The organism is Devosia sp. WQ 349K1 (assembly GCF_016595685.1).
Classification (GTDB): domain Bacteria; phylum Pseudomonadota; class Alphaproteobacteria; order Rhizobiales; family Devosiaceae; genus Devosia.
Window position 1 is genome coordinate 403701 of sequence record NZ_JAENGO010000003.1, and the last position, 114154, is coordinate 517854.

Consider the following 114154-nt stretch of genomic DNA (forward strand, 5'->3'; position numbering starts at 1 on the left):
GCTGACGGACTGGGAGTCGCTCCAATTCCAAAATTTCCGACGCCCAGAGATTTGTCGAAACTTGAACCCCGCTCGTCGGCCCATCCAGTAAATCCAAACATCGTCGGCTGTAGGAGCCAATGATCTTATGGCCTCGACATCAAAAAACTCGTCACCAAAGCAGCGGGGAGGATATAGAATTCCTCCATTTCCGGTAGGAAAAACTAAGGGCGAGCAGGCCGGCGTGGTTATCTCTTGCTCCCACATGTCGTATGGAAGAGGAGTGCCGTTAGCAGAAATTCTAATGAGGTGACACCGGTGTGCTAGAATCTCATCAGGATTTCGTCGAATACTAGCTATCTCCTCCGCCCAAGTACGCCAATAATAAACATCATCATCTGCCGTGATGATATGGTGGTCAGGATATCTTAGCAAAGAGTGATAAAGTTTATTGTACGACCTAATGTCGTTGCAAGTGTTGATAACTAACCCACTGGCCTGAAGATTTAAAACTGACCTCGGGAGCTTGTCAAAATCGTCTCCGCCCAGCCACAATACAACTGACTCAAATCCAATAGACTGTGTGAGTAATGACTTAAGTGTCCGTGCTAATGTGCCGTATCTCGGAGGATGCGACGTTAGTGAAATTATCAACGGCGAAGACAAATTGTGGGATTTTTTACGCGTATGGCGAAGCGCCCATCGCAGCTCCAGTTTCAAGACTCGCAATAAATGCCTGAGGTAATTACTATAAGGAGAAATGGCAGAGCGAATTTTGCCCATTACTATCGTTTTCTCAGAATGGTTCTGTAGAGGGACCTGAAGTTGTTGTAAGAGGTTTCAGACAGATTCCAAAATATGTAGCCCTCTATTATTCTCTTAGCAAAAGGCAGGGAATGTGGCAGCGTAGATGCTAAGGTTGCGAATGATCTACTCAGCGAGCGGCGCGCTTGCATAGGCGCAATGTTTACAGCCTTATAATAGCAGACAGTCCGATGCGTTATCTTTCCTACCCACTTATTAAGCAGAATTTGAGTTAGTTCCGGCTTTGGGTTTGTACTAACACGGTTTTGGAGAGAGCTGTTTTCATAAAAAACTGTATCCGCAGGGCAGAAGACAAACTTACCGCCGTGCAAATTCAGACTTAAAACAAAATCGATATCCTGGTGCTTCCGTAGGTCGTCGTCGAAGCGAACGGACTTCGCAAAATTCTTATGAAGCAAAAGGCCACTAGTCTGCATCGACTGCTCGTGAATGACCAAATATTCTTCAATCGGAATTTTTTCATCCCAGGCATATTTGGGAACTCGCTCGTTTCTCGCACCAATCACCATCGAAATGCGGTTGTAGACGACGGTCTTGTCTCCTCTGGATGTGGAGACTTCCATCTGCCGAGAAATTTTATCGGGTGACCAATAGTCGTCAGAATCCAAAAAGGCAATAAAATCGCCTTTTGCTTCATCTATTCCGGTATTTCGGGCTCGACCGCCGCCACCATTTACTTCGTGCCGCACCGCACGCACTCGGGGTGACTTAATTGTCTGGATGTATTGCCAGGTATCATCTGTAGAATGATCATCGACAATAATAATCTCTATGTTGGGCCAGTCTTGATTTGCCGCACTTTCTACAGATCGTGAGATCGCCGCCCCCCGATTGAAGGTAGGAATTACTACTGACACGATGGGGTAGTCGTTTACTGCTCGCATATGCCGTTCCGTAATAAAGTTGGGTATGATATGAACTACGCCGAAGGCGGATAGGGTGGTCTAGCGACGGTTAAGTTTTGAGCGGCAGAATGCGGCTACCATACCCCTGATCTAGCTGCAGTTTGATCCGGCTGTAATATCGCTTGATGCAACAGTTTGCGTCTCGGTTCTAATCGCACATAAACGACTCTGGAGCGCGAGTTGAAGCGTCTTTATTTCACTGTTTCCACAATCGAAAATGTCTGTGCGGGCTTTATTTTTTTGGTTGCTTCTGGGGCTTTCCAGTACCTTGCATCGACAGTTGGTGGAGAAGACTCGCGGCAGTTTTCAAATCCTACATTTGTCGAAGTACTGAGCTATCTTACAAGATTTTCCGTAGTTATTGGTGTGTTGGTATTAGCCAGGCGGGTCGACGAAAATTTATTAAGGCGCTCCTGGCCTATATGGCTACTTATGGGTTTCGTCGCGGCATCATATTTTTGGTCAGTTGCGCCGAGTGCAACAGCTGAGGCTCTGTTCAGAATGGTGCCTATGCTTCTAGTCGGCATTTGGGTTCTAAGCTCAAAAACGTCAGTAGTAGTCAAAGCACGGCTCCGTCTGTTAGCCTTGCTAATCCTATCAGCTAACATTATCGCGGTTATCGCCTTTACTGACATGTCATTCATGCAAGGCCGCCATGAAGGGGCCATGAGGGGCGCATTCCGACATAAAAACGAGTTGGGAGTTTATAGTGTATTTGCATTGTCAATTTTCATATTCATTCCAGCTGACAAACGACATTTTCATTTTTTACAAATTGCGCTCTCTATAGTGTTTCTTGCGTTAACTCGCTCCTCAACCTCGTATGTCTGTCTCGTCGTGGTAATTTTGACGGGCGGTGGTATCCACTTGATCAACAAGGCGGTGAGAGGTACCTTCGCACGTTACGGTGTCCTCCTAGTTGGCGCCGCCGTGGCCCTTCCCCTCACGATAGTTGCCTCAAGTCTCATAGAGGAGCTATTACCCTATCTGGGTCGAGATCTTTCACTATCAGGAAGAACCAAGCTCTGGCAGATTGCAGCTGAGGCATTCCAACAGCGGCCGTTGCTTGGTAACGGCTTCAGAGCTTTTTGGTTTAGCAGTAACCCATGGACCAACGACTTCGCTGCCCAGCAAATCTGGAAGCCAAGTCACTTTCATAACGGTTATATAGCATCAGCCGTCGATGGAGGACTTGCACAGGCCTTAATACTAGCTTTTGTAATTTTCTATTTATTGGCGACATCTTTAGGACAGGCTTTCAGGAAAGAAGGCAGCCAGTATTGGCCTCTCGTCGCCTCCATCTTTCTGATCGTCTATAACCTTAGCGAGACCGGCTTTCCTTTCGATAATGCCCCATTTACAGTTATCGCGCTATCGGTCGTAGCATTTTCTAAGTTAGCCGCACCAGCCGCGGTCAATGGGAGCTCAGTTCAACTTGGCTCCGCCCAACGTGGCTCACAGATCGCCAGAAGCTTGTCGTAGTAAGTTGAACTGTTCTTCCAATGCACAGAGAATCGATCCTCAAGAACTCGGTGGCACCGGCTATGCGGTCATTAGAATCTCGGTCAGGGTTTTCTGATATTTTTCTTCGGTGAACAGTTCATTGTAACGTTCGTTTCCAGCAACGCCCATGTCTCTTACGCGAGTCCTGTCTTGATATAGATCTGCGATGCAGCTCGCGAGGTCGGTTTCGCTGTTCGGTTGAAATAGCAGTCCAGTAACCTGATCAACCACTATCTCGGTGAGACCACCGTGATTGGCAGCAATAACTGGTAGGCCATGCGCCATCGCCTCAATAGCCACCAGCCCAAAGGACTCTGGCTTTTTTGACGGGACAACCACAATGTGAGACGACGCATACAGCACAGTGGGGTCAGCGACAAACCCTTGGAAATTAATCTCGGCTATCACGTTCAGAGATTTGGCCAGAGCTTTAAGATTGTCTTCGTAAGAAGATTCTCCAAAAGCTGAGCCAGCGAAAGTTATCCTAACGCTGCTAGCTACTGATAAGGGTAATAACGCGACAGCCTTCAAAAGTAGGTCCTGTCCCTTCCATTCGTTCAAGCGACCTATCATGAGGATATTTATACGAGGATCAGCTTTAGGCAGACTGATGTCTGAGCTTGGGCGTACGTCAACCCCATTGAGAAGAACATAACTCTCTGAATTCGCTAGCCCAGTGAAAGCTTCGCGGGTTGCTCGTGAGTTATAAATCAATACGCTGCCAGATATTTTCAGCACTACTGAAATTACCTTCATTACGATGCCGGTGGGAATTTCATGGACATGAATGAATGACTTTGATCGACAGAATCTAGCCGCTAGAGTATAGTCAAATATGACACTCGTGTTTATGTAGCAGATATCAGACCACGCTATGTTTTTGATCGCCCTTATGAAAAAGAAGGGGAACAGCAACGTGCGCACGATGGTCTTGGCGAACCCATTGGACTTTCTGGCAACCCATATATCCTCGATTTGGCACACAAAACCTTTAGCTTCCAAGGCACTCGATAAACTGCCATCTCTGGGAATTATCGTGCGAATTTCTGCTTCGGGAAAGCTTCTGCGCAGCGCCATTAGAGAGCTGATGAAAGTTCGATCTGACCCATACAATTCGTAGCCCTGATGCACCGCCAGAATTTTGTGTGGATCGGATTTGATGTTCTTAGTCCTCAATTCAGAAATCTCTCTAACACCGACTCGTACTGTTGGTTTATGCTGGAAAGGGTAAAGAGCTCTTGGTGGCGCGTCCAAGCGGCGCTTTTGGCCAATTTGATCGTCGACCTATCGGCTTCCAAATCCGAGAAAATTTCGTCAAGCGAACTTTGGCTCTCGAAATAGAACTGGTCGGGACCAGCAACCCAACGATTGAAGCGATTACTGTGAGCTATGACCGCATTGCCGGCTCCTAACGCCTCGACAAGCGAGGGGTTAGTGCCGCCGACTTGATGTCCGTGGACGTAAGCGAAGCTGTGAAACCGTAGAGATGCCACTACTTTCTGGTCGTAAATGGCGCCGACGAAACGCACATCGTTGGAAGCGGCAGCAAGTACAGCGTTATGATAGTCGTTTGAGGGGTCGAACTTCCCGAGCACCACTAGCTTTGTTAGTCTTGGTCGTACTGAGTAAGCCCGGACCATCTCTAAGATGGAGTTTTCTGGTTCAATCCGGGCGATTGAAACGAAATACTCGCCTGGAGCTAAATTCAATGCCTCCAGAGGCTCTACGGGGGCATTTAAAATTTTCTCAGCGCCGTAGGGTATGACCTCAGCCCCAAAGCAGGCGTGACGCTTTAGGTGATTGGCGATTTCGGGATGATCAGCAATTGGGACATTTGCAAGGTGTGAGCCCAGTAGCTCATTGAGATAGAACCAAGCTTTTATGGGCCATGACCACTTTGCGCGTTTCCATTCCACGCCATCCATATTCATAACAACGCGCTTGCCGCTTGCCCGTAGGAGCGCGCTGAAAATGGCTGTGTTATACCCAAGTACTAAATTTACACCTGGTCGCTTTCTGGCGTCTCGAATGCATTCCCAGTCGAAAAGAATAGTGCCGAGAGAGCCATTCCGAGATCCGATGAAGATCCTTCGAATGCCCTCATAATCATCTTCGCAGTCCTGTTGAAGATTTCCTTGGGAATCCGGGTCGAGTTGGCAATAGACGTTTACCTGCCAGCCTTTGTCGCGCAAGTAGGGGGCCAAATGACCCGCAAATGTTTCGAAGCCACCATGTGCGGCCGGAATTCCTCTTATTCCAAGAATGTTGACGGTTTTAGCGCTGCTCTTCATTGCTTTTCCGCCACAATGGACTTCAAATATTGCCCATAGGCGCTCTTCTTGAGTTCCTCGGCAACAGCATCCAGTTGCTCATCGTTGATAAAGCCTATGCGATAGGCAACTTCTTCGGGACTGGCAATCTTGAAGCCTTGGCGCTTTTCAAGCGTTGCGACAAATTGGGCGGCTTCAAGAAGACTATCGGGCGTGCCGGTGTCGAGCCATGCAAAGCCACGACCCATCAGTTCCACTGACAGCTCGCCCCTCTCGAGATAGATCCGGTTCACATCCGTGATCTCAAGTTCGCCGCGCGGGGATGGTTTCAGATTTGCGGCAATATCGACGACCTGCTCATCGTAAAAATAGAGACCCGTTACCGCCCAGTTGGAACGCGGCTTGGCCGGCTTTTCTTCGATCGAGACGGCGCGCATGTCAGCGTCGAACTCGACGACGCCATACCGCTCGGGGTCGATGACATGATAGGCGAAGACACTGGCGCCGGTCTGGCGTGTTGTCGCGGCCTTCATCAATTCCGGCAGACCGTGGCCGTAGAAGATATTGTCGCCGAGCACCAACGCCGAGGGCCCGCCGGCGACGTGATCGGCCCCGATGATGAAGGCCTCGGCGAGGCCATTGGGTTGTTCCTGGCTCGCATAAGACAGCGAGATGCCCCATTGCGATCCATCGCCGAGAAGGCGCTTGAAGCCCTCAAGGTCATGAGGCGTCGTGATGATAAGGATGTCTGTGATGCCCGCCAGCATGAGCGTCGTGAGCGGATAATAGATCATCGGCTTGTCGTAGACCGGCATGAGCTGCTTCGATACGGCTTTGGTGATCGGATAAAGACGGGTGCCGCCGCCGCCGGCAAGGATGATGCCCTTCATGATCGTATCTGCTCCAAAGAATTCGTCATGCGCATCAAACGGTGCCGGCCAGGAGCCGAGCGATCGTGGCGCGGGTTGAGGTTTGCCAGGCGGGCAGTGCCACACCATGGATGTTCTGCAGTTTGGATGTGTTCAGTCTCGAATTGGCCGGTCGTCGCGCCGGAGTTGGATATTCCTCTGTAGTGATGCGCGACACGTTTGGTGATGGTCCGCCCAACGCGTTGGAGATCGTAAAGATTTCTGTGGCGAAGTCCGCCCAGCTGGCGTCGCCGGTGCCTACCATATGGAAGACGCCGCGGAGATCATGATTGTCCGGTTGCTCTGTCAGGTTGAGCGCCACCCGGAGAACGGCGTCGGCGATGTCTAATGCCGACGTCGGGTTTCCTAACTGATCGGCAACCACGCGCAACTCGGGGCGGTCGGCGCCGAAGCGAAGCATCGTTTTCAAAAAATTATTGCCAAAGGGCGAATAGACCCAGGCCGTCCTTAGAATGGCGTGGTTGCTCGTTGCAGCGATCACTGCCTGCTCGCCAGCCAATTTGGTGCGTCCATAAACACCAATTGGGTTCGTCGGGTCCGTCTCGACATAGGGCTCGGCTTTGCTGCCGTCGAAGACATAGTCCGTCGACAGGTGTATCACGGGTACGCCCAGTTGCGCTGCAATGTCAGCGACCACTCCTGGTCCAGTGGCGTTGACAGGCTCTGCTGCGGCTTCGTCGGTCTCCGCCTTATCGACTGCCGTATAGGCTGCAGCGGACACAATGGCGTCTGGTTTGGCCGCCGCGATCGCATTCCTGCCAGCGTGGGCATTGGCCAGATCAAATTCCGGCCTCCCGAGAGCAACAATATCGACGCCGGTCACGGCGCCGCGTTCGATCAAGGCGGTGACAACCTGTCCAGTCTTGCCGGTGACGAGAAGGCGCATCAGCCCACCTTCGCCGATGCAGCAGGCAGGACACCCAGGCGTTCGCCAGCATAGCGATCGCGCAGCGGCTCCCACCACCAGCTATTTTCCAGATACCAATCTACCGTCTTTCCGATGCCCGTATCGAAGTTTTCCAAAGCGCGCCACCCGAGCTCATTCTCGAGCTTGGTCGCATCAATCGCATAGCGCGCGTCATGACCTGGACGGTCTGTTACGAACCGGATGAGCTCTTCGCGCGGCTTCGTGCTCGGCGAGCGTTCATCGAGCACGCTGCAAATGCGGCGCACGACATCGATGTTCCGGCGTTCGTTGCGACCGCCGACATTATAGGTCTCGCCTATGCGGCCGCGCTCGATGATGACATCGAGCGCCCGTGCGTGATCTTCAACATAGAGCCAGTCGCGCACATTCTCGCCCTTGCCATAGACGGGCAGGTCCTTGCCCGCGATAGCATTGAGAATGGTCAGCGGGATCAGCTTTTCGGGAAAGTGATAGGGTCCATAATTGTTCGAGCAATTCGAGACCACGATCGGCATCTTATAGGTGCGTTCCCAAGCCTTGGCCAAATGGTCCGACGCCGCCTTTGAGGCCGAGTAAGGCGAGCTTGGGTCATATGGCGTGGTCTCGGTGAACAGGCCCTCATCGCCGAGCGAGCCGTAGACCTCGTCTGTCGACACATGCAGAAAACGGAAGCGCCCCTGAGCCTCTGCGTAGAGCTTGCCATAGTAAGTCCGCGCCGCCTCTAGGAGGGTAAAGGTGCCGATGACATTCGTCTGGACGAAGGCCTGCGCGCCGGTGACTGAGCGATCGACATGGCTTTCAGCGGCCAGATGCATGACACGGTCTGGGCGGAAGGTGTCGAACGCCTCATCCATTGCCCGCCGGTCACAAATGTCGGCCTTCAAGAACCGGTGGTTTTGCCGGCCGTCGACCAGTTTGAGCGATTGGAGATTACCCGCATAGGTCAGTTTGTCGACCGTGAGGACTTCGTAGCCCTTCTCGATAACAAGGTAATGGACGAGCGAGGATCCGATAAAGCCGGCGCCACCGGTAACAAGAACCCGCATGTCAGTGTCCTTCGAAGGTGAAGTAAGTTGTCAGGTCAGCGAGGCGCGGCTGTTGCGTGTCTTTTGGCGAGAGCTGGGTGGGATCGACAACATCTGGCCAGACAATGCCGATCGCCGGGTCGTCCCAGCTCACGCCTTTGTCGCATTCGCGGTCGTAATACGCCGTCACTTTATAGGCGACGAGGCAGTCAGGCTCCATGGTGCAAAAGCCATGGAGAAACCCCGGCGGCACCCAGAGCTGGTTGCCTTTTTCAGCAGTGAGGGTCACGCCGATCCATTTGCCAAAGGAGGGCGAACCGACCCGAATATCGACGGCGACGTCGAAAATCGAGCCGGAGATGCAGCGCACAAGCTTGCCTTGAGCCGAAGGGTTGGTCTGAAAATGGAGGCCGCGCAGCACGCCGGGAGCGCGGCTGAGCGACTGATTTTCCTGCACGAACGAAAAGTTGGCAACGTTCGCCTGAAACCAATCGTCCCGGAACGTTTCCGAGAAATAACCACGATGATCGCCGTGACGACTTGGGACGATCTCCACCACGCCGTCCAAAGCTGATTTGTATATATCCAAGGCCTCACTCCACCCAAAAATTCACGCAATCACTAACAGGATTGAGGAGGCCATTCACTCAGCGGCTATCGTGCCAACGGTTTGGTCCGCTCCAATCGCCCGTCCAATGCTGGTGTATGATAACCCGGCAGCCTCAGCTTCTTTCTGCCGGTACACATTTCCAAGGTCGACAAAGGTGTTGCCGTTCATCGCCGCGTGAAGACGCTTCAAGTCGAGCCCGCGGAATGCGCTCCATTCCGTAACGAGAACAAGTCCATCGGCGCCATCGGCAACGCCATAGGCGTCATCGGCATCGTCGACGTTGTTGATCACCTGCTTTGCCATCTCGATCCCCTCCGGATCGAAGGCGCTTATCTTTGCGCCCGCATCCTGGAGTGCCTGGACGGCGGCAATTGAGGGGGCGTCGCGCATGTCGTCGGTGTTTGGCTTGAACGTAAGGCCCAGAATACCAATGGTCTTGCCGCGAACATTGCCACCCATAGCCGCAATGACTTTCTGACCCATGGCGCGTTTCCGGCGGTCATTGACTTCGACTGTGGCCTCCACCAGCCGCAGGGGAGCGTCATAATCCTGGCCAGTCTTCACAAGCACCAACGTGTCCGTGGGAAAGCATGAGCCGCCATAGCCCGGCCCAGCGTTTAAAAACTTGCTGCCAATACGGCCATCGAGGCCTATGCCGCGCGCTACATCCTGGAAGTTTGCACCAGTTCGTTCGCACAAGTCAGCCATCTCGTTGATGAAGGTGATCTTCATAGCCAGAAAGGCGTTGCCGGCATATTTTATGAGTTCGGCAGTGCGGCGCCCCGTGAACATCAGCGGCGCCTGATTCAGATAGAGCGGCCGGTAAACATCGCTCATCACGTCGCGTGCGCGCTCGTCTTCAAGGCCGATCACAATGCGGTCTGGCTTCTTGAAGTCTTCAATGGCTGCGCCTTCGCGCAGGAATTCTGGGTTCGAAACCACCACGACATCGGCGGCGGGGTTTGTCTCTCGGATGATGCGCTCAACTTCGTCACCTGTCCCCACAGGAACCGTGGATTTCGTGACGACGACCGTGAAGCCTGTTACGGCCCGAGCAATGTCGGCTGCGGCGGCATAAACATATGAAAGGTCAGCATGGCCATCGCCACGGCGCGACGGGGTGCCGACACCGATGAAGACAACTTCCGCATTAGCCACGGCGGGCGCCAAGTCGGTGGTGAAGGTAAGGCGACCGGCTTTAGCATTTTCTGAAACAAGCGCTTCCAAGCCCGGCTCGAAAATTGGGATCTGGCCGTTCTTGAGGGCAGAAATCGTTTGCTCGTTGAGGTCAACGCACGTCACATCGTGACCGAAGTCCGCAAAACAGGCGCCGCTGACCAAGCCAACATAGCCGCTGCCAATCATCGTAATGCGCATAGTACTGTCCCCAACTAACCTGAGCTTAGTTACACATAAAGCAAAGCTTGGAGAACCCAGCCCAGCGGAGATTTCGCCAAATGGTAGCGGCCGAATTACAATAAAATCCTTGAAGGCATATTCTTTGTCCAGGCGCATTTGCATGGAACCCATGCGTTTCTCACGGTGGGCATGCAGAGAGACACTTGGACCAAGGCTGCATCTTGGCTCCACATGAGGACGAAAAGCACTATTCAGTTCCCATAATTTTTCGCGGGATTTTGACGCGTCGATTGCCCAAAAGGGCGATCCCTATCGTCAACTCTGTCGGTGGTCGTCGGGGAATTTGAGCGCGCTAGGCGTGCAGAAAACCGAAGATATTGAGCAACCCAATCACGGGTAAAATCGCGCTCCATATAATCAGCGCAGCAATGGTCGCGAGAAGGACCAGAGCGGTGCGCAGGTTTTTCATTAGAGGCTCCATGCGCGTCGTCCAACGTTAACGGGATTGGAAACGTTGGACGACGCGCATGGCGGTTTAGGCGAAGGGTTACGCACTCGCAATAATGTTTTGTCCCAATGAAATATTGTTTTGTCCTAAGCCGCTAAGCATCAAACTTAGGGTCTTATCCAGTTGCCTTGCCGGGCTCCCTCTACAACGCAGATCATGGGTTGGATTTGATTGGCTTGGTGGGCTATTTGGCTCTGCGCGCAGGCTGGACATAACTCCCCGCGCCATCGCACGCACGCTCATCGTCTAAAATCCCTCAGTTTAGACAGCGCTCCAGGTTCGCGTTACTGCTCTGCGTGAACAAAAGCAGTACCCACCTCAGTCTTTGACGTTGGCTCCCTTTAGTAACCGAAGAAAAATAGCCACTTTGCCGGCAGGGGGCGGGATTTCACACGGCAAGGGTCACAGGTTCAGTTGCGCTGATTACTGGCACCCCTTGAGCCAAAGGGCGTGCCCTTTTTGTCGTTTAGCTGTCCGATAGCTTTTCCGGAAGCGATGGATAATTCATACGAATTGTCCATCACCACTGAGCCGCCTGTTACAATTGCCTAAGGTTCGAAGCCGTAGCCTGCCTCCCCATTATCCGGCTTCGGTTGAGCCTCTAATTCCGTGTCGTAATATACCCCGACGCCGCCTGCGTCGTCGGGTTCTACCTCTGGGAAGGAAGAAAGGAAGGTGGCTTCTGCGGCCAACATCGCGGCATACTCTGCTTCCGCAGCTATGCGCGCTTTCGCCGGGTCCCGTCGGCAGCTGACAATATCCTGCAGTTCATTGTTCCAGTCCTTGAAGCCGATCGGATGGAGACGTTCGCCCCAGGTTCCAGCTGCGTTGCCAGCCTTGTCATCATCGTAGGCACAAAGGACATGCTTGCGTTCCGTGCCGGCTGGGGCTCTGTCCCGCACGCCTCCCGTCGACACAATGCGTGTCGTTTTGAGGATGTCTTTGAACCCTTGGTAGAGCTTGATCAAAGCGTAGGACATCGCATCAATCGCACTCTCGACCACCACTACAACTGCGGCAGCGGGATTGCCGATCGAGAAGACGCCACGATCCCTCCTGCTTCCAAGCGCATGCCCCTTATATTCGCGAGCTGAATGCGTGCCGCGCAGTTCCGCACCCACGGGCTTTCCAGTGTCGTCGCGCGCGATAAAGACTGCATTTGCCCGTGCATCTGCATAAATGTCGCCGCGTTCGTGGTAGGCCTCGACGAGTTTCACCGACAACGCTCGAGCTTCTACGAGGTACTGTTTAACCTTTGGCCAGTTTTCTGGGCTGGGCGCAGGCGGCACAAAGTCGATTGGCACCGTTGCAGCAATCTCAGCTGTGACTCTGGATTCAACCAAAGCGACCTGGTCGGCAACTATCTGACCGGCATCGAAGCGCGATGCGAGCCAAGCTCGTGCTGTGGCGAAGTCGCAGGAAAGCAGGTGCTGAACGAGATCGATCGCGCCGCCCTTTCCTTTATCCGCACGGTGGTCAAACCACTTGGTGCCGTTGATGGTGATGGCAAAGTGCTCCTCTCCGTCGACCCAGCGCTTTTTGTCCCGCTTCGATGGCTCAAGCCCAGCGACGCGAAGCACATCACGCAGGTCGATCGCCCGCAACCTTGCTGTTGCTTCCTTTGCGGCATTGGCATTCTGGTTGGACGTCTTTGCAAGATTAACGAGCATGGGCACGATTTCCGGATCTGGCGTTTCAACCTTGTCATCGAGAGCAGCGTAAAATTTTGCGAGCGAAACGTGGGAGGCCTGAGACCCCTTCACCCCGCGCGAGATGCCGAGGTGGGCGACGGCCGCAGCAGCCTTATCCTGAAGCTCCCGCATCTTCTGTTTGCCGCCTAGGAAGGCCTTCGCGTTCAACCGGCCCCTGACCACGGGGACGACGTATCCCGTGAGATGGGGCGTGCGTTCGTCGAGGTGGAGCTGGAGGTGGGCGATGGTCCCGTCCCCAAAGGCTCCAACGAGGAACCTCACATTTGCAGCGATCCACTGCTCCATCATCTCAGGGGTCGCGCGCTCCCACCACTCCAGTGATGCACTGATCATCACCTCAATGGCCCGCACGGAATCGCTCCGCGCCCACACGCCCTCGAGCGCCGCGTCAATCTCGGCCAGCGGGTTGCTGGATCCAATGATGATACGATTATCGGCAGTGCGATCCGGATCAGCATTGGCAGCATGCCTCCATCTCATCAGGTGCGCAACGCTCCCGGAGATCTCTTCCCGCGACTTCAATTTGGTCGCACGGAAGATCGCCATTGTCTTGTCCGCCATCGTCTTACCTTTCCCAGTGGCAGAGTCTCGACGCGGATGCGCGAGACTTTTCCTGGACCGAACACGGATGTGTCGATCCAGGGACGGCCAGCGCGGATGCGCTGGTCCGAACGAAACCAATGGAATTGGTGTAGTGAGTACACTTGGCACCGCCAGGTTCTTGCCAGAGCGAACCTCACCCCAAACAAGACAAATCCTTGCCTTCGACCAAAAGGAAAACACAACTACTTGGAAACAACAAATTGGCCTGTGTAAAACGCATCATGCGAACTTCACGTTATAACATTGTTGAACTCATGCCGCGTTATAACATTGTCTTCGTTACGCCGATTATTGGAAAAAGTATTTCCAATCACAACCGCACCGATACGGTTACAAGGCGCGTTTAGCTGACACCTAACGTGCGACCTATACGTTGTTGTTAACTATATTCGGGAAAGAGGCGTGACAAACTCACGCTCAGTGTCACGCTAGTTGCCGAGTCCACCCGGACTCAAGGCCACCAAAAGGCGGCCGCCAGAGTTGCTGGTAACAACTCCGACGGCCTGACCAGGTGACCATCCCTGCGTTCACAGGAGAAGCCAGATGGCTGATCACTTTTATGGCTGCGACGAGATTCGCAGCAACCCTTCTCTTCCCGATCATTGCGACCATTGGTCGATTGGATGGCTTGGCGCACGTGCGATGCACAGCGCCTGGCCGGTAACGGCGCGCGCTTAGCCGCTCCATTCCCCCACGCATCATTGCTGATTGATCTCAGGCCAATCGCCTGAGGAAGCGCTGCTGCGTGTCCAGTGTTCCCTTCGAGCCTGCTCCCGCGTCTTTGGACGCCACGGTTCGGCTCGTCCTGATGATGGTCAACATGACGAAAACTGCAAAAAATCAAAAAACGCTGCCTGCGGTCTACAAAGAGTCGAATGACGGTTCCGGTGACGGTGCCGACATTGCTCCCAAGCCCGCGTCTATGTTCAAGCCGCGTTCGCATGGGGATGAAGACTTCGACCCGCTCGATCTTGCCAACGCACTCACGGATTACGAGCAGGAGGACCTGCATCCCTCTACTCTCGCCGACCAGGGCGACGATGACGCCATAAATCCATGGCGGTGGTTTCACCCCGACGGCCTCACCCTTGAAGATGTCGACCGTCAGGATCGTGCAATCAGCTCTGTCCAGATGGGCAAGCCCAGGACGGTGTTCCTGCCGACCGGTCCTGTCACCTATCTGCGGCTCACCGACCCGTTGACCAAGGACAGCATCAGCGGTGGCGGTGGGGAAGGCACTGACCATCCGCAGAGGGCTGGGCTCAAGCTTGAGGTGGATACGCCTGTCAAGCTGATCGGGCCGGCAACCGAGCACGCCGTCGACGAGGTCGTGAGTGCCCTCTTCGTCCGTGCACCGGCGTTCCGTCCCTTCCTTCAGGCACTGCGCGACAGCTCTCATTTGGCGCTGTTGCGCGGCGCCAATTACTTTCACTTCCGGCCGTTGCTGATCGTGTCGCCTCCGGGCACGGGCAAGACAACCATTGTTCGGCTGTTGGCTGAAGCCACTGGGCTGCCGATCATCTTCCTCGATGGCGCGACCATGATGACGACGGTGGCGTTGACCGGCGGTGACTCGGTGTTCAAGTCATCCCGGCCCAGCGACATTTTCCAGGGCCTAGTCCAGCACGGGGTCGGCAATCCCATCGTGGCTTTCGACGAGATCGACAAGCTCGCCGACATGAGCCGCGGTGCACGGGAGAACCCGGGAGAGTCCCTGCTGCCGTTCCTCGAGCCGACCACCGCCATCCGGGTGCGCGAGCACTTCCTGCAGATCGATCTCGACTTGCGGTTCTTGAACTGGATCCTGCTCGCCAACGACCTCGACAGGGTGCCGAGGACTGTGCGCGATCGCTGCAAAGTCATCCAGATCCCGGCACTGACGCCCAAGGACTTGGCCGCGATGGCCGAGGCCGAGGTCCTTCGCCGTCACCTTGAGCCCGAACTCACTGCTGCTCTGACGCGCGCTTGTGCCAGGGGCCAGATCAAGAGCCTGCGCAAGCTCGGCAAGGCTCTCGACGCCGCAGAGGCAACCCTTCGCCGTCCAATTGTCCACTGAACCCCATTTCTTGCAAAAATCAAAAAATCGAAAGGCTCTTATCTATGGTCACCTCCCAGACTGCTCCCAACCTTCCCGCCGTCGCCCAAAACGGCGGTGCTGTTGCGCCGCGCAGCAGCTCGGTTCCCGCTGTCGTCGGTAATCGCAAGACCCGCCGTGCCATCAAGAAGGTCATCGATGCGCGCGGCGCCGAGCCGGTGATGATGCCGGTCGATGCTCTGCTGGACGGGATGACCGCCGTCGATCTCACTGCCGTGCGGCGGGCCATTGCGCTTGAGCGTGCCGAGGGCAACATCCTGTTCCGGTGCGGTCAGTGCAACAGTCCTCTCCATCTTTCGTCCAGCCGCGAAAGCTCTACAGGAGACGGTCGTGGAGCCTTCTTCAAGCATTCTCACCGTACCCCGGAGGGCTGCACCTGGTACACGCCTGAAGCACAGCGCTCCACCGGTGCGAACCAGTTTGCCGGATTGCAAGAAGGTGAGCCTCACTGGCGGCTCAAGAATCTCCTTGCCGACAGCATTCGGTGCGACCCAGACTTTTCCGAGCCCATCGTCGACAAGCACTTCCTCAAGATTGGTGACGGGCACCGCAGACCAGATGTCTTCACCACCTACAAGGGCAAGCCGATCGCATTTGAGCTGCAGCTTGCTCGTATGACGCTGAACACGATCTGTGAGCGCACCGCAGCATACCAGGCGGCCCGGATCACCCTGGTCTGGGTGACCAGCGCCCACGAGCTCGCTCTACTCAACAACCAAAGCTTTCGCGATCTGTATTTGGCGGCTGGTGGTCGGATTCTTGCTGTTGATGCAGCGAGCTATGAGCGCTCGGAAGAAACCAGCGTCGTGCATCTGCGCGAGCTCTCGCTCGAGCCATGCGTCCAGCACTCATTCTCCATCTACAATCGCTGGCGCAGCCGCATGGTTGGACCAGACGTCATCTTCATGCCGGAGGGGCAGCGTCATGCCGAAGGACAACGCACCTATGCCGCGGCACTGGCGGAAAAGCTGCAGACCAAGGCGCCCGGGCTAACGGAGAGGATCGCCAGCACGGTCGCGTCGGGGGCTGATCTCACCCTCGTCTCCGCGGAATGGAGCGCTTTGGCCAAGCTGATCGGTGCGCGCGATCTGAGGCAGTCCATCAAGGACGAGCTTCCGCGTTTACTGCGCTGGTTGCAGGCGGTCGAGCGGCTGACCAACGCCACTGGCGAGGAAAAGGCAGTGGCCGGCAAGGTGGTGGCAGCTTGCGCCGCTGCGATTGTTACCGCCCGCTCCGGCAAGCATTGGGTCCCGCTCATCGAGCATGTTGCCGATGCCGTGCCGGCCTTTGCTGCTGTGCTCAGTCCGGAGCTGCGCACCAAGATGACGAGGCTCAAGGCGTCAGTCGGCAAGCTGCACCCATTCCACGCCTACCATCGCCACATGATCTCGGCTCTGCATCCATCGCTCGCCTTCTGGCTGCTGGCCAAGGCACCCAACGGGACCGCGCCGCACCAGCGCCTCCCCTAAGCCTCTTGCCCAGATCCAATACCGCAAGCGGTCCGCTGCTGGCTCATCCGAGAACCAGAAGCAGATCAGTTCGATTACTCCTTCCACCAATTGGTCTCGGAGTAACCGACCCGGTTGGCCGGAAAGCCGGCCCTATCGGGGACGGAAGATATCTCCGATCTCTTCAGGGATGCCGTTCCGGCAGCCAAGCATCAAAAAAAGAAGTCCAGAGCCAGAGCTCAGCGCCTGAAGCTTGATCGCGTCATTACCTGGCTGCTGCTCAAGACCCAATGCGAATTTAACATTGGTAACAAATTGACCGGGACATTGGCCACGCCACTGGCAGCCCAGTGACCATACCGATGCGCCTGTCCATCGTTATGTTCAGAGCAGCATAATCCGGGCAATGAGCCCACAATCCAATGCTGCTGCGTTCGGCTTCGATAGGACATGTAACTTGCTAGCTAGATAGCTAGCACGTGCATCTATCAATGCCTTCAGAACTCCTCAGCTTCGCAACGCAAGGAGAAGCTTAGATATTCTGGGGCAAGAGCGTGCCCAACACACATTCTATCAAGCTAGCTAGCATTTTTGGTCTCTCCCTGTTCAAGCCGATGGGCCGTCGCCTGCATGTCCACCACCAAAATGGAATACGTAGGCGACTGCACTTTAGGGGCTAACCAGTTTTTTTCGACCCAGAGCCGTCCGAAGCGTTGCTGGACGCGCCAGTTGGCCCCATGGCGCGGGAAGCGTAGCCCTCTATCCATGGAAGTACCCACATGCACCCAGCGAGCCGGAGCATGTGGGTGAGCGGAAATAAAGACCTATTCGGACTTGGTGGCGGTCATAGCGTTCTTTGACCGACCTGGTCGCGCCCAGGGCGCCGGGCGCTTTGCCTTCACCCAAGGCAGCAATCGAATGGGCTGTGGCTCAAGATGGGAGGTCCTGACCTCAATCTTCAACAGCTCCACCAACTGCTGTTCGATCATGACCGGCTTACAGTAGCGTTCTGTTGTTTCTGAGTCGCCACCATGGCCCATCATGTCCTTGCGATATTCTGGAAAAACCTGCTTGGCCTTGAGCTCATCGTTGAAGAAATGCCGAAACTGATGCAGCGTCAGCCCCATTCTTTTTCTGAGAGGCTTGAGCTCGTCGTAAAGCCGGTCGCCTAACGGCGACGACGAGCTGGGGCTATAAAGGTCGGGGAACAAACGCCAACCGCCGATATTTCGCAAGGTGGCGACATAGTCCAAAAAGCCCAATCGAATAAGCTCAGGATGCATACACAAATTACGGACTGACTGCTTGTTCTTGAGGCGGCGGATCTTGTTAAAGCACAGATGAAAATATGGGTGTTCGCCGTGATCTACGATGACGTCCTTCACTTCCAACCCGCAATATTCCTCCCGACGCATGCCTTGATAATATGCAATTATCGGAGCCCAATAGGCTGCGCGATGGAAGATGTTGAGACCGGGTTCGTCGAGATACTCGAAACTTTGGCAGCCGGTAAATACCGGTGCATGGAAGAGCTCGCTCATTGAGCTCCTGATCGGAACCGGCCGCTCGTCGCGAGCACGGACAAGCTTAACTCCAACGAAGACGGACGGGTTGATCCGCGTGTCGACCTGTTCAGTCTCCTTGGCGAGGTTAAACAGGATTCCTAAAAAATTGAGGTGTCTTTCGCGTGTGACGACATCCAGTCCAACCGATGACGCACTTTTGGATGCAGATAGCGTGCGTATCTCGGCAATACTCCTCAGCTTGTCCTTTGGACTTTTGCCAAAGTGAATATACATCGATCTGAGAAGTTCATTAAAGTGCTCAACATCAGGCTGACGGATCTGGTTTACAAAGGTCTTGTTCTTTTCTTCTTTCATGAGCTTTGAAAACAGCCAAAAAGTGTAGCGCGCCTGCTTCGCGGTTTTAACGTCCCAGTTGTTTTTGCCGTTCTTGCGATTGAGGACAATTTCAGCAACTTCATCAATGGTTTTGGGAGCCTCTTCCGGATCCTGAGACCATTGGGGAGACAATCCGGCCGCATTGGGCCGAGTCGGCTCTACAAGCGGCAATCCATGCAATGATCGCCCATTGTGCGTCGCACCTAGGGCGTCAACCGGACCGAAAGAATTTCTCATTTGTTCGACAACGAGCGGGAACCCATGCCGTACTCGGCGAACCTCTTCGATCATCCGCTCACGGTATTCGTGGTCGTACTCCATGCCGCCATGACGAGGACCTGAGTGGCGGATTAGGTCGGCAAGAAGCGTCGGTCCATTGCCCTCCGTGTCATCCAACAAATCGCCCAGCTCGATTTCGAACTCGCTGCGTTCCTCGTGAGGATTGAGGCGCTCAAGATACGAGATTGTCTGGTAAAGCCAGGAGCGCAGACTTTTGTCTTTGCCCATCGGCGCGTAAAGACCTTTGCCTTCCGCAATGCCGGCGACATACTGGTCGACATTAAGGTTGGCAACGCTGAAGTCGTTGGCTGCTTCAAACGCCCTTGCAGCCTCTGCAAGCCAACGCGCCCGTGCAGCCTGCTCAGCGTCATGTCCACTCGGGTTTCTCCCAACTGAAAGCGACGCTGTGATGCTGTCTTCCACAAATTGCTGAGGTGAAGGTTCCTGGCGTCTGACATCCTTGATAGCGCTCTCAACGCGATTGCCGAGGTCAGGCTGACCCCAGCCCCGGTCAAGGGCGATGCGATCGTTGTCAGTCAGGAAAGCGTCGAGCCCGCGAATGGCGATCGTCCGCAGTGCCAGGGCATGAGCCAAATTGTCCTTTGTCGCGAGGGGCGGAAAATCTCGGGCCTCATCGAGACATCGACGCAAATACGCTGTCAGCTCGGCTTTGTTCATTTTCCCCGCCGTATAGAGCGGGAACACGTCCTCGCTTCTGGTTGTCAGCGTGAACGATAAACGGCGTGCAGTTCCAATATCTTTAACGCCGAGAGCTATTTGCAGAAGCGAGCGGTGGGGGTTGGGTGTCCAACGGCGCCAATAGTAAGCGGCGTTGCGACGATGGCAGTGGGAAATGGCAGGCAAGCGACATGCTCCTTTTTGCATGTGGCACACCCTGTAATACAGGTTTGATCACTGACGTCCCGAACGAAGGGTCTTTATGTAATAAAATCAGTGACTTAGTGAATTACTGGCTGGGGTGCTAGGATTCGAACCTAGGAATGCCGGTACCAAAAACCGGTGCCTTACCACTTGGCGACACCCCAACGTGAGGTGGTGTCTACACGAGTTATTTGTGCTTCGCAACATGATGAAATCGGTGATGAAAAGTTCTCAACGACTTGATCGCGCCCAGATACTAAGTCTCTAGCGCGCAAAGTCCGGGCCGGAGGGTTTCGTCGGCGGCAGAAGCCCTTCCTACTCGCTATTGCGAAGGCGAGTGGGACCTTTGTTTGGCAGCATGAGCGGACTGACTGGAGCCGTTTCATCGGCTTAACTGCGCTAAAAGCCTCGAAAAATCAGGCGGTTCGGTGCGCAGGTCCAAATCGCGCAAAGCAATAGCTTTTGGCGATCCGCGTATCTTACTGCCACGCTAGGGTACCTGCGAGCAGCGTGAACGAATGCAAGCCGCAAAACCTGATCTGGGGTGAGCCCAGAATTGACTGCAGGGAACGCCCCCATGGAAGCCCATGCTGAAGGTGAATTTTCTCTTTGCTGCGGCGCTCAAATGCGATCACCCAAAAAATACTTTGATCAACCTTCGACAGCTAGGGTGACGGCATTGGGATGAGGCATTGTCATGTACTATTTTCCGAATATTGATGAGCGCACAGGCGTCGAGTTCATATATTCCGGCATTCAGGCGCATAACGAACCCGTGCAGCACGAAGGCTTTGTGGTCTACGAAAGTGTCACCCTCGACGATGATGCGGTGCTACGTAATGTGAGAGTGGACAGCGCCATCGACCCGCTCTTTCGGCGCTCCGTGGTCGATCCCAATGCCATCTATGTCGTCAAGAAATTGATCGACGGTTGGGTCGTCTACGCCATTGAAACCGAAGGTCAGCTCAGCACTGGTCGGCTCACGAATTTCGTGCGTAGGCGTCTAGTCGCTGCCACTTTGATCGCCCTACTCGCGGCTCTTGTGCCGCTGGCAAGCAGTGCTGGCGGAGAGATTGGCCTGACCCTGATGAGTGCGGTAGCCTTGCTGAGCCTATTGAGTGCGATACACTTTAAGCAACTAGGCGAGGTCTTGCGTTCGGCTTCGGTGCTGCGCAAGTCACGAAGCCTCGATATCGTTTAAGCGCTACCTTCGCCACTGGGTGCGATCAACAGCGCCCAAGCGCCGCTCACGCAGAGGGCCGCCAGCGCCATCTTGAGAACATCCCAAATGATGAATGGCTGCACGGCTTTGCTGAAAGCGGATGCAAATACATTGGTTTGATCAACCCATTGCGCGCCAGACATAATGACGAGCCATGCAAAACCAAAGCCAAACATCAGCAAATTGCCCAGCATCATGCCGGTGAAGAGCAGAAATGGACGCTGGGTGGCACCACGGTCAGCGACATAACCAACGATGGCAGCTTGCGCCAGAAAGCCGATGAGAAAGCCGCTGGTGGGCCCGTTCATATAGTTGAGCGATCCTCCTCCGGCGAAAACAGGCACGCCCAATGCGCCGGCGAGCAGATAGACCGCAACGGTCGCAACGCCAATTCTGGCGCCACCTACAGCAGCAAGGAGAGCGACGGCGAAACTCTGCAACGTGACCGGAACGGGCCACGCGAAAACACTTATTCTGGCTGACAGCGCGATCAGAACAGCGCCGACCAAAATCGTGGCTAGCGAAAGGGCCCATCGCGCGCCTTGGCCAGGCGGCAGCACAGCCCCGAGCAAGGTATTGAAAACCACGCCATTTTTCACGGTAGGCATTAGAGCTGTCATGCCGTAACTTCCACTTCACGGTGGCATTCGCGTGCACAGAATATCTGCAAAAACAGAGAAATCGATATAAACGGCCTAGTGTGATCCGATGCAAGCCTTAGCTTTTAACACCCAATTTAGCGCCGATACCGGTCATTCGATAGTTGTACACCCAAGCGTTACCAGAACTACTGCACCCAACGCTTCCGCCTACACATTTACGGGCACTAATAGTTTTCTGATCGGCCATGAAAGACTGGCCTTAGTCGATCCAGGACCTGAAGATCAGGCGCATTATCATGCACTTGAGCGCGCTATCGCAGGACGGACAGTGGACGCAATTATTCTGACGCACACCCACCGCGATCACAGCGCTGCCGCGCCCTATTGGCGTCAGCGTTTGGGCGCCCCGCTGTGGTCGAATGGCCCCCATCGCCTTTCGCGACCGCTCCGGCGATTTGAAGTTAATCGCATTGCACGGTCAGGTGATTTCACTCTCGTCCCAGATCGCGTTCTGCAAGACGGTGCCCTCGTCATGGCAGGAGACGTCGAGATCGTGGTGCACACCACGCCGGGCCACTGCGCCAATCATTTGGCCCTTGGCATTGTGGGCACAGATACCGTTCTCACGGGCGATCATGTCATGGGTTGGAATTCAACCCTAGTGTCGACGCCCGATGGGTCGATGGCGGACTATTTCAGCTCGCTCGATAAGCTGATCGCCCTGCCCTATCGCCGCTATCTGCCCGCGCATGGGGGCGAGATTGAAAACGGGCCGGACTATGCCCGCGCGCTCAAAGCGCATCGTGAAATGCGCAATAGCCAAGTGGTTGCGGCCGTTGAGGGTGGAGCTCGGACAATCGGGCAAGTGGTGGCCCAAATCTATCCCACGCAGTCGCCGAAAGTGCGGATGGCGGCACGCATGACCATTGCGGCCCATGTCGAGTATTTGGCGGAGCGCGGCGCGATTAAAGCGCGCCACACTCTCTTGGGAACGAGGCTGTCGCCTGCTTAATTGCGGTCAAATCCGACTGCGCCTTCGCGGCCGGTTTGGCCACGGTGGCGGAGCATGTGGTCAGCGAGAACCAGCGCCATCATAGCTTCGCCCACTGGAACGGCGCGAATGCCAACGCAAGGGTCGTGCCGGCCCTTGGTGATGATGTCGGTGTTTTCGTTCTGCGTGTTGACCGTCTGGCGCGGGGTCAGGATCGAGGAGGTCGGCTTGACCGCAAAGCGGCAAACGATTGGATCGCCGTTGGAAATGCCGCCCAAAATGCCGCCAGCGTGGTTGGAGAGGAAGTAAGGCTTGCCCTCTCCCGCGCGCATTTGATCGGCGTTTTCAACGCCGGTGAGGGACGCAGCATCAAATCCATCGCCGATTTCGACGGCCTTTACGGCATTAATACTCATCATGGCCGAGGCGAGGTCTGCCGAGAGCTTGCCGTAGATTGGGGCCCCCCAGCCGGCCGGAACGCCTTCAGCGACGACTTCAATGACGGCGCCGACGGAATTGCCGTCCTTGCGCAGACCATCCAGATACTCGGCCCAGAAGGTGGCAGCCTTGGCGTCGGCGCAGAAGAAGGGGTTCTGGTCGACCTGTGCCCAATCGAAATTGTTGTAGTCAATCTTGTGCGGGCCGATCTGAACGAGGCTGGCACGGATGGTAATGCCCTGCAGGACCTGACGGGCAACAGCGCCAGCGGCAACACGCGCTGCGGTTTCGCGCGCGGACGTGCGGCCACCACCGCGGTAATCGCGAATGCCGTATTTCTGGTCGTAGGTATAGTCAGCGTGGCCCGGGCGATACTTGTCGCGGATGTCGCCATAATCTTTCGAGCGCTGATCGGTGTTTTCGATCATCAGGGAGATCGAGGTGCCAGTAGTGCGCGGACCGTCGGTGCGTTCGTCTTCGAAAACGCCCGAAAGGATTTTCACCTCATCGGCCTCGCGGCGCTGGGTGGTGAACTTTGATTGGCCGGGCTTACGGCGGTCCAGATCGCGCTGGATGATTTCCGGTGTCAGGGTGATGCCGGGCGGACAACCATCGACCACCACGCCCAAAGCGGGTCCGTGGCTTTCGCCCCAAGTGGTGAAACGGAAAAGATGGCCGAAAGTGTTGAACGACATGCGTAGTCCCCGTGGTCAGGGCTGTTCTAGGCAGGCACAAGCTCAAGGGCAAGGGCAAAGCGCGCGTCGGGCGTTCAACCCGCCGCGCGTTTGAACAGTCAAATAGGCTTAGACGTCGACGGCGGACCAAGTGTCCTCAGCCGAGAACAGCTCCATTTTACCACCAGCGAAGTGGGCGATGACGCCCTGCGGAGGGGGCCAATTGAGCACTTCCTTGCGGTCGGCTCCGGCGATGAGATGGCGCAGAACCCGCAGCACGCCACCATGGGCGACGACGATAGCATGCGGGGTGACGTCATTGGCGAAGTCGAGCAGGCGGGCTGCAACATCGTCGTAGTTTTCGCCGTTTTCGGGGCGGAACTCCCAATAGCTGGCGTCGCGTTCTCCCGGCGCATAGGCGGCAAACTTCTGCGCGACGTCGTCATGCAGCAGGCCTTCGAAAGCGCCAAAGGATATTTCAATCAAACGCTTATCATGGATGACTGGCGGCAGCGCGACATCAAAAGCGGTGCGCATGCGATCCATGGTTTCGGAGGCACGGCCTAGGGGGGAGGCGAACCACTGAACCTGGGTCGGATCGACCCCATCGCGCTCCAACATGTCGCGCAGCAGAATGCCATTGGCATTGGCCTGCAACTTGCCGGTTTCGTTGAGTGGAATATCGCGGCTACCCTGATAGCGGCGCTCGCGGTTCCACGAAGTTTCACCATGGCGGGCGAAGTAGAAATCCGGCCAATTCGGGGCGGTCATGGCAAATCACGCTTTAGATGCGTGTCCTTATCTGGAGTCGTATGCAAGGTTGTGGCACATGCTTGCTGTAAGGGGCAAGTTCACCGAACCCCAGAACGGTCCACAAAAGAGGCCCAATTGACCCTCAGCGCTCGTGAAATTTCCACCCAATTGTCTGCCCTTGTTTCGGGTGATGCCGTTATCACTGACACGAACGACATGGGGGCCTATCTCAAGGAACCGCGGAAGCGTTTCCACCAGAGCGCGGCAGCTGTGGTCATTCCGCCGGACGTGGCGGCTGTCCAGGCGATTTTACGCTGGGCCAATGAGAACCGCGTGGCCATTATCCCGCAGGGGGGAAACACCGGCCTCGTGGGCGCGCAGGTGCCGCTCTATGGGCACGAGGTTATCCTCTCCACCGCCAAGCTCAATGCTATCCGGTCGGTGGATACGGCAGCGGGCGTGATGGTGGCTGAAAGCGGTGTCATTCTCGAAAACGCCCATAAGGCCGCCGATGCTGTGAACTCCATGTTTCCGCTGTGGCTGGCCTCGCAAGGCTCGGCTCGGATCGGTGGCGTGCTCTCGTCCAATGCGGGCGGCGTCAATGTGCTGGCTTATGGCAATGCGCGCGAATTGACGATGGGCGTTGAAGCGGTGCTGGCGGATGGGCGGCTCTATCAAGGCCTTAATGCGCTCAAAAAAGACAACACCGGCTATGACTTAAAAGATTTGCTGGTTGGTGCGGAAGGGACGCTGGGCATTATCACGGCCGCGAGCCTCAAAATTTTCCCAAAGCCGGAAGATCACGAAACAGCGCTGGTCAATGTCGCCGATCCGGAAGCGGCATTGGTGCTGTTCCAACTGATGCGCGAGCGGCTGGGCAGTCGCCTCAATGCCTTTGAGCTGATCCCCCATATCGGGCTCGAGATCCAAATGCGTCACGCCATGTTGGATGCAGACCGAACAGCGAGCCATTCGCCTTGGTATGCGCTGGTGGAAGTCACCCGCATGGCCGGAACGGAACCGGGGGCGCTGCAGTCGGCGCTGGAGGCCGCGTTTGAGCGCGAGATGATTTCTGACGCGGCGCTCGCCACCTCGCTGGCAGATCGCAATCGCATGTGGGATTTCCGCGAGCAGATGAGCGAGTGCCAATCCAAGGAGGGCGCTTCAATCAAGCATGACGTTTCGGTGCCGATTGCTGCGGTGCCAGCGCTGATCCGTGAAGGCATTGCTGCCGCTGAGAAATTTGCGCCCGGCATTCGCCCTGTGCCGTTTGGCCATCTTGGCGATGGCAATATTCACTTCAACTTCTCAATGCCTGTCGGCGCAGACCCAAAAGCCTTTATGGCCCAATATGATGAGGCCATGCATGGGATCATCTATGAGGTGGTGTTGCGCCACGGGGGCTCTGTTTCAGCAGAGCATGGGATCGGTCAGCTCAAGGTTGATCTGCTCAAGCAGGTGAAAGACCCGGTGGCGCTGGAGATGATGCGGGCGATCAAGACCGCCTTGGACCCCAATGGAATTTTGAACCCGGGCAAGATGCTGGGATAGACCTCGCCCACAATCCACTTGCGCTGCGCCAGATATTGCTGGAGCAATTGATGAGGCGGTTGAGGGGGCTCGATTGGCAGGCGTGGTTGGGCGACATTTGCGGCGTGCCGGTATTTGGGCGCTGAACTGCATTGCCAATTTTTTCCCCGATGGAGCCATGGGTTATCCGTTTCGCCGGTGGCTGTGGCGTGCTGTCGGGGTCAAGCTCGGGCGCAATGTTCGGCTTGAAACACAGGTCGCCATTTTGGGGACGAAACTGTCCATCGGCGCCGATAGCTATGTGACGCGACGATGTTATTTTGATCTGACCGGACCGGTGAGCATTGGCGAACGGGTGACGGTTGGGCATGGCACGAGTTTTATCACAGCACAGCACGCTATAGGCCCGGCCGAAAAGCGCTGCGGCGTGGTTACGCCGCTCCCCATAAGCGTTGGCGATGGCGCGTGGATCGGCGCAAATGTGACGATTTTACCGGGGGTTAGCATTGGTGCCGGGGCTGTGGTGGCCGCCGGGTCGGTGGTGACAGAGTCCGTGACAGAAGATACGCTGGTCGGCGGCGTTCCCGCCAAGCTCATCCGTCGCTTGTGAGGCGCCAGTGACTTTGATGTGCCTTGGTATGGGAAATGTTTGTTCTTGAATATGGTCTTAGCGGACTGCACATCTGAGCAATGTTACTCAAAGATATCCAATTCCTCGACGACGCAACGCGTCCTCCTGTTCCCGTAATTGAAGGCGTGACGCCTGACCAGCGGGAAGCGGGGAACCACTTGCGCGATATTCATGATTATTTGCGCCAGCACCTGAGCACGCTGGGGCAATTGATCGAGCGTGCTTCCGCGGGCGAGGTCGCGGCTTCTGAAGTGCGTGATGCAGTCGATAGCTTGCCCATCACGGCAAACTACAAGCGCTTTGGGAATGTTTGTGGGCAGTATTGCCACCTCATTCACAAGCACCACACCATTGAAGATCAAGCGCTTTTTCCGGCGCTGGCGACCCGCAGCCCAGCTTTGAAGGCTGTGGTGGAGCGCTTGGAAGCCGAGCATGTGACCGTGCACCATCTGCTGGAGCTGATGATCACCAAGATCATGAGCCTCTCGGATGAGCCAACACGCGCTCATTTCGATGACGCGGTTGAAGTGTTCCGCGCCTTTGAAAAACTGCTGCTGAGCCACTTCAAATATGAAGAGGACAGCATCATCGATGCACTGGGCTATTATGGGATCTTGTAACTAGAACAAGTCCATCTGCCCCGAACCACCGCCGCCGCCCGCAGCTTTTTTGCGGGAGCGCGGCGCTGGCGGCTCAGGCTCGCTCTGCGTGATCGGCTCGATTAGCCCCGGATCATCATCGCGCGCAGAATTTACGCGGGTCGACACCGGGTGGAATTTTAGCAGACCATCTGCGAGCGGGGATAACATTTGTGTGGCTTCACCCGCCCGCACTTCGCGCGTGTTTAGCCAGAGGTCCTGCTGCGCTTCATCCAAAAGGATCGCAGGCATGCGATGGTGGATCTCGGCGAGCTGCGGATTTGCCGGGACGGTGATGGTCGCGACACTATCAATCTCTTCGCCATTGGGACCTGACCAAGTGGCAAAAAGCCCCGCAAGAGCAAGCGGTTGGCCATCCTTGCGCGTGATGTAATAGGGCTGCTTTTTCTTATCGGGGCCGGTGTGCCACTCGTAATAGCCCGAGGCCGGAACGATACAGCGGCCATGCTTGAGCGGATCGCGAAAAGCGGGCTTATCGGCAATGCCTTCAGCCCGCGCATTGACCAACAAAGAAAACTCACGCGGGTCTTTGACCCAGCCGGGTACCAGACCCCAACGGGCAAAATGTCCCTCACGACGACCACCAGTTTCCCAAATAGAAACAATGGGCTGTGTTGGTGCGATGTTGTAGCGCGGTACAGTCTCGATACTGTTCAGTAGTCTGAACAGTTCAGCCATCATTTCAGGCGGCAGGGTAGAGGCGTATCGTCCGCACATGAGGGTCTCCTTTACCTGCTTGAGTTAGTGTCTCTCGCAAGAAATCGCAAATCTGGTCTTTTCTCACATGAACGATCGTCCAAACGCAGCCAGCGTAGCCCTCGTGCGCGGCGGCAAAGTCCTGCTGATCAAGCGCGCCCACGCGCCCTATCAGCACCTGTGGACTTTTCCCGGGGGTCGCCTCGACCCCAATGAAACTATTGAGCAATGTGCAATTCGCGAGCTGCAAGAAGAACTTGGCGTGACCATTCGATTTCCGCGCCATGTCATGACGCAGCACTTGGGGCAGAATGAAGCCTATCGCCTGGCAATTTTCACCACGGTCGACTTCTCCGGAACCATCACGCCCTCGGACGAGGTGACGGACTACAAATGGGCCGATCCCGGAATGATGCTGGCGCTGCGCACAACGGCTGGGCTCAATGGAATCATCCAAGAATGTTTTAGAAATTTGGGCCAGGTTTGGTAAGGTAGGGCATGCGCAGTTTGCCCCGAACCAGACCTGTTTTTGTTCCGAAAAGCCGATGGAACGTCGCCTTGGCCGCCTTGGCAGTGTTCGGCTTCGCCACACCGGTTCTGGCCATTGATCCACCCTATCAGCGGCAAATGGAGCGGCTGTCCGAGGTCATGGGTTCGCTCTATTACCTTGCCCCGCTTTGCAAAATTGGCAGTGAAGACTGGCGACTGCAAATGTCGGAGCTGATCGAGCTGGATGAGCCCGATGATGATCGGCGGCAGCGCTTAACAGGTGCATTTAATAACGGGGTTACGGCATATTCGCGCACCCACAAGCAGTGCACGGCCTCGTCGCGCGAAGCGCATTCGCGCTTAACCGTTGAGGCTGAACGAATTGCACGGGACATCCATACCCGTTACGCTGAGTGAAGAAATTTACAATTCCTTATATCGTGTTAACCCTTGGGTCACATCTTACGCGCCATGGGCGAAAACTCGTGTTATAGCGCGAGCATGAGCACTCCGAAGTCAATTTTCGCCCCATCGGCCGACACCAACACTTTCGACCGCAACCAAGCGGAAAGTCAGATCGCTTTGGAGTATCTGGCCGAGGCTTGGAACAGCGCTGAAGAAGATGGTGTTGAAACCATCGCTCTGGCACATGCCTCGCTTTTTGCCGCTCTCGCGACATTTGTGAAACTGCATGGCGACGATGCTGCTGCGGTTTTGGTCGAGCAATTGCCGAACCGCTTGCGCAATGGCGAATACAATCTCGAGCGCGTGCTGCAATAGGCCTATTTGTGGCTTTTGACTGGCACTTATGGGCGTCCTGAGGGGCGCGGCATAGGCATGTCGGGGCGCTTTTGGGCGCGAAGATTCAGTGATTTCAGACGTGTAGGACCGTCGCGCGGGTGAGAACCGGCGCGGCGTTTTGCTGTTTGGGGGATTGGGCGGAGTATAGCGTGTTTTGGGACGTGGGGGGAAAGAGCGGATGGCTCCGTGCCTGATGCTGCGATACCCCATGGTGGAGGTAGGTAACCCCCACCCGACCTCCCCCGTGATCGAGGGAGGAGAAGAGAGGTCCACCCTGGCTCCACACTGTAAAGGGGAGGAAAGGCCCCCTCACCCGACGCTGCGCGTCGACCTCTCCCCCTAGGGGCGAGGTAAAGGGCGTGCGTGGCGGCTTGAGGGGGCTTGGGGTCAACAATATTTCGCGGTGTGATGGCAGTTTAGAGGGCAGCTTCCCGAGCCAGAGACAATCCTCTCTATTCCTCAGGAAAACTGCGCATTAGCGTTGCTCTTGTTGTCACTATGGGAGCCGAGCATGCGCATTGTGCTTTTGAACTTTCTTTCGCTCGATGGTGTCTATCAGGGACCGGGCTCGCCGGACGAAGATCGCACCGACGGGTTCGAGCGCGGCGGCTGGCTCGTTCCCTTTGTCGATGCCGCATTTGAGCGGGTGATTGAGACCTGGGCCGCATCGGCCACAGGGTTTCTCTTCGGGCGACGGACCTATCAGGAGTTCGGCGCTGTGTGGCCAACGATAACCGACCCCAATGATGTCAACGCCAAGCGGCTCAACACGCTGCCGAAGTATGTGGCGTCGTCTCCGGGGATCCAGACGAGCTGGGGGCCAGCGACCGTTTTGGCGGGCAATGTTGAGGCGGCTGTGGCGGAGCTGAAGCAAAGTGGCGAGGGCGAACTACAGATCCACGGCAGTGGACGCCTTGGGCGCTCGCTGGTGGCGGCGAACCTCGTTGATGAGATGCGACTGACTATTGCGCCGGTGATCGTTGGCCAAGGGCGTAAGCTCTTTGGCGACACCAGCGCGCCGCGCGGATTTGAGCTGGTGGAGCAGAAGCAAACGCCATCGGGCCTGCTGCTGGCGCGGTTCGTGCAGAGCGGTGACGCTGGTGTGGGGACTTATGTGCGAGGCGAAACGAATGTGGGGCTTGGGGGATAGGGGGCCGAGGCGAGGCTGCTGCAGCCGGGAGACTGTAGGAGAGCACCCCCACCCCGGCCCTCCCCTCAAGGGGGAGGGAGAAGAAGGGGTCAGTGCGCAAAGGTGGAGGGAGAAGAGACGTTCCCCACCGCACCCGCAAGAAGAAGGCAGAAGCCCCCACCCGGCCTCCCCCACGAGCGGGGGAGGAGAAGTAGCTCATTCTCCGCAACAGCGAAAGTAATGCCGATCAACGAGGCAGCAACTGATAAATTCAGTTACGACAGAATACTGACTCAGTATGCCAAAATACTTCTGACAAATTAATATCGAAACTTGTACACACTGCACGGACTGTTTGTTTAAATCAGTATGCAATGATCATCTCATCTAACCTCCAACAGACGAGAAAATCATGCGTATACTCGTTGTTGCCCTAGCGAGTTCGATAGCGATGGTAACGCCCTCGCCAGCGCAAAGTACTTATGTCGCGTTTATTCCCGAGATGCATGTGAGTGAGGATACGTCCTGGCTCCCTGATGCCGTGCAGCATAAGCGGGATGCACTGATCCGCGCCGCCGTCAGCGGCGACGTCAAGCAGATTGCGGGTGTCGTGGCGGCGCAGAAAACGCCTGCTCAGTTTCCCTCTCTGTCCAAGGATGTGGAGGTGGCCCTTCGCGAGAATTCCAAGGACGACGGCGGACGGCAAATTCTGGGCATGATGCGCGATCTGCTCGACCTGCCCTTTGCCATTATCCCGACCAGCGCGACGACCAATCTCTATGTCTGGCCCTATCTCCAGCATGTCGACTTTTCTCAGGCAACGCCGCGCGTGACAGTTGACGCTTACCGCGTGCTGTCGCCGCAGGAATACGAGAGCGCTGTCGATTTTGGGGGCTGGACGGGATGGCGCGTGGTGATCGACGAGGACGGCAACCTCGTGGAATTTATGGTTGGGGGCGGCTGATTGGCCTGCTGATTTTCTCTGTCGGAGAGCGGTAAGAGAAGCCCCCACCCCGGCCCTCCCCTCAAGGGGGAGGGAGAAAAAACCCCCACCCAGCCTCCCCCGCGAGCGGGGGAGGAGAAGAGCGCCGGGGTTCGGATCAAGGCCCCCTCACCCGGCCTCTCCCTATGGGAGAGGTAAGAAAGGCGAGAGAGAAGAGAGTGCTTGGTTAGCCCTGCGGAAGAGCTTCGAGGAAGCGCATGGGTTGGCCGATGGAGGGGGTGGTGAGTTCACCCTGCCACATGACCTTGTGACCGCGAACGATGGTGCCGACCGGCCAGCCGGTGACGGAGACGCCATCATAGGGTGTCCAGCCAACGCGGGAGGCGATCCATTCGTTAGTGATGGTCTCGCGGCGCTTCATGTCGACGATGGTGAAGTCAGCATCATAACCCACCGCAATGCGGCCCTTGTTAGCAATGCCGAACAGGCGGTTTGGGCCGTGGGAGGTGAGATCGACAAAGCGCTGGAGGCTCAGCTTACCGTTGTTGACGTGGTCGAGCATGGTTGGGACCAGGGTCTGAACGCCGGTCATGCCCGAGTGGCTGGCCGGGTAAGCATGGTCTTTTTCTTCACGCGTGTGCGGGGCGTGATCGGAGCCCAAAACGTCGACAACGCCGTTTTCAACGCCAGCCCAAATGCCCGCGCGGTGTTCCGCGTCGCGGATCGGCGGGTTCATCTGCACATAGGTGCCGAGCTTAGTGTAGGCGGTTTCGTCCAAGGTGAGGTGGTGTGGGGTTGCTTCGACGCTGGCCACATCCTTGTGGTTGGCGAGGTAGACCATTTCTTCCTTGGTCGAGATGTGCAGCACGTGGATGCGCTTGCCCACCTTGCGGGCAATGTTGACGAGGCGCGTGGTGCAGCTCATCGCCACTTCTGGCGAGCGCCAGACGGGGTGGGAGGACGGATCGCCCTCAACGCGCAAATGCTTGCGCTCTTCGAGCATATACTCGTCTTCCGAGTGGAAGGCGGCGCGGCGGGAGATGGCGCGCAAAATGGCTTCAACGCCATCATCGTCCTGCACGAGCAGGGAGCCAGTGGAGGAACCCATAAAGACCTTGATGCCGGCGCAGCCGGGGAGCTTTTCGAGCGTGGCGAGTTCGCCGACGTTCTCGTGGGTGCCACCAATGTAGAAAGCGAAATCGCAGTGCATGCGATTGGTGCCCGCCGCGATCTTGGCGTCAAAGGTTTCCTTGGAAATGGTCAGCGGATTGGTGTTCGGCATTTCGAACACGCCGGTGACCCCACCCATGACGGCGGCGCGCGAGCCGGTTTCGAGATCTTCCTTATGGGTGAGGCCTGGCTCACGGAAGTGAACCTGCGTGTCGATGACGCCGGGGAGAATATGGAGGCCCTTGCAGTCGACGGTTTCTGCCGCGTCGCCCGAGATGGTGCCGATGGCGACAATGCGACCGTTTTTGACGGCGATGTCTGCCTGTCCCTCACCATCGTGATTGACCACAGTCGCGTTCTTGAAAATCGTGTCGTACTGCGCCATGTCTCAAGTCCCATATTTATGTGGTCAGCCGTTAGCTGACATATGCGACCCCCGCTCCCGGAGGCAAGGGATCATGACAATTCATCACCGCGCAGATCGTGCCGTTTTTCGTTTTTCAGGCCCGGACGCGCATCGCCTCCTCAATGATGTGCTGACGGGGCATATTCCGAGCGAGGCGGGGTCGGCGGCTTGGTTCGCCCTACTCTCGCCCCAGGGCAAGATTTTGGCGGAGGGACTGGCAGGCTGGGCCGAAGATGGCATCTGGCTCGATGTGCATGAGAGCGTCGGTGACGATTTTTTCAAACGCATGCGCATGTATAAGCTGCGGGCGAATTTGGAGATTTCGGATTTGCGCGCCTCACACAGCGTGGGGTTTTCAGCAGATGCTGTGGAGGGCGCCGTGTGCCACGGCGACCGGTTTGGACCGATCCAGATTGGGTTCCGGGTGATCGACACAGCTGAGGCCGCTGCGGAGTGGGATCAGAACGACACGCCGTACCACGCGGCGCGTATTGCCAATGGCGTATTGCTGCAGGGCAATGACTTTGCCGCCAATGACGCTTTTGCTCACGATCTCGGCATGGATATGCTCGACGGGATCGACTTCGTCAAAGGGTGCTACGTGGGACAGGAAGTTGTCTCGCGCATGAAGCATCGCGGCACGGCGCGGCGTCGTCCGGTGATTGTGTCTGGTGTGACTGGGGTTGCGGGCGATGCTGTGGTGGCGTCGGGGCGTGACGCAGGAACACTTGGGCAGGTGGTCGATGGGCGTGCTGTGGCGATTGTTCGGCTTGATCGGGTCAGTGATGTCGGCGCGGTGACGGTCAATGGTGCGCCGGTCACGGTGAGCCTACCGGGCTGGGCGAGCTATGGCTTTGGGGATGTAGCGGCGGAAGAGTGAGGGGCTTTTGGGCCTCGGAAAGCCCCCCACCTAGCCTCCCCCGCAAGCGAGGGAGGGATTGGGCTGGTGCGCCGGGCTTGTTGCGCAGGAAAAGCCTAACCGTCATCCTCCGGCTTGACCGGAGTATCCAGTAGGAGCTGGCATCGCTCTGGATTGCCCGGTCAAGCCGGGCAATGACGGTGGGAATATAGCTTTTTGTACGGCCTTAACTTGAAGCCCCCTAATCCGACACTGAACGTCGACCTCCTCCCGTAGAGGCGAGGAAGAGAGATTGTGATCGAATCGAGTGGTTCTGCTAGGAAACGGTACGGATCACAGGGCGGGGGCGAGAGATGGCACGCACGGAAGTTCGCGCTTGGCAGCGGATGTTGTCGGGGCGCAGGCTCGATCTGTTGGACCCTTCGCCGCTTGATGTAGAACTCTCCGACATTGCCCATGGCCTCGCGCGAGTGGCGCGCTGGAATGGACAGACTGTCGGTGATTACCCGTTTTCGGTCGCCCAGCATTCGGTGTTGGTCCTGGAGCTGTTCCGGACAGCCAACCCAGAGGCAACACCGCAACAGCAGTTGCAATGCCTGCTGCATGATGCACCCGAATATGTAATGGGCGATATTATCTCGCCGTTCAAAGCGGCGATGGGCGGCAACTATAAGGCGGTCGAAGATCGGCTGATGTCAGCGATCTTTCTACGCTTCTCTTTGCCGGCGACCATGAATGCCACGCTTAAGAAGCAGGTCAAAAAGGCGGACGTGGAAGCGGCCTATTTTGAGGCGACCTATCTCGCAGGTTTTGATTCCGCCGAGGCCGAAAAACTTTTTGGCTCACCCACACTTGCAGCATTCGAAGTCGATGATTTCGAACGGCTCATCCGGCCTTGGCCGACACAGCAGGCGCACAAGCAGCTCATGCAAGCGTTTGAAACTATTAGCGCCCAGATTTCCGGCTAGTTTTCCGACCTCTAAAAATTAACTAAGTTTTAAGAGAGTGTTCGCTCGACCGCGCCTATATGGTTACTACTTCGTTAACAATGCGTTTCGAAGTGAGACAAGCGAGGGAACGGAGATGGATAGTCAGGTACGCCATGTGGCGATTGGGGTGGCCGTTGGGATTGCTCTATCGGTCGGCTTTGCCGTCGCCGGTCCCGGTCCTGTGCTTGATGTTTTGCCTGAAGGCGCGCCGACCGGCTTCGACACCAGCCGCCTGGTCAAGTTTGACGACCGGCACTACGAGATCGATTACGACACGAGCGTCAGCACCGATGTGCTGAAATCGACCACGATCCGGAAGATAGAAGGCGGGCGTGTGAGCTATGTGAGCATTGGCACCACGAGCACCGGCACCTATTCGAGCGACGCTCTGACCTCAAAGCACATCCAGTATCCGGGCATTGCCGTGCGCGAGGTGACGGAGGATGGCAATGCGATAGCAAGCTGGAAGAGCGGCTATTGGATTGGGCTGAATTCACTCAATGCGAGATCAATCCTCACCGTGCGCAACGGCGATCTCAAGGTGCGGACGGACGGGACGCGCACATGTATCACGAGCGCGACCCTCAGACTGTGTTAGCCGAACAGCCAACCCTTCTTGAACTTATAGAAGTGGTGGAGGCCGATCTGCGTTAGCTTTTCCATGCGCGGTGCCCAAGCGGGACGCACATAGCTGGCGTGATAGTGGGTCGCCGAGCCAACTTCGGTGAGATAGAGCTCACCGGAAACAACCTTCTGGGCGACCTCTTCCGCCGTTGCCCAAGGTTGGCGTTCGGTGACGGTATCGGGGATACCATCGCAGGCAAAGGAGAACTGGCAGGCATTGCGCTTGTGCTGGTTCTGGAAGACCACGCCGCAAATCGTATTAGGGTAGCGATGGTCTTTAACGCGGTTGAGCACGACCTGCGCGACCGCGACCTGACCGCGATAGACTTCGCCACGGGCTTCGAAATAGACAGCCGTCGCCAGGCACCACATTTCCTTGTCGGACACGTCGGCCATTGGCGTGCCCTGAAGCTGGGTGACCGTCGCCGGCGCTGTTGCGCGAGCATAGGCCAACTGCGTGGGCATGGCCTCGGGCATCGGAATGCTGCCCTGAACGGTCGCACCTTCAACACTTGGCGCTATGCCAGCAATCGCATCGAGGGCTGCGGCAGCGCTGGGGTGTAGACCTGCGACGGCAACGCGGGGCGGCTCGGGCATGGTGACTTCAGCGACGACATCGACGGGCGAGTGATCGATGGAGGTACCGCGCAGAGAGGCAATCTCGGTGCGCGCCTTCTCGAACATTTCGTTGATGGCGGTCATGTCGATTTCTTGACGGACGCGCGTGACTTTTTCCGCGCGATTGGGGCCGGTGAAGAAATCGGTCTGGAAAAGGTGGTCAACGGAACCGGTGATGATCGGATCGACGCCATTATAGGTCAGGCTGGCGAGCTCTTCATCAATAGTGGGGGCGGTGTTTGGCAGTTTGGGCGCATCGGCGGTTGGAGCAAGCGCGCCGCCAATCAAGCCGACATAGGCCAGTGACGCAAAAGCGCTCAGGGCCAAGCCTTTGGCAAATGGACGTCCACGGCTAACCGCGCTGACCGGGCGTGCAGACGCCTCAGGCCGGTGGGAAAGGGCCATAAATGATACTCAACGCTACGCAACAAACTGGAACGGGCAGCCAAACTCAAACTGCCGACGTCCAGATGATGTCTTATTAAGGTTAGCGCGGAGTAAATACGCAGAGAGACGATGACGTGGCCATTGTGTGACCAAGTTATGGTTCACGCGATTGTAGGCTGCGACAAAATAAACGCCGACATGCGATTAGATGAGTTTAGGTAACGTAAGTTACTGAGTGCAACCAGCGATTACCGGAGCAACATCTTGAGCAAAATTTGCAACTTTGAATCGCACATTGAGAGAACGACTGCTGGCCGGGGTCACACGAACAGTTAAGTTCTGAGCGCCACGCAAGCCATCGATGAAGGTGCGCACGTCAGCACTATTGCTAATCAGCACCTGTGTATTGGTCGGATCAACCTGCAAAGTTTGCGAGCGAGCGCGTTCCAGATCGGGCTGGAAGGTCATGCCAACATCGCGGCCGAGGGACGACATGGTGTTGCCCGCAAAGCGGAAGGCCACACCCAAATTGCCAGCTTCGCAGCTGACTATGATCTCGGCATGAGCGCGGCCAGATGGGCGCGCCGGGATCATTTGTTCAGACTGGAGAGTGAAACTGGAGACGGCTGCTGCATTGATATCGGTGCGAAACAGGCCATCATAGCAAGCGAGGCGTTCGTCATTGGCGGGGATGGCAGCGCAGGAGGCGCCAGACTGGGCATAAGCAGGTGCGGCGAAGGCAAGGCCAAACGAAAGTGCTATAAATCCAAACAGTCGTCGCACGAGGTCACGTCCACTTCCATAGTCAGCATCTGTTACGCAGTAAGAGGTAACAGATAACAATATGGGGTGGCGACCCGTGTTTGTTAAGCGCTGGTCTGCGCTAAAGCCAAACGGGCGATTGGGACGCGGTAGGGCGAGCAGGACACATAATTGACACCGAGCCCGGCAAAGAACTGCAGCGAGATGGGATCGCCCGCGTGTTCGCCGCAAATACCGATCTTGAGGCGCGGATTGACCGCCCTGCCCCGCTCGATGGCAATCTGGATCATTTCGCCAACGCCCTTTTCGTCGATATTGACGAAGGGATCGCGCGCATAAACGCCCTTGCGCTGGTAAGCGGCCAAGAAGGCAGGCGCGTCGTCGCGGGAGATGCCGAAAGTGGTCTGGGTCAGATCATTGGTGCCAAAGGAAATAAAATCGACCATGGAGGCGATGTCGCCGGCGCGCAGGCAGGCGCGCGGCAGCTCGATCATTGTCCCGAAGGAAAAGCGCACGCGATCTGAGCGCGAGAGGCCGGAGTTTTCGAGAATGGCCATGGTGCGTTCACGGACCCAAGCCACTTCAGTCGCTGTCGAGACGAAGGGCACCATCAGCTCGACCTGCACTGGCTCGGCCTGAGTTTCGCTGGCCGCGCGTGCGCCCGCGAGAACAGCCTGAACCTGCATCTGCAAAAGATCTGGATAGGTAATGGCCAAGCGGACGCCGCGATGGCCCAGCATGGGGTTGATTTCGGCGATGCGTTCGAGACGCATGCGCAAGGCGCGGACAGAGAAGCCAAGCGAGGCCGCGGTTTCTTCGATCTCTTCATCGGTGCGTGGCAGGAATTCGTGCAGCGGCGGATCAAAGAGGCGCACCGTGACCGGCAGGCCATGCATGGCCGAAAACAGCGCCGAATAATCACCCGTCTGGTAATCGATCAGCCCGGCAATGGCCTTGGAGCGCGCGTCTTCGTCTTCGGAGAGAATGACGCGACGCAGCGCGACCATGCGCTCGGGCGAGAAAAACATGTGTTCGGAGCGGGCCAGACCAATGCCTTCGGCGCCAAAACTCAGCGCTGTTTGCGCGGATTCGACAGTTTCAACATTGGTGCGGACGGCGATGGTGCGGGAGGCATCGGACCAACCGAGGAGACGCCCAATTGCGCCGCCAATTTGGGGCTGGGCCAGCGGGAGCGTGCCGACATAGACCTTGCCATCGGTGCCATCGATGGTGAGGCGATCACCCGCGCGGAACTCGCGGTCGCCGATGTGGCAGACCATTTCGGCAACATTGACCGAGAGCGTGCGGAGGCCAGCAACGCATGGCTTGCCAGTGATGCGGGCAATTACGCCAGCATGGCTCGACATGCCACCACGAGCGGTGAGAATGCCGGTTGCAGCCTTCATGCCTTCGATATCGGCGGGGCCGGTTTCGTTGACGACGAGAATGCAATGTTTGCCGCGAGCGCGCAGGCGCGCAGCGTCTTCAGCATTAAAGGTGATGATGCCGCTAGCAGCGCCCGGCGCTACGCCCAAGCCGGTGGCTATGGGGGCAACATCATGGGTGAGTTTGATGCGCGGATGGAGCACGAGCCCGAGGCGGCTCGGGTCGACACGCGAGACGGCGTTTTGTGGCGTCCAGACTTTGCGCTCGACGCGATCCACGGCCGCGGTGAGTTCGGCCGCTGGCGACGCCTCGATGGGGCGGGCGGACAAAAAGCGCACCTGGCCCTTATGCACAGCGACGGCGCAGGTCATGTGGCGACCCGCCTTCGCATCGAGCAGAGAAACCAGCGCAGCGACACTTTCAGGCAAGCGCGGCAGGGGATGGCCGTTGACCGGGGCAGGCCCAATGACGCCGGTTGCGGCATTGCGGGTGAGGAACTGTTCGATCTCGCCTTCGGCATAGGCCTGCACAAGAACGATCTGTCGACTGCGATCGACATCCGAGCGTGCGCCAGCCCAGCCGCGACCAGTTGGGCCGTAGCTTTCAAACGCTTCCTTGATGGCGCGGGCCAGTGGGCGGCTTGGATCGACCGAATCTTCGGGCGCGGAGGGGGCGGCAATGCCGGTCTTGGCGGGCATGAGACCGCCATTGTGGAGGACAGCGGAAGTGCGGACCACCAAGACGGGGGGCTTGCCGTCCTTTTCGACCAGCTTAAACAGGCAGGCGACCCAATGGGTGCGCAGGCGGCTGTCCCGGCGGGAGCGTTCGGCCTGCAGCTCATCCCAAGCGGCGCGGGTGATGGCAATCGTGGGGACTGTGGGGAAGCCTGCTTCACCGACGCGGAAAATCCAGCGCGCCTTGCCTGTCAGCAATTTTAGCTGAGCAGCTCCAAGGTTCGCCTTCCCCAGCGCCGGGGCAATCGCAAACATTTCCTGCGCCAAACTCAAGAGAAGGCTCCTCGCCACGCGTCTAACACATATGGCGCATGCCTGCCGCGGCTGCAACAGCACTTGACTTGCCAACGCGCTGAAAGCATCTCATCGGGTATGGATAAAAGGCCGCACCTCGATATCACCCTCTGTGCTCCGCGTGGTTTCTGCGCGGGCGTGGATCGCGCAATTCAGATTGTAGAGCTGGCGCTGCAGAAATACGGCGCGCCGGTCTATGTTCGCCATGCCATCGTACACAATAAGTATGTGGTGGCAGGGCTTGAGGAAAAGGGCGCGATTTTCGTCGAAGAACTCGATGAGATTCCAGAAACCGACGCACCGGTCGTCTTCTCCGCGCATGGCGTTCCGAAATCAGTTCCAGCTGACGCTAAAGCGCGCAACATGTTTTACCTCGATGCGACCTGTCCGCTGGTCTCGAAGGTTCATGTGGAAGCGACCCGACACTTTGAAGAAGGTCACGAGATCGTGCTCATCGGGCACGCTGGCCATCCCGAAGTGGTTGGCACTATGGGCCAGCTGCCGCCGGGCAGCGTGACGCTGATCGAGACCGTGCATGATGTCGGCGGTTTTGAGCCGAAAGATCCTTCGACGCTGGCGTTTGTGACGCAGACGACGCTTTCGGTGGATGATACGCGCGAAATCGTAGAGGCGCTGCGCGCCCGCTTCCCGCTAATCAACGGTCCGCACAAGGAAGACATTTGCTACGCGACCACCAATCGGCAGGAGTCGATCAAGGCTGTGGCCCCAACAGTGGAAGCGATGATCGTAGTGGGCTCGCCCCATTCGTCGAACTCGCAGCGGCTGGTGGAAGTGGCCAAGCGCGCAGGCTGTAAGCATGCCGTTCTGGTGGACCGCGCCAGCGAGATTGACTGGTCGATCTATGGCAATATTAAATCGCTGGGTGTGAGCGCGGGCGCTTCGGCACCGGAGAGCCTTGTGGAAGAAGTGATCGACGCTTTCGCTGCGCGCTACGACGTCAAGGTGAAGACCACCACGACGGCGGAAGAAAACATCGCCTTCAACATTCCCAAAGTGCTTCGTAACTTGGAAACGGCAGCTGGAAAATGAGTGACCTCGATCTGTTCGAAACCGATAGGCTGATCCTTTCAGGCTGGAGGTTCGATCAGGTCGATGACCTTGTTCGATTGCATGGTTCGGAACGCGCTACACGCTATCTGACGACGCGAGGCGTGCCCTATACGCGCGCCCAGTGCGAAGAAGCAGTCGCGAGCTGGATCGAGCTGTTTGACACGCGCCAGCTCGGCAAGCTGCGGGTCCGGCGGAAATCAGACGGCTTGATGGTGGGTCGGGCAGGCTTTGGCATTTACCCAATCACCGGGGAAGCCGAGATCGGCTACACGCTTTACGAAGAGTTCTGGGGACAGGGGTTTGCCAAGGAAGCTGCCGCTGGCCTGCGCGACTGGTTTTTTGCTAACGACAAGGGCGAGCATTTCATCGGCATGGCCCATGTCGACAATGCCCCTTCCCGTGCCGTCTTGGAAAAGATTGGCATGCAGAAGACCCATCAAGCCGTCGACGTTTACGGCCTGCCCTGCCAATTCCATATATTGAAGCGCCCATAGCCCATGTCTGACGCAGTTATTATTCATACCGACGGTGCGTGCTCGGGAAATCCCGGCCCCGGCGGCTGGGGCGCTATTTTGCAGCTCGGGGAGCACCGCAAGGAGCTCAAGGGCGGCGAGCAGCTGACGACCAACAACAAGATGGAGCTCACGGCCGCCATCGAAGCGCTCAATGCGCTCAAGCGTCCGTGCAAGGTGGAACTGCACACCGACAGCCAATACGTCAAAAATGGCGTGCAGAGCTGGATGCATGGCTGGAAGCGCAACGGCTGGAAGACCGCCGACAAGAAGCCGGTCAAGAATGTCGAACTCTGGCAGGCGCTCGATGAAGCGACCAAGCGCCACGACATCGAATGGTTTTGGGTGAAGGGCCACGCAGGCCACGCGCTCAACGAACGCGCCGATGAGCTGGCCCGCGAAGGCATGGCGCCGTTTAAGCGGTAGGTTTTTAGGGGGATTGTTCCCCCACCCCAGCGGCGCTACGGCCTAGCTTTGCTACCCTCCCTGCAAGGGGGAGGGAGTGGGGCGGTGTTGGGAAAAATTGGTTGCGCTGCAGGTAGGGGCAAGGCCCCCTCACCCGACCTTTGGTCCACCTCTCCCCCAGAGGGAGAGGTAAGAAAAGGCAGTGCCCCGGGGATTTTTGGGCCCTTCAGCCGACGCGAGGCGTCGACCTCTCCCCGAAGGGAGAGGTAAGGGTTAGGCGGTTTTGGTGCGGTTTGGGAGGAGGCCTTTGACGGCCTTCAGGATCGGGCTGATGACATAGCTGACGACTGGGATCATCAGAGCGCCGACGGCGAGGCCGATGAAGAAGTCGATAAAGGCAGTCACGAACCAGCTGGCGACACCGGCGATGGATGGCAGGAGCGTCGCGCCCCAAGCAGCAGCGTCCTTGACCATGTGCTCAATGCCAACGAAGCCAAATTCAGCCAGGCCGTGGACGATAATGCTACCGCCAACCCAGGTCATGGCTGCTGTGCCGACAATGCTCAGGACGTGCATGAAGTGCGGCATGGCCACAACGATACCGCGACCAAAGGCGCGACCGGTGTGGGTTTTGGCCTTCTGCGACAGGAACAGGCCAAAATCATCAGCCTTCACGATCAGAGCAACCGTGCCATAGATGGCGACCGTGATGCCCGCACCGGCGACGGCGAGAATGCCTGCGCGGTACCAGAAGTTTTCAACGTCAATTGACGAGAGAACAATGGTCATGATTTCGGCCGAGAGGATGAAATCGGTTTTGATCGCACCAGCAACGCGCTGTTCTTCGAGTGAGGTCGGGTCGACCGCTGTGTGCTCGATGGAAGCTTCGTGCTTTTCGGCCTCATGCGGCGCGAACATGTGGAAGACCTTTTCAGCGCCTTCGTAGCAAAGGTAAGCGCCACCGATCATAAGGAGCGGGGTGATCATCCACGGCAGGAAATAAGACAGTATGAGCGCCGCTGGCAGCAAGAACAGCATCTTGTTCTTGAGCGAGCCCCAGGCGATGCGACCGACGATGGGCAGCTCGCGCTTGGCTTCAAAGCCCTTCACGTAGCTAGGGGTGACGGCTGCGTCGTCGATGACCGCGCCAGCAGCTTTAACGCTGGCCTTCATGGCCTGACTGGCAACGTCATCCAGAGATGCAGCCGCAACTTTCGCTAGTGCTGCCACGTCATCGAGCAGTGCAAGTAGGCCAACACTCATTGAAATTCTCCGAGAACTTTATCGCAGGGATAACGCGCACCGCACGGCATCGTGCCACGGGGGAAAGGATTTTTGTTGGAAGGTAGCAGTGTCTTTAAGGAAGGCCCCCTCACCCGCCGCTTCGCGTCGACCTCTCCCCCAAAGGGCGAGGTGTGAAGGGGCGAAGGGTTCGTGTGCTGCCCCCCTCACCCTACCCAAGCCATTCGAGCACAGCTCTGATGGCCTTCTCCGCTAAGATCGGTCCACCGGACCGATCTCTTGACGCTACGAAGCCCATAAGGGAGAGGAAAGAGGTGTTTGGGGAAGCCGCTCGTTTAGCCAGCAACTTTGCCGAAGTCGGCGACGAGACGCATGGTGTCGCGCAGACAGGCCAGAAGGTTGAGGCGGTTCTCGCGGACCGACGCATCGGCGTCGTTGACGAGCACGGCTTCAAAGAAGGCATCAACCGGAGCGCGCAAGGTGGCGAGTGCAGCCATTGCGCCCTTGTAATCGTCCTGAGCAACCTTGGCAGAAACAGCGGCGTTGACGGATTCGACCGCCGAGGCGAGAGCTCTTTCTTCGGCGCCCTTCAAGGCTGAAGCGTTGACCGCACCAGCATAGGACTTGCCGTCCTTCTTCTCTTCTGCGGCGAGAATGTTGGCGGCACGCTTGTAGCCCGCCAGCAGGTTCTTGCCGTCGTCAGACGAGAGCAGTTCCGTGAGCGCTTCAGCGCGCTGGGTGATCTGCAGAATGTCGTTGCTGTCAGCAGAGATGACGGCGTCGACGAGATCGTGGCGCGCGCCAGCATCGCGCAGCGAGACTTTGAGGCGATCATGGAAGAAGCCGAGGAGATCAGCATCGACCTTGAGCGGGAATTTTAGGCCGTTTTCGGTGATGATGCGGATGACGCCGAGGGCGGCACGGCGCAGAGCGAACGGGTCGCGCGAGCCGGTTGGCTTTTCATCGATCGACCAGAAGCCGGAAAGAACGTTGAGCTTGTCGGCCAGAGCGACAGCAATCGAAACCGGTTCGGATGGCACGCGGTCGGACGGACCAACCGGCTTGTAGTGCATTTCGACCGCGGTCGCGATTTCTGCCTTTTCGCCCTGAGCGGCGGCATAGTAGCGGCCCATCAGACCCTGAAGTTCAGGGAATTCGCCGACCATGGCCGTGACGAGGTCAGCCTTAGCGAGGAGAGCCGCGCGCTTGGTCGCTTCGACATCAGCACCAACTTGCGGCGCGATTTCGGCAGCGAGCGCGACGAGGCGATCAACCATTTCCTTCTGGGTGCCGAGCTTGGCGTGGAAGACCATATCTTCCAGCTTTGGCAGGCCGTTTTCGAGCGGATTGGCCAGATCGTTTTCGTAGAAGAAGGCAGCGTCGGAGAGACGGGCGCGGATCACGCGCTCATTGCCCGCAACGATGGTGGCGCCACCGTCGGTTGGGATCTGGTTGGAGGTGATGATGAAGTTCGGAGCCAGCTTGCCCGAAGCATCACGAATGCAGAAGCATTTTTGATTGGCGCGGATGGTGGCGATGATCACCTCTTCCGGCACCTTGAGGAAAGCTGGGTCGAACGAGCCCATCATGACATTTGGCCATTCGACGAGCCCAGCGACTTCTTCAAGCAGGCCTTCGTCGTGAATGACGGAAAGGCCCTGCGCAAAGGCAAGGTTATCGGCGTCGGTCTTGATGATGTCCTTGCGGCGGTCGATGTCGAGCACAACCTTGGCGCGCTCCAGAGACATGACGTAATCTTCAAAACGGCGCACGCGGATCGCTTCAGGCGCGAGGAAGCGGTGACCAAAAGTGGTCTGGCCCGATTCAATGCCAGCGATGGTGAATGGAATAACGACAGGTTCGTCGTTTTCGGTGCCGAAGGTGGCAGTGATGGCGCGCAGTGGACGCACCCACTGGAACGTGCCCGAGCCCCAGCGCATGGACTTGGCCCAACCGAAATCAGCAATCACCTTTGGCAGGACCTGCGACAGCAGCTCGACGGAATCGGCACCGGGCTTTTCGATAATAGCGATGTAGAAATCGCCCTTTTTCGGATCCGATTGAACAGTGGCCTCGTCGATGGACGACAGGCCTGCTGCGCGCAGGAAGCCATCAATAGCGGGCTGTGGGGCGCCGACCTTGGGGCCCTTCTTTTCTTCGCGCGTATCGGGCGAGCGGGCCGGAAGGCCAGCAATGGTGAGCGCCAGACGACGCGGGGTTACGAAGGCTTGCGCGCCCTCATAGACCAGTCCTGCATCAACCAAGGCATTGGTGACAGACTTCTTCAGGTCCTCAGCCGCGCGACGCTGGAAGCGGGCGGGAATTTCCTCGGAGAAGATTTCAAGCAGAAGTTCGGGCATGGTCGGAAACCGCGATTGGTAAGGCAGGCAGGGGGACTGATTATCGTGGCAAAGCGGGGCTGTCTACCAGCCACCGCCTCCGCCACCGCCACCGCCCCCACCAGAAAAGCCCCCGCCAGAGGAGCCGGAAGAGCTGGCCTGCACCGGTTGGGAGGCGACCATGGCTGCAGCCATGCCCGCGGAAGCTGCGGAAATCGCGTTAGAAACGGAGCTGGACGAGAAGTTTTTGCCGCCAGAATACCAGCCTGGAGCGTAGCTGGAGCCGCGCTCTGGATCGGGCGAAATCCGCGCCATTTCCGCTTCAAAATGCTCGGACCACGGCTTTTCTACGCCTAAAGCAATGGCATAGGGAAGAATGCGCTCAAAGCGTTCAACGCTCATTGGCGGCTCAGTATCAATATTGAGTCGGTTCTTTTCGGCGGTTTCTAAATAGAGTTTGAACCCGTCGATCTGATCCATGACCTTGCGGCCCTGAACCGTGGGAGCGCGCATGAGAATGGTGAAAATGATCGAAATGAGCACCATGGATGCTGCGGCAATAAAAGCGCTGTCCAAGGGGAAATCTGTGAACATGTCGGCAAAGCCAGTGCCAGCATTGGCAATGAAGATTCCGCCCCAGACCACCAGAATGATGCGGCCGATCCAATTGCCCTTGATCAGAACATTGAACAGCATGGCGCTGATGAAGGTGGCGAAGATGCCGATCACGCCAGCGAGCACCAGCCATTCGATCTCGATAATGTCGAACAAGACCATGGCGCCGAGCATGAGCGCGGTGAGCGCATAGCTGACGAGCGCAAAGCCGAAATTGGCCTTGAACCACTTATCGCGATTTTCGAGGGTGATGGCGTTGACGAAAGCGCCCTTGGTTTCGCCGATTTCAGGGCCGTTCGCCTGATCAAAGGTCACTGTGCCCTTTTTGGTGAAATAGTCAAAAAGGATCTGCTCGCCTGAAGGCAGGGCTTCGTCGGGCTTGCGGCCCGTATTGGTGACAACCAGCTTTTTGCTGGTGTTGTCGATTTTCACGAGCCCCTTGACCCCAAGGCTGAAAATGCCTGCGGTCATGGCCTTCCAACCGTCGCCTGCAAAACCCCAGTGGTTCACATAATGGGTCAGGGCCGGCGAGAAGCCTTCGGGCGGGTAGAACAGCGGAATGATCGTGCCCTTGGCCGGATCCCGCCCAACCCGCAGCCATGCGGTGAAATTGTAGAGCAGCAGCAGCACGACACCGCCGATACTGAGGAGGACGTCGCGATTGTCGGAGATGTTTTGCCACAGAGCATCTGTGCCTTGCGGATAGGTGACAATGCCCTTTTGGAACGAGATGGCAAAGGTTAGCCCCTCACCCGGCCCAAGCACGCGATTGGACTTAATGATCGCGGCATTATCACCCCGGCGGGAAATGGTGACGTTTTGCTCGCTGGAGCCCGCGTCGCCAGTGTAGCCGACGGCATTCTGGATGATGGCCCCATCGGGCAGACGGACGCGCGCTTCAGCGGAGAGGATCGGGAAGATCCAGTAGTTGCCCGTTGCGTTCCAATAGAGCTCATCACCATCGGCGCTGGGGCGGGCCATGCGCGGCATGGTGTAGGTGATAGTATAGCTGTGTAAGCCACGCGGCACAAAGGCTTCGGAATCGCCGATCCAGATGCGGCGGAAATCACCCATGCGCTCAACGCGGAATGGTTCGTCGGAGCCATTGCGGGTGACGGCCTCAACCTCCAGCCCAATGCGGATTTTGCTGCCATCGTCACTGCGCATGGTGACGGGTATATCGCGGTAAATACCGCGGCGAATGTCGAGCCCTTCCGCATTGACCACAAGTGTTTCCGTGACATGCACGGAGCCGTCGGTGGCTAAGGTGACATCGGCAATAAGCGAGCGAATTTCTTCGCGTGCCGAGGCGGACATGACCAGCAGAGCAGTCAGAATGACAGCGGAGAAAAAGCGCAGAAGGGCCGACATCGATCTTAGAACTTCACAGTAGGGACAGCGCGCTCGGCTTCGTTTTCGAGTTCGAAATACTCTGCCATTTCAAACTTGAAGGTGTTCGCAACGACGTTGGACGGGAAGCTTTCGACCTGAATGTTATAATCGCGAACAGCGCCGTTGTAATAGCGACGCGCCATCTGGATTTCGTCCTCGGTCTTTTGCAGCGCGGACTGGAATTCGAGGAAGGTCGTATTGGCTTTAAGGTCCGGATAGGCCTCGGCAATGGCCAGCAGGCGACCAAGGGCAGAGCTCAGCTCGCCTTCCGCCTGAGCGCGGGCTTCTGGGCCTGAGGCGGCAGCAGAAGTGGCCTTAGCGCGAGCTTTGATCACCGCGTCCAGCGTTTCCTTCTCATGGGCCATATAGCCCTTTACGGTTTCCATGAGATTGGGAATGAGATCGGTGCGGCGCTTGAGTTGGACATCAATGCCCGACCAGCCTTCGCGCACCATTTGCCGCTTGGAAACGAGGCTGTTGTAAATGGTGATCGCATAGACCGCAGCAATCGCGACAATGCCTAAAATGACCCATTCCATGGGCGAACTCCTCAAGAAAATTGGCCGGAGACTGGCAGGTCACAGGTCTGTTTGCAACATGCTACGGCGCGGTTGGACTTGACTTATTCTGCCCAACACCTAGCTTAAACACTATGAGTATGAGCCCGATCCATCGCTGCACCATCCTTGTCGAAGGATAGATGCCCTAGGCATGCCCGCGCCGGAGCCTGCTTAGGGCTCTAGGCACTTCGTCTCCCGGCACATCTCATTTTCAGTTTTTTCAACGGCCCGATGCTGCGCAGGATTTTGCGCGGCCGGACTATGCTCTCGGGGAGGTCGCCATAATGACCGAAATCCGTCGCGACTTGTCGCCTGCAATCGTGATCAGCAAGGCTGACCACACCAAGCTTTATGAACTCGCGCTGGCTGGGCTTGACCGCATGCCGGACGTGGCAGAGCGCTTGCTCACCGAACTCGACCGCGCGCGCGTGGTTGAGGATAAGAAGATTTCGGCTGAAGTGGCCCAGATGGGCAGCCGCGTGACCTATCAGACCAATTCGGGGCAAGAACAGACTGTGACGCTGGCCTACCCGGCTGATGCGGACATTGAACAGGGCAAGATTTCGGTGATGACGCCAGTGGGCGCGGCGCTGATCGGGCTTAAAACCGGCCAAGCGATCACCTGGCACGACCGCAGCGGCAAGCGGCAGTTGTTGACGGTGGTTTCTGTCGAAGCGCCTGTCGCGGCTGAGTAAAACGAAAAAGGCCGGTGTGATGAGCACCGGCTTTCTTTTTACCTGGATTGCTTGGACAGATCGGCACTCACTGCATCGAGAGCAATGTGGATTTCAGTGCCTTCTGCGTTACGCAAAACAAGCTCTGCACTGCCACCAATTGCATGCATATAGCGGCCTATCGTGGAGAGCAGCATGTCGTCGCCTTTTTCAGTTCGCGACACATTGCTTTGGGGAATGGCGGCACCGATTGCGACTTCTGCCTGGGTTACGCCTGCCGCGCGGCGCAATTCGGCCATCGCTTCACCGGCTAGCCGACGCGCACGTTTCTCGTCCAAACGTCCCTGCATATCCGCAGGAAGTTCGGCTCGCATATCGCTCCAGTGAACTGCGCCGGGTTTCATGCTCATCTCGCCTCTCCACAACGGCCTCAAGCCGATAACCACCACTCGTAACGCTGATCAGCCTTCGCGATCAGCTGCTTGTAAAAACGCGCAGAAGCCACTCCAGCTTTATCTCCGCCGCATAGAACGATCGCGTTTTGGTCTGGGTCGAACGCAAAAGCAACGCGCCATGCTCCCTTTGGCGTAAACACGCGGAGCTCTTTCATGTTCCGAAATTTTGATCCGTTCAAAGTGTCGACCTGCGGGCGCCCCAAGGTCGGTCCCTTGTCGCGCAAAAGATCGAAAGCCTCCCCGATAGCTTCCTTGACGGCGAGGGGCAGAACGCGAAATTCGGGAACATAGTCAGGATGAAAGACGACACTATAGCCATCCATGTCAGCCCCTGCAGCGTGTGCGGCCTAACCTTCCAGAGCGCCAGAATATACCTTGAAATGCATAAAGGCAATGCAAAGAAAAAGCCGATGCAGACGCACCGGCTTCTCAAAACTCTTGCGATGTCGACCGCTTACTCTGCGCCGCCGCCGGCGGTTTGGAGCCAGGCTTCGCCGCAGGCCTTGGCCAATTCGCGAATGCGCAGGATGTAGCTCTGGCGCTCGGTGACCGAGATCACGCCGCGGGCGTCGAGCATGTTGAAATTGTGCGAGGCTTTGACGACCTGCTCATAGGCCGGAATCGCCATGGTCTGGCGGTTGCCATCTGCGCCCTTGGCAAGGATCGCCTTGCACTCACGCTCTGCGTCTTCGAAGTGACGGAAGAGCATGTCGGTGTCGGCAGCTTCAAAGTTGTACTTCGAGGCCTCCTGCTCGTTCTGCAGGAAAACGTCGCCATAGGTGACTTTTTCGTCGCCTTCGCGGCCGTTGAAGTTGAGGTCGTAAACGTTCTCAACGCCCTGCACATACATCGCGAGGCGCTCAAGACCATAGGTGATTTCGCCCGGAACCGGTGAGCACTCAAAGCCAGCGACCTGCTGGAAATAGGTGAACTGGGAAACTTCCATGCCGTCACACCAGCATTCCCAACCTAGGCCCCAAGCGCCCAGAGTTGGGCTTTCCCAATCGTCTTCAACAAAGCGAATGTCGTGGACCGAAGCGTCAAGGCCGATGGCAGCCAGCGAGTCGAGGTAGAGCTGCTGGATGTTTTCCGGCGACGGCTTCAAAATCACCTGGAACTGGTAATAGTGCTGCAGACGGTTCGGGTTCTCGCCATAACGACCATCGGTTGGACGACGCGAAGGCTGAACGTAAGCGGCCTTCCACGGCTTAGGGCCGAGCGCGCGCAAGGTGGTCGCCGTGTGGAAAGTACCAGCGCCCATCTGCATGTCATATGGCTGCAAAATCACGCAGCCATGCGACGCCCAGAAGTTCTGGAGGGTCAGGATAAGTCCCTGGAAAGAGTTCTTAGGGTCCAAATGGGCGGGGCGAGAGGTCATGTCTGGGTCCGTCTGCTAGTGCGGCGGAAACTATTGATGGCAAGGGAGCCGGTCAAGCGGTGAAGCAGGTGTCAGTGTCGCTCTTGAACCACTTGCGTAGACATTTGAGGGGGTAGATGCGCGATATTGAAATTTTGGAGGCGCTAGGAGCCGAAAGCATCATCATGCTGGGGCAAGGCGGCGAGGCAAAAGTCTACGCTCTTGGGGCTGACCGGGTGGCTCGGCTGCATCGAGCGGACGCCCGGTTGGAGGACGCACTACGGCGGCAAAAGCTGCTTGCGGTCATTGGCCAGAGCCAGTTGCCGTTTCAGACCCCTACCGTCTGTGACGTTCGAGAAATAGGTGGCGTGGTTGTAAGCATCGAGCCGCGCCTGCTCGGGTCTCCGACCCATATCGCCCTACAAGCTGCGACGGGAGACGAACGCCGCGCCATTCTTGGGGCCCATCTCAATGGGGCTATGGAGCTCACAAGGGTGGACAGCCGCGAACTGTCAAACTTGGGCCTACCACAGGTGTCGGCCGAGATTGCTGGCGCTTACACAGCCGGACTGGTGCATGTCGATTACGCACTCACCAACACTCTGAGTCAGCATGGAGCGCTGACCACCGTGTTGGACTTTGGGCCGTCGACCATGGTCGGCGATATACGCTTTAATGCCTGGGCGGCTGTTGCCTATCTCGATGCCGAGCTCTCACCAGGCCTCACCGACGAAGATCGCGCCTTGGCGCAGGACTGGCTCGACGATCACCAGCTTAGCTCGGGTTATGGCGAGGCAAAGCGCTGGTTGGCCCAATATTGGTCCTTTGCCACGGACGATCATGCGCTGATGGCGTGGTGTCAGCGCGTTCTTGCCCGCTAATTACCGCTGATCGTCTTTGCCTTTGGGGCGGTAGGTGCCGTCGCGGTCTTGTTCGAGTTCGATCACATCGGGACGGCTGCGCTCGGCCTTGTCGCGCTCGCGACGAAGCTGCTTGGCGCGTTCGGCGTCGCCATTGATCTTGCCCGACCAATCCTTCCAGATGCGGCGCACACCGAGATAAATGACCACGGCCAGAAAGGTGAACAGCAGAATGCGGAGGAGCATGGCTTAAAGTCCAAAGCGCGACCAGTGGGCGCGGTCATCTAGGGAAGTGGAGAGTTCGTCGACAAGCGTGCCGGCGGAGAGACCGAGGCGCGGCATGGCGAACATCGGTTTTTTGGGTGCGATGATTTTTAGCTCAACCTTGGGGCCGAAGCGCTCGCGCAAGGTTGCGTAAATGTCGCCAATACCATCGACAAGGCCCAGTTCGACACCACGCAAGCCGGTCCACCATTCACCGGTGAAGAGCGTATCGTCGTCGGCCTTAAGCTTGGCGCCGCGATAGGCTTTTACGTGATCGATAAAGACCTGATGGATTTCCAATTCCACCGATTTGATCCTCTCAACGTCTTCTGCCTTTTGCGGCATGAAGGGATCGAGGGTGGATTTGTTGCGGCCAGCGGTGTGGACGCGGCGTTCAATGCCCAGCTTGTTGATGGCTTCAACGAAACCAAAGCCGGACATGATGACCCCGATTGAGCCGACAATCGAGGACGGATCGACGAAGATTTCGTCGCCAGCGACGGCGATAAAGTAGCCACCGGAGGCGGCAATATCTTCAACGAAAACCAAAACCGGCTTTTTGTGCTGATCGGCCAGTTCGCGGATGCGCTTGGAAATCAGGCGACTTTGGACCGGTGATCCGCCGGGGGAATTGATGATGATCGCCACGGCAGGCGCGGACTTCATCGTAAAGGCTCGCTGCAGGAGCGGCTCGACACCGGCGATGTTCAAACGACCGGGACGGGACTCGGCGGCAATGGTGCCGTGCAGGCGAACGACAGGCACGACTGGGTTGCGCTTGAAAAACTTCGCAAACCAATTTCGCTTTCGATCATCTGCTTTTGTCATGCGTGTGCCCCTACTGTTCGACCTTATTTATGGTGCGCAAGGCCCGATTACCAGTCGAAGGGCCCCTGCCCCATAAGGATTGCGGAAAATTCTTGGCTAAACTCATTGCCTTGATCCCCGTGAAGATAATGCGTGGCGTGGAGCGTGAGTGGCGCGCGCGAGCCTTTGCGCCCGCGAATAAGAACACGTGAGGCAGGCTGGCCGGGCCGCGGCGCAAGGGGCAGAATTTCGATAGCACCAAAGCGCTGATCGAAGGCGGCAATGAGAGCCGCAAGACCGGTTGCTGGATACACAAAGATCGCGAGGCCCGAGGCCCGCGCGGCACCGGCCGCGGCCTTGCCCCAGAGTTCAAGCTCTGAATGTGCCATGTGTCGTGCGCCTTGCCGGTAGGCACCCGATGCGGCCGTGCCACGCCCTGCGTCAAAATAGGGCGGGTTGGCGATGACGCAATCAAAGGCGTTTTCGGGGAAACCTGCGTCGCGGCGCGCTGTGGGTGAGGTGATATCGGCTGTGATGACCCGAGCGCGCTCGGCAAAGCCGTTGTCGCGGATATTGGCCTCAGCAATCAGGGCAATATCCGAATCGCGTTCGGCTAAAGTGAGTTGATGGGTGCGATCGAGACTCATGGCAACGAGCCCGGCAGTGCCGACACCAGCCCCCAAATCGAGCAGATGCGCCGTGTGCTGAGGGACAGAGGCGCCAAGCAAAACGCTGTCTAGCCCGGCCCTAAAGCCTTTTTGAGGTTGAGACAGGGTAAGGCGTCCACCCAAAAAGGCGTCGCGCGTTAGTGTTTGATGTTTTACAAAGTCGGTGGGCTGGTCTAGGGACATCGCATCCGGATGGCTTACTTCGCGTTATCCTATATGGGAGTGCGCGACAGTCTCAACCCGATTTGCCACCAAGGCGACAAGGACTTTACGACGGTGTCGGTTCTGCCCCAGACCAAAGAAGCGCCAGCGATGAACCCGGTTGAACGGCTTATGGCCGCGACCGCTGACGATATGGCCCTCGTTAACGAGATGATTTTGTCTCGCGCACACTCCCATGTGGACATGGTGCCCGAGTTGGCCCGCTACCTCATCGACAGTGGCGGCAAACGCTTGCGCCCCATGCTGACGGTCGCAGCCTCAATTCTGTTTGGGCGGAAAACGCCTTATGCGGTGAATTTCGCTGCGGCAGTTGAGTTCATGCACAATGCAACCCTGTTGCATGACGACGTGGTGGACGAGAGCGACATGCGTCGCGGCAAGCCTGCGGCCCGCATGGTGTGGGGCAATAAGGCTTCCATTCTTGTCGGTGACTTCCTGCTTGGGCAGGCCTTCATGATGATGGTGGAAACCAACAATATTGAAGCGCTTGGCGTGCTGTCCTCGGCTTCGGCGATTATGGCGGAAGGCGAAGTGTTCCAGCTGTCCAAGACGGGCGACCTGACGACCACGCCGGAAGACTATGCGGCCGTGATCCGCGCTAAGACAGCTGTGCTGTTTGAAGCGGCGTGCGAAGTGGGTGCGTTGTCTGGTGGTGCCGATCAGGCTGGGCGTGATGCGCTCAAGCTTTATGGGCTTGAATTGGGCAACGCTTTCCAGCTCGTTGACGATGCGCTCGACTATGGTGGGCAGGCCGCCTCGCTCGGCAAGAATGTCGGCGACGATCTGCGCGAAGGCAAGATGACGCTGCCGGTTATTCTGGCGCTGCAATCGGCGACCGAAAGCGAACGTGCGCTCATTGCGTCGGCGCTGGGCAATATGGATGCGAGTGATTTGGAAGTGGCGCAGGTTGTGGCGATCTTCAATCGCTATGACACGCTGACCAAGACTCTCGAAAAAGCTCAAGCGCATGCGCAGGCGGCTATCGCAGCTCTCGACGCCCTACCCGACAGCGAGATGAAGACCATTTTGGCCGACGTTGTCGTGCATTCGATTGGCCGCGCGGCCTAAGCGCGGATCAAGTTTTCCGAAAAGATTTGAGCCAAGCGGCGATTAGCTGCTTGGCTGCAGAAGCGGCGCTGCAGCGACCCAATAATCGGGGTGCAGGCGGCCCATTTGGGCCGCAGCTTCGTGCGCCTGCCCCTCGGCGCCAAAGAGCGCAAAGCAGGTTGCACCCGATCCTGACATACGGGCGAGAATACAGCCGTGCGTTTCCGCTAGCTCATCCACCAAAATACCAATTTCGGGCACGAGCTTGACCGCGGGCGGCTCAAGATCGTTGCGCGTTTCTGCCAGCCAGAGGCCCAATTGCGCCGGGCGCGTGAGCACCTCGGGAAGTTGGGGCAAGGGATAATTGTCGTGGCTGCGCAGGCGACGGAAGACGTCTGCCGTCACAACGCCGATCAGTGGATTGACCAGCACGATGTAGAGCTTGGGGAAATCTGGCAAGGGCGAGAGGATTTCGCCAATGCCGCGCGCAACGAGTGGGCGCGACACGAGGCAACACGGGACATCAGCGCCCAGTGTTGTCGCGAGGTCCATCAACTCGCCCATGGGCGGGTGCTCAGGCGCGATATCAAGCAGAATGCGCAGCGCGGCGGCAGCGTCGGCCGAGCCACCGCCGATGCCAGAAGCGACCGGCAGGTTTTTGGTGAGGTGAAGCTTTAGCCCCTGCGGGGCGAGGTGGGGCCAGCGATTGCGGAAAGCCGCAACCGCCTTGAGCACGAGATTGGATGGTCCTGCATCAAGCCCCGCGGCAAAGGGGCCGCTGATGGTCAGACTATCCGCTTCCGCAGGTTCACCATCGAGGTCGTCCCCCACGCCCGCGAAGACGATCAGGCTTTCCAGCTCATGATAGCCGTCTTCGCGCCGACGGGTGATGTGCAGCGCAAGATTGATCTTGGCTGGGGCATCCTGCTGATAAACGACCATCAACGCGCGCTTACTTGGTTTCGTTCGCTGGGGTCAGGCCATCAGCCAGTTTCGGGTCCACGCGTTTTGTGACAACGCCAATGTCGTCCACCGATTTGGCAATCGTCCACTGGAAGCGCGCTTCGTTCTTGCGGCCAATTTTCCAGTAAGCGTCACCGAGGTGATCGTTGATTTCTGGATCGTTGGGCAGGAGCATAACCGAGCGTTCGAGTGTTTCCACCGCCTCATCGAGACGTCCGAGCTTGTAGAAGGCCCAGCCCAAGGAATCGATGATGTAGCCATCCTGCGGTTGCTGCTCGACGGCCTTCTCGATCATGCCCAGAGCGCGATCAAGATGCATATCCATGTCGATCCAGGAATAGCCGAGGTAGTTCAGAACCTGAGGCTGGTCGGGATTAAGATCGAGGGCGCGGAGGAAATCAGCTTCGGCCTTCGGCCATTCCTTGGCGCGTTCATAGGCAATGCCGCGAACATAATAGTAGCGCCAATCGGAGGCCTGCTCGCCACCGGTGATGTCGAGCGCCTTAGTGTAAGCGTCTGCCGCTTCGAGGTACTGCTCGTCGGTCCGCAGGAGATCACCGAGCGCTGCGACAGCTTCGATGTCCTCAGGATTGATGGCGACGATGTTGGTGAGACGACGAATGGCTTCCTCGCGGTCGCCCATATTGTCGAGATTCTGAGCAATGCGCACGACGGCCGTCGCCTTCATCGGGGAGGTCGCAGGGATGGCGTCGTAAATACCGTTAGCATCTTCATGCTGACCGGCGACGTCGAGAATCTGCCCCACCGCCAGTGAAATCACATCAGCAGATGGGTCGAGATATGTGCCCAAGCGCATGAACAGAAGGGCGAGATCGAAGCTGCGATCACGGGTCAGGGCAATGCCAATGCCGTGGAACATTTCGGCAGCGCCGATTTGCACATTGGTGGCAAAGGCCCCAGGCTTACGCTGTTGATCGACGGCTTCGCGGACGCTGGTAATGAGCGGATGCGAAATGCCTTGCGCTTCATATTCATCGAGCACGTCTGTGGCTTCGTCAAAGCGACCATTGTTCGCCAGCAGGCGCGCGTAAACTTCGGCGATGCGCGCGACGTAGGGCTCAACGTCATAGGCGCGTTCAGCCAGCTGGAGAGCAAGCTTTTGATTGCCGGAGGTTTCGGCCATCAGGGCGCGATGGAAAACGAGGAAGTCTTCCAGCCCGCTTTCGCCGAGATCCTTCATCAGCGTGTCGGCTTCAGCGCCCTTGTTGTCGCCAACCAGGGCCCAAGCGCGCAGGATATAGGCGGTGATGCCCGAAAAACTGCCGGGGGTAACATTCTCAAGCTGACGTTCAACCGAGCTATACCGACGCTCTTTGAGGGCTTCGGTGGCAACAATCAGCTTGGCCAAATCATTGTTACGATCGAGCTCAAGCGAGCGGCGCGCCGTTGAGGCAGCTTTGCCGATCTGACCATCTGCAGCGAGCGCGATAAAGGCGCGCTCCACCAGCATATTGTTGTCCCAATCAGCCTCAGCCGCGTCCTGATAAAAGCGAGCGGCGTCTTCGGTGCTCAGTTCGGCGAGCGACTGATTACCAGCCAGATAGGCGCCGGACACCGAAGGGCGTACGAGATTGATGATATTGCGCGCGACGTTTGACAGATCAAAGCTTGTTTGCGCTGCAATCGGCGATGCCAAGAGCGCGACGGATGCAGTGACAATCAGGCGTTTCGCCCAACGATGCGATAGGAAATTCACTGTTCTGAACTCTCCGTTGGCCACAATGGCAGCTTTGGCGGCAAAGATTGTCCGTTTTAGGACTGCGCCGCAAGGGCAGCTGTACCCCAAGAAAAATTACATACCGCTATAGTTTGGACCGCTGCCACCCTCAGGTGGGACCCATGTGATGTTCTGGGCCGGATCTTTGATATCGCAGGTTTTGCAATGCACGCAGTTAGCGGCGTGAATGCGGAACACCGGCGCGCCACCGTCTTCGCTCATCTCATAAACGCCAGCAGGGCAATAGAGCGGCGCAGGCTCGCCGAATTTTGGCAGGTTTTCGCGGACGGGAATGGTTGGGTCGGCCAGCCTGAGGTGCACAGGCTGGTCTTCGTCATGGGCGAGATTGGCTAGGAACACCGACGAGCTGCGGTCAAAGGTGATTTTGCCATCGGGGCGCGGATAGGTTTTGCCGGGGGCCGATTTGCGCTTGAGCTTTTCGGCGTCGCGCGTTGGCACGCCCGCCAGGTTGAGCGGAGAGGCCTTGAAAATGGTTGAGAACCAAAGATCGGTGCCGATTGCCAGCGAGCCAAAGATGGTGCCGAGCTTGCTCCAAAGGGGTTTGGCATTGGCAACGCCTTGCAGTTCTTTGGCGATACCGGTGCGCATGATCGACTTGCCGAAATCCTCGATCCGATCATGGGCGCGCCCAGAGGCGACCGCAGCGCCGACCGCATCCGCAGCACCGATACCGGAGAGAATGGCGTTGTGAATGGCTTTCAAGCGCGGGGCGTTCATGAAACCGGCCGCGCAGCCGATGAGGCCACCGCCGGGAAACGCGAGGCTCGGGATCGACTGCCAACCACCCGCCGCAATAGTGCGGGCGCCGTAGGATAGACGCTCGCCGCCCTCTAGGAGGCTGGCGATGGAGGGGTGTGTTTTAAAAGCCTGGAACTCATCAAATGGCGAAAGGCTGGGGTCGGCGTAGTCGAGATAGGTGACGTGGCCGACATAGAGCTTGTTGTCTTCGGCGTGATAGACAAAGCCACCGCCATTGGTGTCATTGCCCAGAGGGAAGCCGAGGTAATGATCCACCCTGCCCGGCTGATGTTTATCCGGCGACACCTGCCAAACTTCCTTGATGCCGAGGCCATAGTGCTGTGGGATTTTCGCGAGATCAAAATCCGCGATCACATGTTTGGCGAGCGAGCCGCGCGCGCCTTCGGCGATCAGCGTATATTTGGCCTCAAGGGCGATGCCCTCGGCAAAACCATCCTTGGGATTGCCGTCGCGGTCGCGCCCAAGATCGCCGGTGATGATGCCGCGCACCGGGCCGCTCTCTGATTGCAACACGTCGACCGCAGCGGTCATCGGGAAGATATCGACGCCCAATTCAGTAGCTTGTTCACCCAGCCACTGCACCAAGCGGCCAAGGCTGATGATCACACCATCCTTGGTTTTGAGTTGCGGGGGCACGAGGGCGTGCGGCAGCGGGAAATCACCGGTTTTCGTCAGGAAATGATAGGAATCGCTGGTCACATCGGGGCCGACAGGCGCGCCTTTGAGCCGCCAGTCGGGGATCAGCGCGTCGAGGCCGACCGGATCCATGACGGCTCCGGAAATAATGTGTCCACCGATTTCGGCGGCTTTTTCCACCACGGTCACGGCAATGTCAGGGAAACGCTGTTTGAGGCGAATTGCAGCGGCAAGCCCGGAAGGACCGGCCCCGACAATCAGCACATCTGTGGACAGTATCTCTCTATTGCCGGCTTCAGCCATGTGGATTCTACCTTTGGGGCCCGCGCGCGACTGTTCGCACCCGTTGGGGTGTGACATAACAGGGGCAATGTCTCAAGATCAGCAACTCAACAACGACGAATTGCTCTCGGTTCTCGAATGGTATCGAGCAGCCGGGGTCGACCTCGCCGTGGGTGAGGACGCAATTGATCGGTTTGCGCAGAAGACACAACAGGCTGCCGCGCCGCGCGCTGCTGTACAGTCGATGCAACAGGCGTCCCAGCCTGCAGCCCCGCCGCCGCTGGCGGGACCAATCGGTGGCGACCCGGGTGAAGCCCAAAGATTGGCCGCGGAAGCTCCAACGTTAGAGGCGCTTAAGGCAACACTCGAAAGCTATGACGGGTGTGGCCTCAAGTTTCGCGCCACACAATTGGTGTTCGGCGAGGGCAATCCTGAGGCCAAGATCGTTATTATCGGTGATCCTCCGGGGGCAGATGAAGACCGTGAAGGGCGCCCATTTGCGGGGCGAACTGCAGATTTGCTGACGCGGATGCTCGCCTCCATCGGGCTCGATTGGGACAGCGTTTATGCGCTCAACACCATTCCGTGGCGTCCGCCTGGTAATCGCGCGCCGACGCCAGAAGAGCTTTCTTTGTGCCTGCCCTTCCTGCACCGCCATGTTGAGCTAGTCGGACCCCGCCTCGTGATGACCATGGGCCAGATGGCGACGCAGACTGTGTTCCAGTCCACCAGCAGCATCATCAAGATGCGCGGCAAGTGGCAGGATGTAAGCATTGGCGGCCATACAGTGCCAGCGATTGCGACGCTGCCGCCCGGTTATCTGTTGCGCAACCCGGCTGCCAAGCAGCAGGCTTGGCGCGACCTCTTAAGTTTCAGATCAAGAATGGCAGAATTGTCTCTGCCTTAAGTCTGTGTTCGTACTTGCTCAAAGATAATCCCCGGACTGTTCGCGGTGTGTCGCGTTACGGTCATATTGGACTGGTTGAAGACCAGAATAATTTAGCGGGTACGTTTTGCGGCATGGCTTCCGTCATTAAAATCTACGCCCTGTTCCTCGGCTCAGCACTCCTGATGTTCGGCGGCGGCCTGCAGGGGCTTTTGCTTTCCGTCCGTGGCGCAGAAGAAGGCTTCTCACTGTTTTCGCTCGGTCTGATCGGCACGGGCTGGTCGATAGGCTTTGTGGCAGGCTCTATCTTTGTGCCCTTTGTGGTGCGCAAGGTCGGGCATATTCGCGCCTTTTCGGTGATGGCGGCGATCGGCACTATCACGATCCTGCTCAATCTTTTGATGATCAACGACGTCAGTTGGATCGTGTTGCGCGCGCTCTCCGGCTTCTGTTTTGCCGGCGCGGCAATGATCGTCGAGAGCTGGCTCAATGAAGTGGCTGACAATCGCAGCCGCGGCACCATCTTCTCGATCTACACCACCATCAATATGACCGCCTCGACCATGGGCCAATTGGCCATGTCGGTGACGGGCACTGCGGGCTATATCCCCTTCATTATCGGCGCGATCAGCTTTATCTGCGCGGTACTGCCAACCGCCATGACGTCGAGCCCACAGCCACGTCCTCTGACCTCGGCCAAGCTCGACCTGCCCCTGTTGATCAAGACATCGCCGGTAGCGGCTGTTGCCGCGCTCTGCTGTGGCATGGCCAATGGTGCGTTCGGCACGCTCGCGCCGGTCTACGGCTTTGAGCAGGGAATGGACGCCAGCGGCATTGCGCTGCTGTTTGCCATTGCCGCTATTGCTGGCGCTATCGGACAGATCCCCTTTGGACGCTTGTCCGACAAGATCGACCGCCGCAAGGTTATGGCAGGCCTCGGTTTTGGCGCAGCGGCCGTGGGGCTGCTGGTTGTCCTCTTTAACCCTGGGCCAGGCTTCCTGATGTTCGCGCTATTTGGCCTTTATGGGCTGGCGGCGAACCCGCTCTACCCGATCTCGGTGGCCCATGCGAACGACTTTGCCGTCGATGGGCAATTCGCCAAGGTGGCGGGTGGGATGTTGCTGATCCATGGGATCGGCCTTGCCATTGGCCCGACGGCCGCGTCGATCCTGATGGGGCAAATTGCGCCGATGGCGCTGTTTATGGTGACGGCAACGTTCCACGCGCTGGTCGCCGCCTTTGCACTGCTGCGTATGCGCGCCCGCAAATCGAAAGATGCGTCGGAACGCGCGCCATTCAAACCAATGGGGACTGAGACGCCAGAAACGGTGAATCTTGATCCGCGCAGTGACATCGAAGCGTCGCAGGATTTTTCTGTTGCGAGCGAAGAAGCTGTGCCAGAGGAACTGCGGAACACGAATGGAGACGGCTATGTTCAAGGCAGCAAGGTTTGACGATCGGGCGTTTCGTCCCCTTTCGATAGCGGTCGTGGCGGTTTCCGATACACGTACTCTGGAAACTGACACTGGCGGCGCGCTGTTAAAGTCACTGCTCGAAGCGGATGGTCACACCTGCTTTGAGCGCGTGGTGGTGCGCGACGATGTGCAAAAAATTCGTGCTGTGGTGCAGAGCTTTGTCGCCAACCCCGATGTTGACGTGGTGCTGACCACCGGCGGCACCGGGTTTTCGGGGCGCGATGTGACCCCAGAGGCCATCGAGCCTTTGTTCGATAAGCGCATGGAGGGGTTCTCCGTGCTCTTCCACCAATATTCGGCCACCACGGTGGGCACGAGCTCGATCCAATCGCGGGCGACTGCCGGGTTGATTGGCGAGACCTTTGTGTTCTGCCTACCGGGTTCGCGCGGCGCCTGCCGCGATGCGTGGGAAGGTATTCTCACCCACCAGCTCGATTACCGGCATAAGCCGTGCAACTTCGTCGAGCTGATGCCCCGGCTCTCAGAACGATAACAGCATAAAAAACGGCGCCCGAGGGCGCCGTTTCTTTTTCATTAGTGGCCAGCGAAACCTTCGCCCGGACCTTCGCCTTCCGGCTTTTTGACAAACCAAGCGGCAATCAGCATCAGCACAGTGGCAATGCCACCGCAGATGAAGCTGGCTCGAACGCCTGCGGCCATAGCTTCTACCGGGGCAATGCCCTCAGCCATTTGTGCGGCAGAGGTCAGGCTCATCAGCGCCACGAAGAGCGCGATACCTGCGGCACCAGCAACCTGCTGCACCGAGCTCAGGGTCGCACTGGCGTGCGAGTAGAGCGGCTTAGGAACAGAACCCATGGCGGCGGTGAACATTGGGGTGAAGACAAACGCCAGACCAATGCTCATGATGATGTGGGCGGCGACAACCAGCCAGACCGGGGTATCGGTACCGACGAAGCTGAAGAGCCACATGACAGCGGAAACGGCGAAGACACCCGGCACCATCAGCGGACGCGGACCGTATTGGTCATAGAGGCGACCAACGAGCGGCGCGAGAACGCCCATGATCAGACCACCGGGCAGCATCAGCATGCCGGTCTGCAGCGTATCAAGACCGAGAACCTGCTGGGTGTAGAGCGGCAGCATGATCGAGGAACCGAGCAGCGCAACCATCGCCAAAGAGGCGGTGACCAGCGAGACAGAGTAATTGCCGTGAGTCAGGACGCGCAGATCAAGCAGAGCCTTATCGGACTTCTGCAGCTGGATCTGGCGCCAGACGAAAATGGCCATAGCGACAACGCCGACAACAACTGGAACCCAAGCCGGCATCGACGCGCCCTGCTCGGCGGCGTGTTCAACACTGCCGCCATGACCGCCCCCGCCCAAGCTCGATAGACCGAAGACCAGACCACCAAAACCGAGAGCCGACAGGATCACCGAGATGACATCGAGCGGGGTCTTGCGTGGTTCGGAGACGTTCTGAACCTTGAGGTAGCCGACGACCAGGGTAACAATCGCAATCGGCAGGGTGAAGTAGAACATATAGCGCCACGCGAAGTGGGCGAGGATGAAACCACCAATGGTCGGGCCAATGGCAGGCGCCACCGACATAACGATGGAGATATTGCCCATCACCTTGCCGCGACCATTCGCAGGCACAAGCGACATAACAGTGGTCATCAGCAGCGGCATCATGATCGCGGTGCCAACGGCCTGCACGACGCGACCGACAATCAGCAGCTCAATGCCGGGCGCAATCGCACAAATCAGAGTACCGACCGAGAAAATCGAGATCGACGCCGTGAAAATCGGACGCGTGTGGAAGCGCTGGAGCAAATAGCCAGTGATCGGGATCACAATGGCCATGGTCAGCAAAAATGCTGTCGTCAGCCACTGGGCCGAACCAGCCGTGATGTTGAGATCAATCATGAGCTGCGGAATGGCAACGCTCATGATCGTCTCGTTCAAGAACATGACAAAGGCCGACACCAGCAAAAGGGCTATGACCAGATTGTTGCGCGCCGCATCTTCCGGCTGGTGTGGCGCAGCCTTAACGGCTCCGTCCATCGTCGCTTGCGACATCGTATTACCTCAAAAAATAAGCGCAAACAGAACCGACGACGGGAGGCCGCTCTGGTTCAGTTGCGATGCAGTGTCTAATTTCGGTGTCAGGTCATGTCAGTAGGATGACACTAGGGCATCCAACGCGCCTTGGGCGTCTTGGAGAACTGCGAGTGAGCAAGACAGAGCCAAGTTCTCTATGCCCCTTGCTTCCCTTCGTAAAGTCTTGAAGTGCATGGCAGCCTTGACCATATGACGCACAAAGGCACCTCGCGGAACTTATTTGTTCTTGTTATGTTCTCCTGATTAACCTAATGAGAAGATGTCGGCTGAAGAGCGCGATTCTTCTGTTGGGTTTGAGCTGGAGACACCAGATGGCGCTTTATCAGGCCCCCTCTTTCGAAGCATTGGAACGTCTTAGCCGCAGCAGGGATGCAGACCTGACGCGCCGCGAACTGGTCAACCCGGATCGTATTCGCGGGCGCGGTGCGCAGTCCAATGCCAGTGGCCGATTTGAAGCGTTCCAGCGCGAAAGTTTTGACGATGGTTGGGACAATGTAGAGCCCATGCCGGTGTTCGAAACGGTGGAACACACCGAACGCGCCAAATCGATCATCACCAGCAATGACAGTCCCGATATCGCCTTTGAGCGCTCCATCAATGCTTATCGCGGTTGCGAGCATGGATGCTCTTATTGCTTTGCGCGACCAAGCCACGCCTATCTTGGGCATTCAGCCGGGATTGATTTTGAGCGCGATATTTATGTGAAGACCAATGCGGTTGAGACGCTGAAGGCAGAGTTCGCCGCCAAGAATTATCGTCCAAAGCCAATTGCCATGGGGACCAATACCGACCCCTATCAGCCGGCCGAACGCAAGCACCAGCTGACCCGCGGGATTTTGGAGGTGATGCTGGAGACCAAGCATCCAGTGATGATCACCACAAAATCGGCCCTTATTCTGCGCGATCTCGATCTCTTGGAAAAACTGGCAAAGCTTGGCCTAGCCAAAGTTGCCATTTCGGTGACGTCGATGGATCACAAGCTGAGCCGCAAGATGGAGCCGCGCGCCTCCTCGCCTGCCCGTCGTCTTGAGGCCATTAAGGCGTTGAGTGAGGCCGGGATACCGACCGCAATTTTTGCGTCGCCTATGATCCCGGCGATCAATGATATGGAATTGGAGCGCATTTTGGATGCGGGCAAGGCGCAAGGGGCGATCAGCGCACAGATGATCCTGCTGCGCCTGCCGGGCGAGGTGCGCGATGTGTTCCGCGAATGGCTGTTGCGCCATTTCCCCGATCGCGTGCGGCATGTGCTTTCGCTGGTGCGCGACACGCGCGCGGGCAAAGACTATGACTCGCGCTTTGGCACGCGCATGACCGGCGAAGGCCCCTATGCCACGCTGCTGAGCCAGCGATTTGAGAAGGCTCGGGAGCGCTATGAGCTCGAGGCCAAGCTGCCGCCGCTGCGCAACGATCTTTTCGTTGCGCCCAAGCTCGAAACCAATCAGCTGAGCCTTTTCTAAGCGGCCAGCACTTTTGATTTGATCAGATCGAGCACTGCAGGATTGGTGTAGTCGGGTGTGGCAAGGGTCGCGCCCGCTTTGAGCAGTTCGCTTTCGGAAATGCCGGTGGCAAGGCCAATTGTGGTAATGCCTGCACCTGTGGCAGAGGCTATGCCGGTGCGGGAATCCTCGAAGGCGACGCTTTTGGCCGCCACCGCGCTGAGGTGGCTAAGGCCTGTCAGGTAAGGCAGTGGGTGCGGCTTACCCTGTGCCAAATCATCAGCTGAGATAATGTGTGAAAAATACGACCGCGCCTTAATCCCATCGATGATGAGGTCGGCATTGGCCATTGGGGCATTGGTGACTGCGGCCATGGGAATGGCGTGACTGCGTGCCCATTCGAGTAGATCCATCAAGCCCGCGAGCGGCTCAATCGAAGTCGCGACCAATTCGCGGAACAGCGCTTCCTTGCCGTCGAGAATTTGCTTGCGGCGCTCGAGGCTTTCGCCGGGAATGAAATGGGCAGCGATGGCTTCATTGGCGAAGCCTTGAATATGTTTGGCGTAGATCTCGTGGTCGATGACATGCCCATAGGGGCCAAACACCTGATTGAAAGCCGCGAGATGGATCGGATCGCTCTCCATCAAAGTGCCATCAATATCAAACAGTAAGCCAGCGCCGAGATTAAGGGTCATATCCAAGCCTTCAATTGCGAGGCTCGGTTAGCACATGGCAACAGAGGCGTCATCTCAGGACTTAGTATTGGGCAACCTTGCGCGCGTGCGTAGACATAAAGTCCAGCGAAGCCAGGACGCCTTGTGTCGAAAGGCGCGTTTCGACCGGGCGTATCTGGCCGACGACCGGCACCGAGAGGATGAGCGCGTTGCGCTCTTTCATGTGCTCCAAAACTGTCGCAGACAGCGCTTCATCAGCGATAAAGAACTGATTGATGGTGTTGTCTCGGATTTCCAACGAGGTACCCATCTTCAGCGCAATCGGCGGGAGGTTGGTGAACTTGAGCTGTATGGGTCGCGACTGGTCATAGCTCAGCTTGTCGGCAGCGACGGTGATGGCGATATCGGTTGCGCCATCTAAGCGGTTGAGCACCATTGTCAGCCTATAAACGGGCAGGTTTGCCGAATTCATCTCTTGGCTCGCAGTGCTGGCAAAGCACGAGTAGCCGTACCAAGAGTTCGCTTCTTCATCGATGAAGTTAGGACAGGCAGCGAGCCAATCGCGATTATATTCGCGATATTCGCCCGACGAATGCTGAAACGGCTGAGCGGCGGCTGAGACGCAAAACAGCAATGGGACAAGAGCGAAACCAGATCGACGCACGTGAACTCCTCTCCTTTGCTCCTCAACCAGACTCTTGTATCAACCTGCTGGGCTTGCCGATACCAACAATCGGCTTGGTTTGAGGTATCCCTATGGCAAAGCGAAAAGATCTTCACACAGCTCCAGCAGATCTTTTCACCGCCCCTGTTGCAGGGCCGGACTTTAGCCATGAGACCATGTTGCTCGATCGCGGCGCACTTTATGTCGCCGGTGTCGATGAGGCAGGACGCGGCCCCCTTGCGGGACCCGTGGTGGTTGCGGCTGTTCGCTTAGACCCCAACCGCATCCCGCAGGGGCTCAACGACAGTAAGAAGCTAACCGAGGCAAAGCGCGAAGCGCTTTATGAAGAGATCATGGCCTGCGCCGATGTCGCTATCGTGAGCGCGCCGCCGACGGACATTGAAACCCTTAACATTCGTGGGGCGACGCTTGCGGCTATGGCCAAGGCCGTTGCAGCCCTCCCGCAAAAGGCCGACTGCGCGCTTATCGATGGGCGCGATGTGCCACCGGCCCTGCCCTGTCCCGGAATTGCTCTGGTCGGTGGCGACGGGCGCAGCGTGTCGATTGCGGCGGCATCTATTGTCGCCAAGGTCACGCGCGACCGCATGTGTGCCATTATGGATGCTGACGCGCCCCATTTTGGCTTTTCCGGCCACAAGGGATATGGCACCGCTGCGCATATGAAGGCCTTGAAATTAAACGGCCCATGTCGCCACCACCGCAGTGAATTCGCCCCAATAGCGGCCCTGCTTGCGGCAGGTAATGCGAGAGAATTGGAGAATTAACTCCTCGCTAACCCATTAAGAACGCTCCATTAACTTCAGCACGCTATAACGGGCTTGTTAGTATTGCGTTAGGGTTAAGAGCATGTTGAGTACCGCGCGTACGGTCGCCAAGACCGATGCGGAAAGGGAGACTTCACGTCTTCCGATCGATACTGTCCTCATGGGCGATTGCATCGACCATATGAACAGCTTGCCGGCCGGCTCTATCGATCTCATTTTCGCAGATCCCCCATACAATTTGCAGCTGGAACAGGGCCTCACCCGCCCGGACCAGAGCAAAGTCGACGCCGTCGATGACGATTGGGACAAGTTTGACAGCTTCGCCCATTACGATGAGTTCACACGCGCTTGGATGGCTGCTGCCCGCCGCGTTTTGAAGCCCGATGGGGCGATGTGGGTCATCGGCTCCTATCACAACATTTTCCGCGTTGGCACGGCATTGCAGGACCTTGGGTTCTGGATGATGAACGACATCGTTTGGCGCAAGGCCAATCCGATGCCGAACTTCCGTGGCACTCGCTTTACCAATGCACATGAGACGCTGATCTGGGCTGCCAAAAGCCAGAAGAGCCGCGTCACCTTCAACTATGAAGCCATGAAGCTGGCCAATGACGACACGCAGATGCGGTCTGACTGGCTCTTCCCGATCTGCACCGGCAATGAGCGCCTCAAGGGCGAAGACGACAGCAAGCTGCATCCGACGCAGAAGCCGGAAGCGCTGCTGTTCCGCATCCTGAACGCGACCACTAAGCCAGGCGATATTGTGCTCGATCCATTCTTCGGCACCGGTACAACTGGCGCCGTCGCCCGCAAATTGGGTCGTCACTTTATTGGGATCGACCGCGAAGAAAATTACATCAAGGGTGCGCGTGAGCGTATCGCCGCCATTCGCCCTGGTGTTTTCGAAGCGCTGCAACAGATTAAGCCGAAGCGCAAAGAAACGCGCATTCCGTTCGGTTCCTTGGTCGAACAGGGACTAATTGAAGTCGGCGCTGAACTTTTTGATAGCCAACGACGTTTCACTGCCATGGTTCGTGCAGACGGCTCACTCGTCTCAGGCCACCATCAGGGTTCGATCCACAAGGTCGGCGCTCTGGTGACTGGAGCTGAGTCATGCAACGGGTGGACTTTCTGGCACCACGAACAGAACGGCGCTGTCGCCCCGATTGATAGTCTTCGGGAAGGCATCCGCCAACAACTCGACCGACTTTCTGCCTGAGGTTGACCTCCAAAGCATTCGTCAGGCTACTATATGGCCGCTGGTTCGCCAGCGGCCTTTTTGTTGCTGGGGGATGAGACATGGTGGTCACTATTCGCGCCATCACCTTGGGTGATGCTGCGGGGTATAATGCTGTGCTGGGCGCTGTGGCACGTGAGCAGAAATATCTGCGGATGACCGATGCGCCGCCCATCGAACGCACTCGAAACTTCGTCGCCCACAACATTGAAAGGCGGAACCCACATTTGGTTGCGGTGAACCAAGATGTGGTCATCGGCTGGTGCGATATCTGCCGCGAACCCGATATGGCGAGGCATGTTGGCAGCCTCGGCATGGGCGTCATGAGTGGTTTTCGGGGGAGAGGCGTTGGGAGCGCGCTCATGAAATCGGCACTCGCAGCGGCAAAAGAAGAAGGCTTCAAGCGGATTGAGCTTGAGGTTTATGCCAGCAATACGAAGGCCATTGCCCTTTATGAGCGCTTCGGATTTGAGCGTGAGGGATTAAGGCGCAAGGCCGTGTGCATTCAGAACGCTTGGGACGATGTAGTCCCAATGGGCTTGCTCTGGTTTTAGACGGCGTACTCAAAGCCTGCAGCTGCCAGAACTTTGCGGAAAAGCGTCGGCAGGGCCTCGCCCTTGAGCGCCTGAGGCTCTGCCCACCAGCCTTCAGAGAGTGCATCGTTTGGGACCACGGCAGACCAGACTTCCAGCTCCAGCCGGAAGTGGGTAAAGACATGGACGATTTGCCCGCGCGGGCGCCAGTCGGCGGAGACAGGGTATAGCGGCTCGCCCAGACTATCGCCCCAAACAGACGTCGGCACTTCGGTCATGCTGGCGAGAAGGCCCTTGCTCGGACGAGTACGCAGATAAACATCGCCTGCGCTATCGAGCATGACAAAAGCATGGCCCTTGCGGACAGGCTTTTCGGCTTTGACCGGTTTGACGGGATAGGCCAGCGGCTGCCCCTCTTGGCGGGCTTCGCAGCCATCATGCAAAGGACAAATCAGGCAGGATGCAGTGCGGGGAGCGCAAATCGTGGCCCCCAAATCCATCATGGCCTGGGCAAAATCGCCAGCGCGCGAGGGAACAGCAAGCTGCAAGGCAGAGCGAAGCTCGGGTTTGGCGTCGCGGACCGGTATATCTAGGGCGTAGTAACGAGCCAGGACGCGGTCGAGATTGCCATCAAGGACCGCGATCTCTTCATCAAAGCAAATGGCAGCGATCGCCGCGCTAGTGTAGGCGCCGATGCCGGGTAGACTCTGGAGAGCAATGGAGGTTTGCGGAAATGTGCCGCTATGCTCGGCGACCACCGCGACCGCACAGGCGTGAAGATTTCGCGCCCGGGCATAATATCCCAAGCCCGCCCATTCGCGCAGCACGCTGTCGAGCGGGGCTGCCGCCAGATCATGCACGCTTGGCCAAAGGCTGATGAAGCGGGTGAAATAGGCTTTTACCGCTGCAACAGTTGTCTGCTGCAGCATGACCTCGCTGAGCCAGATCCGGTAGGGATCCGGCTTTATCCCCTGTTTGCGCGCTTCGGGCGAAACGCGCCAAGGCAGATCGCGCGCATGAGCGTCGTACCAGCGCAGAACGCCGTCTGAATCGATGGGATGGGGGGCAGAAAGGGGCATAAGGTGACCTATGCCGGGCACAGTTTTCTGGCAAGCCCCGCAGCATTACCGCGAATTCACTTGTCTGGGTGCCGTCCGTGACCATATTTGGGGCATGGCAGACAAACTACCCGAATATAAGCGGCGCAATAGGGCGACCTCGGTGGCGGACGCTCTGTCGGGCGCGCTCGACCCCGTGCTGCGCAAGCGCGGCTTTGCCGGTCGGGATATTCTTACCCAGTGGCGCAATATAGCGCCGCGCCCCTTTGACGAAACAACCCAGCCGCACAAGCTGAGCTGGCCCAAAATTGCCAATAGCGCTGAAGGCGCTACTCTTTATATCCGCTGCGCGCCGGGCACTGCATTGTTTGCCCAGCACGAAGCGGCCAACATCGCCAAGGCGGTGAACCTCTATTTTGGATATGTACTGGTGGACCAGGTGCGCCTTTCGGCCGAACCGTTCATCGCCAATTCAGGTCCAAAGACCGATAAGGCCTATGTTCCAAGCCCACAAAGCTTGGAAAAAGTAGGCAAGTTGACTGAGACAATCGAAGACGACAGCTTGCGTCAGTCGCTCACAACCCTTGGCCTAGCGCTCGCACGCAGGGCTGAAACGAAACGGAAAACATAGGCGATCAACGCCTGTTGATGTCAAAGCCCTCTTGCCGACACTTTTCTCCAGTGTAGTGTCCGCAAAATTGGAATTAGGAGCTAAACGTGAAGTTCAATCGCCGCGATACACTCATTCTTGCAGCTGCCGCGTCGGCGGTAAGCGTTGCTGGCATATCCGCAGCACAGGCTGCTGATGGTGATATGGTCGATGTTGCCAAGCTTATGGCTCCTGCTGGCGACATTGCTGACAAGTTCGAAGGCAATGCCGACGCGCCTGTTACCGTGATTGAATATGCATCGCCAACTTGCCCGCACTGTGCGGCGTTCCATAACAATGTTTATGGCCCGTTCAAGGAACAGTATATCGAAACCGGCAAGGTGAAGTTCATCGTTCGTCCGTTTGCGCGTAACGCAATCGACGCGGCCATCTTCCTGCTCGCTGAAGCTGCTGGCGAAGACAACTACCACAATGTCATCGCGACCTACTTCAAGACCATGAACGAATGGAGCATGTCGGATAAGCCACGCGACGCGATCTACGCTGTCGCGCTGCAGTTGGGCTTCACCGAAGAGAGCTTCAACGCTGCTCTGACGAATCAGGCTATCTTCACTGGTATCGAAGCGCAGCGCGAACAAGCAGTGAATGAGTTTGGCCTTTCCGGGACCCCGACCTTCTACGTCAACGGCAAGACGCTTTCTGGCGGTAAGTCGCTCGAACAGCTGGCTGAAGCCATCGACCCGCTTGTCCCTGCCGACTTCGTCGCTCCAGCGGCGCAGTAATTCTGCCCTGTCTGAGCAATTTAGCGCAGACATAAGATTTGAGAGGGTGCGCATAGCGCGCCCTCTTTTGCGTTGCCGCGCGCCCTCATGAAATTCCAGCGGCTCAAGCTTCACGGCTTTAAATCCTTCCCCGATGAAAGCGTGCTCGTCATGGAGCCAGGCCTGACAGGCATTGTCGGCCCCAATGGCTGCGGGAAATCGAACCTCGTCGAAGCGATGCGCTGGGTGATGGGCGAAAGCTCATACAAGGCCATGCGCGCCTCGGGCATGGACGACGTTATCTTTTCCGGCTCGGGCAATCGCTCGGCGCGCAATTCTGCCGAAGTGACGCTGGTGCTGGATAATACCGACCGCAGCGCGCCAGCAGCGCTGAACTCAGCCGATGTTTTGGAAGTGACGCGCCGGATTGAGCGCGAAGCCGGCTCTGTCTATCGGGTGAACGGGAAAGAAGTGCGGGCACGTGACGTGCAGATGCTGTTCGCTGACGCCTCCACGGGTGCGCACTCTCCTTCTATGGTGCGGCAGGGACAGATCGGCGAACTTATCTCGGCCAAACCGACGGCGCGACGGGCGCTGCTGGAAGAAGCGGCGGGGATTTCGGGCCTGCATTCGCGGCGGCGCGAGGCGGAAATCCGGCTTCGAGCGGCGGAAACCAACCTTGAGCGCGTTGACGATGTGGTCGCGCAGATCGAAAGCCAGCTTGAAACCCTCAAGCGGCAGGCACGTCTGGCCACGCGGTACCGCGCCCTATCAGGGGATATTCGGCGCACAGAGGCGACACTCTTTCATATCCGCTGGGTTGCGGCGCGCGTCGCCGAGAACGAAACTGAAGCAGCGCAGGCGGTGCTCATTCGTCAACTGGCGGATGCCACCCACGCCGAACACCAGGCCCAAAAGGCCGCCGAACTGGCCGAAGCCGCAGTTGCCCCGCTGCGGGAGCGGGAAGCAGTGACCGGAGCGGTGCTGCAACGCTATACGATTTTAGCGGAGCAATTGGCCGATGAAGCGCGGCGGATGAGCCAGCGGCGTGTTGAGCTGCAAAACCGGCTGCAACAGATCGCAGCCGATGGGCAACGTGAGCGGGGGCTGGTGGCAGAATGCGAAGCGGCGATTGACGCCTATAATAATGAGCGCGCTGATCTCGAATATGAAATCGAAGGATCGCAGGACGAAAGCGTAACTGCCCGCCAAGAGGCTGAGTTGGCGCAAGCCGCGGTCACGCAAGCAGACGCTGCGGCCCGGCAGGCAACCGAAGCTTTGGCGCAGTTGCGCGCTATGCGCAGCCAAACGCAGCGCAATGCCCAAGAGGCAATGACGCGGAAACGCGGCCTCGCCCAGCAATTGGCCGAGCTGGAAAGCGACTATCAGCGTGTGATCGATGCACTCAACGCGGACCAGACCGTTTCGGCACGACGCGATATTTTAGAGGGTGCGCAAGAGGCAGCCGAAATCGCTGAGGCCAATGCACTGGAGGCCGAAGCCAAGGTTCACCTCGCGCAAGAAAAGCTCGATGGCGCGCGACCACGCCTAGGCGAGCTGGAAACGCTGGTGACAAGCCTTGAGGCGGAAGCGGCGACGCTCAACAAAATGCTGGTGACAGGCACAGGGACATGGCCCGCGATCGTTGATGAGCTGCAGGTTGAGCCGGGGTATGAAACAGCGCTCGGCGCGGCATTGGGCGATGATCTCGAAGCTTCATCGGACAGTGATGCGCCGATCCATTGGTCCCCGGCCCTAGACCGCAGTGAAGATCCGAACCTGCCGCAAGGGGCAGAGCCCCTATCGCGCTATGTTTCGGGCACGCCGCAACTCAAACGTCGTCTTGACCAGATTGGTCTTATTGATGCGGCAGACGGCCCAAGCCTAATCCGAGCCCTTAAGCCCGGGCAGCGACTGGTGACACTTGAAGGGGCTGTTTGGCGCTGGGATGGTTTGATTGCTGCCGCTGACGCACCGAGCGCAGCCGCACTTCGTCTGGCGCAAAAGAACCGACTGGTTGAGTTGGACGAAGACATCATTCGCGCCAAGGGCGAACGCAATGCGTGGAAGCGCGAGGTCGATGCTCACGCCACAGCGCTTGACGGAGCACGAGGCAGCGAACGGCAATGCCGGGAAGCGTGGCGCACTGCGCAACACGCTATCGCCACTGCGCAGGCTGAACTCGACAAAGCCCAGCGCGCCCTTTCCGATCTCACCACCCGCAAATCGACACTGGAAGATGCCAAACTCCGCGTGGCGAGCAGTGTGGGTGACGCGGAAATGGCCGAACAGGCCGCGCTCGACGCTTTGGCAGATCTGGCAGACGAAGACGCGATGGCTGCGGCGGCACAGGCGACACAAAGCCATGTCGTTGTTTTGCGCGAAAAAGCCGATGCGGCGCGCCTCAGCCTCAATACGCTCGAATCAACCAAGCGCCTGCGTACGACGCGCCTTGAGCAGTTGACGCGAGACATGGCCTCTTGGCAGCGCCGCCTTGATGGCGCGCGCAATCAATTGGCGACACTTGATGACCGCACCGCCGATGTGCAGGACCAACTCGCCGATATGGCAGATTCGCCAGACGGGTTTGATGAGCGCAAAGCCCAGCTCGATGAGCAAATCGACATCGCCAGCGAGGATCATCAAGCCGCCGTCGAACGATTGAATAATGCACAAACCGCGTGGCGGGAGACCGACCGAGCGGTCAAAGCCGCAAATGATGCTCTCAATAATGTCCGCATTGAGCTTACCCGCGTTGAAGAGCGGCTCAAGGGGATCATCAGCCAGCGCCTGCAGATTGAGCGGCAGACCGAAGAGAACCTCGGCATTCCGGCAAGCCGCACGCTGGAAGCATCAGGCATTCGCCCGGAAGAACCGCTGCCCGCGGAGCAACCAACCGAACACAAGCTCGAGCGGCTCAAGGCCGAACGCGAGCGTTTGGGTGGAGTGAACTTATCGGCAGAGAAAGAAGCCGAGGAGATTCAAGAAAAGCTCGACACCATGGTGCGGGACCGCGACGATATTATTGAGGCGATCGCCAAGCTGCGTGTGGCCATCGGCAATCTCAATCGCGAAGGACGCGCGCGGCTCAATGAAGCCTTCGGCAAGGTCAATGCGCATTTCCAAGAGCTGTTCACCACGCTGTTCGGCGGCGGTACGGCGGAGCTGACCTTTGTGGAAAGCGATGACCCACTCGAAGCAGGTCTGGAAATCATTGCCCGACCACCGGGCAAGAAGCCTCAAACCATGACACTTCTCTCTGGGGGTGAGCAGGCGCTGACCGCCATGAGTCTAATTTTTGCGGTGTTCCTGACCAACCCCGCCCCCATCTGCGTGCTCGACGAAGTGGATGCGCCACTCGATGACGCCAATGTCGAGCGATTCTGCAATTTGCTCGACTCGATGCGACACCGGACCCAAACTCGCTTTATGGTGATTACCCATAATCCAATAACCATGGCACGGATGGATCGGCTTTTCGGGGTCACGATGTCAGAACGCGGGGTCAGCCAGCTCGTTTCTGTCGATCTGCAAACCGCAGAAAGCTACCTAGAGACCGCCTAGGCTCTCGGTAATTCTTAAGAATCTTCACGTGCCGCCACCACTTCGCCACTCTTGCGCGCAGGACAGCATGCCGCACCCCTCAAACATTCAAAATTCAGGCGCGACAACAATAACTTACACAGTCGCAGCGCGCCTTGACACGTTTCGGGGCCACCACTATGTTGCGCGCGACTTAAAGGGCGACCGGAAATCCTCCGGAAAAGCCGACTATAGGGAGTTGCGGATGAACATACCTCCGGACGACCAAGGTCAGCCGAAAAGTGCCCGCGACGCGACGCGCGATCTTGCATCACGCATCGCTTCGGCCAAGAAGGAGCGCGATCTAGCGAACGGTAACGTTGCTGGTGGCGCTTCAGCAGATGCGAATGGAATGGCCCGCGGTATGCGCATGGGCTCCGAGTTCGTAGCGGCAATTTTGGTGGGAGCCGTAATGGGTTATCTCATCGACCTTGGTTTAGGAACGACGCCTTGGGCCATGATCATTTTATTGATCGTAGGCTTTGCAGCAGGCGTCAAAAATGTCGTTCGTACAGCGAACGAAATGAATGCCGCTTCGACGGTTGGGACCAATGAAGGCCCTGCTGACGCGAAGCGCGACGATAAAGATGACGCTTAGAGGGCTCCATGGCCGGTACTGACCCGATCCACCAGTTTGTCATCACCGATCTGATTCCGATTCATGTCGGAGATGAGGCCGCTGGTACCGCACTGAATCTCTCGTTCACCAATTCGGCCCTGTTTATGGCCGTTACGGTGGTGATCCTGACTGGTTTCATGGTTCTCTCCTCATCGCGTGCGGCGATGGTACCAAACCGGTTCCAGATGGCCGGCGAACTTCTATATAGTTTCGTCGCCAATATGTTGCGAAGTTCAGCGGGCACGGAAGGCATGAAGTTCTTCCCGTTCGTATTCTCGCTCTTTGGTTTCGTGCTCGTGGGTAACCTCCTCGGCATGTTCCCATACTTCTTCACCACAACCTCCCACATCATCGTTACTGCCGCTTTGGCGTTCCTCGTGATCGGTGTTGTGATCGTGTACGGTTTCTTCCGTCACGGCTTTAAGTTCCTCAAGCTGTTCGTACCGTCGGGTGTTCCCGGCTACGTTCTGCCGATTGTGGTGCCGATCGAGATCATTTCGTTCCTCTCGCGCCCAATCAGCCTTTCGGTTCGTTTGTTCGGCAATATCCTTGCCGGCCACATCACCCTGAAGGTTTTCTCTGGTTTCGTAGTTAGCCTTGGTGCCCTTGGCGCTCTCGGCTGGCTGGGTGCACTGCTGCCGCTCATCATGACGGTTGCAATCACAGCACTCGAACTCCTCGTCGCAGTCGTGCAGGCCTATGTGTTTGCAGTTCTGACTTCGATGTACCTCAACGACGCGGTTCACCCATCACACTAAGACGTTGAGTCTCTCAAACGGCGGCTTTTCGCCGGTAAACTTTGACCCTCGAAAGGACAAACAAATGGACGTTGAAGCCGCAAAGATGATCGGCGCCGGTATCGCAACCCTGGGTATGGCTGGTGCCGCCCTCGGCGTGTCGAACATCTTCTCGAACTTCCTCTCGGGCGCACTGCGCAACCCGTCTGCTGCTCCAAGCCAGACCGGTAACCTGATTTTCGGTATGGCTATGACCGAAGCACTGGGCATCTTCTCGTTCCTGGTCGCTCTGATCCTGCTGTTCGTTGCTTAATTAGCAACTTTAAGCGATCAATTCCGCAGCCGGATATTTTGTCCGGCTGCGCTTTATCTGGCCTCACGCCGGATGACCGGAATTAACGGGACACCGACCAGATGGTAACGCAAGCCTACGCTCAAGAAGCGGCAACGCCGACCGACGACACCGCGGTCCACGCTGACCACTCAGACACTCATGCAACTGTTTCGCATGGTGATGGTCACTCAGACGTGTTCCCGCCATTCGATCCGGCTACCTTCCCCAGCCAGTTGCTCTGGCTCGCAATCTGTTTCGCAGCGCTCTACCTCCTGATGAGCAAGCTGGCACTCCCGAAGGTCGGTAAGACCATCGAGAACCGCCAGGCGACGATCGCAGCGGACCTCGCTGCTGCCGACGCTGACCGTCAGAAGACCGACGCTGCAATCGCATCGTATGAAAAGGCACTTGCCGAAGCCAAGTCTAAGGCTCAGGCGATCGCTGCTCAGACCCGCGATGCAATCAATGCCGACATCACTGCAAAGCGTACTGCTGCAGAAGCTGACCTGACCGCTAAGGTCACCGAAGCTGAAGCGCGTATAGCAGCGACCAAGGCTGCCGCACTCACTAACGTTGATGAAATTGCTGCGGACACCGCACAGGCTGTCGTTGGCCAGATCGTTGGCGATGTTTCTGCCGACAGCATTCGCGCTGCCGTTGCTAAGGTGAAGGGTTAATCGCCATGCCAGTCTGGATGGACAATAGCTTTTTCGCCCTCGTAGGCCTCGTGATCTTCATTGGTCTGCTGGTTTACCTCGGCCTGCCACGCATCATCGGCGGCATGCTCGATAAGCAGATCGCTAAGATCGAAACTGAACTGTCGGAAGCCAAGCGCCTCCGTCAGGACGCAGCTGCCCTGCTCGTAGAATACGAACAGAAGCGCATTGCTGCTGAGAAGGACGCTCAGGACATCATCGCTTCGGCTCAGGAAGAAGCGAACCGTCTGACTGTTGAAGCCAAGGCTTCGCTGGAAGAGCTCGTCACCCGCCGCACTAAGGCTGTGGAAGACAAGATCGCCCAGGCAGAATCGCAGGCCATCGCGGAAGTCCGCGCACGCTCTGCAGATCTGGCAGTGGAAGCAGCCCGCGTTGTGCTCTCCGATGAAATGAACCGCAATGGCGGCAAGATCATCGACGCAGCTATCGCGGATGTGAGCACCAAGCTCAACTAAGTCCTTTAGCGCAGATATGAATTTTGAAGGCGGGCAGCAATGTCCGCCTTTTCTTTTGGGCAGGGGTCGACACCTCTACCTAACCTCCCCCTGTAATGGGGGAGGGATTGCATCGAGTTTGTTGCCGTTCTGGCGCAGCCTCGCATTTCGCAAATTACCTGTGCCGAATTGACGCGGGAAAGAATCTCGCGCATGGTCCGGGCGACTGCGGGAGAGACTGGCCTTGGCCAGCGCCGAAGGAGCAACCGCCCCGGAAACTCTCAGGCAACCGGACCGCAATCGGTACACAACTCTGGAAAGTGGACCAGGCAACTGGCCCCTCCGAAGGAGCAACTGGCGCTCAGTCAGGAATCTCTCAGGGCAAGGACAGAGGGGGCACGCACTCCGCGACAGCGGGGGATATCGTGCTGACCTCAAACCCGAGTTGTTCATGGCTCCTTTCGGCCCCGAAGACCTACACCAGACCCCGCTCTACGAAAAACACGTCATTGCTGGCGGACGCATTGTGCCGTTCGGGGGCTATGCCCTGCCCGTGCAATATCCCAGCGGGATTATGAATGAGCATAAGTGGACCCGCGAAAACGCTGGCCTATTTGACGTCAGCCATATGGGCCCGAGCTTTGTCCGGCTCAAATCTCCAAGCGGGGACCCAGAGGCGGATCACGCGAGTATTTCAGCGCTTATCGAGCCGCTGATCTGTGGCGACATCGCCAGCCTAAAACCGGGACAAATCCGCTACTCACTGCTGCTCAACGATGCTGGCGGCACAGTTGATGATCTGATGATCGCACGGTCACCTGATCAATCGGGGGTGCTCTATGTGGTGGTCAACGCTGGCACCAAGGATGGTGACTTCGCGCTGATTGAGCAGGCTCTCGGCGACACCGCAGAGCTTGGCCGGGCTGATCACAACAACGCACTACTTGCCGTACAGGGACCGGAGGCGGTCAATGTGATTGCGGGCCTGATCCCTGACGCTGTTGCGCTGGGATTTATGACCCACGCTAATCTGAGCTGGAACACCATTCCCGTGACCATCTCACGCGCCGGATATACGGGCGAAGATGGTTTTGAGATTCTCATCCCCGCAGCCCATGCCGAAGATTTTTGGGATGCATTGCTTACCGACGATCGGGTTAAGCCGATTGGCCTTGGCGCGCGTGACAGCCTGCGCCTTGAAGCTGGGCTGCCTCTTTACGGTCATGACCTCGACGAAACCATTTCCCCTATCGAGGCTGGCCTGGGCTTTGCTGTCGCCAAGCGCCGCCGCGAGGCTGCTGACTTCCCCGGAGCGCAACGCATTCTGGCTGAGCGCGAAGGGCAGTTGAGCCGGAAGCGCGTTGGCCTCTTTATCGAAGGTGCACCGGCCCGCGAGGGGGCTGAAATCACCGATGCCGATGGAGCCGTGATTGGCGTTGTGACCAGCGGCGGATTTGCTCCGTCCCTCAACAAAGCCATCGCCCTGGGTTTTGTGAAGCCCGAATACGCCGCTATCGGCACCAAATTGCAGGTTCTTGTCCGCAACCGAGCGCAAGCCGCCGAAGTTGTTGAGACGCCTTTCGTCCCACATCGCTATTTCCGCAAAACAATCTGAGGCCCCAGATGACCACCAAGTTTACCCCAGACCACGAATATATCCGCGTTGAAGGCACTACTGGCGTCGTGGGCATCACGCCCTATGCGCAAGATGCGCTTGGCGACATTGTTTTTGTCGAGCTGCCAAGTGTTGGCAAAGTGCTCAAGAAGGGCGACGAAGCAGCCGTCGTTGAATCGGTGAAAGCGGCATCGGAAATCTACGCGCCGGTTACCGGCACGGTCACCGAAGTCAACGAAGCGCTCAGCGGCCAGCCGGGCCTGATCAACACCGATCCAGAAGCTGCTGGCTGGATTTACAAAATCGAGATCGCTGACTCAGGCGAACTGAATGGCCTGCTCGATAACACCGCTTATGCCGATCTGACGAAGTAAGACACATCGATGCGCTATCTTCCCCACTCAGCCCACGAACGTGCCGACATGCTCGGCACAATCGGCGCGGCAAATATTGAGGCGCTGTTCAGCGCTGTCCCGACCTCCGCGCTCAAGAGCTTCACCCTTGACCTGCCTGCCCATAGCCCCGAGTTTTTGGTTGAGGCGCATATGCGGGCGCTTTCCAACAAGAACCACGCCGCAGGTAATGGTCCCTTCTTCGTCGGTGCTGGCGCTTATCGCCACCATATTCCAGCAACGGTTGATCACCTGATCCAGCGTTCGGAATGGCTGACGGCCTATACGCCCTATCAACCGGAGATTTCGCAGGGCACTTTGCAGATGCTCTTTGAATTCCAGACGCAGGTGGCAAAAATCACCGGCATGGATGTGGCCAACGCCTCTATGTACGATGGCTCGACCGGGACGGCAGAAGCCGTGCTGATGGCGCGCCGTATCACCCGCAAAAGCCGGGTGTTGCTCTCGGGTGGTCTGCACCCGCACTACCGCGATGTGGTGAAGGCTTATCTCAAGGATGATCCGGATCTGATCTGCCTGTCCCCCTCGCCCGAGGGTCAGGGCGACATTCTGGAACAGATCGACGGTAATACCGCCGCTATCGTTATTCAGACGCCGGATTTTTACGGCCATTTGCGCAATCTTAAAGCCGCAGCGGAGGCCGCTCACGCTGTTGGGGCGCTGCTCATCGTCGTGGTTACAGAAGTCGTGTCTTTGGGCCTCCTAGAGGCTCCGGGCGCTCTTGGAGCGGACATTGTTGTGTGCGAAGGCCAGTCGATTGGTAATGCGCTCAACTTTGGCGGCCCCTATCTGGGTCTGATGGCCACAAAGAAAGAATATGTTCGCCAAATGCCGGGCCGCCTGTGTGGCGAAACCGTCGATGCGGATGGCAATCGCGGCTTCGTGCTAACGCTCTCGACCCGCGAGCAGCATATCCGTCGCGAAAAGGCGACGAGCAATATTTGCACCAATTCTGGCCTGTGCGCCCTCGCCTTCTCCATTCATATGGCGCTGCTGGGCGAGGCTGGGTTTGTGCGGCTGGCGCGGCTCAACCACGCCAATGCGGTCAAGCTTGCCGATGCGTTGGCTAGCGTTGCCGGTGTGAGCGTTCTGAACACAACCTTCTTTAATGAGATGACCATTCGCACCGCTAAGGCTGCTGACCACGTGGTCGAGGCACTGGCACAGAAGGGCATTTTGGCGGGTGTTCCGGCAAGCCGCCTGCTGCCGGGTGATCCGGGGGTTGAAAACCTCATCATTCTCGCGGCAACCGAGCTGACGACGGACGGCGATATTGCGGCGCTAACAGCGGCGCTGGCGGAGGCATTGGCATGAGCATGAATACGCAAGGCCGCCCGACCGGAGTGGGCACTGCCAGCACGGGCGCATCGGGTTCGGCGCTGCTGCCCGATGAACCGCTGCTGTTTGAAATTGGCGACACCGAGCATTCGGGCGTTGATCTGCCCGAAGTCGAGATTTCTAATGCGCGTCTCGGCGGGTTTGAGCGCAAGACCAAGCTTGATCTGGCGGGGCTGACGGAGCCGGAAGCCATGCGCCACTACGTGCGCCTGTCGCGCCTCAATCACTCGATTGATAGTGGCATGTATCCGCTAGGCTCGTGCACGATGAAGCACAATCCGCGCCTCAACGAGAAGACGGCGCGCTTGCCGGGCTTTTCGGATATTCACCCGCTCCAGCCGGTCTCGACGGTTCAGGGTGCGCTCGAGCTGATGAATGAGCTCAGCCACTGGCTGATGACGCTGACCAATACGGCGGCTGTGGCGCTCTCGCCCAAAGCGGGTGCGCATGGCGAGCTGCTGGGCATGATGGCGATCAAGGCGGCGCAGGACGCCAAGGGCGAAAGCCACCGGAATGTGGTTCTCGTGCCGGAAAGCGCGCACGGGACCAATCCGGCAACGGCTGCTTTCTTGGGCTATACGGTGAAGCCTGTTCCGGCCAAGGCTGATGGCACTGTTGACGTGGAAGCAGTGAAGGCTGCGATCACGCCAGAGGTTGCCGCGATCATGCTGACCAACCCCAATACCTGCGGGTTGTTTGAGCCTCAGGTGATCGAGATCGCGCAGGCGATCCACGATGCCGGGGCCTATTTCTACTGCGATGGCGCAAACTTTAACGCCATTGTGGGTGTGGTGCGTCCGGGCGATCTTGGTATCGACGCCATGCACATCAATCTGCACAAGACCTTCTCAACACCACACGGCGGCGGCGGTCCGGGCGCAGGCCCTGTTGTGCTGTCGGAAGCGCTTGCCCCGTTTGCGCCCGTGCCATTTGTACGCAAGGGCGCTCAGGGGTTGGAGCTGGTCGAGCATGTCGAAGCTCAGGTTCTGGGACGCGTCACGGCCTTCCACGGGCAGATGGGCATGTATGTGCGGGCGCTGACCTATATGCTCAGCCACGGCGCTGACGGGCTGGCGCAGGCTGCAGAAGACGCGGTGCTCAACGCGAACTACGTCAAGGCGCGGCTTCAGCATCTGTTCTCGGTTCCGTTCCCGGATTACCCGACAATGCACGAAGCCCTGTTTGACGATAGCTTCCTCAAGGACACCGGCGTCACCACGCTCGATTTTGCCAAGGCGCTGATCGACGAGGGCTTCCACCCGATGACCATGTACTTCCCTCTGGTTGTGCATGGGGCGATGCTGATCGAGCCGACAGAAAGCGAAAGCAAGCAGACCTTGGACCGCTTCTGCGATGTCATGGCGGAGCTTGCCACCGAGGCAAAATCTGGCAATGCCGCTCGTTTCACCGGCGCACCGATGAAGGCCCCGCGTCGACGTCTCGATGAAACGCGTGCAGCGCGTCAGCCGATCCTCAAGTGGGAACGAGCAGCCGAAATTCCAAAGGCCGCTGAATAAAGAAAAGGCCCGGAGCGATCCGGGCCTTTTTATATCATGTCAGAAGCTCCTGCCTGTCGCGCAGAGCGCTTAGGCGAGGGTCTTAGCCGCGTGGGTCGAAGCCGACCCAGATGGTGATGCTTTCGCCGCCCAGGTATGGGATCTTGACGTTTTCGACGACCTTGACGAATTCCGACATTTGAGCCGGAGGCGTCAGTGCCACGGGTACGTTGTATTTTTCCGAGAAGATCGCCTGACCGTCACGCTCGACAGCAAAACGGATCGGTGCGTTGACCGAGGTCTGCTTGCCGGAAGGACCGAGCAGAATACGGCCGCTGACGCCCATGTTTACGGTGATCTGACCGTTGGACACCACGCAGTTGCGCGTCGCCTGGTCGATCACGCCCTGATACTGGAGCGCGCGGGCGTCGCCGGTGCGACCGCCGCCATAAAAATACATGGCCTCGCCGCCGAGACGGACCTTAATGGCAGGGCATTCCGTAGCGATGACCGGCAAGGCGTTGGTCTGTGCGCTGGCAACGGCAATTGGCGCTGCTGTCGCGTTTTGTAGGCCAGCATTGGACGACGAGCCGCCACCGAACATGCTGCCCATGGAGCAGCCAGCCAGAAGCGTGGCAAAGCCAAGTGCGGAGCCAATGCGGAGCGTGGAGACTAGGGAGTTCATCATCTAAAGCTGTCTCCAGAAGCTCAGGCTGCGTTGAGCGCAGTTAAAATAGCCGGGGCACCGCTGGCATTAACGCCAGGCGCATCCTCGACAAACACGGCATCAACGACACCATCGCGAATAATCATAGCGGCGCGCGCATAGCGATGACCCATGCCAAAGGCGCTGAAATCGCGATCAAGCCCGAGAGCGCTCGCAAAGTCCGCATTGCCATCGGCGATGAAGGTAATTTCATTGAGCGCGTTGGACGCTTCGGCCCAAGCCTTCATGACATGAGCATCATTGGCTGCGGCGCAAACAATCTTGGTCACACCGGCAGCGCGAAGCTTTTCAGCACTGGCAAGGAAGCCGGGCAGATGATTGACGTGGCAGGTTGGTGTAAACGCACCGGGGACTGAGAACAGAACGACCAAGCCTTCGCCGAGCGCTGCAGCGCTATCGACGTCGGTGGTGCCTTCTGCCGTTACCAACTTGATCCCAACTGAAGGGATCGGATTGCCGCGTTCAATCATCGTTGGATTGGCCCCTATTTGGCGGATACGCCGCCCTACCTCAAATACTACTCATCCGATATGCGCTTCTAGGATCACAAGCAAGTCAAAGGCTGCAACAACAGCATGCAGCATTAGTCGGTGGCTGGCTCAATCATCCCGCGAACCGCATAGGCTCCCTGATCGGTCATGAATGTGATCTCCACAGTCTGACCTTCCAAGGCACTATTGTCGGTTTTGTTCAATATGGGAAGCAGGACTAGGGGCTCCCCAAGGCTTTTTTGCGGCGCGCCAAATACTGGACCGGAGGGGCCCATGTCGATGATGACGCTGTCCGGATCGATTTCTGCTGAGAGGTCGCGAACCCAGACGCTCTTGCCATCTGCGTTCAAACCCAATGCCCCATAGGCAGGACTGTCTTGATCCCACGCGATTGGGACATCTGCCAAGGCCTGCTTCAGGCGTGAAGCATTGGCGCGGTCAGCTTGATACGTATTAAGGTCGAGCTCAAAACTAACTTGCGCGGGAATGCAAATTTCTTCGCAGATACCGAGAACCGCATCGAGCTTGAGGGTGCCTGACGGGTCCGACACATCCACCTCAAAGGGGAGGATGACGTCACCGTGATACACATAATCGAGAAGGCTGCCGATGCGTTTGCGCTCTGGATAGGGCCAGTGGACGGCGACGTCCGTAACCCCCTCACTTTTCCCAAAATCAAACTGCGCGGCAAAACCCGCCTGCCCTGGAACGCGCCAATAGGTGTTCGTGGTCGGCGGCATTTTCAGCTCTAAACCGGCCCAAGTCTTACCCTCAGAATCAACATTCCCATCGCTAATGAGACGCACTTCAACCGCGGGCGCGATCTCGACCCAAGGGGTCTCTGCGCCAATAACTGGCGCGGCTGACAGTAAAAAAATGAGGGAAACAATTGAGCGCATGACCCATTGGAGCACAGATAACATGGAAAAACAAAGGCATGATGTAAGCGAGCATGATGAGCAGTTTAGCGTATGCCGCGCTTGGCACTCAGGCTCTAGCATTCTAGAATAGTCATATGAATTCGCTCGAAGGTCACTTCCTCATCGCCATGCCAGACATGGACGATGAAAATTTTACGGAAAGCGTCATCTTCGTCGTCGGACACGGCGACGAGGGCGCGATGGGGCTCGTGGTCAACCAACCACTTGAGACCATGACCTTTGCTGACGTGCTCGACGAGTTGGACCTCAGCGCACCGCAATCGACTAAACGCCTGCCAGACTCAAACGGCGAGCGCATTGTCCTGCGTGGCGGGCCGGTCGAAAAGGGACGCGGGTTTGTGCTGCACACCGGCGATTACACCAGCGGCAATACCTATAAGGTGAACGATGGCGTTGGGCTGACCGCAACCTTGGATGTGATGCGCGCCATGGCCTATGGCCCGGCTCCGCAGCGCTCGCTGTTTGCTCTGGGGTGTTGCGGCTGGAGCCCCGGCCAATTGGAAGATGAAATCGCCGCCAATGGCTGGCTGACCATTCCCTATGACCGGGCTCTGCTATTCGATGTCCCACCAGAAAAGCGCTATCAGCACGCGCTTGATAGCCTGCGGATCACGCCCGCCTCGCTAAGCTCAGCCGTCGGGCACGGCTAAGGCGAAGAACTCGGGCTTAGCGCCCGAGTTGTGCTGCGAGTTTCTTACCCAGTTCAACGCCACTGATAGCGCCCGAGAACGCAAAGCCCTGCGCATAGCGGCAGTTGAGCTGACGCAAGCGCTCGATCTCGTCCAGCGTCTCAACGCCTTCAGCGATCACCATCAGATCAAGATCTGTCGCCATGCTGACGATGGCGCGGATGATCGGCGCCTGCGTATTCGCAATGCCGGAGTCCGTGCCCAAGCGGATAAAGTTCGCTGGGATTTTGATGGTGTCGATTGGGAAGCGGTGCAGATAGCTAAAAGAGGAATGCCCCGTACCGAAATCATCCAGCGCGATACCAAGTCCCAGATTGCGCAGCGCTTCGAGCATGAAGGCTGAGTGCTCAGGATTGGTCATCACCTGACTTTCGGTGATTTCGAGTTTTAAGTAATTCGCCAAGTCGCGATCTTGCGCCAAGAGGCTGCGCATATCGTTGAGGATATTGTCGTTGGCGAGTTGGGAGGGCGAGAGGTTCACCGAGATGAAGAAATTCTCGGGCAGCCCAATCGTCGTCATCCACTCGCGGGCTTGGGCTGCGGCCTGTTCAAAGGCGAGGCGGCCCAGACGGCTGATCTGACCAGAGCGCTCGGCCAAAGGCACGAACTCATCGGGCGTGACGATGCCACGGGTTGGATGGTTCCAGCGCATCAGCGCTTCACACCCGGCAAGTTGGCCGGAGTGGATGTCCATGATCGGCTGGAACTGAACCTGCAACTCACCCAGCTTGAGACCGCGTTCGAGGTCTTCCTCGCTGGCCTTGTTGTAGGAGGCAATGGAGCGGGCCGAAGCGCGATAGGCTTCGATACGATCGCCGCCCAGACGCTTTGCGTAATACATTGCCAGTTCGGCGTCGCGAAGCACATCCTGAGGCGTGGATGGGTTGCTGTCGTAGATGGTGACGCCAATAGAGGCAGTCAGCATCAGGTCACGATCACCAAAGTTGAAAGGCTGCTTGAGCGCCTTACGGATCTGCTCAGCCGTTTCAGCGATTTTTGCAGCCGCTTGTTCTGACGCCAAGATGACGGCGAACTGATCACCGGTAACACGAGCCAGCGTATCAAGCGGACGCATCAGACGCGAGATACGGCGCGAAATGGCCAGCAGCACCGAGTCGGCTGCGGAATGGCCAATGCGCTCCTCAAGCTCCATGAACCGATCGATGTCGATAAGGAACACGGCCGGCTTGATCCCACCCGGCGCGCGGGCACGCACCAGTGCGCGATCCAAGCGATCCAAGAACAGCTGACGGTTTGGCAGGCCAGTCAGGCTATCGTGCACAGCGTCATGCAAGAGACGTTCGCGCGCAGCACGATCTTCAGTGACATCCTGCAACGTACCAACAATACGGTTGACCTGGCCGTCGCCACCCAGAACGGGCTTCACGCGCATGCGGAAGGTGCGGAAATTGCCATCGTGACCGGCAATCCGCATATCGGCGGAAACCTTGCCGCGGCGCAGCTCAACCAACGTATCGAAAGCGGTACGGAAGCGATCGCGGTCTTCGGGATGAACACGGTCGAGCCAGCGCTTGATGGCGCCGCGCAACGCACCACGCTTTTCGCCGAGACGCGTCGCCAGCTCATCACTGACGGTGACGCGGTCACGCTCGATATTCCAATCGAAGACGAAGTCGCCCGAACCCGTGAGGGCGAGCGCACGGCGCTCAACTTCGGACAGGGTGCCAATGGTCACCTGCCCTTCAGAGAAGGCGTGTTGGACCGCCGTAAAGCCCAAGAGCATGACAATGAGCACCAAGCCGCCAGCGACGGCTGGCTGGGCAATGTCATTGGTCACCTGACCCGAGATGACGAGCCAAGAATAGAACAGCAGCGCGATAAAGATGATCCACGTGGGGACCAGCAGCACAGCGCGGTCATAACCGCGCAAAGCCAGCATCAGGATCAGGAAGAAGCCAGAAACGCCGAGCATGGCCAAAACCACACGCGCAATGGTTGCGGCAATGGCTGGCTGGAAGAAGGCGAAGGCAAAGAGAGCCAGAAACAGCGCGGCGAGTCCCATCGCCAAATGGACGAAGCGCAGATGCCAGCGGTGTAGATTGAGATAGATAAACAAGAACCCGGCAAGGGTTGTCGCTAAGAGCGCCTCCGCCGCCGCACGCCATGGTTGAACGCCGTCAGCAGGCAGGTTGAGGATGCGCCCGAGAATGCCAAAATCGATCAGCAGGTAGATCAATACGGCCCATGCAAACGCGGCAGTGACCGGGAATACGCCGCGCCCCTTGACCACGAACATGATGGTGAGAAACACCGCTGCGAGCGAGGCAACGCCGAGGACCACGCCACGGAACAAGGTGAAGGAGTTCACATAGTCGCGGTAGGCGTTCGGCTCCCAGAGGTACAGCTCTGGCAGGCTGCCGCCGCTCAGCTCGGCGATCACGGTCATGGTGGCGCCCGGGTCGAGCGTCACTTCAAACACGTCCGCTTCCGGGTCGACGACGCGTTCAGGGCGAATGCCTGAGCTTGGCGTGACGGTGGTGATGCGGCTTTGCCCCAAATCTGGGGTCAGGACGCCAGAATCAGGCAGGCGGTAATAAGGGGAAACCAGCAGGCGTTCGATCTGCTGATCGCTGTCGTTGCGCAAGGCGAACAAGGCAAAGCTTGGATTGGTACCCAGCTCGTTGGCCAACACCTCAATGCGCCGAATGATGCCGCTGCTGTCCGGCGCGGTCGAAAGCTGCACACGGCCATCCTGACCGGGAACAATCTCGACAACATCAGACAAATTCACAGCCTTCACGTCCTCAGGGACGGAAATGACTTCAAAACCTTGCGCTGGCGCTAGGCTAAACAGAGCGAGCGCGAACACGGTCGCGAGTGCAAACAGATGACGCATTAGAGGCAGTTAAATCCTGCGCTAGGCTTCATTATGGCAACGGTCGCAGATCGTGAACACAATCTCTGACACAGCTTGGTCGGTTCATCCTCCAGAGGATCGATTAACTTGGTAAGGGAGAAACCATGACGCGACAAGCTTCTGACATTGTTGCGAGGAAGCAACATGTGGATCAGACGTATCGCTGCGTTGATTTTTGCCAAGACAACATCATCCAGCGCTCGCGTGAAAGCCCCATTAAAATATGGTCGGCCCAACGCCCATCGATCTGCAAATAGTGGTCGGCAAACCCCTCTTCCTTGAAACCATTCTTTTCGAGAACTCGGCGGGACGCGCGGTTGTTTGGAATGAAGGCCGCGTGGAGGCGGTGTAAATCCAGCGTCTCAAAGGCGAAGGGAATGAGGAGTGCGACGGCCCGACTCATAATCCCCTGCCCGGCGTAGCGTTGTCCCATCCAATAGCCAAGATTGGCGAACTGAGCGGCACGTCGGCGGATGTTGGAGAGCGTCACGCCGCCAACGAGGACATCCTTTTGCCCATCGTGAAGGAAAACGAAGAAGGTGTAGTCTGTGCCTTCTTCCGCCTCGATGCGGGCGCGTTTGACGCGATGGGCGTAGATGCGTCGCGCCAAATCCTTTTCAGACCAGCGCGGTTCATAGGGACGGAGGAAATCATAGCTTTGCCGACGCAGCGTTGCCCACTGATCGTAGTCGCGCATAGCGGGCAAGCGGAGGGTGATGTCTCCGGCCTTTAACACAACCAGCGATGCTGGAGATGACCAAGGCCAGAGCATGATGACTACCGCTTTAGGGTTTCGCCAATGGTTTGAACGTCGGCCAGATGATCAATCGGACCGATGCCGGCCAGTGTGGGGACACCGGTGGTGAAGATTTGTTCCGCCACTTCCCGCACGCGCGCCGCAGTGATGCGGTTGATGCGTTCCACTGTTTCAGCCATCGGGATCGTGCGGCCCCAAAGGATCTGCTGACGGGCCAACTGGCCAGCGCGCGCCGATGGGCTTTCGAGCGACATGAGGAGCCCGGCGCGAATCTGATTGCGGACGCGCATCACTTCTTCATCGGTGATGGTCTCGGTGGCACGCCGAAGCTCATCGAGCACGACAGGGATCAGCTCGGGCACTTCTTCTTCGCCGGTTGCTGCTGCAACGCCGAAGACGCCGCTATCGGCGAAGGCCCAGTGGAAGGCATAGACCGAATAGCAAAGGCCACGCTTTTCACGCACCTCTTGGAAGAGACGCGAGCTCATGCCGCCGCCGAGAATGGAAGCGAGCACTTGCGAGGCGTAGAACCCATCAGAATTATAGGCGCGGCCCTGGAAGCCCAGAACGATATGAGCCTGCTCGTGATCCGAGGACACACGCGCCTCCCCGCCCTGATACTCAGCGCGCTGCGGCGCTGGAGCACCATTTGGCGTCAAATCAGCAAAGCGGCTGCGCGCGACCTCGACAAGGCCATCGTGATCGACATTGCCAGCTGCGGCCAGAACCATGTGATCGCCCACATAGTTGCGGCGCATGTATTTGTGGACGGTGTCTGCGGAGAATTCCCGGACCGATTCCGCAGTGCCCAAAATGGTGCGGCCAATCGGCTGATTTGGGAAAGCAGCCTGCTGGAACATGTCAAAGACATAGTCGTCGGGATTGTCGCGAGCAGCGCCAATCTCCTGAACAATCACCTGCTTTTCGCGCGCGAGTTCGTCTTCATCGAACTTGGAGTTCTGCAGAATGTCGGAAAGGATGTCGGCAGCGAGAACGACGTCGTCCTTGAGCACGCGAGCGAAATAGCCTGTGTGTTCAATGGAAGTCGCAGCATTGAGATCGCCGCCCACATTTTCAATTGCTTCCGCAATTTCGAGCGCCGTGCGGGTGTGCGTCCCCTTGAAAGCCATATGCTCCAAGAGGTGCGAGACACCATGCTCGGTTTTGCGCTCGGAGCGCGCACCGGCGCGAACCCAAACTCCCAGAGAAGCGCTTTCCAGATGCGGCATGTCGTCAGTCAACACGACCATGCCGTTATCAAGAGTAGTCGATTTTACGCTCACACTGGTCCTCCTGAGCCTTCAGCCGAAGCTGCAGCCCCTTGTTAGTTCGCGCGGCTACGAGCGCCGATAAAATCTTCGATCAATTGTTGATCATTCGCAAGGACAGTTAGCCGTTCTTCACGATCGTAAAGATCCGCCAACCAAGATGGAAGCGGAGGATTGATGCCGGATGCGGCCTCAACTGCTGCCGGGAACTTGGCCGGGTGCGCAGTCGAGAGCGAAATCATCGGCACTTCAGACTTTGGCTGAGCCTGTGCCACGCCAACGGCGACCGCCGTGTGAGGGTCGAGCAGATAAGCACTCTGGGCTTGCGTGTCCGCGATCACCTTGCTGGTTTCCGCTTCGCCGGTCGTCCCGGCTGCAAAGTCCTTGCGGATGGCCGCAATGGCATTTGCTGGAAGATCGAACCCACCCGACTGCTTCAACCCTGCCATCATGCGCGATACGCCTTCGGCATCGCGGCCGGCGCTTTCAAACAGCAAACGCTCAAAGTTCGATGAAATCTGAATATCCATCGATGGCGAGATGGTCGGCGCAACGCCGTTCATCTCATAGCGACCGGTATCCAGGGTGCGACGCAGAATGTCGTTGGCATTGGTGGCGATGATCAGTTTTTCGACCGGCAGGCCCATCTGCTTGGCGCAGTAGCCAGCAAAGACGTCGCCGAAATTCCCGGTCGGGACCGTGAAGCTCACCTTGCGATGCGGTGCGCCAATGGCGACAGCCGACGTGAAGTAATAGACGATCTGCGCAACAATGCGGCCCCAGTTGATCGAGTTGACACCCGAGAGGCGCACGCGATCGCGGAAAGCATGGTTGTTGAACATGGCTTTAACGGCGTCCTGACAATCGTCAAAGGTGCCTTCAAGCGCGATATTGTGAACGTTGGAATCGAGCACTGTCGTCATCTGACGACGCTGAACTTCCGACGTACGGCCCTTGGGGTGCAGGATGAAGATGTCAGTGGTGTCGCGGCCACGGAAAGCCTCAATAGCCGCTGACCCGGTGTCGCCTGACGTGGCGCCAACGATGGTTGCGCGCAGGCCGCGTTCAGCCAGGATATGATCCATGATGCGGCTGAGGAACTGCATCGCTACATCCTTGAAGGCCAAGGTCGGGCCGTGGAAGAGCTCGAGGACGAAGTGGCCGGGCTCAAGCTCTACGAGCGGCGCCACCGAAGGATGGCGGAAGGTGGCATAGGCTTCATCGATGATGCGCTTGAGGGTCTCGGCTGGGATTTCATCGCCAGTGAAGCGAGAGATCACTGCATAAGCGACCTCCGCATATGGCTTACCAGCAAAGCTCGCAATTTCCGCATGGGTGAATTGCGGCCAAGTTTGCGGCACATAGAGACCACCGTCCGAAGCAAGACCTGCGAGAACGGCATCGGAGAAACCAAGCGCAGGCGCCTGGCCGCGCGTAGAAACAAACTGCATCGAGGGAAAGCGCCCTTTTAGAATTGCTGCAACCTAGTCAAAGCCGACGAGAGCTGCAAGCTTTCGCCACAGTCAAAGTCAGACTTCTCTTCGCGCCTGTCGCCAGAGCCAATAGCCCAGCATTAGAACAGCGATGATGGCGAAACCATACCAAGTCATGGAATAGCCAAGGTGATTATTGGTGAAGGTGACTTTCGTCTCGCCTGCCTGTGGGAGAACGCCGGGTTCACCCGCCAGCATATCAACGTAAAACGGCGCCAGTGGTGCCAAGGCAGGATCCACCATTGCCCCCATGCGAGCGATGTTGCGAACCCATTCGACCCTGTCTGAGTTATTGGGTTCTGGGGTCATCCAGCCAAGCTGTTCATCCTGACGCCAGAGGCCAACAATCGTGATCGTTTCCGGATCATCGCCGTGCAGGTCGCCAAGGGCTGCCTGTTCCTGTAATTCTTGTGGAACGTAGCCACGGTTGACGAACACCGTGCCACCATCGACCAACTCAAACGGGGTGACCACCCAATAGCCGGGCCCCTTGTAGGGACCACGGGGATCGGTGAGGCTGGTGAAGACAGTTATGGTCTGCGTGTAGCGGAATGTGCCGGTTAGGCTGACCGGGGTAAAATTCCAGTCATCGGGCTCAAGCTGCTGCCACTGGTCGACGCTCGGTACGGGGACTGGCTCCGCATCCAAGCGCTGATCGACAGCTGCGATCAACGCCTCCTTCTCAGCCAAGCGGTCCATCTGCCAGCCGCCCAAGAACACGCATGTGCCCGCGAGGGCCAGCATGATCGCGGCGAACAAATAATCGGTCCACTTCAAACCGCGGCGCTTTGGCAAAACAGCTGAGGGCGATGGCATCGTCATTCTCCAACAAAAAAGGGCGCAGCAATGCCGCGCCCCTATTCATGTCTAAGCCGAGGCTTAGTGGCTCAGGGCAACGCCCCATGCACCCCAGATATAGATGGTGGCGAAGAGGAACAGCCAAACAACGTCCACGAAGTGCCAGTACCAAGCAGCGAACTCGAAGCCGAGGTGACGCTGTGGGGTGAAGTGGCCCTTCATTGCGCGAAGCAGGCAAACGGCCAAGAACACCGTACCGACGATCACGTGGAAACCATGCAGACCGGTCGCAGCCACGAAGGTCGAACCGTACATGTTGCCAGTGAACGAGAAGCCAGCGTGGCTGTATTCAAGGTACTGAACGTAGGTGAAGACAACGCCGAGTGCGACGGTGAGACCAAGACCCCACTTGAGACCCTTGCGATCACCTTCGAGCAGTGCATGGTGCGCCCAGGTCACGGTGGTGCCCGATGTCAGCAGCAGGAGGGTGTTGAAGAGTGGCAGGTGGAACGGATCGAAGAGTTCGATGCCAGTTGGTGGCCAATGACCGCCGGTTGCCGCAACACGAGCGTACTGTTCGATGTCATCGTAACGGAAGAAACCGTCGAAATATGCCCAGAAGACACCGGCGAAAACCATGACTTCCGAAGCAATGAACAGGATCATGCCATAGCGGTGGTGCATGACCACGACTGGGGTATGATCAACGCCGTTCTCGGCTTCCTTAACAACGTCGCTCCACCATGCGTACATGGTGTAGAGCACACCGGCGGTGCCGATGGCGAAGACCCAAGGGGTCCAATTCTGCATCCAGAAGATCGCGCCTACCGCCATAATGAAGATTGCGGCGGACATGACGAACGGCCAGGGACTGGGTTCGACCATGTGATATTCATGGTTCTTTTCTATGGCGGCCATGTTCAGCTTCCCTCACTGTCTGAAGCGTAGAAGGTATACGAGAGTGTGATCTCTTTTATCGTGGCGAGTTCGTGGTTCTCGTCCAGATCGGGATCAACGAAAAATACGATGGGCATTTCCACGGTTTCGCCCGGCTGCAGTGTCTGCTCATTGAAGCAGAAGCACTGGATCTTATTGAAATAGATACCAGCTTTATCCGGAGCCACATTGAACACGGCCATGCCGGTCGTGGGCTTATCGGAATTGTTGGTCGCTATGTAATTCACAGTCCGAACCTGACCGATCTGATCGGTCGAGATCGGGGCAGCTTTCACCGTCCATGGCAGTGCACGATCAACATTGACGTCGAAGCGCGTGCTCATAGCGCGGTCGATAACACCCTTTGGGTTACCGTCGGCATATTGTGGCGTGCCGCCAAAACCAGTCACCTGGCAGAACAGCTGGTAAAGCGGAACAGAAGCAAAAGCCAGACCCACCATGCCGATAGCAAGCGACGCCAGAACAATACCTGTGCGTTTATTCTTCGGGTTCTGAGGCGCGTGGCTTAGACCTGCAACGTCAGACATTACAGCGCCCGATCAAAGATTGCAGGACCAAACTTGACGATGGTCAGCACATAGAAGGTGATGCAGAACATGGCCAAGGCCAGCGCCAGCGCCCAAGAGCGACGGGCCCGCTGCTTGCGGAATGCGAGCATCTGTTCTTCGGTCAAATCGTTTGGCGCAAGCTTTGCGCCTACTAATTTGCTCATGGTTATAGGACTCCCATGCGCAGAGCAAAATTATCGACGAGCAGGGCCAAGAAGAGGATGGCCAGATAGCTCAACGAATAGGTGAAGAGACCACGGGCACGTTTGCGCATTTCAACGCTTTCGTTTGCCAGCAGCAGACGGGTGGCGTGCCAAACAAAGCCAACAGCCACAACAGACGCAACCACACCGTAAATCCAGCTCGAGAACCCGAGAAGGATTGGCGCGACGCTCGAAAGCGCCAGTAGCAGCGAATAGACGAAAATCTGAACGCGGGTGGATTTTTCACCAGCAACGTTTGGCATCATAGGGACGCCAGCTGCGCCGTAGTCACCCTGCTTGTAGAGCGCCAGCGCCCAGAAGTGCGGAGGTGTCCACAGGAAGATGATGAGGAACAGCGAGAAGCTAACCCAAGAAACGTCACCGGTAACGGCAGCCCAACCAACCATTGGCGGGAAGGCACCAGCAGCGCCGCCGATAACGATGTTCTGCGGCGTCGAGCGCTTGAGCCACATCGTGTAGACGACGACATAAAAGAAAATGGTGAAGGCGAGGAAGGCTCCAGCGAACCAATTGGTCGCGAGCGTCAGCAACATCACCGAGAAAACGGACAACACCACACCGAAGGTCAGCGCATCATTGCGCTGCATACGGCCGGCTGGAATAGGACGATTAACGGTACGGCTCATGATGGCGTCGATATCGCTATCGTACCACATGTTAAGCGCACCAGAGGCACCTGCACCAATGGCGATACAGGCAATGGCGATCAGCCCAACAACGGGATGGATCGAGCCTGGAGCAACCAGCATGCCCACCAGACCAACGAATACGACGAGCGACATCACGCGCGGCTTCAGCAGCGAGATATAGTCCTCTACGCGTGCTCCGCCCGCCATCACGGTCGAATTTGTATTGTTGTCGATATAGGCCACTGGACTTTCCTTTAGAGCGGACCGCGTCGTAACGCGGCCCGCAGAGTTCTAATTATGCCGAACGCTTAGTGAGCGTCTTTGCTGTCAATGCGTGGCAGGGTCGAGAACTGGTGGAACGGCGGTGGGGAGGACAGGGTCCATTCCAGGGTCGTTGCACCATCACCCCACGGATTATCACCAGCTGGGCGCTTCTTACGGGCAGCTTCCCACATTGCGTAGAAGAAGATGACCATAGCGACGAAGGTGATGTAGTAGCCGATCGAGGAGACACGGTTCCACAGAGCGTAAGCATCCGGATAGTCGACATAACGACGCGGCATGCCAGCAAGGCCGAGGAAGTGCTGCGGGAAGAAGATCAGGTTCACACCAACGAACATCACCCAGAAGTGCAGCTTGCCAAGGAACTCGGAGTACATGTGGCCGAACATCTTGGGGTACCAGTAGTACCAGCCAGCGAAGATCGAGAACACAGCACCCAGCGACAGCACGTAGTGGAAGTGAGCAACCACATAGTAGGTGTCGTGCAGAGCACGGTCAGCCGCAGCGTTCGACAGCACCACGCCGGTTACACCACCAACGGTGAACAGGAAGATGAAGCCGATTGCCCAGAGCATCGGGGTACGGAAGGTGATCGAGCCACCCCACATTGTCGCGATCCACGAGAAGATCTTAACACCCGTCGGAACCGCAATAACCATGGTTGCAGCAACGAAGTAACGCTGTACGTCGAGGCTGAGACCGGTGGTGTACATGTGGTGAGCCCACACAACGAAACCAACGAAGCCGATAGCAACCATAGCGTAAGCCATTGCCATGTAGCCAAAGACTGGCTTGCGGCTGAAGGTTGCCACGATGTGGCTGATGATGCCGAAGCCCGGCAAGATCATGATGTAAACTTCAGGGTGACCGAAGAACCAGAACAGGTGCTGGTACAGGACCGGATCACCACCGCCTTCAGGAGAGAAGAACGAGGTGCCGAAGTTACGATCGGTAAGCATCATGGTGATCGCGCCAGCAAGAACTGGAAGCGCGAGCAGCAGCAGGAACGCAGTCACGAGAACCGACCAAGCGAACAGTGGCATCTTGTGCAGGGTCATGCCCGGTGCACGCATGTTCAGGATGGTGGTGATCAGGTTGATCGCGCCAAGGATCGAGGAGATACCAGCAACGTGCAGTGAGAAGATCACAAAGTCAGTTGCAGGACCTGGGTGACCCGAGGTTGCCAGTGGTGGGTAAGCAGTCCAACCGCCACCGAAGCCCATTGCGCCCGATGGCCCTTCGAAGAACATCGAAAGAACAGTGAGCAGCAGCGCTGGAGGCAGGAGCCAGAAAGCGATGTTGTTGATACGCGGGAACGCGGTATCCGGCGCACCGATCATCAGCGGAGCGAAATAGTTGGCAAAGCCACCCATGGTCGCAGGCATAACGGTGAAGAACACCATGATCAGAGCGTGCGCGGAAACGAACACGTTGAACATGTGCTTACCAGCATCAAGGGCAGCATCGCCATCAACGCCGTAGGCCATTGCAGCCATACCGTGGAAGATCTGAATGCCAGGCTCTTGCAGTTCGACGCGCATTGCGCCCGAAAGCAGGCCACCGACAACACCAGCAAAGATCGAGAAGATCAAATACATGATCCCGATGTCTTTGTGGTTCGTCGAGTAGACCCAACGGCGCCAGCCGGTCGGGGTGTGATGGTCATGCGAGGCATGATCATGCCCGGTCGCATTGGCCTCGAGGTGAGCAGTATTTGCCATGTGTGTTTCCTCTGACCCCTAAATTACAGTGCCGGCAGAAGTGCTACAGAAGCACCGTAGTCACGGCTTTCGGCGAATGCCTTAATAAAGGTGTCGAATTGTTCTGCGGTCACAACGCGCACGCCGATTGGCATGTAAGCATGATCCTTACCGCACAGTTCGCGGCACTGACCATAGAACATACCAGTTTCACGAGCGTTGAACCAAGTTTCGTTCAGGCGACCCGGAACAGCATCCATAAGAACGCCGAAGGACGGAACTGCCCAAGCATGGATCACACCCGATGGGCTTGCAGTGACCTGCAGACGAACGGTTGCACCAACTGGAACGATCAGGTTGTTATCAACAGCAAGTAGACGTGGCTGACCTTCCTGAAGGTCGGCATCGCGAACCATGTTCGAGTCAAAGCCAACGCCCTGATCGACATATTCGTAATTCCAGTACCACTGCTCACCCGAAACCTTGACGGTCAGCGACGCAGCTGGAACTTCGACTTCACCCATGGAGAAGACGTTCGCACCAAGATACTTACGCTCGCCATCTGGCGTGGTCATCTGATCAGAGAGAACGCCGAAGGACGGGATCGCAATGATCACGAGAATCAAGACCGGTAGAACGGTCCAAACGATTTCGATGAGCGTGTTGTGCGTGAAGCGCGCAGGAACCGGATTTGACTTTGCGTTGAAACGCAGAGCCACGATTATCAAAAGCGCAAGCACGAAGAGAACGATCAGCGTGATCGTCCACATCAGCACACCATCGTGGAATGCTGTGATTGAGTCCATGATCGGAGTCACGGAACCCTGGAGATTAAACTGGCCTGGGGCGGGCTGCCCCGTGCCGAGCTCCTGGGCACCCGACACCGCTGGCAGAAGTGCCATTGCGGCCGCGGAAACGGCACCCATCTTTTTAAAGAACTGCCCGGTCACCATATACCCCCTTGTCGACATGTTCTGGCGGCTATCACCGAGAATGAGGGGGTTTGAATAGCGGCATAGCTAACGCCGCCCCGACTCAACCTCGGAGCGAAATACTCTGGAAAGACCGTAAATCATATAGCCGCACGAGAGTCTATTGCGGCCACACTCAACTCTCGTGCGGCAAAAGGTGCCGACAGGACACCCTTTCGCCGCAGACTCGCCTTGTTTGACCGTAAAAAAGAGCCGGAATACCGGGCTTTGGTTGACACCGCCGAGGCTTTTTCGGCAACTGTGCACGTTGGGAAATCAATCCCGATTCTCAGGAGAGGTAATAGAGTGTTGATCTGGGCAAAACGGATTGGTCTCCTGAGCGCGGCTCTCGCCGCCATGAGCGTTTCACCAGCGCTGTCGCAAGGCACCATTCGTGCCGAACATGGCGACTGGCAGCTGAGCTGCGACACCCCACCAGGGGCGACCGCCGAACAATGTGCCATCATTCAGAATGTCTTGGCGGAAGATCAGCCAAACGTTGGCCTGTCGGTTATCGTCTTAAAGACTGCTGACGGAGAAGCCCGTTTGCTGCGCGTTCTGGCGCCTCTCGGCGTGCTCCTGCCGAATGGTCTGGGCCTTAACGTTGACGGCACGGACATGGGCCGCGTCGCATTCGTGCGCTGCTTGCCGAACGGTTGCATTGCTGAAGTTGAGCTGGACGACGAATTAATCTCGACCCTGTCAGAAGGCAGCGAAGCGATTTTCGTCGTGTTCAAAACCCCTGAAGAAGGCGTGGGCATCCCGGTGTCTTTGGCCGGCTTTAAGGATGGGTTTGCAGCGCTTCCCTAAGCGACTGATTTAAAACTGTGAATTGAGCGCGTTGCAGACCTCTGCAGCGCGCTTTTTGTATTCGCGGACAAAAAAATGCCGGGTCCTCGAGAGGATACCCGGCAAGTTGTCAGGAAACGGGACTGGAGGACCAGTCCTTTCGTAGGCCGGGATGAGGCAATCACCCAGACCAACGTCGTGAACAGATCCAAGGACCTGCTAATCTCGTTTGGCTACATCTGCGCGCTACGAGCGCGGGCAGCGTTCAACACCATTGCTGGCGTGCGTGCGCCAGTGGCCTGATGCGCATCAGCAATATCTGACCTGCTGATCCCCAGATCACGCAACAGATGTGGTTCGAGCTCAGATAGCGCACGCAGGGCCACGCCGCGACGGCGATTGGCTGCGGCATTTTTGATCCAGCGCACGAGAATGCGGACGGGATTGTATGACGAGCCAGCCGTGACTGACTGCTCGCCGGGAAGCGAGAGAGCCATCTAAAGTCTCCAATTGCGAAAGGGTGCCGCCGGTCGGGAGATGGCGGCCGTCGCTGAAATGCGCCGATGTGATGGAGATAGAAGCTAGACAGTCATTCGTCCAACAAATAGATTTCATTTTTGTGATCAATATTTGTGATGGAAAGCAATCATGGCTTCCCCGCTCGACCTCGATCAGCTGCAAAGCTTCTGTGCCATTGCCGATTGCGGAAGTTTCACCGAGGCGGCGCGCCGGGTGAACAAGACACAATCTGCAGTATCCATGCAGATTAAGCGGCTCGAAGAGCGCCTCGGCCACCCGTTGCTCACGCGCGACGGCCGCACCGTTTCGATGACCCATCACGGGGAAATTCTCTATGAGCGGGCGCGCAAGATGCTGCGCACCAATGCTGAAATCCTTGATCAATTCAACGATGCGGACCTTGCAGGCTCGATCCGGTTCGGGGTGCCGGACGATTATGCGGTGCGGCTCCTGCCAGTAATTCTCTCAAGTTTTCAGCGCACCCACCCCAAGATCGCGGTTGATGTGGCCTGCATGGCCTCGGAAGAGCTGATCGCTGGCCTCAAGGCCGGGCGCTATGACCTTATTGTGTTCACCCAAGGCACCCAGCAGAATTTTGGGGAGCTGTTCCGCACCGAGAAAATGTTCTGGGTGGCGAGCCACGGCGGCCGGGCTATGGCGAGCCAGCCTATCGCGATCGCCTGTGGTCCATCGTGCTGCATTTGGCGCAAGGATGCGTTCGCAGCTCTCGACCGCTCCGGCATCGACTATCGAGTTGCCTATACTTCGTCCAATGCGACGGCCATCAGTTCGGCTGTGCTCTCAGACTTGGCTATCGGCTTCCTGCCAGAAAGCGCGTTGCAGCCTGGAATGCGTGTGATTGCCGATGGTTATGGCTTGCCGCGTCTGGGCGATGCACAGATTGCCCTGCTGCGTGCCTCGCATGCCTATGGCGGCATTTACGACGCCTTGGCCAAGCATATTGTGCAGTCGATGGGCAATCTTGAGCAACCACCAGCGGCGGAAGCGGCAGAGTAGCAGCTTGACGATGCGCCCTCTTTTATCGCACCAGAGGGCATGGCTCAGCTTCTCACCAATGCATCCGAATTTACCGTCACCGAGATCGCGCATGCGGTAAAGCGCTCGGTCGAAGATGAGTTCGGCCATGTGAGGGTTCGTGGTGAAATCTCCGGCTTCCGGGGCCAACATTCCTCGGGTCACGCCTATTTCACCCTTAAGGATGAAGGCGCGACGATTGACGCTGTGATCTGGAAGGGGAGCTTTTCCAAGCTCAGCTTCAAGCCACAAGAAGGGCTTGAGATTATCGCGACGGGTCGCCTGACGACCTTCCCGCGTTCTTCTAAGTATCAGATCGTTATCGAGAATATCGAACCGGCTGGTGCTGGTGCACTGATGGCGCTCTTGGAAGAACGCCGCAAAAAGCTTTTGGCAGAAGGGCTGTTCGCGCGTGAGCGTAAGCGTCCCCTGCCCTATCTGCCGCGCGTTATCGGGGTGATCACATCACCGACCGGCGCGGTGATCCGCGATATTTTGCACCGCCTTGATGACCGCTTCCCCAGCCATGTGCTGGTGTGGCCTGTGCGCGTTCAGGGGGAAACCAGCGCGCCGGAAGTTGTCAATGCGATTGAAGGGTTTAACGCCCTCGTTCCAGGCGGCGCTATCCCAAGGCCAGATCTGCTCATCGTCGCCCGCGGGGGCGGCTCGATTGAAGACCTTTGGGGGTTTAACGAGGAAGCGGTTGTCCGCGCGGTCGCGGGCTCCGACATTCCCGTCATTACCGCTGTGGGCCACGAAACCGATACGACACTTGTCGACTATGCCTCGGACATGCGCGCCCCGACGCCTACGGCTGCAGCGGAAGCCGCTGTGCCGGTACGGGCTGAACTGATTGCCTATGTTGATGACCACGGCGGGCGTCAGCGGCAGGCCGCGCGGCGCATGTTGCTCTCGCTCAAGGATCGGCTCCGCGCCGCCTCGGCTGGACTGCCACGCGCCAGTGATTTGATTTCAAACCAGCGACAGTCGCTGGATCTGGCATCGAGCCAACTCTCTGGTGCACTTAGACATTTCGTGCAGTCACGGCGCATGGCCTTTGGCACAGCGTCGGGGGCATTGCAGCCGCGCATTATTCGCCAACGCCATAGCGAACTGAGCGATCGCCTCAAAAACCTTGGCCGCCACGCTGAAGGCGGATTGATGAAATCGGTTGAGCGTGCCCGCCTCACCTATGATCCGCGCGCCCGGCGATTGCCGGAAGCAGCGCGAACCGCATTTGAGCGCAAACACACAGCACTCGCGCGGGTTTTGCCACGCCTCTCACCACAACCTTTACGGGCCGATTTGCGTCAGGCTCAGAGCCTTCTCGCCCCGTTGGAAAAGCGTCTTGACCTGACCGCTGCGCAATTGACGCAAGGGCGTCGTCAGCAGGTCGATCAGCTGACTAAGCTAATGGAAACATTGAGCTATCGGAATGTTTTGGCGCGTGGCTATGCCTTGGTGCAAGATGAGGCCGGGCAGATTGTGACCAGCAAATCTGGGGCTAAACCTGGGGATAGTCTCAAGCTCACTTTCGTTGATGGCGATTTGAACGCTACGGTTTCCGGCGCGCCACCAGCGAAACGCAAACCATCGCGTAATCCTGATGGGGGCGGGCAGGAAAGCCTCTTTTGAGGCTCCGGTGAATTGGCTATAGGACAGCACACGGCTAGGAGGTCGACATGAACATCTTCGAAAAAGGCTTCACGCCGAGCGAAGCGACCCTGCTTTATGGTGATGGCGACTATAAGCTTATTAAATCAGGCACTTTCGTGCGCTGCGCCATAACCGGCAAGACCATTCCGCTCGACGAATTGCACTATTGGAGCGTTGATCGGCAGGAAGCTTATGCCGATGCGGCAGCGGCCACTGAGGCGTTTGAACGTTTCGGCCGAGGCAATTGAGTTGAGCGAGGCAGCGACGCGTCAGCGCTTCCTCATCATCTCAAACGGGCATGGCGAAGACGCTATTGCCGCGCAGGTGATTTCCCAGTTTCCCTCCTCTATTGAGGCGGATGCTTATCCGATGATTGGCAGCGGCAAGGCCTATGACGGCATCTGCCGCGTCGTTGGCCCACGCGCCTCGCTGGCCTCTGAAGGCTGGCGCAATGTGAAGGGCTCACTGCGCCGCGATATCGTCAACGGCGGACTGCTCACTGTCCCACCAGCATTGAAATTCCTGCGAAAAATGCGCGGGAACTATGATCGCGTCATCGTGGTCGGAGACATGGTGGGCGTGCTGGCTGGCCTCGTGACCGGCTACCGCGACCTCGTCTATATCGACGTTTATAAAACGGGCGCGGCGCGGCTCTATTCGGGCCTTGAACGCAAGGCCATTGCCAAGGCCTGTAGCCTCGTGTTCTGCCGCGCAGAAAACCTTGCCGCGATGTTGCGCGAGGATGGCGTTAACGCCTCCGCGCCCGGCAATCTGATGATGGATACCATTCCGCACGGGTCCTATGACGCGGCATCGCGCCGTCGCAGGCCTTTGGCGGTGACCCTGCTGCCTGGCAGCCGCGCCCTCACCGCTGAGAGTTTTGCGCTGCAAATCAACGGCTTGCGGCAGGTTGTGCCGGAGCTTATGCCCGATATCTTCCTCGCTGTTGCCGGTAGTGTGCAGATTGACGAGCTGGCCAAAGCGGCCGGTCTGCAACGCTCGCATCACTTGAGCTCGGAGCCCGATGACCTCGGGCAACTGACCGATGGTGACATCACCGTGCATATGGCGCGCGGCCGGGCGATGGGCAATCTCTTGGCCACGTCGGACTTTGTTCTCAGCCAGGCCGGGACTGCCACGATCCAATCGCTGGGCCTAGGAAAGCCCGCGATTACCTTTATCAATCAAAGGGATCGTCGTTCACGCTTTGAAGATGAGCAGAAGCTTTTCGGCGATGCCCGTCTTGTGGTGGACGCCGATGTCGACCAACTCGGCTCGGCCATTATCCGGCTGATCGGCAACCCAGAGTTGCGGATGCGTCTTGGGGCCATTGGCCAAAACAATATTGGCGGCCAAGGAGCCCTGACCGCCATATTAAATTCACTTGGAATTTCAAAGACTTAGTTCTTACTGACCAGTTTGCTCTGGGTTGAGCAGGCGGTGCAGGTGAACGATGAAATAGCGCGTCTGCGCGCTATCAACGGTCATCTGTGCCTTCTGCTTCCAAACCGCATAGGCAGCGGCGTAATTGGGATAAACGCCAACAATATCCACCTTATCGAGATCGGTGAAGGTCACGCCCTCAAGGCTCGATAGTTCGCCACCAATAACGAGGTGGAGGAGTTGCTGATCCGGTGTAGCAGCCATTCTATTCTCGATTCAGGTTGGTTGTTGGTCAGTTTCGCAACCCTGCGGTTCTGGACAACCATAAACCTTGATCAGGGCAGCGTGGATAACTGGTTTTAGGCTGATGTCCGAGAGGGCCGCAAGAGCCCCGTGACGCACATCTCGTTTGTTAAATTGTGGGTAGCCAAGGCACACATCGGCAAAATCCATCCCCGCTTCGCTCAAGATCAGCGCCGCGGCGGCAATATCCCAATCTTGCGATCCGCGTCGCGACACAGCGGCGTCGAGGCGTCCAGTGGCGACCTGCACAAGGCGGTAAGCCAAGGATGGATAGGCAGGGCCGCGCGTGTAATCGAGGCCTGTGGCTTGAATTTCCTGATGAACTGCACCGGGCGCGGGGATCATCGGCAAAGCGCCAGCACGGCGGCTGCGCTGCAATGGGCGGGCGTTCATGCGCGCGCCACCGCCTTTAACAGCGTCATACATTTCGTCGAGCGCTGGTGCATAGACGACGCCGGCGACAGGAACGCCGTGTTCCACCACCGCAATGGAAATGGTCCAATATTCCTCTCCGCGCAGGAAAGCGCGTGTGCCATCAATGGGATCAACCACAAAGCAGCGGGCGCTATCGAGACGGCTAGGATTGTCGACGGTTTCCTCAGAGAGCCAGCCGTAGTCGGGGCGCGCCTGCAACAGGTTCGCGGCCAAGAAGCGGTCGACCATTATGTCGGCTTCGCTGACTGGGGAGGAGTTCTCCTTAGTCCAAGTCTTTATATCACGACGGAAAAAGCTGGACGCAATGAGGCCCGCTGCGACCGCAGTGGAGCGGAGCAGCTCCAGATCATCACTGTAACTTCTGGAATAAGCCGGCATGGTTGCGGGGGTTTTAGGCCCGTTCCCGCCTGAGGACAAGTGCGCTCAAGGCAAGGGGAGGAAACAGTAGAGTAAACGCTCTGCCAATGGGCGCAGTTAACGGGTCATGACTCGGTGTTACGTCCTGCTAACCCTTCGGAAAAGCAAGATAAACTTAACCCAACCGATTAAGGGCCTAGGTAATCATCGGCGCTAAGTTGGGGGCATAACGGAGCACAAAAAAACAAGCTCTCGAAGTTACAGGAAGGCAGAAAAATGGTTTTTGGCGTTGCGATGGAAGGCTCCTCAGTTCAGCTCACCTTCACCCGTTCGGCACTCGCTGGGCAGCGTTTTGAAGGCGCAAACGACAACGGCCACCGCGAACCGGTGAAAACCGTTACCGTCCGCAAGCAGCTTGAGCAGAGCGGCGTCGCCATTAAGGTGAAAGTGCCAGTGGCTGAGTTTGTTGGTGTTGCTGTTGCCACCAAAATCTCGGACGAAGGCGTGCTCACCAGCGTGATCGAACTCGTCCACGCAGACCATGAACTGAACTACAAAGTCTTTGAAGAAGAAGGCAATTTGAACGTCGTTGCCGAGTGGCAGAACTGGGGCAAGAAGCTCCGCCTGCCGCTGTTCATCAAGGCTGGCGATGGCTCTTACATGCCATACACGCAGCAGGTTGATGGCGTTATGGTCGGCCAGACCGCACCGCGTCGCCGCCTTGCCGCTGACGCAGCACGCCGCCCGCGTTTCCTCAATCGCCGTCAGACCGGCCAGCTTGAGGCTTAAGAAGACCTCCATACCCATGCAGACCTATAGAAAAGGGTCAGTCGGTGGTGCGACTGACCCTTTCTGCATTTTGGTGGGGCCTTTTATGGGCCTCAATGGGCTTAGGTGTGGCACCTTGCCGGCACATTATGGCCTGAGGAATGGCCGCGCTTAGGCCGATAGGGGCGCGTTACCACACCCACTCGGCGAGCAGCGCCAGTGAAATAACAATGCCGACATAGTGGTTATTCTGAAACCGAACGAGCGGGTTATCGGCCTTGGACGCGTCGAGCGTATAAAGCTGCCACGCCAAGAGCCCCGCACCGATGAGCGCGATGACGGCAAAGATCACCCCTGCCCCCGCCGTAACCGCAGCGGCGATCCAGAAAACAAAGGCGCCAACATAGAGCGTGGCGACCGCAGGGCCGACATTAGCACCGAATAGGCGGGCCGTGGATTTAACGCCAACCAGCGCATCGTCCTCAACATCTTGCAGGGCGTAGATGGTGTCGTAGCCGATGACCCAGAGAATCGTGCCCGCATACATCAGTATCGGTGCCCAAGTGAGCCCGCCGATCTGGCTCGAAAAGCCCACGAGTGCCCCATAAGAGAAGGCGAGGCCCAAAAAGGCCTGCGGCCACCAGGTGACGCGCTTCATAAAGGGATAGATGGCAACCAGAACCAGTGAGAAAACGCAGGCCCAAACGGTGAAGCGATTGAACTGGAAAAGGATAACAGCGGAAATCAACGTCTGCGCGACGAGGAAAATCAGCGCTTGTTTGGCGGTGACCTGTCCCGAGGGAATCGGGCGCGAACGGGTGCGGGCAACCTTATCGTCGATGTCGCGATCGACGATGTCGTTAAAGGTGCAGCCCGCGCCGCGCATCAGGGCAGCACCAATCAGCATGAGAATGGCGGCGAACCAATCGAAGCCGCGCTCGGGCTGATAGACAGCGGCGAGGCCCAGACCCCAAACGCAGGGCCAGAACAAAAGCCAAATACCGATGGGGCGATCCCAACGCGCCAAGCGACCATAGGGTTTTACGGGTTCGGGCGCGTATTGATCGAGCCAATTGTTTTTCTTGGCGTCGGCAACAGTGCCAGGTGAAACAGCCATGATGACCCCTGCGAATATGGTTAGCGGAGTATTAAGGGGCTGGGCCGGTTGAGGGAAGAGGGTGTTTAGGACGGGGTGTGGATTGGGGAGAGTTCTGCCGCAACCCTCGGGGTTGACCCGAGGGCGACGGGGTTGGGCCGGTTAAGCGGCGGTGTCGGAGAGCCAAGTGCTAATGGCTGGCGCGTCTTCGGGGCAGAGGTCATGTCCGCTGTTGACGATCTTCACGGTCACTTGCGCGCCGCGTTCCATCATAACGCTTGCCAGTTTTTCGCCCTGAGTGCGGAAAGCGTCGGTCTCACCCAAGACAATCAACACAGAAACACCCGCCAAATCACCGTCTGGCAACTCTGAGAGCACCATGACCGGGCGGATCAGGACCGCACGCTGCACAAGGCCGGGGTGGAGCAGCATGGCGGAACTTAAAAGATTGGCGCCATTGGAATAGCCCAAGGCCACAAAGTGCTTATCATCAAAGGCATAGGCGTTTTTGGCTTCTTCAAAGAAGGCTTCGAGAGCGCCGGATTCAAAGCGCACGTCCTGCTGATCGAAGATCGAGGGACCAAAGCTGCGGAACCAGCGTTGCACGCCGCTTTCCGTGCTGCGACCGCGAATGCCAAGCAGCGTGGCTTCGGGGGCGGCGCGATGGGCCAAAGGCATCAGGTCGGCTTCATTACCACCCGTGCCATGCATGAGGGCGATGGCTATGCCATCGGCATTTTCAGGGGTGAAGATTCGGTGGGTGTAGATGAGGTCGCGATAGACCACGCGGTCCTCGCCCGGCAGACCAAATTGGGGCAGCATGACCTTCACCCCTTCCGGATCACTGGTGTCGGGCGGCACAAACAGAGTTCGGCCTAGCTTTTCAAGGCTCTCGTCGGTGGTAAAGCCGGGACCGTCGCTGGCCATTTCGATCAGTGTTCCACCCGGCTCGCGCACATAGAGCGAGGTGAAATAGTTGCGGTCATGGACATTGGTGATGCTGGAATTGAGCTTGCGCAGCTCCTTTTCCACTGCCAGCACTTCGTCGGCATCGACAGCGCGGACCGCGACGTGATCGGCGGTTCCGGCTCCCGCGACGCCGGGCCAGAAGCCAGAGGCGTCACGAATATCGAGCACATCGCCAATGTCGGAGGTCATGCGCACGATGGGGCCTTCGCGCCCGGCAGTCTTGAAGCCGAAATACTGGCTCATGAAGGCAGTGGTTTCTTCCTGAACGTCGGAGAGCATGGTGACGCCACGAATGCGGCGCACCGCGTGTTCGCCCGGAATGTCGCCAACAGGCATGTCGAGAGCGGGCAGATCGGCGCTGACCAGTTTCACCATTACCCCATCCGGATCGCGCATGCGCAGAACCGTTTCGCCGAATTCCTGGCCAGTGCCTTCAACTTTGACGCCAAACAAGAGAGCGCGCTCGATCCAGAAGCCGATTGAGCCTTGCGACACGGCAAGTGCCATTTCGCTCACCTGCCCCGCGCCGGCCTGGCCCTTGGAGCCACCTTCCCAAGCAAGGAAGGTGATGAGCGATCCGGGATTGGCGGCATAGTCGCCGTAAAAGAGATGGAGCTGGGTGGCATCTTCATAGCCGCCGGTGCGCTTCACCAGCCTGAGCCCGAGGAAACCGACATAAAAATCCACATTGGGCTGTATGGCGGCGGTGATCAGGGTGACGTGGTGAATGCCTGAAGTCATGCGTGGCTCCGAAATGTCCTACAGCGATAACGATAAAGCCTGAATGATAGATGCATCAATTCAGCGGCGGGCGGGGAGCACTTAATATTGGGGCAGGAAGTGTATAGCCCTCGGGTCAAGCCCGAGGGTGACAGCTGGAGGGTTGGAACGGTTCAGCGGCCGTACGCTTCTTATCGGCTGCGGCCGAAGAGGCGTTCGATGTCGTTTTTCTTGAGTTCGACATAGGTCGGGCGACCGTGGATGCACTGGCCAGAGTGTGGGGTCGCTTCCATGTCGCGCAGAAGAGCGTTCATTTCATCGACGCGCAAGCGACGCCCGGAGCGTACCGAGCCGTGGCAGGCCATGCGGGCGATGATCTCTTCCATGCGGTCGGTGAGAGCGGCTGTGCTCTCCCATTCGGCGAGGCCATCGGCCAGATCTTGCACCAGCCCATGCACGTCCGAATTGCCCAAAATGGCGGGCGTTTCGCGCACGGCAATGGCCCTTGGGCCGAAGCGATCGAGATAAAGCCCAAATTTCTCGAGCTGTTCGGACACCTCTTCGAGACGCTGGCAGTCTTCCTCGGGCAGTTCGACGATGACCGGGATTAGTTGGGCTTGGCTCGCGACTGGACCGGACGCCATTTGCGCTTTGAAGCGCTCATAAACGAGGCGCTCGTGAGCCGCGTGCTGATCGACCAGCAAGAGGCCGGTGTCGTTTTGAGCGATGATGTAATTGTCAAACATCTGCGCCCGCGCGGTGCCAAGCGGAAACTCCTGCGCAGGTGGGGCTTCGGCCACAACGGTTTCAACCCGCGCGCTGGGGGCGGTGAAGCCGGAGAGAGCGCCGGGCTTGCCATCATAATTGAGCGGGGCGCGACCATCGTCCTTGCGGAAGAAGGAGCCGCCGGTGGCCGCATAAGTATAGGCTGGGGAGCGGCCTGCGCCGAAGCCGGGGCTGGCATAATTGGTGGGGCGCGCGCCAAAATCCAAGGCGGGCATGGCGGGCGCAGCAAGACCATCACCCAGCGCATTGGGTGCTGAGAGTTCGGGAGCGGTGAACGCGCCCAAAATATCATCGGCAACGCTGGAGGACGCTTTAAAGCCCGCTGCGGCAAGCGCCGCGCCAATGCCATTGATGACGGCGCTGCGCACCGCGCCTTGATCGCGGAAGCGAAGCTCGGCCTTGGCGGGGTGGACGTTGACATCCACCTCACCGGGATCAATGGCGATATAGAGGGCAATGACGGGGAAGCGATCGCGGAAGACATAGTCGGCGAAAGCGGCGCGCACGGCACCGACCAAGACCTTGTCCTTCACCGAACGACCGTTGACGAAGTAGAATTGGGAGAGCGAATTGGCGCGCGTATAGGTCGGCAGACCGGCCATGCCGGCAACGACCACACCATGGCGAGCCGAGGCCAGTTGCACAGCGTTTTCAACGAAATCGGCGCCCATCACCTGACTGAGACGCCCCGCGAGGGCACCTTCGCCGGAAAGGGCTGGCCAGTTCAGCGTCTGACGATCTGCGCCTTCAAGGATGAAATGGATTTCGGGATTGGCCATGGCCAGCCGCTTCATCACATCGGTGATGGCAGCGGTTTCTGACCGAGCGGTTTTGAGGAATTTGCGACGGGCCGGGACATTGGCGAAAATGTCCTTCACCTCGATCACCGTGCCACGGTTCATCGCCTTGGGCACGGGGCCGCTGCGTCGACCGTTATCGACGACGATTTCAAGACCACTTTCGGCATCAGCCGGACGCGAGGCCACAGAGAGGCGCGCGATGGAGCCGATGGAGGCCAGCGCTTCGCCGCGAAAACCCATGGTGCAGATATCGTCGAGATCGTCACTCGCCAGCTTTGAGGTGGCATGCCGCTCGACCGACAGCATCAGATCGGCCTTGTCCATGCCATGACCATCATCGGTGATGCGGATGAGGTCCATGCCGCCATTGGCGGTGGTGACGGTGATGCGGCGCGAACCAGCGTCGATGGAGTTTTCAACCAACTCCTTCACAACGCTTGCAGGGCGTTCGACCACCTCACCGGCGGCGATACGATTGATGAGGTCTTCGGGTAGCTGGCGAATGGACAAGAGCGATTCTCCTTGGCCCAATTATAGGGGAGCCAGACCCGGCTGCCGACCCCTGCAGTGCCCCCTCGCCTATCGATGTTCACGACGTCGGCCACTTCAGCATTGACCCCAGCATCGTCTCGGGTTCTGCTAGCCCCATGAGCAATGGGCTGCGTCGGGCGTTCACGGACTGGGGACGCCGGGTAAATAGTTTTTGGGATGCGCTGGCAGTCCACCTGTCTCCGCCCGGCATGTTGGTCGGCGCGATGTTTTTTGCCGCCTCACTGACACCATCACTGCTGCCGCGTTCCGAAGTTGCGCAAGGCGTGCTGTCGGGGGCGTGTTTTGCCGTTGGCTATGGCTTTGGCAATCTCATCCATTGGTTCTGGGGCTTTCTGGGGCTGCGAGTGCCGCCGGGGCGGATCACCCGTGTTTTGGGTATTACCGCTGCGCTGGGGTGCATCGCGCTGGTGCTGATCGCGCTCTATTGGACGACCGGCTGGCAGAACTCGGTCCGCGCCGTCATGGGCCTGCCGGAGGTGGACGAGTATCAGCCCCTCATCATTGCGCTTGTCGCTGCGCCCGTATCCATCGCTTTTCTGGTGCTTGGAAAAGCACTGGTCACGCTCATTCGTCTGGTCTGGTCTTGGCTGATGCCGCACATGCCACGGCGGGTGGCCTTGGTCATGTCGATCACACTCGTCGGTCTGGTCGTGACCTTGCTGTTCAACAATCTGGTTTGGCGCGCTGCCCTACGCGGTGCTGAGCGATTTTATGAGCAACTCGACGCGGTGATTTCGACCGATGCTGCGCCCCCCTCAGAGTGGCATCAAACGGGGTCCCCGCAGTCGCTGATTGAATGGGAAACCATTGGTCGCGACAGTCGTCGCTATCTCTTGGATCACAAGAGCGCCGAGGACATCACGCAAGTGACCGGCCAGCCAGCGATTGAGCCCCTGCGCACCTATGTCGGCCTGCGGTCAGCGCCCAATGTCGAGGCGCGGGTGCAGTTGGCACTCGATGAGCTCAAGCGTATCGGAGCCTTTGACCGTGCCGCTTTGGTCCTTGCTATGCCGGTGGGAACGGGCTGGGTGGACCCTGCCGCGATTGATACGCTGGAGTATCTTTTCCACGGCGATGTCGCGACGGTTGCTGTGCAATATTCCTACCTCGCCAGCGTGCTCTCGCTGCTGATTGAGCCCGAATATGGCGCGGAAACGGCCAGTGCATTGTTTAGCGCCGTCTATCAATATTGGACGACGCTGCCCAAAACCTCCCGGCCCAAGCTCTATCTGCACGGCCTGAGCCTTGGCGCAATCGCCTCACAAAACGCCACGACCGTTTATGATGTTTTGGGCGACCCGTTTGATGGCGCGCTGTGGGCGGGACCACCGTTTTCGAGCCCGATCTGGAAGCATGCGACCGACTTCCGCCTCGCGGGGACACCGCAGTGGCTGCCAAAGTTTGGCAATAGCTCGGCCGTGCGCTTCATGAACCAATCGCGCCCCGAAGACTGGGACGATACGCCATGGGGGCCGATGCGGATTGTGTTCCTGCAATACGCCTCCGATCCGATTGTGTTCTTCAATTTTGACACCGATTGGACCCGGCCCGATTGGTTGAGCCAACCCACCGGCCCCGATGTCTCCCCAGCGCTGAACTGGTATCCGATCGTCACCTTCCTGCAGCTGGCGGTGGATGCGGCTCTGGCGCAAACTGCGCCCGTGGGGTACGGACACGTTTATTCGCCGCATGACTACATTGACGCCTGGGTGGCGGTCACCGATCCGCCGGGTTGGGACGCTCAGTCCATCAATGCGCTCAAAGCGGCGATCAATATTGACGATTATCACCCGAGCAATCAGTGACTGAGACGACCTTAAAACCTATGGAGCTTGCTCTGTCGCTAGCCGAAGAGGCTGCAGCACTGGGGGAAGCGCCTGTCGGTGCGGTGGTTGTCGAGGGGACGCGCATTCTGGCGGCAGAGCGCAATCGCATGCAAGCGCTGAAGGACCCAACAGCCCACGCCGAGTTTCTGGCCATTCGCGCGGCATTGGAGGTGCGCGGCACAGGGCGGCTCGATGGATGCGATCTCTATGTGACGCTTGAACCCTGCGCCATGTGCGCCGGGGCCATCGCCCACGCCCGGGTGCGGCGCGTCTATTATGCGGCTGAGGATGTGAAGGCCGGTGCTGTCGAAAACGGCGTACGCCTCTTTGATCAGCCAACCTGCCACCATCGACCCGAAGTTATTTCGGGCCTATCGGCGGAGCGCGCAGAAAATATGTTGATAAGCTTCTTTCGAAAACTACGTACTTCGTAATTGAATCATCGCGTTAGGCTGCGAGCACTGCTTTTTGGCAGTAAATTCTGATTTCACGCCGGAAAATATAGAATAAGACTAGCCACACAATCCCAAGACATTTTGAGGGTGGTGCGGTGTGAAGGCATATGTCGCGCGTCGATACGGCGGGCCGAATGTTCTGAGCCTTGAGGATGTTGCCAAACCAGAACCGGCCTCAGACGAGGTTTTGGTGCGCATCGTCGCCAGCTCCGTCAACTCGGGAGATGTTCGAGTGCGCGGCTTTGATATCCCCAAAGGGATGCGCACGATGGCCCGGCTCGCATTAGGCTGGTCCGGCCCCCGCCAACCGATCATGGGCACTGAATTTTCAGGCGTTGTTGAGGCCGTGGGTGCAGAGGTCAGCCGCTTTCAGGTGGGGGACCGTGTGTTCGGGTTCCCCGGTGGCAAGATGGGCGCTCATGCCGAGTTCATCGCGATGCCCGCCAATGGCCGCATCGCCAAACTCCCCGCCAGTCTGAGTTTTGAACAAGGCGCGGCGCTGTGCTTTGGCGGCTCAACGGCGCTGCACTTCCTGCGTCAGGCCAAGCTCCGCCCCGGCGAGAGCATTCTGATTATTGGGGCAACGGGCACTGTTGGCCATGCCCTAGCGCAATTGGCCCAGCATCGTGGCGCGCGTGTGAGCGCTGTGACCAGTACGGGCAATATCGATCTGCTCAATGAGCGGAAATTCGACCGGGTGATCGACTATAAAACCACCCCGCTCGCCAGTCTTAATCTGGGGTTTGATATTATCGCGGACTGCGCTGATGCCTTGGATTTCAAGTCTGCCCAGCGCTTGCTCAAGCCTAAGGGGCGCTATCTGTCCGTCGCGGGTACGCTCAAGGAAATGCTCGCTGCGCTTGTCCCCGGCCCTCACGGCACCAAGATGATCGCAGGGCCTGCGGCGGAGCGCGTGGAAGACATTTCCCTGCTCGCCGAGCTTGCAGAAAAGGGGCATTTTACGCCCCTCATCGACACAATAATCCCGTTCCCGCAATTGCCCGATGCGCATGTGCGGGCGCAATCCAAGCAGAAGCGCGGAACAGTTGTTGTGCTGCACCAATAGGTTATGAGCGCGGAGCGGGTTGTGCCGCCTCCAAGCGACCCTGAATATAGTCTTCGATGCGCTGGGCCAGCAGCCGCTTGAAGCGGTCCTTCTCGCCTTCGACGCTGGCCAGAATATCCTTCACCCGCCAATATTCCATCGCGCCAAAGCTGGCGACCTTGGGGCGGATATACATGTCTGGCGGATAGGCAGCGATCATATGAGCAGTGAGCGAGTGCATCATGATCGAGGCTGAGCCAAACCACATATCAATCGCGCCAAAATCGGTGCGATTGAGCCCTTCGGATGGATCACCGACGACATCGATGCCGATGGTGAAGTCGCTATCCAAATCGACTTGATCAAGCGGCAGAGGATTGACCACGCCGCCATCCACCAACATGTGCCCGGCATGCAGCACCGGCTTGAAGAGGCTAGGGATGGCAATCGATCCGGCAATTGCAGGTTGTAAAAGGCCTTCGGCAAACACCACTTGGTGCCAGCTGCGAAAATCCGTGGCGACGACGCGCAGGGGGATTTTCAGCTCATGAAAGCTTGTCGGAAAATGCTCGGGCAAGAAAGCTTCGACGACATGCATGCCGTCGAGTTGGGTGGGAATGCCTTGCTTGAAGAGGCTCCCCAATCCGCGCACCTGGGTTGACCACAGGCGGCCGGCGATAATCCGCATGGTGCCCAAGACCTTGATGGAATGCTCGCGCAGCTCTTGCCCGGTCATGCCCGAAGCCCAGCCAGCGCCGATGAGCGCGCCAATCGAGGTGCCCGCGATGACACTGGGTTTGAGCCCAAGCTCATCCATCGCCTCGATATAAGGAATATGCGTTAGCCCACGGGCCGAACCACCGCCGAGCGCAATGCCAATGCGTGGGCCACCAGAAAACACCATTTGGCTCCGCTCCTTCTCTCCGGCGCGCAGAGCTTGGGCGTAAGCCAATCCTCGAAGGTGACGAGGTGTGAGGTCAGTACCCGTCTGCGCTCGGTTCGTGTCCGAACGCGCCGAGCTTACTGAGGGCGGGTTGAGAAAGGGTTCAATTGACTTCGCGGGCAATCTCACGCCAGCCAATGTCGCGGCGGGCGAAGCCTTCTGGCCAAGAAATGGCATCCACACCGGCATATGCACGCTTCTGCGCCTCGCTCACCGTACCACCGAGAGCGGTGACATTGAGCACGCGCCCCCCATTGGCCAATAAACGGGTGCCATCGCGCTTTGTTCCGGCGTGAAAGACCATCAAATTGTCAGTGTTGAGCCCTTCTGCGCCAAAGATCTCGCTGCCCTTGTCATAGTCGCCGGGATAGCCCTTGGTCGCCATGATCACGGTCAGCGCATATTGGTCGTGCCACTCGACATCCTTGCCAGCCAGCGTGCCGGTGGCGACAGCGTAGAG

General features: G+C 57.8%; 107 protein-coding genes, 1 tRNA gene, 1 pseudogene and 1 riboswitch (1 of these 110 running past the window's edge). Of the genes and pseudogenes, 51 read left to right on the forward strand and 58 right to left on the reverse strand.

Features of this window, described 5'->3' with window-relative positions:
* Window positions 1-764: 764 nt before the first annotated feature.
* Window positions 765-1688 carry a glycosyltransferase family A protein gene (locus JHL21_RS08030; protein WP_200212887.1) on the reverse strand — a complete coding sequence of 308 codons (924 nt, stop codon included), beginning with the start codon at window positions 1686-1688 and terminating at the stop codon, window positions 765-767.
* A gap of 201 nt (window positions 1689-1889) precedes the next feature.
* Here JHL21_RS08030 and JHL21_RS08035 point away from each other — a divergent pair, with 201 nt between their 5' ends.
* Window positions 1890-3191: an O-antigen ligase gene (locus tag JHL21_RS08035; protein WP_200212888.1), complete on the forward strand. Its 1302-nt coding sequence runs from the start codon at window positions 1890-1892 to the stop codon at window positions 3189-3191.
* A gap of 60 nt (window positions 3192-3251) precedes the next feature.
* Here JHL21_RS08035 and JHL21_RS08040 read toward each other — a convergent pair whose 3' ends face one another.
* The 8 genes from JHL21_RS08040 to mobV form a co-directional block, all read right to left on the reverse strand.
* Complete coding sequence (locus JHL21_RS08040) at window positions 3252-4466, reverse strand: glycosyltransferase family 4 protein (protein WP_200212889.1); 1215 nt, start codon at window positions 4464-4466, stop codon at window positions 3252-3254.
* Window positions 4385-5503, reverse strand: a complete 1119-nt coding sequence (locus tag JHL21_RS08045; RefSeq protein ID WP_200212890.1) for a DUF1972 domain-containing protein — start codon at window positions 5501-5503, stop codon at window positions 4385-4387. Before JHL21_RS08045 ends, JHL21_RS08040 begins: the two co-directional genes overlap by 82 nt.
* A complete protein-coding gene (gene rfbA, locus JHL21_RS08050; protein ID WP_200212891.1) occupies window positions 5500-6372 on the reverse strand; it encodes a glucose-1-phosphate thymidylyltransferase RfbA in 873 nt (290 codons plus the stop codon). The genes JHL21_RS08045 and rfbA overlap by 4 nt, the downstream gene beginning before the upstream one ends.
* 34 nt (window positions 6373-6406) lie before the next feature.
* The gene (gene rfbD, locus JHL21_RS08055; protein ID WP_200212892.1) at window positions 6407-7297 is read right to left on the reverse strand and encodes a dTDP-4-dehydrorhamnose reductase; all 891 of its coding nucleotides are present in this window, start codon (window positions 7295-7297) and stop codon (window positions 6407-6409) included.
* A complete protein-coding gene (gene rfbB / locus JHL21_RS08060; RefSeq protein ID WP_200212893.1) occupies window positions 7297-8364 on the reverse strand; it encodes a dTDP-glucose 4,6-dehydratase in 1068 nt (355 codons plus the stop codon). Before rfbB ends, rfbD begins: the two co-directional genes overlap by 1 nt.
* A gap of 1 nt (window position 8365) precedes the next feature.
* The gene (rfbC, locus tag JHL21_RS08065) at window positions 8366-8932 is read right to left on the reverse strand and encodes a dTDP-4-dehydrorhamnose 3,5-epimerase (protein ID WP_200212894.1); all 567 of its coding nucleotides are present in this window, start codon (window positions 8930-8932) and stop codon (window positions 8366-8368) included.
* Window positions 8933-8986: 54 nt separating this feature from the next.
* Window positions 8987-10330, reverse strand: a complete 1344-nt coding sequence (locus JHL21_RS08070; protein WP_200212895.1) for a UDP-glucose/GDP-mannose dehydrogenase family protein — start codon at window positions 10328-10330, stop codon at window positions 8987-8989.
* 1038 nt (window positions 10331-11368) lie between these two features.
* Entirely contained in the window at window positions 11369-13093 is a 1725-nt protein-coding gene (gene mobV, locus JHL21_RS08075; protein WP_200212897.1) for a MobV family relaxase, read from the reverse strand.
* Between the two features lie 787 nt (window positions 13094-13880).
* Here mobV and JHL21_RS08080 point away from each other — a divergent pair.
* Window positions 13881-15191 (forward strand): AAA family ATPase, encoded by a 1311-nt coding sequence (locus JHL21_RS08080; RefSeq protein WP_200212898.1) that lies wholly within the window; start codon window positions 13881-13883, stop codon window positions 15189-15191.
* Window positions 15192-15235: 44 nt separating this feature from the next.
* Window positions 15236-16699, forward strand: a complete 1464-nt coding sequence (locus JHL21_RS08085) for a DUF6035 family protein (RefSeq protein WP_200212899.1) — start codon at window positions 15236-15238, stop codon at window positions 16697-16699.
* An 803-nt stretch (window positions 16700-17502) separates the two neighbouring features.
* Here the strand turns inward: JHL21_RS08085 and JHL21_RS08090 are convergent.
* Window positions 17503-19722 (reverse strand): hypothetical protein, encoded by a 2220-nt coding sequence (locus JHL21_RS08090; protein WP_200212900.1) that lies wholly within the window; start codon window positions 19720-19722, stop codon window positions 17503-17505.
* A 107-nt stretch (window positions 19723-19829) separates the two neighbouring features.
* A tRNA-Gln gene (locus JHL21_RS08095) sits at window positions 19830-19904 on the reverse strand.
* Between the two features lie 533 nt (window positions 19905-20437).
* On the opposite strand from JHL21_RS08095, the gene JHL21_RS08100 reads away from it, so the two are divergent.
* Complete coding sequence (locus JHL21_RS08100; RefSeq protein WP_200212901.1) at window positions 20438-20941, forward strand: hypothetical protein; 504 nt, start codon at window positions 20438-20440, stop codon at window positions 20939-20941.
* Here the strand turns inward: JHL21_RS08100 and JHL21_RS08105 are convergent.
* The gene (locus JHL21_RS08105; RefSeq protein ID WP_200212902.1) at window positions 20938-21570 is read right to left on the reverse strand and encodes a biotin transporter BioY; all 633 of its coding nucleotides are present in this window, start codon (window positions 21568-21570) and stop codon (window positions 20938-20940) included. The two genes, JHL21_RS08100 and JHL21_RS08105, sit on opposite strands and share 4 nt — an antisense overlap.
* A gap of 100 nt (window positions 21571-21670) precedes the next feature.
* On the opposite strand from JHL21_RS08105, the gene JHL21_RS08110 reads away from it, so the two are divergent.
* Window positions 21671-22576 carry an MBL fold metallo-hydrolase gene (locus JHL21_RS08110; RefSeq protein WP_200212904.1) on the forward strand — a complete coding sequence of 302 codons (906 nt, stop codon included), beginning with the start codon at window positions 21671-21673 and terminating at the stop codon, window positions 22574-22576.
* On the opposite strand, the gene aroC is transcribed toward JHL21_RS08110, so the two are convergent.
* Window positions 22573-23688, reverse strand: coding sequence for a chorismate synthase (gene aroC / locus JHL21_RS08115; RefSeq protein ID WP_169196923.1), 1116 nt, complete (start codon window positions 23686-23688; stop codon window positions 22573-22575). The two genes, JHL21_RS08110 and aroC, sit on opposite strands and share 4 nt — an antisense overlap.
* Window positions 23689-23796: 108 nt before the next feature.
* The gene (locus JHL21_RS08120) at window positions 23797-24438 is read right to left on the reverse strand and encodes a histidine phosphatase family protein (RefSeq protein ID WP_199531339.1); all 642 of its coding nucleotides are present in this window, start codon (window positions 24436-24438) and stop codon (window positions 23797-23799) included.
* 117 nt (window positions 24439-24555) lie between these two features.
* On the opposite strand from JHL21_RS08120, the gene JHL21_RS08125 reads away from it, so the two are divergent.
* The 3 genes from JHL21_RS08125 to JHL21_RS08135 all read left to right on the forward strand — a co-directional run bounded on the left by JHL21_RS08125 (window position 24556) and on the right by JHL21_RS08135 (window position 27201).
* Complete coding sequence (locus JHL21_RS08125) at window positions 24556-25971, forward strand: FAD-binding oxidoreductase (protein WP_254081969.1); 1416 nt, start codon at window positions 24556-24558, stop codon at window positions 25969-25971.
* 82 nt (window positions 25972-26053) lie between these two features.
* Window positions 26054-26560 (forward strand): DapH/DapD/GlmU-related protein, encoded by a 507-nt coding sequence (locus JHL21_RS08130; RefSeq protein WP_367948175.1) that lies wholly within the window; start codon window positions 26054-26056, stop codon window positions 26558-26560.
* A gap of 80 nt (window positions 26561-26640) precedes the next feature.
* Window positions 26641-27201 carry a hemerythrin domain-containing protein gene (locus tag JHL21_RS08135; RefSeq protein ID WP_200212906.1) on the forward strand — a complete coding sequence of 187 codons (561 nt, stop codon included), beginning with the start codon at window positions 26641-26643 and terminating at the stop codon, window positions 27199-27201.
* Here the strand turns inward: JHL21_RS08135 and JHL21_RS08140 are convergent, their stop codons facing one another.
* On the reverse strand, window positions 27202-27957 hold the full coding sequence (locus JHL21_RS08140; protein WP_200212907.1) for an SOS response-associated peptidase: 756 nt from the start codon (window positions 27955-27957) through the stop codon (window positions 27202-27204).
* A gap of 67 nt (window positions 27958-28024) precedes the next feature.
* Here JHL21_RS08140 and JHL21_RS08145 point away from each other — a divergent pair, with 67 nt between their 5' ends.
* The 5 genes from JHL21_RS08145 to JHL21_RS08165 all read left to right on the forward strand — a co-directional run bounded on the left by JHL21_RS08145 (window position 28025) and on the right by JHL21_RS08165 (window position 31319).
* Entirely contained in the window at window positions 28025-28426 is a 402-nt protein-coding gene (locus tag JHL21_RS08145; RefSeq protein WP_169196919.1) for an NUDIX hydrolase, read from the forward strand.
* 68 nt (window positions 28427-28494) lie between these two features.
* The gene (locus JHL21_RS08150; RefSeq protein ID WP_200212908.1) at window positions 28495-28842 is read left to right on the forward strand and encodes a TIGR02301 family protein; all 348 of its coding nucleotides are present in this window, start codon (window positions 28495-28497) and stop codon (window positions 28840-28842) included.
* A gap of 84 nt (window positions 28843-28926) precedes the next feature.
* The gene (locus JHL21_RS08155; protein ID WP_169196917.1) at window positions 28927-29205 is read left to right on the forward strand and encodes a hypothetical protein; all 279 of its coding nucleotides are present in this window, start codon (window positions 28927-28929) and stop codon (window positions 29203-29205) included.
* 532 nt (window positions 29206-29737) lie between these two features.
* Window positions 29738-30376, forward strand: coding sequence for a dihydrofolate reductase family protein (locus JHL21_RS08160; RefSeq protein WP_200212910.1), 639 nt, complete (start codon window positions 29738-29740; stop codon window positions 30374-30376).
* Window positions 30377-30767: 391 nt separating this feature from the next.
* Entirely contained in the window at window positions 30768-31319 is a 552-nt protein-coding gene (locus JHL21_RS08165; RefSeq protein WP_200212911.1) for a hypothetical protein, read from the forward strand.
* A 205-nt stretch (window positions 31320-31524) separates the two neighbouring features.
* On the opposite strand, the gene JHL21_RS08170 is transcribed toward JHL21_RS08165, so the two are convergent.
* The gene (locus tag JHL21_RS08170) at window positions 31525-32853 is read right to left on the reverse strand and encodes a dihydroorotase (protein WP_200212912.1); all 1329 of its coding nucleotides are present in this window, start codon (window positions 32851-32853) and stop codon (window positions 31525-31527) included.
* A 73-nt stretch (window positions 32854-32926) separates the two neighbouring features.
* Here JHL21_RS08170 and JHL21_RS08175 point away from each other — a divergent pair, with 73 nt between their 5' ends.
* From JHL21_RS08175 to JHL21_RS08185, 3 genes are all read left to right on the forward strand, one after another.
* A complete protein-coding gene (locus JHL21_RS08175) occupies window positions 32927-33754 on the forward strand; it encodes a folate-binding protein YgfZ (protein ID WP_200212913.1) in 828 nt (275 codons plus the stop codon).
* A 332-nt stretch (window positions 33755-34086) separates the two neighbouring features.
* Window positions 34087-34701, forward strand: a complete 615-nt coding sequence (locus JHL21_RS08180) for an HD family hydrolase (protein ID WP_200212914.1) — start codon at window positions 34087-34089, stop codon at window positions 34699-34701.
* A 115-nt stretch (window positions 34702-34816) separates the two neighbouring features.
* On the forward strand, window positions 34817-35320 hold the full coding sequence (locus JHL21_RS08185) for a hypothetical protein (protein WP_200212916.1): 504 nt from the start codon (window positions 34817-34819) through the stop codon (window positions 35318-35320).
* Here the strand turns inward: JHL21_RS08185 and JHL21_RS17695 are convergent.
* The 3 genes and pseudogenes from JHL21_RS17695 to JHL21_RS08200 all read right to left on the reverse strand — a co-directional run.
* A pseudogene (locus JHL21_RS17695) lies at window positions 35317-35730 on the reverse strand (cell wall hydrolase); the annotation flags it as partial. The gene JHL21_RS08185 and the pseudogene JHL21_RS17695 overlap by 4 nt on opposite strands.
* A gap of 849 nt (window positions 35731-36579) precedes the next feature.
* A complete protein-coding gene (locus JHL21_RS08195; RefSeq protein ID WP_200212917.1) occupies window positions 36580-37134 on the reverse strand; it encodes a hypothetical protein in 555 nt (184 codons plus the stop codon).
* 83 nt (window positions 37135-37217) lie between these two features.
* Entirely contained in the window at window positions 37218-39506 is a 2289-nt protein-coding gene (locus JHL21_RS08200; protein ID WP_200212918.1) for a putative PEP-binding protein, read from the reverse strand.
* A 99-nt stretch (window positions 39507-39605) separates the two neighbouring features.
* Here JHL21_RS08200 and ispH point away from each other — a divergent pair, with 99 nt between their 5' ends.
* From ispH to rnhA, 3 genes are read left to right on the forward strand one after another with little or no spacing between them, the layout of a single operon-like run.
* Complete coding sequence (gene ispH / locus JHL21_RS08205; RefSeq protein ID WP_200212919.1) at window positions 39606-40577, forward strand: 4-hydroxy-3-methylbut-2-enyl diphosphate reductase; 972 nt, start codon at window positions 39606-39608, stop codon at window positions 40575-40577.
* Window positions 40574-41092 carry a GNAT family N-acetyltransferase gene (locus JHL21_RS08210; protein ID WP_200212920.1) on the forward strand — a complete coding sequence of 173 codons (519 nt, stop codon included), beginning with the start codon at window positions 40574-40576 and terminating at the stop codon, window positions 41090-41092. The genes ispH and JHL21_RS08210 overlap by 4 nt, the downstream gene beginning before the upstream one ends.
* A 3-nt stretch (window positions 41093-41095) precedes the next feature.
* Window positions 41096-41536 carry a ribonuclease HI gene (gene rnhA, locus JHL21_RS08215; RefSeq protein ID WP_169195910.1) on the forward strand — a complete coding sequence of 147 codons (441 nt, stop codon included), beginning with the start codon at window positions 41096-41098 and terminating at the stop codon, window positions 41534-41536.
* 252 nt (window positions 41537-41788) lie between these two features.
* Here rnhA and JHL21_RS08220 read toward each other — a convergent pair whose 3' ends face one another.
* The 4 genes from JHL21_RS08220 to JHL21_RS08235 form a co-directional block, all read right to left on the reverse strand.
* Window positions 41789-42778, reverse strand: coding sequence for a DUF808 domain-containing protein (locus JHL21_RS08220; RefSeq protein ID WP_200212921.1), 990 nt, complete (start codon window positions 42776-42778; stop codon window positions 41789-41791).
* A 314-nt stretch (window positions 42779-43092) separates the two neighbouring features.
* On the reverse strand, window positions 43093-45117 hold the full coding sequence (gene glyS, locus JHL21_RS08225) for a glycine--tRNA ligase subunit beta (RefSeq protein ID WP_200212922.1): 2025 nt from the start codon (window positions 45115-45117) through the stop codon (window positions 43093-43095).
* A 63-nt stretch (window positions 45118-45180) separates the two neighbouring features.
* Window positions 45181-47082: a DUF2207 domain-containing protein gene (locus JHL21_RS08230; protein ID WP_200212923.1), complete on the reverse strand. Its 1902-nt coding sequence runs from the start codon at window positions 47080-47082 to the stop codon at window positions 45181-45183.
* 5 nt (window positions 47083-47087) lie between these two features.
* Complete coding sequence (locus JHL21_RS08235; protein WP_200212924.1) at window positions 47088-47642, reverse strand: LemA family protein; 555 nt, start codon at window positions 47640-47642, stop codon at window positions 47088-47090.
* A gap of 305 nt (window positions 47643-47947) precedes the next feature.
* Between JHL21_RS08235 and rnk the strand changes: the two genes are divergently transcribed.
* The gene (gene rnk, locus JHL21_RS08240; protein ID WP_182394850.1) at window positions 47948-48358 is read left to right on the forward strand and encodes a nucleoside diphosphate kinase regulator; all 411 of its coding nucleotides are present in this window, start codon (window positions 47948-47950) and stop codon (window positions 48356-48358) included.
* A 38-nt stretch (window positions 48359-48396) separates the two neighbouring features.
* On the opposite strand, the gene JHL21_RS08245 is transcribed toward rnk, so the two are convergent.
* The 3 genes from JHL21_RS08245 to JHL21_RS08255 form a co-directional block, all read right to left on the reverse strand.
* On the reverse strand, window positions 48397-48747 hold the full coding sequence (locus JHL21_RS08245; protein WP_254081970.1) for a helix-turn-helix domain-containing protein: 351 nt from the start codon (window positions 48745-48747) through the stop codon (window positions 48397-48399).
* A gap of 20 nt (window positions 48748-48767) precedes the next feature.
* Window positions 48768-49115, reverse strand: coding sequence for a type II toxin-antitoxin system RelE/ParE family toxin (locus tag JHL21_RS08250; protein WP_182394849.1), 348 nt, complete (start codon window positions 49113-49115; stop codon window positions 48768-48770).
* A gap of 131 nt (window positions 49116-49246) precedes the next feature.
* Window positions 49247-50170, reverse strand: coding sequence for a glycine--tRNA ligase subunit alpha (locus JHL21_RS08255; RefSeq protein WP_199531322.1), 924 nt, complete (start codon window positions 50168-50170; stop codon window positions 49247-49249).
* 116 nt (window positions 50171-50286) lie between these two features.
* Between JHL21_RS08255 and JHL21_RS08260 the strand changes: the two genes are divergently transcribed.
* Window positions 50287-51030 (forward strand): hypothetical protein, encoded by a 744-nt coding sequence (locus JHL21_RS08260; protein ID WP_200212925.1) that lies wholly within the window; start codon window positions 50287-50289, stop codon window positions 51028-51030.
* On the opposite strand, the gene JHL21_RS08265 is transcribed toward JHL21_RS08260, so the two are convergent.
* The 3 genes from JHL21_RS08265 to JHL21_RS08275 are packed head-to-tail and all read right to left on the reverse strand — an operon-like array spanning window position 51031 to window position 52808.
* Window positions 51031-51255, reverse strand: coding sequence for a hypothetical protein (locus tag JHL21_RS08265; protein WP_169195901.1), 225 nt, complete (start codon window positions 51253-51255; stop codon window positions 51031-51033).
* A gap of 3 nt (window positions 51256-51258) precedes the next feature.
* Window positions 51259-52101: a S49 family peptidase gene (locus tag JHL21_RS08270; protein WP_200212926.1), complete on the reverse strand. Its 843-nt coding sequence runs from the start codon at window positions 52099-52101 to the stop codon at window positions 51259-51261.
* A 47-nt stretch (window positions 52102-52148) separates the two neighbouring features.
* Window positions 52149-52808 carry a tRNA1(Val) (adenine(37)-N6)-methyltransferase gene (locus JHL21_RS08275; RefSeq protein ID WP_200212927.1) on the reverse strand — a complete coding sequence of 220 codons (660 nt, stop codon included), beginning with the start codon at window positions 52806-52808 and terminating at the stop codon, window positions 52149-52151.
* Between the two features lie 252 nt (window positions 52809-53060).
* Between JHL21_RS08275 and JHL21_RS08280 the strand changes: the two genes are divergently transcribed.
* Window positions 53061-54038: a polyprenyl synthetase family protein gene (locus JHL21_RS08280; protein ID WP_169195936.1), complete on the forward strand. Its 978-nt coding sequence runs from the start codon at window positions 53061-53063 to the stop codon at window positions 54036-54038.
* A 42-nt stretch (window positions 54039-54080) separates the two neighbouring features.
* Here JHL21_RS08280 and JHL21_RS08285 read toward each other — a convergent pair whose 3' ends face one another.
* From JHL21_RS08285 to JHL21_RS08295, 3 genes are all read right to left on the reverse strand, one after another.
* Entirely contained in the window at window positions 54081-54959 is an 879-nt protein-coding gene (locus tag JHL21_RS08285; RefSeq protein WP_200212928.1) for a 4-(cytidine 5'-diphospho)-2-C-methyl-D-erythritol kinase, read from the reverse strand.
* 10 nt (window positions 54960-54969) lie between these two features.
* Window positions 54970-56697: a tetratricopeptide repeat protein gene (locus JHL21_RS17975; protein WP_200212930.1), complete on the reverse strand. Its 1728-nt coding sequence runs from the start codon at window positions 56695-56697 to the stop codon at window positions 54970-54972.
* A 96-nt stretch (window positions 56698-56793) separates the two neighbouring features.
* Window positions 56794-58437 carry an electron transfer flavoprotein-ubiquinone oxidoreductase gene (locus tag JHL21_RS08295; protein ID WP_200212931.1) on the reverse strand — a complete coding sequence of 548 codons (1644 nt, stop codon included), beginning with the start codon at window positions 58435-58437 and terminating at the stop codon, window positions 56794-56796.
* A 67-nt stretch (window positions 58438-58504) separates the two neighbouring features.
* Between JHL21_RS08295 and JHL21_RS08300 the strand changes: the two genes are divergently transcribed.
* From JHL21_RS08300 to moaB, 3 genes are read left to right on the forward strand one after another with little or no spacing between them, the layout of a single operon-like run.
* Window positions 58505-59323 (forward strand): uracil-DNA glycosylase family protein, encoded by an 819-nt coding sequence (locus JHL21_RS08300; protein WP_200212933.1) that lies wholly within the window; start codon window positions 58505-58507, stop codon window positions 59321-59323.
* 47 nt (window positions 59324-59370) lie between these two features.
* Entirely contained in the window at window positions 59371-60756 is a 1386-nt protein-coding gene (locus tag JHL21_RS08305; RefSeq protein ID WP_349236807.1) for an MFS transporter, read from the forward strand.
* A complete protein-coding gene (gene moaB / locus JHL21_RS08310) occupies window positions 60734-61270 on the forward strand; it encodes a molybdenum cofactor biosynthesis protein B (protein WP_200212935.1) in 537 nt (178 codons plus the stop codon). The genes JHL21_RS08305 and moaB overlap by 23 nt, the downstream gene beginning before the upstream one ends.
* Before the next feature lie 41 nt (window positions 61271-61311).
* Here the strand turns inward: moaB and JHL21_RS08315 are convergent, their stop codons facing one another.
* Window positions 61312-62817, reverse strand: a complete 1506-nt coding sequence (locus JHL21_RS08315) for an MDR family MFS transporter (RefSeq protein ID WP_200212936.1) — start codon at window positions 62815-62817, stop codon at window positions 61312-61314.
* Between the two features lie 353 nt (window positions 62818-63170).
* On the opposite strand from JHL21_RS08315, the gene JHL21_RS08320 reads away from it, so the two are divergent.
* Complete coding sequence (locus JHL21_RS08320; RefSeq protein ID WP_200212937.1) at window positions 63171-64319, forward strand: PA0069 family radical SAM protein; 1149 nt, start codon at window positions 63171-63173, stop codon at window positions 64317-64319.
* Here the strand turns inward: JHL21_RS08320 and JHL21_RS08325 are convergent.
* Together JHL21_RS08325 and JHL21_RS08330 are read right to left on the reverse strand one after the other, a co-directional pair.
* Window positions 64316-64993 carry an HAD family phosphatase gene (locus tag JHL21_RS08325; RefSeq protein ID WP_200212938.1) on the reverse strand — a complete coding sequence of 226 codons (678 nt, stop codon included), beginning with the start codon at window positions 64991-64993 and terminating at the stop codon, window positions 64316-64318. The genes JHL21_RS08320 and JHL21_RS08325 overlap by 4 nt on opposite strands.
* Before the next feature lie 61 nt (window positions 64994-65054).
* Window positions 65055-65636, reverse strand: a complete 582-nt coding sequence (locus JHL21_RS08330; protein ID WP_200212939.1) for a hypothetical protein — start codon at window positions 65634-65636, stop codon at window positions 65055-65057.
* A gap of 92 nt (window positions 65637-65728) precedes the next feature.
* Between JHL21_RS08330 and JHL21_RS08335 the strand changes: the two genes are divergently transcribed.
* The 3 genes from JHL21_RS08335 to JHL21_RS08345 all read left to right on the forward strand — a co-directional run bounded on the left by JHL21_RS08335 (window position 65729) and on the right by JHL21_RS08345 (window position 68212).
* Window positions 65729-66421 (forward strand): ribonuclease HII, encoded by a 693-nt coding sequence (locus JHL21_RS08335; RefSeq protein WP_200212940.1) that lies wholly within the window; start codon window positions 65729-65731, stop codon window positions 66419-66421.
* A 160-nt stretch (window positions 66422-66581) separates the two neighbouring features.
* On the forward strand, window positions 66582-67640 hold the full coding sequence (locus JHL21_RS08340) for a site-specific DNA-methyltransferase (protein ID WP_254081992.1): 1059 nt from the start codon (window positions 66582-66584) through the stop codon (window positions 67638-67640).
* Window positions 67641-67720: 80 nt separating this feature from the next.
* Window positions 67721-68212, forward strand: a complete 492-nt coding sequence (locus JHL21_RS08345) for a GNAT family N-acetyltransferase (RefSeq protein WP_200212943.1) — start codon at window positions 67721-67723, stop codon at window positions 68210-68212.
* Here JHL21_RS08345 and JHL21_RS08350 read toward each other — a convergent pair.
* Complete coding sequence (locus JHL21_RS08350) at window positions 68209-69246, reverse strand: A/G-specific adenine glycosylase (protein ID WP_200213048.1); 1038 nt, start codon at window positions 69244-69246, stop codon at window positions 68209-68211. The two genes, JHL21_RS08345 and JHL21_RS08350, sit on opposite strands and share 4 nt — an antisense overlap.
* A 118-nt stretch (window positions 69247-69364) precedes the next feature.
* On the opposite strand from JHL21_RS08350, the gene JHL21_RS08355 reads away from it, so the two are divergent.
* The 12 genes from JHL21_RS08355 (at window position 69365) to gcvPB (ending at window position 81925) form a co-directional block, all read left to right on the forward strand.
* Window positions 69365-69880, forward strand: coding sequence for a DUF721 domain-containing protein (locus JHL21_RS08355; protein WP_199531309.1), 516 nt, complete (start codon window positions 69365-69367; stop codon window positions 69878-69880).
* Between the two features lie 86 nt (window positions 69881-69966).
* On the forward strand, window positions 69967-70641 hold the full coding sequence (locus tag JHL21_RS08360) for a thioredoxin domain-containing protein (RefSeq protein WP_169195886.1): 675 nt from the start codon (window positions 69967-69969) through the stop codon (window positions 70639-70641).
* Between the two features lie 87 nt (window positions 70642-70728).
* A complete protein-coding gene (locus tag JHL21_RS08365; RefSeq protein WP_200212944.1) occupies window positions 70729-74184 on the forward strand; it encodes a chromosome segregation SMC family protein in 3456 nt (1151 codons plus the stop codon).
* Between the two features lie 223 nt (window positions 74185-74407).
* A complete protein-coding gene (locus JHL21_RS08370) occupies window positions 74408-74800 on the forward strand; it encodes an AtpZ/AtpI family protein (protein WP_169195884.1) in 393 nt (130 codons plus the stop codon).
* Window positions 74801-74808: 8 nt separating this feature from the next.
* Window positions 74809-75579, forward strand: coding sequence for a F0F1 ATP synthase subunit A (locus tag JHL21_RS08375; protein ID WP_169195883.1), 771 nt, complete (start codon window positions 74809-74811; stop codon window positions 75577-75579).
* A gap of 64 nt (window positions 75580-75643) precedes the next feature.
* On the forward strand, window positions 75644-75871 hold the full coding sequence (locus tag JHL21_RS08380; protein WP_169195882.1) for a F0F1 ATP synthase subunit C: 228 nt from the start codon (window positions 75644-75646) through the stop codon (window positions 75869-75871).
* 101 nt (window positions 75872-75972) lie between these two features.
* Window positions 75973-76569 (forward strand): F0F1 ATP synthase subunit B, encoded by a 597-nt coding sequence (locus tag JHL21_RS08385; protein WP_200212945.1) that lies wholly within the window; start codon window positions 75973-75975, stop codon window positions 76567-76569.
* Window positions 76570-76574: 5 nt separating this feature from the next.
* On the forward strand, window positions 76575-77063 hold the full coding sequence (locus JHL21_RS08390) for an ATP F0F1 synthase subunit B (protein WP_254081971.1): 489 nt from the start codon (window positions 76575-76577) through the stop codon (window positions 77061-77063).
* A 198-nt stretch (window positions 77064-77261) separates the two neighbouring features.
* A riboswitch (glycine riboswitch) is annotated at window positions 77262-77349 on the forward strand.
* A 144-nt stretch (window positions 77350-77493) separates the two neighbouring features.
* The gene (gene gcvT / locus JHL21_RS08395; RefSeq protein ID WP_200212946.1) at window positions 77494-78657 is read left to right on the forward strand and encodes a glycine cleavage system aminomethyltransferase GcvT; all 1164 of its coding nucleotides are present in this window, start codon (window positions 77494-77496) and stop codon (window positions 78655-78657) included.
* 8 nt (window positions 78658-78665) lie between these two features.
* Entirely contained in the window at window positions 78666-79031 is a 366-nt protein-coding gene (gcvH, locus tag JHL21_RS08400; protein WP_200212948.1) for a glycine cleavage system protein GcvH, read from the forward strand.
* A gap of 9 nt (window positions 79032-79040) precedes the next feature.
* The gene (gene gcvPA / locus JHL21_RS08405) at window positions 79041-80384 is read left to right on the forward strand and encodes an aminomethyl-transferring glycine dehydrogenase subunit GcvPA (RefSeq protein ID WP_200212949.1); all 1344 of its coding nucleotides are present in this window, start codon (window positions 79041-79043) and stop codon (window positions 80382-80384) included.
* Complete coding sequence (gene gcvPB / locus JHL21_RS08410; RefSeq protein WP_200212950.1) at window positions 80381-81925, forward strand: aminomethyl-transferring glycine dehydrogenase subunit GcvPB; 1545 nt, start codon at window positions 80381-80383, stop codon at window positions 81923-81925. Before gcvPA ends, gcvPB begins: the two co-directional genes overlap by 4 nt.
* Before the next feature lie 82 nt (window positions 81926-82007).
* Here gcvPB and JHL21_RS08415 read toward each other — a convergent pair whose 3' ends face one another.
* The 3 genes from JHL21_RS08415 to JHL21_RS08425 all read right to left on the reverse strand — a co-directional run bounded on the left by JHL21_RS08415 (window position 82008) and on the right by JHL21_RS08425 (window position 84123).
* Window positions 82008-82592 (reverse strand): hypothetical protein, encoded by a 585-nt coding sequence (locus JHL21_RS08415; protein ID WP_182394833.1) that lies wholly within the window; start codon window positions 82590-82592, stop codon window positions 82008-82010.
* 20 nt (window positions 82593-82612) lie between these two features.
* On the reverse strand, window positions 82613-83101 hold the full coding sequence (locus tag JHL21_RS08420) for a peroxiredoxin (RefSeq protein WP_200212951.1): 489 nt from the start codon (window positions 83099-83101) through the stop codon (window positions 82613-82615).
* A gap of 113 nt (window positions 83102-83214) precedes the next feature.
* Window positions 83215-84123, reverse strand: coding sequence for a protein-disulfide reductase DsbD domain-containing protein (locus tag JHL21_RS08425; RefSeq protein ID WP_367948169.1), 909 nt, complete (start codon window positions 84121-84123; stop codon window positions 83215-83217).
* Between the two features lie 14 nt (window positions 84124-84137).
* On the opposite strand from JHL21_RS08425, the gene JHL21_RS08430 reads away from it, so the two are divergent.
* Window positions 84138-84713, forward strand: a complete 576-nt coding sequence (locus JHL21_RS08430) for a YqgE/AlgH family protein (RefSeq protein WP_169195872.1) — start codon at window positions 84138-84140, stop codon at window positions 84711-84713.
* A 16-nt stretch (window positions 84714-84729) separates the two neighbouring features.
* Here JHL21_RS08430 and JHL21_RS08435 read toward each other — a convergent pair whose 3' ends face one another.
* The 11 genes from JHL21_RS08435 to coxB form a co-directional block, all read right to left on the reverse strand.
* Window positions 84730-87609 (reverse strand): EAL domain-containing protein, encoded by a 2880-nt coding sequence (locus JHL21_RS08435; protein ID WP_200212953.1) that lies wholly within the window; start codon window positions 87607-87609, stop codon window positions 84730-84732.
* Window positions 87610-87781: 172 nt separating this feature from the next.
* A complete protein-coding gene (locus JHL21_RS08440) occupies window positions 87782-88402 on the reverse strand; it encodes a GNAT family N-acetyltransferase (RefSeq protein WP_200212955.1) in 621 nt (206 codons plus the stop codon).
* Between the two features lie 5 nt (window positions 88403-88407).
* Window positions 88408-89670 carry a pitrilysin family protein gene (locus JHL21_RS08445; protein WP_169195869.1) on the reverse strand — a complete coding sequence of 421 codons (1263 nt, stop codon included), beginning with the start codon at window positions 89668-89670 and terminating at the stop codon, window positions 88408-88410.
* 41 nt (window positions 89671-89711) lie between these two features.
* A complete protein-coding gene (gene thrC, locus JHL21_RS08450; protein ID WP_200212956.1) occupies window positions 89712-91106 on the reverse strand; it encodes a threonine synthase in 1395 nt (464 codons plus the stop codon).
* A gap of 78 nt (window positions 91107-91184) precedes the next feature.
* Window positions 91185-91964, reverse strand: coding sequence for an SURF1 family protein (locus JHL21_RS08455; RefSeq protein WP_200212957.1), 780 nt, complete (start codon window positions 91962-91964; stop codon window positions 91185-91187).
* A gap of 63 nt (window positions 91965-92027) precedes the next feature.
* A complete protein-coding gene (locus JHL21_RS08460; RefSeq protein WP_200212958.1) occupies window positions 92028-92864 on the reverse strand; it encodes a cytochrome c oxidase subunit 3 in 837 nt (278 codons plus the stop codon).
* Window positions 92865-92866: 2 nt separating this feature from the next.
* On the reverse strand, window positions 92867-93430 hold the full coding sequence (locus tag JHL21_RS08465; RefSeq protein ID WP_200212959.1) for a cytochrome c oxidase assembly protein: 564 nt from the start codon (window positions 93428-93430) through the stop codon (window positions 92867-92869).
* Window positions 93430-93615 (reverse strand): hypothetical protein, encoded by a 186-nt coding sequence (locus JHL21_RS08470; protein WP_169195864.1) that lies wholly within the window; start codon window positions 93613-93615, stop codon window positions 93430-93432. The genes JHL21_RS08465 and JHL21_RS08470 overlap by 1 nt, the downstream gene beginning before the upstream one ends.
* Before the next feature lie 2 nt (window positions 93616-93617).
* The gene (locus JHL21_RS08475) at window positions 93618-94511 is read right to left on the reverse strand and encodes a heme o synthase (RefSeq protein WP_200213050.1); all 894 of its coding nucleotides are present in this window, start codon (window positions 94509-94511) and stop codon (window positions 93618-93620) included.
* 101 nt (window positions 94512-94612) lie between these two features.
* Window positions 94613-96307, reverse strand: coding sequence for a cytochrome c oxidase subunit I (gene ctaD, locus JHL21_RS08480; protein WP_169195863.1), 1695 nt, complete (start codon window positions 96305-96307; stop codon window positions 94613-94615).
* A gap of 23 nt (window positions 96308-96330) precedes the next feature.
* Complete coding sequence (gene coxB / locus JHL21_RS08485; RefSeq protein WP_367948170.1) at window positions 96331-97257, reverse strand: cytochrome c oxidase subunit II; 927 nt, start codon at window positions 97255-97257, stop codon at window positions 96331-96333.
* Window positions 97258-97614: 357 nt separating this feature from the next.
* Between coxB and JHL21_RS08490 the strand changes: the two genes are divergently transcribed.
* The gene (locus tag JHL21_RS08490) at window positions 97615-98067 is read left to right on the forward strand and encodes an invasion associated locus B family protein (protein ID WP_182395898.1); all 453 of its coding nucleotides are present in this window, start codon (window positions 97615-97617) and stop codon (window positions 98065-98067) included.
* Between the two features lie 212 nt (window positions 98068-98279).
* On the opposite strand, the gene JHL21_RS08495 is transcribed toward JHL21_RS08490, so the two are convergent.
* A complete protein-coding gene (locus JHL21_RS08495; protein ID WP_200212960.1) occupies window positions 98280-98543 on the reverse strand; it encodes a DUF1127 domain-containing protein in 264 nt (87 codons plus the stop codon).
* Window positions 98544-98694: 151 nt separating this feature from the next.
* Between JHL21_RS08495 and JHL21_RS08500 the strand changes: the two genes are divergently transcribed.
* The 4 genes from JHL21_RS08500 to JHL21_RS08515 are packed head-to-tail and all read left to right on the forward strand — an operon-like array spanning window position 98695 to window position 102660.
* Complete coding sequence (locus JHL21_RS08500) at window positions 98695-99582, forward strand: LysR family transcriptional regulator (RefSeq protein ID WP_200212961.1); 888 nt, start codon at window positions 98695-98697, stop codon at window positions 99580-99582.
* A 39-nt stretch (window positions 99583-99621) separates the two neighbouring features.
* The gene (gene xseA / locus JHL21_RS08505; RefSeq protein ID WP_200212962.1) at window positions 99622-101235 is read left to right on the forward strand and encodes an exodeoxyribonuclease VII large subunit; all 1614 of its coding nucleotides are present in this window, start codon (window positions 99622-99624) and stop codon (window positions 101233-101235) included.
* Between the two features lie 47 nt (window positions 101236-101282).
* Window positions 101283-101504 carry a DUF2093 domain-containing protein gene (locus JHL21_RS08510; protein WP_169195858.1) on the forward strand — a complete coding sequence of 74 codons (222 nt, stop codon included), beginning with the start codon at window positions 101283-101285 and terminating at the stop codon, window positions 101502-101504.
* A gap of 1 nt (window position 101505) precedes the next feature.
* On the forward strand, window positions 101506-102660 hold the full coding sequence (locus JHL21_RS08515; RefSeq protein WP_210338870.1) for a hypothetical protein: 1155 nt from the start codon (window positions 101506-101508) through the stop codon (window positions 102658-102660).
* 3 nt (window positions 102661-102663) lie between these two features.
* Here JHL21_RS08515 and JHL21_RS08520 read toward each other — a convergent pair whose 3' ends face one another.
* Both JHL21_RS08520 and JHL21_RS08525 read right to left on the reverse strand, forming a co-directional pair.
* The gene (locus tag JHL21_RS08520) at window positions 102664-102903 is read right to left on the reverse strand and encodes a DUF4170 domain-containing protein (RefSeq protein WP_169195856.1); all 240 of its coding nucleotides are present in this window, start codon (window positions 102901-102903) and stop codon (window positions 102664-102666) included.
* 12 nt (window positions 102904-102915) lie between these two features.
* Window positions 102916-103755 (reverse strand): 3'(2'),5'-bisphosphate nucleotidase CysQ, encoded by an 840-nt coding sequence (locus JHL21_RS08525; protein ID WP_169195855.1) that lies wholly within the window; start codon window positions 103753-103755, stop codon window positions 102916-102918.
* 255 nt (window positions 103756-104010) lie between these two features.
* On the opposite strand from JHL21_RS08525, the gene JHL21_RS08530 reads away from it, so the two are divergent.
* On the forward strand, window positions 104011-104523 hold the full coding sequence (locus JHL21_RS08530) for a DUF6101 family protein (RefSeq protein ID WP_200212964.1): 513 nt from the start codon (window positions 104011-104013) through the stop codon (window positions 104521-104523).
* Window positions 104524-104692: 169 nt separating this feature from the next.
* Here the strand turns inward: JHL21_RS08530 and ubiA are convergent, their stop codons facing one another.
* The 3 genes from ubiA to mutL form a co-directional block, all read right to left on the reverse strand.
* Window positions 104693-105619, reverse strand: a complete 927-nt coding sequence (gene ubiA, locus JHL21_RS08535) for a 4-hydroxybenzoate octaprenyltransferase (RefSeq protein WP_200212965.1) — start codon at window positions 105617-105619, stop codon at window positions 104693-104695.
* Between the two features lie 141 nt (window positions 105620-105760).
* Window positions 105761-107308 (reverse strand): VOC family protein, encoded by a 1548-nt coding sequence (locus tag JHL21_RS08540; RefSeq protein ID WP_200212966.1) that lies wholly within the window; start codon window positions 107306-107308, stop codon window positions 105761-105763.
* A 170-nt stretch (window positions 107309-107478) separates the two neighbouring features.
* Window positions 107479-109383 carry a DNA mismatch repair endonuclease MutL gene (gene mutL / locus JHL21_RS08545; protein ID WP_199531288.1) on the reverse strand — a complete coding sequence of 635 codons (1905 nt, stop codon included), beginning with the start codon at window positions 109381-109383 and terminating at the stop codon, window positions 107479-107481.
* A gap of 137 nt (window positions 109384-109520) precedes the next feature.
* On the opposite strand from mutL, the gene JHL21_RS08550 reads away from it, so the two are divergent.
* The 3 genes from JHL21_RS08550 (at window position 109521) to JHL21_RS08560 (ending at window position 112772) form a co-directional block, all read left to right on the forward strand.
* Entirely contained in the window at window positions 109521-111230 is a 1710-nt protein-coding gene (locus tag JHL21_RS08550) for an alpha/beta-hydrolase family protein (RefSeq protein WP_200212968.1), read from the forward strand.
* Window positions 111231-111250: 20 nt separating this feature from the next.
* Complete coding sequence (locus JHL21_RS08555; RefSeq protein WP_200213051.1) at window positions 111251-111685, forward strand: nucleoside deaminase; 435 nt, start codon at window positions 111251-111253, stop codon at window positions 111683-111685.
* A 118-nt stretch (window positions 111686-111803) separates the two neighbouring features.
* Window positions 111804-112772, forward strand: coding sequence for an NAD(P)-dependent alcohol dehydrogenase (locus tag JHL21_RS08560; protein WP_200212969.1), 969 nt, complete (start codon window positions 111804-111806; stop codon window positions 112770-112772).
* A 1-nt stretch (window position 112773) separates the two neighbouring features.
* On the opposite strand, the gene JHL21_RS08565 is transcribed toward JHL21_RS08560, so the two are convergent.
* Window positions 112774-113655 carry a patatin-like phospholipase family protein gene (locus tag JHL21_RS08565; protein WP_200212970.1) on the reverse strand — a complete coding sequence of 294 codons (882 nt, stop codon included), beginning with the start codon at window positions 113653-113655 and terminating at the stop codon, window positions 112774-112776.
* Window positions 113656-113797: 142 nt separating this feature from the next.
* A protein-coding gene (purD, locus tag JHL21_RS08570; protein ID WP_200212971.1) for a phosphoribosylamine--glycine ligase crosses the window boundary here: on the reverse strand, window positions 113798-114154 show its 3' end. It continues 918 nt past the right edge of the window; the window shows 357 of its 1275 coding nt (coding positions 919-1275); its start codon lies beyond the right edge, outside the window; it ends in the stop codon at window positions 113798-113800.

What these genes read in the sequence shown, in the direction of transcription:
- JHL21_RS08030 (WP_200212887.1), bottom strand. Translation starts at nt 1,688, where the DNA reads ATGCGAGCAGTAAACGACTACCCCATCGTGTCAGTAGTAATTCCTACC.
- JHL21_RS08045 (WP_200212890.1), bottom strand. Translation starts at nt 5,503, where the DNA reads ATGAAGAGCAGCGCTAAAACCGTCAACATTCTTGGAATAAGAGGAATT.
- rfbA (WP_200212891.1), bottom strand. Translation starts at nt 6,372, where the DNA reads ATGAAGGGCATCATCCTTGCCGGCGGCGGCGGCACCCGTCTTTATCCG.
- rfbD (WP_200212892.1), bottom strand. Translation starts at nt 7,297, where the DNA reads ATGCGCCTTCTCGTCACCGGCAAGACTGGACAGGTTGTCACCGCCTTG.
- rfbB (WP_200212893.1), bottom strand. Translation starts at nt 8,364, where the DNA reads ATGCGGGTTCTTGTTACCGGTGGCGCCGGCTTTATCGGATCCTCGCTC.
- JHL21_RS08070 (WP_200212895.1), bottom strand. Translation starts at nt 10,330, where the DNA reads ATGCGCATTACGATGATTGGCAGCGGCTATGTTGGCTTGGTCAGCGGC.
- mobV (WP_200212897.1), bottom strand. Translation starts at nt 13,093, where the DNA reads ATGGCGGACAAGACAATGGCGATCTTCCGTGCGACCAAATTGAAGTCG.
- JHL21_RS08085 (WP_200212899.1), top strand. Translation starts at nt 15,236, where the DNA reads ATGGTCACCTCCCAGACTGCTCCCAACCTTCCCGCCGTCGCCCAAAAC.
- JHL21_RS08100 (WP_200212901.1), top strand. Translation starts at nt 20,438, where the DNA reads ATGTACTATTTTCCGAATATTGATGAGCGCACAGGCGTCGAGTTCATA.
- JHL21_RS08105 (WP_200212902.1), bottom strand. Translation starts at nt 21,570, where the DNA reads ATGCCTACCGTGAAAAATGGCGTGGTTTTCAATACCTTGCTCGGGGCT.
- JHL21_RS08110 (WP_200212904.1), top strand. Translation starts at nt 21,671, where the DNA reads ATGCAAGCCTTAGCTTTTAACACCCAATTTAGCGCCGATACCGGTCAT.
- aroC (WP_169196923.1), bottom strand. Translation starts at nt 23,688, where the DNA reads ATGTCGTTCAACACTTTCGGCCATCTTTTCCGTTTCACCACTTGGGGC.
- JHL21_RS08120 (WP_199531339.1), bottom strand. Translation starts at nt 24,438, where the DNA reads ATGACCGCCCCGAATTGGCCGGATTTCTACTTCGCCCGCCATGGTGAA.
- JHL21_RS08135 (WP_200212906.1), top strand. Translation starts at nt 26,641, where the DNA reads ATGTTACTCAAAGATATCCAATTCCTCGACGACGCAACGCGTCCTCCT.
- JHL21_RS08140 (WP_200212907.1), bottom strand. Translation starts at nt 27,957, where the DNA reads ATGTGCGGACGATACGCCTCTACCCTGCCGCCTGAAATGATGGCTGAA.
- JHL21_RS08145 (WP_169196919.1), top strand. Translation starts at nt 28,025, where the DNA reads ATGAACGATCGTCCAAACGCAGCCAGCGTAGCCCTCGTGCGCGGCGGC.
- JHL21_RS08155 (WP_169196917.1), top strand. Translation starts at nt 28,927, where the DNA reads ATGAGCACTCCGAAGTCAATTTTCGCCCCATCGGCCGACACCAACACT.
- JHL21_RS08160 (WP_200212910.1), top strand. Translation starts at nt 29,738, where the DNA reads ATGCGCATTGTGCTTTTGAACTTTCTTTCGCTCGATGGTGTCTATCAG.
- JHL21_RS08165 (WP_200212911.1), top strand. Translation starts at nt 30,768, where the DNA reads ATGCGTATACTCGTTGTTGCCCTAGCGAGTTCGATAGCGATGGTAACG.
- JHL21_RS08170 (WP_200212912.1), bottom strand. Translation starts at nt 32,853, where the DNA reads ATGGCGCAGTACGACACGATTTTCAAGAACGCGACTGTGGTCAATCAC.
- JHL21_RS08175 (WP_200212913.1), top strand. Translation starts at nt 32,927, where the DNA reads ATGACAATTCATCACCGCGCAGATCGTGCCGTTTTTCGTTTTTCAGGC.
- JHL21_RS08180 (WP_200212914.1), top strand. Translation starts at nt 34,087, where the DNA reads ATGGCACGCACGGAAGTTCGCGCTTGGCAGCGGATGTTGTCGGGGCGC.
- JHL21_RS08185 (WP_200212916.1), top strand. Translation starts at nt 34,817, where the DNA reads ATGGATAGTCAGGTACGCCATGTGGCGATTGGGGTGGCCGTTGGGATT.
- ispH (WP_200212919.1), top strand. Translation starts at nt 39,606, where the DNA reads ATGGATAAAAGGCCGCACCTCGATATCACCCTCTGTGCTCCGCGTGGT.
- JHL21_RS08210 (WP_200212920.1), top strand. Translation starts at nt 40,574, where the DNA reads ATGAGTGACCTCGATCTGTTCGAAACCGATAGGCTGATCCTTTCAGGC.
- rnhA (WP_169195910.1), top strand. Translation starts at nt 41,096, where the DNA reads ATGTCTGACGCAGTTATTATTCATACCGACGGTGCGTGCTCGGGAAAT.
- JHL21_RS08220 (WP_200212921.1), bottom strand. Translation starts at nt 42,778, where the DNA reads ATGAGTGTTGGCCTACTTGCACTGCTCGATGACGTGGCAGCACTAGCG.
- glyS (WP_200212922.1), bottom strand. Translation starts at nt 45,117, where the DNA reads ATGCCCGAACTTCTGCTTGAAATCTTCTCCGAGGAAATTCCCGCCCGC.
- JHL21_RS08230 (WP_200212923.1), bottom strand. Translation starts at nt 47,082, where the DNA reads ATGTCGGCCCTTCTGCGCTTTTTCTCCGCTGTCATTCTGACTGCTCTG.
- JHL21_RS08235 (WP_200212924.1), bottom strand. Translation starts at nt 47,642, where the DNA reads ATGGAATGGGTCATTTTAGGCATTGTCGCGATTGCTGCGGTCTATGCG.
- rnk (WP_182394850.1), top strand. Translation starts at nt 47,948, where the DNA reads ATGACCGAAATCCGTCGCGACTTGTCGCCTGCAATCGTGATCAGCAAG.
- JHL21_RS08245 (WP_254081970.1), bottom strand. Translation starts at nt 48,747, where the DNA reads ATGAGCATGAAACCCGGCGCAGTTCACTGGAGCGATATGCGAGCCGAA.
- JHL21_RS08250 (WP_182394849.1), bottom strand. Translation starts at nt 49,115, where the DNA reads ATGGATGGCTATAGTGTCGTCTTTCATCCTGACTATGTTCCCGAATTT.
- JHL21_RS08255 (WP_199531322.1), bottom strand. Translation starts at nt 50,170, where the DNA reads ATGACCTCTCGCCCCGCCCATTTGGACCCTAAGAACTCTTTCCAGGGA.
- JHL21_RS08260 (WP_200212925.1), top strand. Translation starts at nt 50,287, where the DNA reads ATGCGCGATATTGAAATTTTGGAGGCGCTAGGAGCCGAAAGCATCATC.
- JHL21_RS08265 (WP_169195901.1), bottom strand. Translation starts at nt 51,255, where the DNA reads ATGCTCCTCCGCATTCTGCTGTTCACCTTTCTGGCCGTGGTCATTTAT.
- JHL21_RS08270 (WP_200212926.1), bottom strand. Translation starts at nt 52,101, where the DNA reads ATGACAAAAGCAGATGATCGAAAGCGAAATTGGTTTGCGAAGTTTTTC.
- JHL21_RS08280 (WP_169195936.1), top strand. Translation starts at nt 53,061, where the DNA reads ATGAACCCGGTTGAACGGCTTATGGCCGCGACCGCTGACGATATGGCC.
- JHL21_RS08285 (WP_200212928.1), bottom strand. Translation starts at nt 54,959, where the DNA reads ATGGTCGTTTATCAGCAGGATGCCCCAGCCAAGATCAATCTTGCGCTG.
- JHL21_RS08295 (WP_200212931.1), bottom strand. Translation starts at nt 58,437, where the DNA reads ATGGCTGAAGCCGGCAATAGAGAGATACTGTCCACAGATGTGCTGATT.
- JHL21_RS08300 (WP_200212933.1), top strand. Translation starts at nt 58,505, where the DNA reads ATGTCTCAAGATCAGCAACTCAACAACGACGAATTGCTCTCGGTTCTC.
- moaB (WP_200212935.1), top strand. Translation starts at nt 60,734, where the DNA reads ATGTTCAAGGCAGCAAGGTTTGACGATCGGGCGTTTCGTCCCCTTTCG.
- JHL21_RS08315 (WP_200212936.1), bottom strand. Translation starts at nt 62,817, where the DNA reads ATGTCGCAAGCGACGATGGACGGAGCCGTTAAGGCTGCGCCACACCAG.
- JHL21_RS08320 (WP_200212937.1), top strand. Translation starts at nt 63,171, where the DNA reads ATGGCGCTTTATCAGGCCCCCTCTTTCGAAGCATTGGAACGTCTTAGC.
- JHL21_RS08325 (WP_200212938.1), bottom strand. Translation starts at nt 64,993, where the DNA reads ATGACCCTTAATCTCGGCGCTGGCTTACTGTTTGATATTGATGGCACT.
- JHL21_RS08335 (WP_200212940.1), top strand. Translation starts at nt 65,729, where the DNA reads ATGGCAAAGCGAAAAGATCTTCACACAGCTCCAGCAGATCTTTTCACC.
- JHL21_RS08340 (WP_254081992.1), top strand. Translation starts at nt 66,582, where the DNA reads ATGGGCGATTGCATCGACCATATGAACAGCTTGCCGGCCGGCTCTATC.
- JHL21_RS08345 (WP_200212943.1), top strand. Translation starts at nt 67,721, where the DNA reads ATGGTGGTCACTATTCGCGCCATCACCTTGGGTGATGCTGCGGGGTAT.
- JHL21_RS08355 (WP_199531309.1), top strand. Translation starts at nt 69,365, where the DNA reads ATGGCAGACAAACTACCCGAATATAAGCGGCGCAATAGGGCGACCTCG.
- JHL21_RS08365 (WP_200212944.1), top strand. Translation starts at nt 70,729, where the DNA reads ATGAAATTCCAGCGGCTCAAGCTTCACGGCTTTAAATCCTTCCCCGAT.
- JHL21_RS08370 (WP_169195884.1), top strand. Translation starts at nt 74,408, where the DNA reads ATGAACATACCTCCGGACGACCAAGGTCAGCCGAAAAGTGCCCGCGAC.
- JHL21_RS08375 (WP_169195883.1), top strand. Translation starts at nt 74,809, where the DNA reads ATGGCCGGTACTGACCCGATCCACCAGTTTGTCATCACCGATCTGATT.
- JHL21_RS08380 (WP_169195882.1), top strand. Translation starts at nt 75,644, where the DNA reads ATGGACGTTGAAGCCGCAAAGATGATCGGCGCCGGTATCGCAACCCTG.
- JHL21_RS08385 (WP_200212945.1), top strand. Translation starts at nt 75,973, where the DNA reads ATGGTAACGCAAGCCTACGCTCAAGAAGCGGCAACGCCGACCGACGAC.
- JHL21_RS08390 (WP_254081971.1), top strand. Translation starts at nt 76,575, where the DNA reads ATGCCAGTCTGGATGGACAATAGCTTTTTCGCCCTCGTAGGCCTCGTG.
- gcvT (WP_200212946.1), top strand. Translation starts at nt 77,494, where the DNA reads ATGGCTCCTTTCGGCCCCGAAGACCTACACCAGACCCCGCTCTACGAA.
- gcvH (WP_200212948.1), top strand. Translation starts at nt 78,666, where the DNA reads ATGACCACCAAGTTTACCCCAGACCACGAATATATCCGCGTTGAAGGC.
- gcvPA (WP_200212949.1), top strand. Translation starts at nt 79,041, where the DNA reads ATGCGCTATCTTCCCCACTCAGCCCACGAACGTGCCGACATGCTCGGC.
- gcvPB (WP_200212950.1), top strand. Translation starts at nt 80,381, where the DNA reads ATGAGCATGAATACGCAAGGCCGCCCGACCGGAGTGGGCACTGCCAGC.
- JHL21_RS08415 (WP_182394833.1), bottom strand. Translation starts at nt 82,592, where the DNA reads ATGATGAACTCCCTAGTCTCCACGCTCCGCATTGGCTCCGCACTTGGC.
- JHL21_RS08420 (WP_200212951.1), bottom strand. Translation starts at nt 83,101, where the DNA reads ATGATTGAACGCGGCAATCCGATCCCTTCAGTTGGGATCAAGTTGGTA.
- JHL21_RS08425 (WP_367948169.1), bottom strand. Translation starts at nt 84,123, where the DNA reads ATGCTAGAGCCTGAGTGCCAAGCGCGGCATACGCTAAACTGCTCATCA.
- JHL21_RS08430 (WP_169195872.1), top strand. Translation starts at nt 84,138, where the DNA reads ATGAATTCGCTCGAAGGTCACTTCCTCATCGCCATGCCAGACATGGAC.
- JHL21_RS08435 (WP_200212953.1), bottom strand. Translation starts at nt 87,609, where the DNA reads ATGCGTCATCTGTTTGCACTCGCGACCGTGTTCGCGCTCGCTCTGTTT.
- JHL21_RS08440 (WP_200212955.1), bottom strand. Translation starts at nt 88,402, where the DNA reads ATGCTCTGGCCTTGGTCATCTCCAGCATCGCTGGTTGTGTTAAAGGCC.
- thrC (WP_200212956.1), bottom strand. Translation starts at nt 91,106, where the DNA reads ATGCAGTTTGTTTCTACGCGCGGCCAGGCGCCTGCGCTTGGTTTCTCC.
- JHL21_RS08455 (WP_200212957.1), bottom strand. Translation starts at nt 91,964, where the DNA reads ATGCCATCGCCCTCAGCTGTTTTGCCAAAGCGCCGCGGTTTGAAGTGG.
- JHL21_RS08460 (WP_200212958.1), bottom strand. Translation starts at nt 92,864, where the DNA reads ATGGCCGCCATAGAAAAGAACCATGAATATCACATGGTCGAACCCAGT.
- JHL21_RS08465 (WP_200212959.1), bottom strand. Translation starts at nt 93,430, where the DNA reads ATGTCTGACGTTGCAGGTCTAAGCCACGCGCCTCAGAACCCGAAGAAT.
- JHL21_RS08470 (WP_169195864.1), bottom strand. Translation starts at nt 93,615, where the DNA reads ATGAGCAAATTAGTAGGCGCAAAGCTTGCGCCAAACGATTTGACCGAA.
- JHL21_RS08475 (WP_200213050.1), bottom strand. Translation starts at nt 94,511, where the DNA reads ATGGCGGGCGGAGCACGCGTAGAGGACTATATCTCGCTGCTGAAGCCG.
- ctaD (WP_169195863.1), bottom strand. Translation starts at nt 96,307, where the DNA reads ATGGCAAATACTGCTCACCTCGAGGCCAATGCGACCGGGCATGATCAT.
- coxB (WP_367948170.1), bottom strand. Translation starts at nt 97,257, where the DNA reads ATGTCGACAAGGGGGTATATGGTGACCGGGCAGTTCTTTAAAAAGATG.
- JHL21_RS08490 (WP_182395898.1), top strand. Translation starts at nt 97,615, where the DNA reads ATGAGCGTTTCACCAGCGCTGTCGCAAGGCACCATTCGTGCCGAACAT.
- JHL21_RS08495 (WP_200212960.1), bottom strand. Translation starts at nt 98,543, where the DNA reads ATGGCTCTCTCGCTTCCCGGCGAGCAGTCAGTCACGGCTGGCTCGTCA.
- JHL21_RS08500 (WP_200212961.1), top strand. Translation starts at nt 98,695, where the DNA reads ATGGCTTCCCCGCTCGACCTCGATCAGCTGCAAAGCTTCTGTGCCATT.
- xseA (WP_200212962.1), top strand. Translation starts at nt 99,622, where the DNA reads ATGGCTCAGCTTCTCACCAATGCATCCGAATTTACCGTCACCGAGATC.
- JHL21_RS08510 (WP_169195858.1), top strand. Translation starts at nt 101,283, where the DNA reads ATGAACATCTTCGAAAAAGGCTTCACGCCGAGCGAAGCGACCCTGCTT.
- JHL21_RS08520 (WP_169195856.1), bottom strand. Translation starts at nt 102,903, where the DNA reads ATGGCTGCTACACCGGATCAGCAACTCCTCCACCTCGTTATTGGTGGC.
- JHL21_RS08525 (WP_169195855.1), bottom strand. Translation starts at nt 103,755, where the DNA reads ATGCCGGCTTATTCCAGAAGTTACAGTGATGATCTGGAGCTGCTCCGC.
- JHL21_RS08530 (WP_200212964.1), top strand. Translation starts at nt 104,011, where the DNA reads ATGGTTTTTGGCGTTGCGATGGAAGGCTCCTCAGTTCAGCTCACCTTC.
- ubiA (WP_200212965.1), bottom strand. Translation starts at nt 105,619, where the DNA reads ATGGCTGTTTCACCTGGCACTGTTGCCGACGCCAAGAAAAACAATTGG.
- JHL21_RS08540 (WP_200212966.1), bottom strand. Translation starts at nt 107,308, where the DNA reads ATGACTTCAGGCATTCACCACGTCACCCTGATCACCGCCGCCATACAG.
- JHL21_RS08550 (WP_200212968.1), top strand. Translation starts at nt 109,521, where the DNA reads ATGAGCAATGGGCTGCGTCGGGCGTTCACGGACTGGGGACGCCGGGTA.
- JHL21_RS08555 (WP_200213051.1), top strand. Translation starts at nt 111,251, where the DNA reads ATGGAGCTTGCTCTGTCGCTAGCCGAAGAGGCTGCAGCACTGGGGGAA.
- JHL21_RS08565 (WP_200212970.1), bottom strand. Translation starts at nt 113,655, where the DNA reads ATGGTGTTTTCTGGTGGCCCACGCATTGGCATTGCGCTCGGCGGTGGT.